This window comes from Sphingomonas sp. PP-CE-3G-477 (assembly GCF_003050745.1).
Lineage (GTDB): Bacteria > Pseudomonadota > Alphaproteobacteria > Sphingomonadales > Sphingomonadaceae > Sphingomonas.
Genome location: NZ_QAOF01000005.1, coordinates 1 through 111,703, shown reverse-complemented (window position 1 = coordinate 111,703; position 111,703 = coordinate 1). Strand labels below are relative to the sequence as shown.

Below are 111,703 nucleotides of genomic sequence, written 5' to 3'. Positions count from 1 at the left end.
TCGTCAACATCGTGTCAGCCGACTTCTTCAAGATCGGGTTCGGCACATATGCGTCCGTGATGGTCCCGGTCGATCTGGTGTCGATCGCCGCCACGCTGGGCGTGCTGCTGCTGTTCTTCCGGCGCGACCTCCCAGAAGACTATGACGTGGGGGCGCTCCGCGCGCCGCGCGATGTCATCCGAGACCCCGCGACCTTCCGTGCCGGCTGGATCGTCCTCGCGCTGCTGCTCGCTGGCTTCTTCCTGCTCGAACCGATCGGCGTGCCGGTCAGCGCCGTTGCCGCTGCCGGCGCGATCCTGCTGCTGGTAATTGCGGGACGGGGCCATGTGATCCAGACCGGCAAGGTGCTGCGCGGCGCACCGTGGCAGGTCGTGATCTTCTCTCTCGGCATGTACCTGGTCGTCTACGGGCTGCGAAACGCGGGCCTGACCGACCATCTCGCCGCGCTGCTCGATCGCACCGCTCAGGGCGGCGTGTGGGGGGCGGCGTTCGGGACAGGCGTGATCGCGGCCATCCTGTCGTCCGTGATGAACAACATGCCGACCGTACTGGTGGGCGCGCTGTCGATCGACGCGACCCATGCCACTGGCGCCGTGCAAGAAGCAATGATCTACGCCAATGTCATCGGCTGCGATCTTGGCCCCAAGCTGACGCCGATCGGCTCGCTCGCAACGCTGTTATGGCTCCACGTCCTCGGCCAGAAAGGTGTTCGGATCGGATGGGGCTATTATTTCCGTGTCGGTATCACGCTGACTGTGCCGGTATTGCTGGTCACGCTTGCCGCCTTGGCATTGAGGATCACGATCGGATGACAGCCCTGATCTACATCGGCGCGGCGCTTGCTGAAATTGGCGGATGCTTTGCCTTCTGGGCCTGGCTTCGCATGGCGAAGTCACCCTTGTGGCTTGCTCCGGGCGTCGTCTCATTGATCCTGTTCGCATGGCTCCTCACCCGCGTGGACAGCGATGCCGCGGGACGAGCGTATGCCGCTTACGGCGGCATTTACATCTGTGCATCGCTTGCTTGGCTCTGGACCGTCGAAGGCGTGCGGCCCGATCGCTGGGATGTGAGCGGCGCGGCGCTCTGTCTGATCGGCACCTGTATCATCCTCTTGGGACCACGAACCGCCTGATGCCTGTTCGAACGCTCTCCGACCCCGACCATCTGCCCGCGCTCGATCGAAGCTATGCGATCGAACGACCTGCTCATGGCCTCGGCGCGGGTGCTCCGCCGCCACGAATCCTTCTGCTCTACGGTTCCTTGCGCGAGCGGTCATTCTCGCGGCTGTGTGTCGAGGAAGCGGCGCGACTACTGCAATTCTTCGGATGCGAAACGCGCATTTACGATCCCTCGGCGCTGCCGTTGCCCGATCAGGTCGTCGGCGACGACCATCCGGCCGTCCACGAGCTGCGTGAACTGTCGTTGTGGTCGGAAGGTCAGGTGTGGTGCAGCCCTGAACGGCACGGCCAGATCACCGGCATCATGAAGCTCCAAATCGATCATCTGCCGCTCTCGATGGGCGGGATGCGACCGACGCAGGGACGCACGCTGGCAGTCATGCAGGTATCGGCGGGTTCGCAGTCGTTCAACAGCGTCAACACGCTGCGCGTGCTCGGCCGCTGGATGCGAATGGTGACGATACCGAACCAGTCGAGCGTCGCCAAGGCGTTCGCCGAATTCGGCGAGGACGATCGCATGAAGCCGTCGAGCTATTATGACCGCATCGTAGACGTAATGGAGGAACTGGTGCGGTTCACGGTGCTGCTGCGCCCGCACGCGGCACAACTCGTCGACCGCTATTCCGAGCGCAGGGAAGTTCGCGTAGGGATCGACCTGACGACAGACTTGTCGACTATCGCGACCACGGCACCCCCTCGAGGTGTTTGACCTCGCCCCGACGCGATGGAAGATCAGAGCGGCTACTGTGCAATACCAGCCAATGGCTTGCTGGGCTGTTAGTCGTCGACCGTCGAAACCGACTACGTGATCAGTCTTCGCGACGTTCGATGTTGTCCCCTAGCCCCGGCGCTTCTGGAGACGATCGGTCGTCTTTACGCTTCTCCGAGGCGACCATTTCGCCAACTTCGACCATCTCCGCGGTTTCCTGCGTGGTCGGCTCATCCTTGTCCGTCTCGGCCATATGCGTCTCCTTTAAAGCATCAACGCCAAAGGCTCGCTATTAGATGCGAGGAGACGCGCAGGCGTCGGATCAGTCGTCGTCGCGGTCCTGCTTTTCGCGGGAAACGACCTTGAAGTTGCGGTTTAGCTTGATGTCATAGCGGCCGCCACGGCAGCGTGCGTCGTCGACCTCGAAGCCACCATCGTCGCGCTCGATCGAGCGTGGCGCAGTGCAGCCGATCCGCTTCAAGGCGGTAAGCGTCGAGGCCCGCTGGCGCGGGGTCACCCGATCGTCGTCAGCGAGGGCGGGGGAAGCGATGACGAGTGCCAGCGCGCCGGCAGCGAGATATTTGAGCATGGAAAAGACGTCCGATTAAAGGTCCATGGAAACTCTGAATCCAATGCGGCCCGCGCGCCGATCGTTCCGAAATCATCCCCACCGTCGGGTGATAACGAGAGCAATCGCCAGAACGACGACCGAGAGAACAAGACTTGCCAGCACATAGCCGATCGCGGCGCCGGTCTCGCCGCGCTCCCATAATGTCACGGCATCGAGCGAGAAGGTCGACCAGGTCGTAAATCCGCCGATAAGTCCCGTCGTCACGAACAGGCGCAACTCCGCATTTTCGATGCTCTTGGCGGCAAACAGGCCGATCATCATGCCCATCAGCGCCGAGCCGACCACGTTGATGGCCAAGGTTCCCCAAGGGAAGGTTGGCCCCATAAGACGTAGTGCCACGATGCCGACGCCGTGACGCAGCATGCCGCCCACGCCCGAGCCCAGGAACACGACCAGAAAGCCAAGCCAGATCGGCATCGTTCACCCCGTCACTATCATCTGAACTGCCGTCACCGAGAGGAGAGCGGCGACCAACAATTGGAAACGGTGCACCGAAAGGCGCTTGATGAAATCATGCGCCAACGCGCCGACCACGACCGAGGGAAGGAAGGCGACCAGCACGTTTCTCGAGAAGCGGCGGGCGTCGGCATCGGACGACAAGCCGGAGACGACCGACCAGAGCCGCGCGCGGTACAACCAGCAGATCGCGAGGATCGCCCCGACCTGAATGACGACATCGCTGATCCCGGCTTGCCGCCCTTCGTAGCCGATCAGTCGTTCGGTCAAAATGAGATGGCCGGTAGAGGAAACCGGGATGAACTCGGTCGATCCCTCGACGATGCCGAGGACGATCGGAGCGATCAGCGAGGGTAGATCCGTCACGTCCGGGGCTTCGGTCGCGACACGAAGGGATTGGTGAAACGTGCTTTGGCGCCGAGCTCGGCTTCGATCTCGATCAGTCGGTTGTATTTGGCCAAACGCTCACCCCGGCAGGGTGCGCCGGATTTGATTTGCCCGGCGCCGACCGCAACCGCGAGATCGGCGATAAAGGCGTCCGTGGTCTCGCCCGACCGGTGCGACACCATCGTTCCCCATCCCGCAGCGTGGCAGATGCGAACCGCCTCGATCGTCTCCGTGACGGTGCCGATCTGATTGGGTTTGATGAGGGCTGCGTTGGCAGCTTTTCGAGCGATGCCTTCCCGGATGATCCGGGGATTGGTGACCAGGAGATCGTCGCCGACGATCTGGATCCGGCTACCCTGGCTTACGGTCTGGTCGATGAACCCTTGCCAGTCCTCCTCACCGAACCCGTCCTCGATCGAAACGATCGGATACGCATCGATCCAGCGCCCGTAGAGCGCGAGCAAGCCTGCGCGGTCGAGCAGGCCCGTTCCCGACCGCGCAAGATCGTATTGCTCCCCATCCGATAAGGACGATGCGGCTGGATCGAGCGCGATGGCGATGTCTGTACCCGGTCGATAACCCGCGGCTTCGATCGCATCGACGATCAACTCGCAGGCGGCCTCGTTGCTTTTGAGGTTCGGGGCAAATCCGCCTTCGTCGCCGACTGCCGTCTTGAGGCCGCGACCATGGAGGAGGTCGCGCAATGCGGCATAGGTTTCCGCACCATAGCGCATCGCTTCGGCGAAGCTGGAGGCTCCCACCGGAACGATCATGAATTCCTGAAAGTCGAGGCTGCTATCGGCATGCTTGCCACCATTCAGGACGTTCATGCACGGCATCGGAAGGAGGTAGTCGGTCGTACCGGCGAGCGTCTCGTAAAGCGGCTGCGCGAGCACCGATGATGCGGCGCGCGCGACCGCCATCGAAACACCCAGAATCGCATTGCCGCCAAGCCGCGCCTTGTTCGGCGTGGCATCGCGTTCGATCATCACCCGGTCGATGTCCGGCTGCGCGCAGACATCCATTCCGATGATCGCGCTGCCGATCTCGCCTTCGACGTTCTGCAGGGCTTGCCGAACACCCTTTCCGGCGAAACGATCGGGGTTGTTGTCGCGGAGCTCGACGGCCTCATGTGCGCCTGTCGACGCACCCGACGGCACCGATGCCGATGCTGTGATGCCGTTGTCCAAGGTCACGGTGACGGACAAAGTCGGATAGCCTCGGGAGTCGAGGATCTCGAGGGCACGGAGGCTGGTGATGTGGCTGCTGGCCGGCATGGTCGGAGTCCTTGTCACTGAAGGATAGCGCGACCGATGATCGCGGTCGTGTAACTGAAATCGTAGAGGATCGCGCCTCCGGTCGGGATATCGAGGGTCTCGACCCGGGCGGCATCAAGGCCGTCGAGCGCCATAACCAGCGCCCGCAACGCGTTGCCGTGGGAGACGACGAGTGTCGTGCCGCCACTCATCACGGCAGGCAGCATCGTCCGAACGTAATAGGCGAGCACGCGCGCGACGGTGTCGCGCAGGCTCTCGCCGTGTGGCGGGGCAGCCGCATAGGAGCGTCGCCATTGGCGGACCTGATCTTTACCGTAGCGATCCGACGCCTCGGTCTTGTTGAGACCAGTGAGCGCACCGTAATCGCGCTCGTTGAGCGACCGGTCTACCGTGATAGGGACATCTGGTGCCCCCATCACGGCAGTGACGATAGCCGTCGTGTCCGCGCAACGCCGAAGGGTAGAGCGGAAAATCCGTGCAGGCCGAATGCCTTGCGCGATCAGGCGGTGTGCGATCGCCTCGGCCTGACGGTGCCCCAGAGGCGTTAGCGCCGGATCCGCAGAACCAGTAAATCGGTTGGCTGCGTTGGCTTCGCTTTCGCCGTGTCGAACGAGGACCAGACGCGCGTGCGGGAGCATCGTCACCCCTCAGTGCGCCATCAGCAGGGGTATATCGGCAGCGGCGAGGATGTGGCGCGTCGTGCCGCCCATGAACCACTCGATGATCTGGTTGTGCCGATAGGCGCCGGTCACGAGAAGCTCGGCGCCGATCGCTTTCGCTTCGGCGACGAGCTGGGCACCCAGATTCTCGCTGGAGCGCGGCACCACATGCAATTCGTGACGAACACAGATTTCGTCGAGCAAGGCTTCCAAGCCCAGCGCCGGATCGGTTTCTTCACCGATGCGGATTGCCGTGACACGCTTGGCGACACGAAGCCACGGGGCTGCCTCCTCAATGGCGTGGCACGCCGTGTCACTGTCGCTGAGCCCGACGGCCATGTGCTCGAAGCCGGTTCGCGCGCCGGCTCTCCACCCAGCCGGGACGATGAGGACGGGCTTGTCGGTCGAAAAAATTGCGGCGTGCAGGGCGTCGCCGCCGTCCATCGTCTGCTCGCGCGCGATGACGATCAGCGCATCGACATTTGCCGCCTCCTGTTTGACCGTCGCTTCTTCGGTGCCGACGATCGAGCGCCAGGCGACCTCGGGTGTGTCATCGCTGGTAGCTGCGGTCCAGGCAACGAAGGCGGCCCGCGCCGCATCCGCGCGCTCTTGGGCTGTCCCCTCGTCGCGCGCGCGTAGGCGTTGAAAGTCGATCTCCTCGCTCGCAACCGCGATCTGCTCGGGATCGACGACAACATTGAGGGCCTCGATCGATGACTCGCCAAGAGATCTGGCGGCGAGAACCGCCGCATCGAGGCAGGCGGCAGCGCTGTCGGCACCGACAATCACGGCAAGCAGTCTCATGGCATCGTCTCCCGGGCGGGGGTGAAGGCGTGTGTGAAGTTTCCGGAATGCTGGGCACCGGATCGTTTGAACCCTTGCGACGGCGCAGGATGGCTCTTCCCCGCCCATCCCATCCAGGCACCCTCATTTGGATACGCGAAGTACCGCGTCACAAGGCGCATCATGACTGGTTCCACGACCGAATGACCGGCTCGTCGCCATCATGTTCGTACCCGAGGACGCTGATGCTGGCCGTATCGAGCAGGAAATAGGCAGCGGCCCCGACGGGTAAGCCGAGCCAGCGCGCTGTCAGCACGCGGAGAATATGAGCGCTCGAGAAGATCAGGACATCGGCGTTGCGCCCACGCAGCGATGCGATGACGCGATCGGCTCGGGCTGCGACCGCCTCCGGAGTCTCTCCTTGCGGGCAGCCGTCGCGGAACAGGTTCCAGTCCGGGCGGTCGGCGAGGATCTCCTTCCTGGTTCGTCCCTCGTAGGCGGCGTAATCCCATTCCGCGAGATCGTCGGCAGGCACCAGGCGGGTCGCGAAACCGGTCAATTCCCCGGTCCGGCGCGCCCGTATCGAAGGGCTCGACCAGACGGCGGTAAAGTCCAAGCTTGGCAGACGTTCGGCTATTCGTTTCGCCGCGGCTTCTCCTGCCTCGGTCAGCGAGATGTCAGTCCGTCCCGTATGCTGCCGCGAAACGCTCCAAGCGGTTTCACCGTGACGGACGAGCCAAATCTGTGGGAGCCGGTTCATCGCCGCATCGCCTTTTCACCCGATGGGACGGATGCTGTTCCTATACCGAGCGTCCGATCGGGGAAGCCGCCGGCATCGAGATAGCGGATGCCGCCCAGCTGCTGATATTGCAGGACGGTCGCGAGGCCGTTGGCAGCAGGCTGCGAGCGCTCTTCGCGACCCTCGTAGCGCGGCACCGTTCCACCCGGCATCGCCTCGCGCAGTACCCGGCCGGTCAGATGGCCGCGCGGGGTGGGGAGGAGATTCAGCAATGCCATCATGGTGCGGCCCACGTCGACATTGCTGACCGGTGCTGGATCGACAAAGCCGCGCTTGAAGTCCGGGCCGGTCGCTGCGGTAAAGTTCAATGTGTCACCGCGGCCGAAGCTGCCGTGCATGCCCTGCCCCTGCTGGAGGGTCGTATCGGAGACTTCGATCTGGCAGTTTGTCGCAATCGCACACCCGGTGTTGGCGGATCGGAAGTTGACGACGATCGACGGCACCGGCGGGAGTGCCTCGCCCTTCAAATTGATCGCGGAAAGCGGCAGTGTTCCGGCGATTGCTCCCAGGCGGTCATCGACGAAGATACCGCTGACATAGTCCTGATCCAGCAGTGCGGAAACGACCCGTGCCGCTAGGGCAGGATCGCGGGTCGGTAGATAGAGGAGGTCGGACCCGCCATTTGCCGCCACCACTACGTCAGGTCTCGTCGCATCGGCACCGAGCACCGCGTTGCCGCGGCTCGGATGCTTGCCGTCCGCGACCCGCGTGTTGCCCGCTTCTGGATCGAATACGGGCATGTTCAAGGCGGACGCCAGATCAAGCGCAAGGAAGCCGGGCGGTAGGAAACCTTCGGGAACATCGACATAGCGCCCGCGTGCTGCGGAGCTGGTCCGGCTTTCTTTGGAGATCGTAGAGAAGCCGTGATCCGACGTGACGATGATGTCGGTCGTCTTCGCAAGACCCAAGCGATCGAGTGCTGCGCGCAGCTTCGCTAGATCATAGTCGGCATTGCGGATCGCGGCGAAGGTCGTGGGACCGTTGATGCCCGGCGTCAGCTGATTGAGGCTGTCGCCCTGATTGTGCTGCGTGCCATCGGGATCGCGCGACCAGAACACCATGGCGAACGGCCGGTGCTGCTTTCGGAAGACCGGCAAAGCGACCCGGGTCGCGACGTCGATGAGATAGTCCTGCTGCACGCGGTTGGCACTCGTCGTTCCGGGGATTCGGGCATCCCCGGACCGTCCGTTACTGCCGCGGTCCGGTGCTTGCAGCGCAAGCCCTGCCTGCGTGAGGCGAGCGGCAACGTCGGCAGACAGCGGAATCCCGCCGGGACGCCCGGTTGAATCGTCGATGATGAGTGTGGTGGCTCCGTCGCGTGCACGATGGTCCTGGATCAATGCGGGACCGAGCTTGCCGATCGCGGCCGTGCCGTACCCTGCTTGCCGCGCCGCTTCGAGAACGGTGGTCTCGTTGAGGTAATTGCCCCCGAAATGCTCGTCGACCTCGCCCAGAACAGCATCGTTCTCGAGGAAGGGCGTCACGCTGCCGGCAGCTGCAGCAATCGGCGCACGAGTCCATATCGTGTTGCTGAAGTCTCCGGTGTCGCCGAGCTGGTGACCGGTTGCGAGCGCCGACGCATTGGCGGTGGTGAACGTCGGGAAGACCGAGTGGCTGTTGGAAAAATAGGTGCCGGTGTCCCGCAATTGCGCGAGCGTCGGCGCGCTCTGGGATGTGACGATCTTGCCTCGCAGGCCGTCGATCACGACAAGAATGACATTGTGGGGCGCCGGGTGGCGCTTTGGCGTGCGCGCCTGAACCGTGGGCGAGACCGTGAGGACCAGGGTCGCAGAGAGTGTCGCAAGGAGGCGCATCGTTGGGTTCCGGTTTCGAGGTTCAGGCAAGGGCGACGAGCACGGCTCCCGCACCGATCAGGACGATCCCAAGCCAGCCGCGGGTGGAAAGATGCTCACCGAGAAACGCCACGCCGAGCACCGCGACGAGGACGACGCTCAGCTTATCGATCGGTGCGACGCGGGCGGCATCGCCGATCTTCAAGGCGCGGAAGTAGCAAATCCAGGAGGCACCCGTCGCAAGGCCCGAAAGGGCAAGGAACAGCCAGCTTCGCGGACTGATCGCATCGAGTGGCTGAAATTTGCCCGTGACCGCAAGAAGGATGGTCAGCACGGCAACTATCACCAGCGTCCGAAAGAGCGTGGCCAAATCGGAGTCGATCCCTTCGACGCCGATCTTCGCGAAAATCGCGGTCATCGCGGCGAAGCCGGCGGAGCCCAATGCCCAGACGAGCCAGGACGCTGAAGCGGTGCTTCTCATCCTCGCGCTCACTCCGGCTCTGCCGCGAGGATCGCGGGCGCGGCATCTTCGTGACGGATACCGGCAGAGCCAATGCTCCAGTGTTCGAGATGCTTGTAGACGATAACCTTGCCACCAAGGATCTCGCCATGTGCTTCGCAGAAGCGTTCCAGTTCGTGGCGCTGCCCGATCAACTCGACACACATGGTCAGGTGCGGATCGGCGATTTCGGAACCATTTTCGCGCACCGGGCCGTGATTGCTGTAGCCGTAGTGCGTGTTGTGAGCGACCGCGTTCATGATGCCGTCGCGCTTCGCTTGCGCGACAAGCTCACGGTAGAGCGGCTTGCGCGACCAGAAGCTGCGCGATCCGGTCGCGATCTTGTCGGATGGCTTTAGATAGATGCGGATCATACCGATCTCGCTCGGCGTCACCTTATGCTGTTGAGACATCAGTCATGCTCCTTGGTGATGACGGGGGTCGGGGATGGACGGGGGCCGCGCCGTGACGCACGAGCATCGCGCAGGGTCGCAGCCCCGGTATGCGCGCGAGACGCGCGCTTTGGCACCGCGATCCGCTGCGACAGGTAGATGCCGTTATGGCCCGAGCAGATGTAGGCGATGAAACAAGCGACTGCGATTGGGACGGCGTGGGCCGCTCCGAACAGCTCGATCCCCATGATCGTGCAGGCGAGCGGCGTATTGGCCGCGCCAGCGAACACCGCAATGAAGCCTAGTCCCGCGAACAGATCGAGCGGTGCGCCAAGCAGCCAACCGAGCGCATTACCGAGCGCTGCGCCGATGAAAAATAGTGGGGTCACCTCGCCGCCCTTGAAGCCGGCGCTAAGCGTCACGACCGTGAACAGCATCTTGAGCGCCCAGCTCCACCGATCGGCAGGGCCGGTGAAAAAGCCGGCGATCGTGGGATCACCGGGAATGGCCGACCATACGCCTAGGCCGAGATAAGCGCGTGTACCAACGATCCAGACCAGCGCGATGACCAGCACCCCGCCCAGCGCCGCACGCGCAGGGCCGTAAGGGATATGGCGCTTCAAAACTCCGCCGAAGGCGTGGTTGGCTTCTGCAAACACAAGTCCGGCGAGACCAAACGCTACGCCGGCTATTGCCGCCTTGAAGAGCAACACCGGCTCGACGAACAAGGCACCGCTCGCGGAGGCCACATAGGTGATGTGGTAAGGCGTATGATGGATGCCCCAGGCGTGACATGCCCAGTCGCCGACCAGCGCGGCTAGCAGACAGGGGATGATGCCGCCGTATTCGATACGTCCGACGGCCAGCACCTCGAGTGCGAACACCGCCCCGGCGAGCGGGGTCCCGAAGACCGCACCGAAGCCGGCTGCGACACCTGCCATAAGCAGAATGCGGACGCTGGCAGGATCGAGCCGGAAGAGGCCGGCAACGGCGCTGGCGAGACTGCCGCCGAGCTGGACCGCAGTGCCCTCACGCCCTGCGGAACCGCCAAAGAGATGAGTGGCGATCGTGCCGATGAAGACCAACGGTGCCATGCGCAGCGGAACGCCGCCTCCGGGCTCGTGTATCTGCTCGACGATGAGATTATTGCCCGCTTCGACCGAACGGCCGGTCAGGTGATAGAGCAACGCGACCGCCGCTCCGCCTAAGGGCAGGAGGTAAAGCAGCCAGGGATAGTCGAACCGCGCCTGTGTCGCGGCGTCGAGGCTCCAGAGGAAAGCCGCGCAGAGTGTTCCCACCAGCGCCGCCATCGGCACGAGGATCAGCGTCCAGCGCAACACCGACAGGGCATGGTCATGGCGATCGCGAAAAAAAGCGGCCAAATTTAATTCGTTATAGAGATTGCGAAACGTCGCGCGCACAATTCCTCCTTGCTGCCTTGCGGCGCCCGGTAGGAATCATCGGCCCTTGCGAGGGCGGTTCGGCCAACATAGCCAGGCGGAAATCCATCGCCTTCGGCCGCTATATGTCGCCGCGGTGCGGCAACGTCAATCCGATGTAGAAATGAAACTGTATGGTTGCCGGATGACAGGCCCGAAACGGCAGGATAACTGACGGACCGATACTGTTGCTCGCAGCCATCCGATTGCTGTGGCCGGCGGAGCAGGCGAAGAGCCGCCGCCCAAGGGCGGCGAGGTCACGCCGCTGTTCTTCATCGGCGCGGTGCTGGGTCATGCGCTCGCCGGCCCGATCGGTGTCCCCGTCGACCTCCTTGCCGCGCTCGGTTTCGTGGCGGTGTTCGCGGGCGCGGCCAATACGCCGCTCGCCTGCACGATCATGGGCGTCGAGCTGTTCGGCGCCGAGACCGCAGTGCCGGTCGCGGTCGCCTGTTTCGTCGCTTACGCCTGCTCCGGGCATAACGGCATCTACCTGTCGCAACGGGTGGCGGTGCCGAAGCGGGCGGGCAGCACCCTGCCGCCGGACCTGACGCTGCGCGATGCGCGCGCGCTCCGTCCCGTGTCCGACCTTTCAGACCTGTTCGCTCCTTACCTCACGGAAGGCTTATCCATGTCCGACGCCCACCACGTGTCGCAGACCGAGATCGGCTGGTCCGCATCTACATGAAGCTAGCCGATAAGGCGGTAAAGCCGGGCACGCGCTCACGCTGGGCTGCCAAGCCGCTCGACCGAACGCTCGTCGCGCAGGCCAAGGCGGACGGAATCATGAACGCTGTCGCCCACTATACCCACTACGGCTACAGCAACCACGGCCCGGTGCATGAGAACGGCGCCGAGATCGCCGATCCACACCTCACCATGTGTGTCGAACTGATCGGCCAGCGCGAGCAGCTCGAAGGCTTCTGCCGGGCGCATGGCGACCTGCTTGCGAACAAGGTCATCGTCTACAAGCACCTGGAGCATTGGACGGTCAGCCCGGCGGGCTTGCGCCAGGAAGATGCGGATACGGCCGAGCTGGTTGGCTGAGGCATGGGGCCATACCTGATTGTGTTCGCCGGGGCTGGTTCCGACGGCATGCTGCGGTATGGGCTGAACGGCCTCAGCCTGCGCCTGTTCGGCCCCGACCTGTCGATCGGAACGCCCATCATCAACGTGCTCGGCTCATTCCTTATGAGTCTGCTGGGGGGCTGGTTCTTGTTGCGAAGCGGATCGAGCCCGGGATGGCGATTGTTCCTCACCACCGGCGGGCTGGACGGCGTCACGACCTTCTCGACCTTCTCGCTGGAAGCGGCCTTGCATTAGGAGAGAGCCGAAGTCGGGCAAGCTGCCCTTTATGTTGTCGGATCGGTTGGGCTGGGCGTGCTCGCGCTGTTCGGCGGCCTCGCTCTCGTTCGCTCCTTCAGCCCGGCTTAGCGGCGCCAACCGGCTCAGAAGCGATCATCTTCCTTGACGTTGTCAACCTTCGCCTTGTGTTTGGCGCGGACCGACTCCTCCAGCTCCAGAATCTCGGCCGATTCTTGCGTGGTGGGCTTCTTCTTGTCGATATCGCTCATGAAGTCCTCCGTCTGCAAAACTACTGGTACACCGTTTCGCGCCAAGGATTATTCAGGGTTTCTGCTCGGCGTCCCGCCGGTCCGCTTCGGCCGGGGTCTGCCGGGCGCGTTCGCGGATACGGCGTTCGAGCGGTGCGCCGACGAACAGCACGAGCATCGCCAGCAGCAGACCGCCCACAAGCAGTGGCCACACCGCCAATCCCGCTGCCGCTCCGAGCGTCGCTGACACCCAGATGCACGCCGCCGTTGCCAGCCCATGCACCTCCTGCCCGCTGCCGACGCGCAGGACCGCGCCCGCGCCGATGAAGCCGACGCCGGATAGGATGCCCTGCATCACCCGACCTGCTGCATCGGCGTTCACGTTCGGCAAGCCGCTGTGGACGATCGCCTGGACGGCGATGCAACTCGCGAGCCCGACCAGCCCTAGCGTCCGCAGACCCATGATCTGTCGGTTCTCGCGTGACCGTTCCCAGCCGAGCGTCATGCCGGCCGCCGTCGCCACGATCATCCTGCCGATCGCGTCGACCCAGAAGGCGAGATCGACCGACAAAGGCGGCGGATTCACTCGACCAGCACGTGGACGTGGTGCCAGGCCGTGCAGAGGTATCCGGCGAAGTTCCACATCGTATCGGGTAGTTCGGGCTGACCCTGGCCCGCATCGTCGAACGCGCGCACCACAAGGTGCTGGCGCCCCTTGGGCAGTTCCGCATCTAGCGACCAGCGCTGCCAGCTCCACTGCCCGTCCGGATCGTCGGAGAAATCGACCTGCCGCCAGTCTCGACCGCCGTTCAGCGACACCTCTACCCGCGACACGCCGCGCTCATAGGCGACGGCATAGCCCTCGATCCGGACCTTGCCCGCGGGCAGGCTCTCGCCCGAACCAGGCGAGCAGATCGCGGCGTTGAGCGGCATGGCGTTGATCGTCAGCCCTTGCGTCCAGTCCGCCGTCTCGCTGGTCACGTCGGCCGGAAAAAGCTTGTAATCGTGCGCCTGGATCGGCGCCTCGGAGGGCGTGTCCTTGACCTCGATCCGGGTCAGCCACTTGGCGCTACGCACGCCAGCATAGCCTGGCACGACCAGACGCAACGGCGCACCGTGCTCGGGTGCCAGCGGTTCGCCGTTCATCGCCCAGGCGAGCAGCACGTCGGGCGCCCGCGCCTTGGTCATAGCGATCGAGACGCCGAACGGTGCCACCTCGCCTTCCACATCCACCTCGTCAGCGCCGGTGAAGCAGACGAACAGGTTGGACGCGTCCGATGCTCCAACTGCATCCAACAGGTCTGCGAGCCGCACGCCCGTCCACTCGGCATTGCCGATCGCGCCTATGTCCCATGGATCGCCTGAAGTCTTGCCCACCTGTTGGAGATCGGTCCGGCGGTTGCCGGCGCATTGAAGCACAGCCGTGACAGTCCGGACCGGAAAGCGCGCCTTCAACTCCGCAATCGAGATGGAGCACTCGCCCACACTGATCCCGCCCACCTCAATCCGGTGATCGGCCGGCAGGTCCGGCACGGGCCCATGGCTGCGCACATAGAACAGGTTCTGTGGCGTCAAAAACCGCTCGATCAAGGCGCCGGGCACCGGCTCGGCGTTGTAGGGCTCGGGGTTCCGCTCTATCATCAGCTCGCTCATGCTATTGTAACGCCTGACAATCGGTTTGGCCTCGGCCTCATCCTCACTATCTTGCCCGATCATGCGATGTGCAGCGCGGCCAGCAGCGTCAGGCTGATCGCGGCCAAGCCGAGCAACGACAACACGACGGCCATGGTCACGCGGCCCCCGGCCTTGGCGACGGTGCGGACGTCCACGCCGAGCCCGAGCGCCGCCATGGAAACGACGGTCAGCAGCGTGGCGCTCCGGCCGATCGGCGCGATGGCGACGGTCGGCACCAGACCTAGCGAGCGGCAGGCGACCAGTGCGAGGAAGCCGATGATGAACCAGGGCACGAGGTGGGCGAGGTCCATCCGCTTGGCCGTAGGCGCACCGGCGACGAACTCGCCTTCGGGAACCGACTGCGGCGCGAGACGAGGCGCCACCAGCGACAGAACAAGGCACACCGGCCCGAGCATCAGCACGCGCACCAGCTTGACGAGCGTACCCATCTGCACGGCGGTGGCGCCCAACGGCGAGGCGGCTGCGATCACCTGCGGCACGGCATAGACAGTGAGCCCGGCGAGCGCCCCGAAGGCGAGCCCGCCCATGCCGAGCGCAATCGCGAGCAGTGGCAGGCCAAGCACTACCACCACACCCAGTACCGCCGTGAACGCGATCGAGGCAGCTACGTCGTCGCTGTCGGCGCCGATTACCGGTGCCACGGCCGCGATGGCGGAGTTGCCGCAGATTGAATTGCCGCAAGCCACCAGCAGCGCCATCCGCGTTGGCAAGCCGAGCAATCGGCCGATCCCAAAGCTGAGCAGGATTGCGCTCACGACCACGCCGGCGATACCGGCGAGGAGCGGCAGCCCGGCCGCCAAGATGGTCGCGGCACTGACCGAAGCACCGAGCAGGACGACCGCCACCTCCAGTAAGTATTTGGCGCTGAATGCGATGCCTTCGTGCCACCTTTCATCCGGGGTCCACAGGCTGCGCACGGCGGTGCCGATCAGGATGGCGAGCACCAGCGCCTCCAGCCACGCCTTGCCGGCCAGTGCGCGCTCGCCCACCTCCAGCGCGTAGGCCGAGCCGGTGACGGCGAGGCAGAGGCCGACGCCGGGCAGCAGCGCGGGCAATCTGCTAGTCTGGACGGTCGGGAATATACGATCGGGATAGGCAAAACTGGCCACGGCGGTGTTCCTTCCGTCGCACGATCTAAACCCTGCCTACCGATCGCTCCAACTTAGCCTTGTTGTCATTCCGATCGTCAATCGTGATCGGTTTCTATATCAGGTGCGGTGTGACACTGGAGCAACTGCGCATCTTCGTCGGCGTGGCCGAGCGCAAGCATATGACCGTCGCGGCGCGGCCTTAAACGTCACGCAGTCAGAGGCTTCCGCAGCCATCGCCTCGCTTGAGGAGCGACACGCAACCAAGCTCTTCCACCGCGTCGGGCGCGGCATCGCTCTGACAGAGGCCGGACGGCTGTTCCTGACCGAGGCTCGCGGAGTTCTTGCGCGGGCCGACGCGGCCGAGACGGTGCTGGAGGAGCTTGGCGGACTGAAGCGGGGCACGCTGCGCCTCGTCGCCAGCCAGACCATCGCCGTCTGCTGGTTGCCGCCCATCCTTTCAACTTTCCATGAGCGCTATCCGGCGATCAGTATCGAACTGTCGATCGGCAACACCGGGCAGGCCGCGGTACACGTCAATGACGGCAAGGCCGATCTGGGTATTGTCGAGGGCGAGATCGAAGATCCAGCGTTGGCGCATTGGCCGATCGGCGAAGACCAGCTGTTGCTCGTCGGAGCACAACCTTTCGCCGACATCGACATCGACGCGACATGGCTGCGACGAGCGCGCTGGGTGCAACGGGAGCCTGGATCAGGCACGCGATCGACGTTGAATAGCGAGTTGCGCGGCTTGGGGGTCGATCCGGCTGCCCTCGACGTGGCGCTGACGATGCCGTCTAATGAAAGCGTCCGAACGGCCGTGGAGGCTGGGGTGGACGTTGCTGTCCTGTCGGCGCTGGTGGTCGACCCGGCCATCAAGGCAGGTCTGTTGCACGTCGCACCGATCACATTCGCTCCTCGCCCCTTCTTCGGGCTGCGGCATAAGGAACGCTATCGCACGAAAGCCGCGGATGCGCTGTTGGACGTGATCGGGTTGCAGCGGCGGTAGGTACGCATCGGCATTCTCAAAACGCCATCCTTTGTGGGACCGCCCGCGATCGCCATCTCCTTGCTGAAACCTGTCTGACCGCACTCCACCAGATTTGCGCCATAGTAGGACGGGACATCGCCCACGAGCGGCCGGATCTGGCAGTAGCTGTTGTTCAGCAGACCGTGCCGGGACGACGCCTTTGTCCCTGAAGGCATCGATTACGGCGGAAAACCCTGTCGCCATCCTGGATGCACGACAAACGGGTGTTTTCCGACATGGCAGGTCAATCGCCTCTCACTCAACAGGGGGATGGCTTGGAGGGGTCGCGAAGCCGAACATCGTGTTCGCGTAGGGTGAGTGGCAGGTTTTGAGAGAAGCCGCCATTTACCCCTTTGCTGAGGAACGGCGTGAGTTGGTCGCCAGCTGCCGCGCCTCCGTGACCCAGTACCGGACGTTCACCGCGGCTTGAACGCTACCCAACTTCGGTCGCCCGTTCATCTCCGTGCCATAGCCAACATTCTGCACCTGGTTCCGCGCCTACAAAAATCTCATCTAGCCTACCAAGTTTAGCTGGGTTTAATTACACAGTTGTTGCAGAGTACGGCCGACCCGGCGGCGGTACTCTTGGCGCTTTGTGTCAACCCATAGAAACCAAGTGCAAGACACAGCGCAGTCACAGCGAGTAACGCAGTGGCTGGTCGACTATTTGCAATTTTTAGCTGCAACCAACCGATCCGGGCTTTCCAATCGTCTACCCCAAAATCCTTCGCGTTCTCCAGCTGGTAACGCAGGTAGTCGATATCATCATGATTCACCGCGTATTTTTCAAGAATTCTGCTATACTTAGCAGAGTCAGTGAGGAACTCATTAGCGCTCATTGTACTGCGGCGAGCTTTTATTTCTCGTCGAAGCTCTTTAAGCTCAAGGGCTGACCTGTGAAATTGCTCTGCCCGTAATACGTCTCCACTGGAGTATTGCAGCAAGGATGACACAAGAATCACGACAGCGATAGCAATCGTCGCTAGATTAATTTTATCTGTCAGATCGGTTTCGGTCTTCAGAATGTACGGAAGAACAGTCAGGATGATTATATATCCTGATGCAAATGCCGTGAGCCGAGTGAGCGATCGATCCCGGTGTTCCAGCCGCTTTGCCGCCGCGAATCGCGATCCTGCCGTACTACGCATGTTGCTCATCAGGTCGTCAATTTGCTCGGGAGCAAATCCTAGCGCATCGTTGCTGCCGTCTGTCGAGTTCCGCGCGTCGGTCACTGTTGCCCCTTACCTTACCGTCGTCGTTCCCGAACGTCGCCTTGTTTGAGCCCGAGGGCAATAGCTAGGAACCGTACAGCACCTCACGTGAAGCTAAACGCTCCGACAGACCCAAAGCGCTCGCTCACGGATTGCTATTGTGATCCGGAACCGGACGTTCCTTCAGATCGCGACACCCTGCGGTCGTTCTGTCGATATAGGCGCCCGACCCTTGCGGGAGAACCGGCTGCTGAACTAGCAGACCCGCTCAGCGCGCCGCGGGGCAGCAGCTGAAACGGAGGTCGCGAACCAAGCGGAGCAGCCACAGCTTCAGTCGTCGGTCCTTTTCGGCGCGCCGATCGTAAAAGTGGGGACGAACCCGACATTCCGAACGTGGTCGTAGATCTTCATCGCCAGGTTCACCTTCGGCATCCAGACCCGCCCCGTCTCGACCGCCAACGAAGCGGGCATGGCAGGAAAGAGATGGAGGAGCGTGCTCTCGCCGTAGCGGGCTTGCAGTTCGCCATACACCGCCCGCAGCGTGCGCCGAAAGGCCGACAGGTCCTCAGGTCGGCGAACCACGTCGTTGCCGGGATCCGCGATCGTGATGGACCAGATTGCGGCGTCCTCGCCGAGGATGGCGACGATCCGATCGTCGTTCACGACGCCGCTGACCGCGATCTTAAGAGCAATTGGTCCGCTTGCGTTCTCAGGAGGACGAGACACTACAAAATCGAGTGGCGGGCGATCACGCTGCCAGTTCCAGGTCTCCGGCTCGCGGTGACGCTGGTGGACCGTGGTCGGCACAATGTCGTAGATGAGGCGACCGAGCTCGATCAGCAGTGGCTGAGGTGCCAGCGCAAAGACGCTGAGGTGCTTGATCTCCTGCCGCTCGATCCGGCCCTGGACCTTCTCGCGGAAGAGCTGGTCGAGGTTACGCTTCTGGATCGCCCAATATTCGGCCTCGTCATCCCGGAAGACCTGGTTCAGCAGCTCCAGGTCGATCGTCTGCCGCGTCGCCGGATGACGCTGCGGCGGCATCGCGGCGAAGATGGCCTGGGTCGACAGCAGCGCCTCGTTGGGGCCGATCGTAGCGCCGAAGCGAAGCACGTGTGAGGCATACTCCGCGCTGATGCCGGTGTTCGTGGCGATCCGGGTCTCATGCTCCTCCTTCATCGCGAGCAGCACTTCCTCAGGATGGCTCGCGACCTCGTCGACGTCCACCAGCTTGTGGTGGCGATGGCATAGGAGCATCAAGTTGCCGAGGTCCGCGGCCAGCTCCGGCGACCGCCGCTCGTCCCCCCTCGGGCCCTTGACGCTGTCGGCTACGATGTGGGCGATGAAGCCGAAGAGGCCGCCGTCCTTGCCGGCGATCAGGTCGCCGACGAGATCGACGTTGCAGCCGCGGTATTCGCAGCGTCCTCCCGCCCGAGCCCAGACGGCAGACTGGATCCTCTGCGGTATGCTCGACTTGGACATTCTAGCTCCTCCCGAGGCGCGCGGTCTCTTGTTCTTCGCGGCTGTCCATCTCGACCACGACGGGTGCCGGCGCCGCCCCCTGCTGGAACAAGGTGGCGCTTAGCAGAAGCCGTCGCCAGCTTGCCCGAACGATGAGAAGCAGCGCGAATGGTATGTCCCGTTCGCCGCCGACCAGCCCCTGCATGGATCGCAAGTCCTCCGTGCTCGGCACCGGCGGGTGGTTGGGATGGGAGTGCCACTCCCCGAGATAGTTGAAGCGCGCGAAATCCGACCCGGTCCGATCGAAGAACGCGGCCAAGGCTTCCCGATGATGATCCACGGACCGCACGAAATGCGCAGCGCCGCCCTTCTCGGCATCGACCGTGAAGTCGACGAGCGAAAATCGGCCGGGCGCAAGCTGTTCCGCCATGAGCACCCCGCCGATCTCCAGCCGTCCCGCGGCCCTCACGGTGTTGTTTAGACGGACGCGCACGTCCCTGGGCACCAGCAGGTTCACTCGGCAGGCCCTTCCGGGGATGCGGGGAAGAACTCGGCCGTGAACGCCCGCAGCTCGTCCTCCAGACCCTCGTCCTGCTGCGGCCCCCACGCCTCCTCGAGCGATAGCGAGATCGGCCAGGTGTCGAAAGGTGCTTCGAAAATCCACCCCTTGCGGAAGCCGATCGCGTAGGCGGGGTGCGGGAAGATGGTCTCGCTTCTGGAGAGCGTATCAAGGACGAACCTCGACATGTGGTCGGCGAGAAGGGACACCTCGGCATCGTCGGCGATCAGCGGCGGGAGGTCCTCTCCGAGATCCAGTCCATACTGGTTTGCCCGCCCCTGCGGCACCTCGACCCCGCATGACGCGCACCAGTCCAGAATCTGCCGGCGGGCCTGGTGCGGGACCGGCTCCACGTCGGGCCGCAGCCGCCCGACGAGCGCACCGATCCCTCCTGCGAAGACCTCGCCCCATACGATGGGCCTGCGCTCGTCGCGTGCGATCGCGGCGCACAGGTTGTAGACCTGCGGATCGGCAGTCGCGTCGACGATGATGTCGCACCCGCCGATCTCCTCGAGAGCCGACTCCGTCGACGCCGAACTCTCCTGGCCGCCGAGCAGCAGCCGACGCCTGCTCACCATGGCCGATGGCAGGATGCTTTTAATGCGTTGGGAGACCGCATCGGGCTTGTTCAGGCCGACCGCGCGCCAGTCGAGATCATTGCGCACGACGTTGCCAGGGAAGACGAGATCGCCGTCCACGAGAACGAAGCGGCCGACCCCGGCCCTCGCAAGCGAGGCCCCCACCTTCGAGCCGACCGACCCGCAACCGACGATCGCGACCGACGCCCTTGCGAGCCGACCGTATTCGGCGGGCAACCTCGGCGCGTCCTCGGGCAAGGCAACGCTGGCATAGTCGAACACGTAACGTTTGCCGGTGCCGGGCGCGAGCGACATCATGAATATCGCTCCGTCACACTCAACCAGCATGGTGAACTCCTCAGTCGCCGAGTCGAGCCTGGCGATGAGATCCTCGCGCTCCGTGCTACGGACAACCGCATCGAAGAACTCGAACGTGGGAAGGACCCTGCCGCCGAGAGCGGCGACTAGCCTTACGGCGAAGCCCTTCCTCTTGGTGAGGTCGGGAAAGATCTCAGCCCCGGTCCAGATCGGCAATTCGGCAGATCCAAGCCGCCGCGGGAAGGCGAGCCAGTGACCGGTCGCCAGGTGTTCGGCTGCCTCGAACTCGACCGGCTGATGAAGGGCCAGCTGCGCGATCATCGCGGCAAGATCCGCCGGGACCAGAAGCCTGTTCGACGAGCCGCGCGTGTTCTGGCCGACAGTCATGCGGTGAGCGCTCGCGACGCTGGCGTATTCGCCTGGCGCTGGCCGCTCGCCGGTCAAAAGCCGGTAAGCGCTCTCCATCATCATGGCCCCGGTGACCGAGGGATCCCAGTTGTCGGGTCTGTACTCCAGGCAGAGCTCGCCTCCCGCGCCCCACTGGTGGCCGGTCAGTCTCGCTCCGTCGCGCGGCGTTATCTGGGGCGGCATATCGGGAAAAAAGCCGGGATAGGTCAGGGTCAGTGGAACGGCCTCACCGAGCCGAACCAGGTCGAAGTCGGCGCAAAGGCGCGCCTGGGGCGTCAGCCGCCAGGTGACGTCGCGGAGCCAGTCCGACCGCTCCTGGAGATCCGCTATTGCACGACGTTCGCTTCGGGCACGGCTGGGTTGGGACGCCCACCAGATCATGCAAAGCCTTGAGGTTTGCTGGGAACGCGGGGCGTGGAGCCGAACGATGGCGACGACGTGGCCGCGACGAAGCCTGTTGCACTGCGCAGCATGGACCTCGAGCCGCCGGATCGGCTTTCGGCACGCTTCGCGAGCTCGGCACCGACATGGGGAGAGAGTACCTCGGCGATGCCCGCTTGCGTGTTGAGCTGCGCGATGCGCGAGAAGTCGGACTGAGCCTGCCTCAGCCAACGGAAGAAAGCCGACTCGCGCTCCGGGCGTTCCGCCCACTTGTCGGCGAAGTTCTCCATGGGATCGCTCGGGTTCGGGATGAACGCGGCGCCCCTTCCGTCACGCAGGATGTGCCGTTCCATTCCCGACAGGATTGAAAACAGCGCGTCGGCCACGTCCTCCTCGCCGCTGTAGGCGTGAGCCGCCAGCGTCGTGATGATGATCGAGATCGGGGCAGAGTTGCTCCGGTCGTCCTGAAACATGATGTCGCGGTGACGCTTCAGGATCATGATCGACGCCTGCAAGGGCGTCCGCACCTTGTAGTCGGGGATTTTCTCGACGCTTGCGTTCATGGACTTCGCGAGCGCACGCTTGCGCTCGTTCAGCGCCACGATCATGCGGGACCGGAACCACTCCAGATAGCCCTTGGGGTTTGATCGAGGCCAGTCGTCGGTCTTGATCGCATAGTCCCAGCGCTCCTTGTCGGTGATGGCGATCGCAGTTGACGCCCATCGCGTATCGAGCGAGCGGGCCTCCAGCAGCTTGCGGACCGAACCTCCGTTCGGAAGCGCCGGCACGACGTCCATGTGGAACTGGGCGCCATCGGCATAGTCGAGCGCCCAGCAGCGACGACATTCGCGCAGCGGCTTCGACATCGACTTTGAGCGGCGGTATCCCTCGATTTCCGCACCGACCATGGTCTTGAGCGCGAATTGGGTGACTTGGGACTTCCCAAGGTCCTTCAGCTCGCAGACCGCGTCGACGTCGTATTCCTCCGTAAGATTGATTGGCTTGATCACCGTCCCGAGGCCGAAGGAGCCCTGCACGTAGACAGCGGGTGCATACGCTGCGATCGAAGATGCCGGCCTGTTAAGCCAGCGCCCAAGCGACATATAGCTCTCATTGGCCTGTTCGTATCTGCTATCGCTGATGTCGAGCTCGTCGACGAGGGCCTCGATGTAGCGGCGAGACGTGCTGGTTACGGTGGCCATCGCGAACTACCCCTTTAGGATGCATCTATTCCCTATATGTTCTTGGTAGCCGGCAGCCGGATTTTCAAGTCATCGAAGAGCCATTCCGGATCGAATAGCTGTCCACGAGCGCGTCTCATCAGTCCTGCTTCTCGGCGTCGGGCGTCTCCATCTCCATGATTCGCGCGAACTCGAGCTGAAGCGCGCGGAGAGGCTCGACCACCGTAGGCGTCATGCCCGGAAGGCAGTGGATGAGCACCAGCGCGATGCCGCGACCATATTCCGCCGCCGATGTCAGGGCGCGGAACACTTGGAAGGAGTCACCAGGGTAGATGCTGCCCTGATCGAACCTCTTCTGCTCGGTCGTTTTCGGCCCGATCTGAACATGGTTGCGGATCGCAAGAGTGTTGGGATGCGCGCCGTAATCGATGCTCGTCTCGTAGAGCGAGCTGATGAAGTCGCCCAAACCCGACTGCTCGGCTTCAAGATGCTTCACTACATCCGCGACCGCCCCGCCGAACGCCTTCCTCGACGCCTTGCGCTCCACATCTCCCTTGTCGCGGTCCGACCAGATGGACTCAAGCGCGGGATCGAGCGAGATGAGCAGCGCGTAGCAGGCGGATTCGAGAGCGGTTCGAAAAAGCGGGTAGATGGCCGTCTCGTGACCACTCAGCGCCATGCGCACGCCGCTCGTCCATATCATGAACGCGTTGGTCGAGAGGAACATCGGCACCTCCCGTATCGGCTGTCCGTCGCTCCACAGCTTCGTCGCGAAGAAGTCGTAGTAGTCATTGACGAGCGGCATCAGTGCGTGATGACCGGCCAGCAGCCCTTCAGTGTTCGCGTTTCCGATGCGGACATAATCCGCAAGGCTGAGATTGATCCTTACCTTCATTCGTCCCCCCGACGCTGCGTCCAATTGGCCGCTTTCCAACTTCGACGCTCGAGATGTCGGCTATGGGGCGGGCCACGGCTCGATCAACCCCGTTTCGCGGAAGACCTGAACTGAGGCGTATTCCCGAGCGCCCGACAAGCCGAGTCCCGACGCGAGAGCGGCGGGGTTGGTGGCAGGCCGAAGCCGTTCGATAAGGTCCATACGCAAGCCAGCGCCTATTGTGGACACCGATCGATGAGCACGCCGTTCCGCCACTCCGCCACTCCGCCGCATTCGGGATACGGGAGTTCGGTATCCTTTGGCGTGCTTCCTGAACGAGCGACAGCTTTTCGGGGCCGACCGTTCGAAAGCGGCCAGTCCGCAATCCACCAATTTTGGCGGCGCCGAACCGCATTAGCGGCAATTATTATATGGAACGGCTGCAGCCCGCATCGGGCTGTTGGCCTCAAGACGAGCTGCCAAGTCGGTATAAATATCTTGCCGACATAATACGTCTTATCTTGGACTCCATATAGTTCATAATCCTCGGTCAGGCTGGAGGCATCGAACGGGTCTCCGCCGCGCGCCTGGGCGATCATCGCCAGCACGTCGGGCGCGATCACGCATCCGGTACCGGCGAGCGGCATTCCCGCGCCTAGCGCGGTCCGGACGATGATCTGTTTTGCATGCGACTCGGCGAACTCGTCGGCATAATGACCCGACACGAGCCGTGCGCCGCGATTGACCAGCGGCAGCACCGGCAGCTGCACCACCTCGTATCGGTCGATCAGGCTGTCGAAGACACGCAACTCCTGCGCATGCACAACGTCCTCGGCATCGTGCAGCACGATTGCCTTTGTCTGCAGCGTCTCCCGCGCGTCGTCACGGCGCAGAGCCCGCCACAAGGTGTTGAGACAATCGGCCTTGGTCGTCGGTCCGTCACGCGGGCCGATCACCATTCGGACACGCGCATCCCGTTGCGCAACCTCCGCGACGGCATCGATCGTGCCGCGATCGTTGGGATAGACGCCGACATAAATCCGGTAGTCGTCGTGATCGTAGCGTGCCAGCGCGGTCGCCAGCATTCCGCCGATGACCGCGACCTCGTCCCAGGCGGCGACGAACACGGCTATCCGACCCGGTCGAGAGGGAGGTGGCAATGTCGCGAGCGTCAGGCGTGGGCGGCGTCCGTACCGAACCCGCAGCACGATGAAGATCACGTCGATGAGCAGATCGTCGAGCCCGCCCAACAACAGCCCGACGCCCGCGAACAACATGGTTTCGCGCGCGAAAACGTCGATCATCCACAACGACTCGATCACGTGCACCCCCGCTGCATGGAGGTACGCCACGTTATGTCCGTTTCGGATTCATTCGGGTCGGAATCGGATGTTTAGGAAATATCTCTCGCGTCTTGCTGCACGGGCTGAACCTTCCTGCCCGGCGAACATTACGTCCTTGATCCCTTTCCCCCCTTTCGGGATCGGTGCCGACCAATGCCCGGCCCGGCCGCACCGCGGTGTAGCGCGGTGCGGCCTAACCCTCGCAGGTCAGGCTGCAGACGTCATACCCGTAGCTTAAGGCCGATCGCGACCGCCGCCGCCGGTGTTGCTGCCACCGCCGCTGCCGCCGGCCCCCGCCGCGCCGACCGTGCCGATGTTGCCGAACAGATCCTGGAAGAACCCGCGCTGGCGGCCGAGCGTCGGCGTCTTCTTGCCATATGGGCTGATCGAGGCGACCTGCTCCAGACCGCCGCGACGGATCGCGGTGACGGTGCCCTTCGCGTCGAAGCTGATCTGCAGCGTGATCTGCGCGTTCGGGCGCGGATTGCGGAAGGCGAGGTTGCGGCTGTCGCGCGCGAGGTAATACCAGTCGCCCTGATCGAACTGGCCCGCGAGCGTCGGCTTGCCAAGCGTCGCGAGCACAGACTGGCGGTTGTCGACGCCCGGCTGGACCGAGTTCACGAGGTCGGTATCGACGACATAGCCCTGGTGCGAGCGCAGCTGGGTGCAGCCACCACTGGCCAATGCGGCGACCGCAAGTGCTGCGGCGAGACCCGTACGGGCGGAAAACACGCTCATATAAACTCCCAACCGGGGCACGCGAAAACACGTGACGGGTCCCACGCGATTGCATCGGCCGCCGATCGCCTCGATATGCGAGGATGCGCGGGCAAACAAGCCGAAGCGCGGCTTCGTGTTGAGGACGATAGATTTTGAGCTGGTTGGGAAGACTGCTCGGCGAGAAGCCCGACGAGGCGCTGCCGCTGTACAACGCCGTCGTCGGCCGAGCGCGTGCGGAGCATTGGTACCGGGCGGGCGCGGTGCCGGATACGGTCGACGGCCGCTTCGACATGATCGCTACCTTGCTCGCGATCGTCATGCTGCGGCTCGAGACGGAGCCCGCTGGCGGCGAACCCGCGGCGCGTCTGGCCGAACGCTTCGTCGACGACATGGACGGGCAGCTGCGCGAGATCGGGATCGGCGACATCATCGTCGGCAAGCATATCGGCAAGATGATGAGCATGCTCGGCGGGCGCCTCGGTGCCTACCGCGACGGGCTGGCGGCGGGCGATATCGCCCCGGCCTTGGTACGGAACCTGTACCGCGGCGTGACGCCCGATGACGCCGCATTGGCGCATGTCCGCGACTCGGTGATCGCTTTTCATGCTGGGCTGGCTGCGACGTCACTACCGAATCTGTTATCTGGAGAATTGCCGTGAAGCCCGAGTTCAGCCGCCCCGAACGCCTCGACACGATCGGCGAGCGCGAGCGGATCGTCGAGATCGCCGCGACCGAGGACGAGCGCGCGGCGCTGGCGAAGCGGTTCGCGCTGCTGTCGATCACGCGACTCGACGCCCGACTCGGGATCAAGCGCACTGACAGCGGCATCGTCGTGAAGGGCCGCGTGACCGGGGCGGCGGTGCAGGCGTGCTCGGTGACCGACGAACCGCTCGACACGAAGATCGATGAGGCGGTCGCACTGTTGTTCGTCGCGCAGTTAGTGTCCGAGGGCGACGAGGTCGAACTGTCCGACGACGCGCTCGACATGGTCGCGATCGAGGGTGGCACGATCGACCTGGGCGAAGCCGCGGCGGACACGCTGGCGCTGGCGATCGACCCGTTTCCGCGCGGGCCTAATGCGGCGGCGGCGCTGGCAGCGGCGGGGGTGATCAGCGAGGACGAGTTCCGTCCGGCGAATGCGTTCTCGGATTTGAAGGCGAGGATGGCGGGGAAGAGCTGAGTATCTTCCGGGTCTTAGTCTTGTTGAGGTGAGCTTACCCCAACCACCTTAACACCCCGGCGAAGGCCGGGGCCCAGTTGGAAAGGTGGGAATAACGAAGCGATGCCCTTCGTTAGCGACGTCCCCCAACTGGGCCCCGGCCTCCGCCGGGGTGGGACCGGTCGCACGGTGCGATGCGCTTGGCGGAAAACCTCCACCCCTTGTTCTCCCGCGAAGGCGGGAGCCCAGTCTGGGTCCCCGCCTTTGCGGGGAAACATGGTTTAGTCCGCGTCGGGGCCTAAAGTCGGGTCAAGATCACGGGGACGGATGAAACGAGTAAGCCGAACCGTACCGGCCGCAACATCCCCCCATTCCCCCTCGAACTGAAGCTCGGCAATACTGGCCGTCGGATACTTATCCTCGACCGCATCGCGCAACGGATCGGCCCCGTCCGCGACCAGCATCAGCACCAGATCCTCCAACCCGGGATTGTGCCCGACCAGCAACGCGCTCTCAGCCTCGGCCGGAAACCCGTGCACCACGTCAAGCAACGTCGCCGCAGACGCCAGATACACCCGCCGGTCTAGGTCCGGCGCGATCGTCCGGCCATAGCCCGATTTGATCTGCGCCAAAGTCTCCGAAACCCGCACCGCCGGCGACGCGATCGCATGGTCGAATGCCAATCCCAGCGACCGCATATGCCGCCCCACCATCACCGCCGCGCGCTTGCCCTTGGCGTTGAGTGGGCGGTCGAAATCGCGCGCGACCGGGTCGTCCCAGCCGGACTTGGCGTGGCGCAACAGCGTCAACGTCTTCATGGCAATCCTCAAGCCGGTTCGCGGCTTTCATGCCCTACCGGCGCTCGCGAGGAAAGCCGGCTTGCGACTCGGGCCACCGCTTCTTCGAGCGTTACGCGGGCGATCGGCACGCCCGGCGGGAACGCGCTGAGCAGTCGCGAGGGCATCGCCGCGGACAGCATCACGAACACGCCGGAGTCGTCCGCGCGGCGGATTAATCGTCCGAACGCCTGCGCAAGACGTGCCCGAACGAGCCGGTCGTCATATGCCGAACCACCGCCCGCGAGCCTGCGCGCGGCGTGCAGTACGGACGGTTTCGCCCAAGGCACGCCCTCCATCACCACCAGCCGCAGCGATTCGCCGGGAACGTCGACGCCGTCTCGGAGCGCATCTGTACCAAGCAGTGACGCCCCCGGATCGTCGCGGAAAATGTCGACCAAGGTACCGGTGTCGATCGGATCGACGTGCTGTGCATGGAGCGGCAGGCCTTCGCGCGCGAGTCGATCGGCGATGCGGCCATGCACGCCGCGCAGCCGCCGGATCGCGGTGAACAGCCCGAGCGTGCCGCCGCGGCTGGCGACGATCAGCTGCGCATAGGCGTTGGCCAGCGCGCCGATGTCGCCGCGCTTCACGTCGGTGACGATCAGCACTTCGGCTTGGCGGGTATAGTCGAACGGGCTCTTCGCCTCGAACCGCGCGGCCGGGCGCAGCAGATGCGGCGCGCCGGTGCGGGCTTCGGCGACTTCCCAGTCTCCGCCGCCGGTGAGTGTCGCGGAGGTGACGAGCGCGCCGTGGGCGGGTTTGAGGACAATCTCGGCGAAGGGTCGGGTCGGGTCGAGCCAGTGACGGTGGAGGCCGATATCGAACTCGCGCCCCTCGATACGGTCGACCGCGAGCCAGTCGACGAAATCGCCATCGACCGGTCCGCCGACGCGCGCGAGCAATGACAGCCACGACGCCACCGTCTCCGCGCGCCAGCCAATCGAGGCGATCGCGCCTTCGACTCGTGCGCGGGCGGGCGCGTCCATCCAGTCGGGCGCTTCGGCGAGCACGGCTTCAAGCCGGCGGCCGAGCGTTACGAGTGGGCGGACCAGTGCGTCGAGCGCGGCGGCTGCGGGCGCGGCTGCCTCGATCAGCGTGGCGTCGGGTTCGGCGAGTTCGGTCTCCAGGCCATAGCCCGCGTCGCCCGGCTGCTCGGCCCGCGCGTAAGTGAGCCCGCGGACGGCGGCGAGCAGCGTTTCGATCGGCCCGAACGGCGCGCCTTCGCCGAGGCGTTGCAGCCAGCCGTCGGAGGCCAAAGCTCCCGCTGCGGTCACCGCGTCGCTGATCGCCCGCGCGCCCTGTTCGTCATAACTGGCGAGATCGGACAGGCGTGCGGCGAGTCCTCGCCTGCGTCCGCGGCCGCTCGATTCGGGGCCGAGAATCCACCGGCGCAGTTCGATCGTCTCCGCACCGGTCAGCGCCGTCGCGAACATCGAATCGGCGGCGTCGAAGATGTGATGGCCCTCGTCGAACACGTACCGCGTCGGTCGGGTCGCGAGTTCGCGCCCTCTCGCGGCATTGACCATCACCAGTGCGTGGTTGGCGATGACGATGTCGGCGTCGGACGAGGCGCGGGCGGCGCGCTCGATGAAGCATTTCCGGTAGTGCGGGCAGCCGGCATACACGCATTCGCCGCGCCGGTCGGTCAGCGCGGTCGAGCCATTGCGGCGGAACAGCGTCGGCAGCCAGCCGGGCAGATCGCCGCCGACCATGTCGCCGTCGGCGCTATACGCAGCCCAGCGCGCGACGAGGTGTGCGAGGATCGCTGCACGCCCCGCGAACCCGCCTTGCAGCGCGTCCTCCAGGTTGAGCAGGCAGAGGTAATTCTCGCGACCTTTGCGCGTGACGACCTTGGCTTTCCGGATCGCGGCGTCGGGATAAAGCCGTGCGGTTTCCTGGCCGAGCTGGCGTTGCAGCGTCTTGGTATAGGTGGAGATCCATACCGCGCCGCCGGCCTTCTCCGCCCAGAGCGACGCGGGAGCGAGATAGCCGAGCGTCTTGCCGATCCCGGTCCCCGCCTCGGCGAGGACTAGGTTGGGCGTATCGCGCATCGCCCGCGGCGCGAAGGCGGCGGTGGCCGCGCCGGCATAGGCGCGCTGGCCGGGGCGTTCCTCGGCGCCGTGGCCGGTGAGATCGACGAGCCGCGCCTCGGCATCGCCGGGCTCGATCGTCACGGTGCGCGGGGCGGGTCGCGGCGCGTGCTCCTCCCATTCGGGGAGCGACGAGAACAGCCAGCGTTCGTTGACCGCGGGCTTCTTCAGCCGCTCGGCAACGACGGGTGCCCAGGGCCAGCGCAGGCGGAACAGTGATTGCGCCGCCGTCCACGCGCCCTCACGCTCGGGCCAGTCGCCATCGGTAAGCGCCAGCATTGCCTCGGCCGCGCGCAGCAGGAACGGCGCAACCTCCGCGTCCTCGGTCGGCACGTCGAGCCCGGTAACCCGCGCGATCCCCTTCGGCGTCGGCACCGCGAACTGCGCCGGGCGCAGGAACGCGTAGAGTTCGAGCAAGTCGAGCCCCGACAGATCGGGATACCCGAGTCGCTGCCCGACCAGCGGCGCGTTGAGCATGATGACCGGCGTATCCGCCGCGATCCGGATCGCCTCGCCTCGCCCTATAGGCCGCGCGCCCTCGGCGTTCGCGATCCAGATGCCGGCGTGGCTGGCGTGGAGGGCGGGATAGCGAAGCACCGCGCAACCTTGCGGGACGGGGAACGAAAGGGCAACCTTTTGTGCAGCCCAGGGTGCTTAGATATGAATGTCAGCCCAATCCTCCCCCGCTAGGGGGAGGTGGCAGGCGTAGCCTGACGGAGGGGGCGGCAGGCGGTGACCCACGTTCCGTGTCCTCCCCCTCCGACGCCTACGGCGCCACCTCCCCCTTGCGGGGGAGGATCATAGATTGGCCCCCATATCGGCCGTTACGCAACTGGCACGGTTCACGTGCGTTCCGCCCTTATCGATACCGAACATTACCTACATCAACAGGGACGATCATCATGCGGAAGTTTCTCATGGCGCTGAGCGCGCTCTCGCTCGCAATTCCGGCGGCTGCCGTGATCCCCACGGGCAAGGCCGAAGCCCGCTCGAAGCGCGAATATCGCGGGCATGACCGTCGTTACCGCGCCAAGCGTTGCCGTCATTCGAGCGGCACGACCGGCCTCGTCGCAGGCGGCGTCGGCGGCGCGGTGCTCGGCAATGCGGTCGGTGGCGGCCTGCTCGGCACGCTCGCCGGCGGTGCAGCGGGTGCGCTCGGTGGCCGTGCGGTCGACCGGACGATCACCGCGAAGGATCGTTGCCGCTGATCGGGATGCGGCGGTGGGGTGACGGACACGGGCGCAGGCGCTAATCGCCCAACGCTATGACCGATGACATCCGCACCGCCGCCCTCGAGTCCAAAGCCTGGCCGTACGAGGAGGCGCGCAAACTCCTCAAGCGCTATCCGAACGGCAAGTCGGGCGATCCGGTGCTGTTCGAGACGGGCTACGGACCGTCGGGCCTGCCGCATATCGGCACGTTCAACGAAGTCCTCCGCACGACGATGGTGCGCAACGCCTTCCACGCGCTGAGCGACACGCCGACGCGGCTGATCGCGTTCTCGGACGATATGGACGGTCTCCGGAAAGTCCCGGACAACGTCCCCAACGGCGACATGCTGCGCGAACACCTCGGCAAGCCGTTGACGCAGATCCCCGATCCGTTCGGCACGCATTCGAGCTTCGCCGCGCATAACAATGCGATCTTGCGCGAATTTCTCGACCGTTACGGCTTCGACTACGAGTTCGCCTCGTCCACCGAATATTACACCTCCGGTCGCTTTGACGAGGCGCTGAAAGGCGTACTACGCCACTTCCAGGGCATCCAGGACGTGATGCTCCCGACGCTGCGCGCAGAACGTCGCGCGACCTATTCGCCCGTCCTGCCGATCTCGCCGACCAGCGGCATCGTGCTGCAGGTCCCGATCGAAGTTATCGACGCCGAAGCCGGGCTGATCGCGTTCGAAGACGAAGGCCAGCGGATCGAGCAGTCGGTACTCGGCGGCAAGGCGAAGCTCCAGTGGAAGGTCGACTGGGCGATGCGCTGGGTCGCGCTCGGCGTCGATTACGAGATGGCGGGCAAGGACCTCATCGATTCGGTCACCCAGTCGTCGAAGATCGCACGCGTGCTTGGCGGCCGTCCGCCCGAGGGCTTCAACTACGAGATGTTCCTCGACGAGAATGGCGAGAAGATTTCGAAGTCGAAGGGCAACGGGCTGAGCCTCGAGCAGTGGCTGACCTACGGTCCCGAGGAATCGCTGGCATTCTACGCGTATCGCGAGCCGAAGAAGGCGAAGTCGTTGCACATGGGCGTGATCCCGCGCGCGGTGGACGAGTATTGGCAGTTCCGCGGCAATTATGCCGGCCAGGACCTGAAGCAGCAGCTCGGCAATCCGGTCCATCACATCCACGACGGCAAGCTGCCGACCGGCGAACTGCCGGTGACGTTCGGGCTGCTCCTCAACCTCGTCGGCGTGATGGGCGATGCGAGCAAGGAGCAGGTCTGGGGGTATCTGGCCAATTATGTGCCCGATGCGTCGGCGGCCAAATACCCCGAGCTCGACCGGCTGATCGGCTATGCGCTGGCCTATAGCCGCGATTTCGTCGCGCCGACGCTGAAGCGCCGCGCGCCCGAGGGTGTCGAAGTCGCGGCGCTGGAGCGGCTGGAGGCGGAACTCGCCGCGCTGCCCGCGGAGGCGAGCGCGGAGGATATCCAGAACATCGTCTACGAGATCGGCAAGACCGGCGGGTTCGACAATTTGCGCGACTGGTTCAAGGCGCTGTACGAGACGCTGCTGGGGTCGGAGCAGGGCCCGCGGATGGGCAGTTTCATCGCGCTGTACGGCGTCGCGAACTCGCGGAAACTGATAGGGGAAGCGTTGGCGCGGTAAGGCCACGCTTTCGACGAAGTACCACCCCGGCAGAGGCCGGGGCCCAATTGGGAGACGCTGCTAACTAACCGCGACGCTTCGTTATTATGACCTTTCCAATTGGGCCCCGGCCTTCGCCGGGGTGGTGAATGGGGCCCTCGATTTCGTGAGTTACCTAGACGAGTCCAGTAGAACATATTAGCAACAAATCCGCCTTCTTCGATTCGGAAACCGGCATGTTTCATCGACCGCTCGCCCGTCATCGCCTGTTCTTCGCGATCCGTCCGCCACTCCCGCTCGCGCGTCAGATCACCGCCGCAGCGTCGTGGTTCGAGGCCGACGGGGACAAGCTGCGCCCCGAGCATCTCCACGTCACAATCGACATCCTCGATGACCAAGACCGCGTATCGACCGCGCTGGAGCGGGACCTGAAGGCGATCGGTGATGCGGTCGAGGCCGCGCCGTTCGCGATCGAGTTCGATACCGTGATCGGCAGCGATCGATCCATTGCGATGCGTCCCCGCCGGCAGAACGCATCCTTCGCCGCCTTGTACCAGCGGATCGCCGTAGCGCGCGAGGCGGCAGGGCTACGCGCCCGCGCCGGCTTTCGCTCGAGTGCTCACATGACGCTCGGCTACCGCGACGGCGGGCCGTTCACGCAAGACATCGCGCCGATCGGCTGGACGGCGGATGCGTCCGTACTGGTCCACAGCCATGTAGGGCGAACGCGACACGACGTACTCGGCCGCTGGCTGCTGAGCGGCGACGACGATCGGCAACTGGCGCTGTTCTGAGCCTTCGAATTTGCCGGGCGCGCGCGATCCCGTAGGACCCCGGACGCGATCGGTTGGTTCTTCCCTCGTGACCGCGCACCAAGGAGCGAACATGCGGCTGTTCTTCGACGATGCTCAGCGAGCCCACGCGCCGGCGCGCGAACTCCATAACGGCGCGTTCACCGCCTATGCCGAGACGCCCGCGCGGATCGACGCGATCCTCCGCGCGTTGGGGCCGGTCGAAACGCCGCAGGATCGTGGCGAGGCGCCGATCCTGGCCGTGCACTCGCCCGCCTATGTCACGTTCCTGAAAGACGCCGCGCGACTGTGGCGCGAGGCGGGGCGGGAAGGCGATGCGACCCCCTATACCTTCCCGATCCGCGGCCGCCGTCCGCTCGACCTCACCCGGATCGACGCACTGATCGGCGCACACAGCTTCGACGCGACCACGCCGATCACGCCCGAGACTTGGGCCGCCTCCTATGGCAGCGCGCAGTCCGCGCTCGCCGCGACTCACGCCGTACTCGGCGGAGACCGTGCCGCCTTCGCGCTGTGTCGCCCACCCGGCCATCACGCCGGTGCGGACTATTGCGGCGGCTATTGCCACCTCAACACCGCCGCGATCGCCGCGCAGGCCGTCCGCGACGCCGGCATCGAACGCGTCGCGATCCTCGATATCGACTATCACCACGGCAACGGTACGCAGGACATCTTCTATGCCCGACGGGACGTGTTCTACGCCTCGGTGCACGCTGATCCCAAATCCGACTACCCGTTCTACTGGGGCCATGCCGATGAGATTGGCGAAGGTGAAGGGCTCGGCACTACGCTGAACCTCCCGCTTCCCCACGGCACGCGAATCGACGCTTTCCGCACTGCTCAAGCCACAGCGCTGGACGCGATCGCCGCGTTCGATCCCGGCCTGCTCGTCGTCAGCTTCGGCGCGGATACGTGGGAGGGCGATCCGATCTCGTACTTCAAGCTGACCACGCCCGACTATGCGGTCCTCGCGCGCGACATCGCCGCACGCTGCTGGCCGACCGTCATCGTGATGGAAGGGGGATACGCGGTCGACGCGCTCGGCCACAACGTCGCGAGTTTCCTCGGTGGGTTCTGAAGCAGCTATCGCGATCGGCACGCCCGCCTATCGTCGGCTGACGCTGGCGATGCTGTTCGCGGGGTTCTCGACCTTCTCGCTGCTGTATTCGGTGCAGCCGTTGCTGCCGTTGTTCGCCGCGCAATACCAGTTGACCGCGGAGGCTGCGTCGCTGGCGGTGTCGCTCGCGACCGGGCCGCTCGCGATCGGCATATTGTTCGCCGGGTTCGTCTCGGACCGCGTCGGCCGGCGGCCGCTGATGATCGCGGCGATGTTCGTGGCGGGCGCGCTGACCTTGGCGGAAGCGGTGGTGCCGGGGTGGAGCGGGTTACTCGTGCTGCGCTTCCTCACCGGCATCGCGCTCGCAGGCGTGCCGGCGGTGGCGATGGCCTATGTTGCGGAAGAGGTCGATTCGGGTGCGGTCGGCGCGGCGATGGGGCTGTATATCGCGGGCAGCGCGCTCGGCGGCATGGCCGGGCGACTGGTCGTCAGCGTCGTCGCCGATCTCGAAGGCTGGCGCTGGGCGCTCGCCGCGGTCGGCGTCGCAGGCCTCGCGATGGCGGAGGCGTTCCGCCGGCTCGCGCCGCTCTCGCGCAATTTCACGCCGAGCGTGGGACGACCGGGCGCACTGCTGCGGAGTGCCGGGTCGCTGTTCACCGATCGCGCGATGCCGTTGCTGTATCTTGAGGCGTTCCTGCTGATGGGCGTGTTCGTCACGATCTATAATTACGCAGGCTTTCGGCTGATGAGCCCGCCCTACGGCCTCAGCCAGGCGGCGGTCGGCGGGGTGTTCCTACTCTACGTGCTGGGGTCGGTCAGTTCGGCGAAGTTCGGGACGCTGGCCGGCCGACTAGGGCGGCGGAAGGTGTTCTGGATCCCGGTCGTGCTGTTGATCGCCGGCGTCGCACTGACTGCGATGACGCCGCTGGTGCTGGTGATCGCCGGGATTGCGGTCGTGACGATCGGCTTCTTTGGCGCGCATTCGATCGCGAGCGCCTGGGTCGGCCGCCGGGCGCAAGGCTCACGCGGGCAGGCGGCGGCGTTCTACCTGTTCTTCTATTACATGGGGTCGAGCGTGCTGGGATCGGCCGGCGGGTTCGCCTGGACGCACGCCGGGTGGCCCGGGGTGACCGCGTTCTGCCTGCTGCTCGGCGTGACGGCGCTGGTGATCGGGCTGGTGCTGCGCACGGTGCCACCGCTGGTGGTGGAGCCGCCGGTACCGCAGCGGATGCCGGATCCGTGACGCACCTCCCACCGTCATCCCAGCGAAAGCTGGGATATCGTCGTTTGGCACGCGTCATCTGATACGGAGGAATACCCCAGCTTTCGCGGGGGCGACGGGATTTGGCGGGGTGGTTCGAAACTCGGGCAACGAGGACTCGTCCCTTCTACCGCGACGCCACATCGGTAGCGTCGACCGGCGGCATCCCCGCCATCGCTTGTGCGACCGCTTCGACCCGCTCCATGGCGCGGAGGACATTGCCGCCGGACAGCTTCGCCATATCGCCATCGCTCCACCCGCGCCGCGCCAGTTCGGCGAACAGTAGCGGATAACCGTCGACGCCCTTTAGACCGATCGGCCCGGTTCCCTGGATACCGTCGAAGTCGCCGCCGATCCCGACATGATCGTGACCGGCGATCTTCGCGATATGCTCGACATGATCCGCGACCGTCGCGGCGGTGACCTGTGGCTCGGGGTGCGCGGCGTCCCATGCCACCAGCGGCGCAGGCGATTTGGCGCCGTACACCCCCGCCGACACGCCGACGCTCTTCGCATAGGCTGAGCGCGCAACGTCCCAGGCGCGCCACTCCCCCGACAAGAACGACGGGTAGAAGTTCACCATCACCACGCCGCCGTTCGCGCCGATCGCGCGAAGCAGGTCGTCGGAGATATTCCGCGGAGCGTCCGTGATCGCTCGCGCGCTGGAGTGCGAGGCGATCACCGGCGCCTTGGTCGCCGCCAGCGCCGCGGCCATCGTCGCGTCGGACACATGCGACACGTCGACGATCATCCCGATCCGGTTCATCTCGGCGACCACCTGCCGCCCGAAATCGCTCAGCCCGTTGGCACGTGGTGCGTCGGTCGAGCTGTCCGCCCAGTTCAGGCTCTTGCCGTGCGTCAGCGTCATGTACGCCGCACCGAGCGCGCGATACTGGCGCAGCACCGACAGCCGCCCGTCGATCTGGTGCCCGCCCTCGACACCGATCAGCGAGGCGATCCGCCCGGCCTTCTCGATCCGTCGGATATCCGCGGCAGTGGTGGCGAGTTCGAACGTTGCCGGGTTGGCGGCAACGAAACGGCGAACGATATCGATCTCCTCCAGCGTCATCTCGACCGCGCGCGGCGCATCGGCGGGAATGTAGACCGACCAGAACTGCCCGCCGACATGGCCCTTTCGCAGGCGGGGAATATCGGTCTGAAGCGGGTTCGGGAGGTGCGCGGTGTCGACCGAGAGATCGACCGCCTCGACCTTCGCGTTGTGCAGCTCGCGAATCTCCCAGGCGAGATCGTTATGCCCGTCGATCACCGGGCTACGCTCCAGCACGCGCGCGACGCGCCGCGCGATCTGCGGGTCCGGCACCGCGGCGGGGCTCGACTGCGCGGCGATGAGCAGGAAGGCGGCGATCATCTCTTGGTCCCCCGTGACGGTCGTTTCATCCTGAAGGAGGTGATCGCGCGCTACAAGCCGGGTACGCCGCGCCGAACCAGCGCGAAGTGGCGGACTTGAAGACCAGATCGACCGAAACACCCGTCGGAAGCAGTGCCCGGACCAGCGACACGCGCTTGTCCACCGCGATCGCGATCGCGCGGCTGATCGGGATCATGGGGATCGTCTACGTCCACGCCTGGACCGGACGCACCGCCGAGGAATTGGCGGCGGTGGCGTTCGGTTGGCAGGCGGTGCTGCGAACGGTGCTCGGCGAAGTGTTCGGACGTAGCGCGGTGCCGCTGCTCGGGATGATCTCCGGTTGGCTGGTCGTCTCGACCGCGACGCGCCAGCCCTACGGCGCATTCCTGCTCGGCAAGGCGCGGACGATCCTGCTGCCGATGCTGCTGTGGAACGCGATCGCGATCCTGCTGGTGGGGGCGGCGGCGACGTTCGGCGACCTGAAGGCACCGACGCCGACGAGCATCGGCTGGACGCTCAACGAACTGGTGCCGCTCGTGCATGCGAACGACGTCAACGTGCAGATGCCGTTCCTGCGCGACCTGTTCGTCTGCATGATGCTCGCGCCGCTGCTGGTGCGCGCGTCGAGTGCGTGGCTGGCGGCGGTCGCGCTGATCGCGGTGGTATGGAGCGTGTCCGGGGTGCACGTTCCGCTGTTGCTGCGACCGCAGATCCTGCTCTTCTTTACCGCTGGGATCGCCGCGCGGCGGTTTGGCGTGGCGGAGCGGGTGGCGGGGTGGCCTGTCGCTCTATCCGCGCTGCCATTCGTCGTACTGATCGCGCCGCGGCTGTGGACAGCGCTGCTCGGGAACGCGTTCTTCGATGCACATCCGCATCTGATGGCGGCATTCGACATCGTGTTTCGACAGGCCTCTGCGGTGCTGTTCTGGCGGCTCGCCTGGGGCTTGGCTGGGAGCAACGTTGCGGACCGATTGCGCGGGATCGAGCGGTACGGGTTTCTCGCATTCTGCGATCACCTGGTGCTGCTGTGGCTGTTCGGGCCGGTGATCGGGTTGGCGACCGGCTCGCTGGGGGCGGGGTTGTATCCGGCCTATCTGCTGGTCCAACCGCTGCTGGTGCTCGGCGTTACCGTCGTGCTGGGACAGGTGCTGATGGCACTCTTGCCGTCAGTCGCGCGGGTGCTCAGTGGCGGCCGGCTAGGGCGATCGGCGTCAGTTACCGCGTGACGGCGGGCCGAGCTGGTTCACCCATTCCTGGTTGTGGACGACGGTAGAGCGAACCGGCCGACCGGTGGCGTCGAGCCAGGGGCGGTAGCGGAACCGCAGCTCGATGAGGCGGCAGGTGGTCGCGTCGAGCACCGCATTGCCGCTGGAACGCGTGATCATGCAGTGCGTGACGCTGCCGTCGGTCTCGACGGTGTAGCGGACGCCGACGATCCCGCCCGCGCCGATCACCGCTTCGGCATTGGGGAAGTCCTTGTTCTTGAAGCGGCCTTTCAGGAGGCGGGGTGGGGTCTCCTGACCACCGTCCCCGTCGCCATTTCCGGAGCGGCCACTGCCCGTGCCGTTGCCCTCGCCGCCTGCACCGGTCCCTGGTCCGGGAATGGCGGCCGCGCCGGTGGTGGCGTCGCTACCGGGGCCTGGTTTCAGTGTAGCGATAACCGGGGGCGGTGGAACAATCGGGGGGACGATCGGCTTGGGGACGACGACTTCGGTCGCCTTCGAACGGAGGTTCGCAGGGGACGCTGCGCCTTCGGGGCGGTGGCTCTTTGCGGGGCGGGGAACGATCTTTTCGGGCGGCAGGGGCGGCGGTGAAGGGCCGACGGCGAAGGTCTTCAGCACGTCGGGAATAGCCGTGGGGATGCTGACGCCGAGGCCGAGGATGAGCGCGTGGCCGATGACGGCGCAGAGTAGCGCGGCGCTGGCGGCTGATATCAGGCGGTCGCGCGGGTTCGAGTGGACGCCGTGCATGCTGGATAATTGGGGAGGCGGGCGGTGGGTGGCAACTGCGCGTGAGGGTGCGAGAACGATCTCAGTACGCCGGACGCATTCGGCACTTATCCCGCTTCGACAGATGCACCTCCCTGGCGCAGGCCGGGGTCCAAGGGGAAAGGTCAATGTGACGAAGGACCATCCGCCGTTACCTCCGTTTCCCAATTGGGCCCCGGCCTTCGCCGGGAAGGCGGTCACTTTTGGGTGAAATTGACCTGGGTTTGTGAACAAACCGGTTCGACGTCTGCAGACCTGTACGTTCGGCAGACACTAGAACGGGCGGTGCGACCTACGTCACACCGCCCGTTCTTGGCGCGCGACGGGAGTAAATCCCGCGTCGTCGGTCGGCGCTGGAGCGCCGCCGGCCGGCCTTTCGCGTGCGAACCTGCGCTTCGCTGGTTCGCAGCGGCGTGCTGCTGCACGCCTCGCTCAGGCCTACAGCTTCGCCGTCAATTCCGGCACGATCTTAAACAGATCGCCGACCAAACCAATGTCTGCGACCTGGAAGATCGGCGCGTCCTCGTCCTTGTTGATCGCGATGATGACCTTCGAGTCCTTCATCCCCGCGAGATGCTGGATCGCGCCTGAAATGCCGACCGCGACATACACTTCCGGGGCGACGATCTTGCCAGTCTGGCCGACCTGATAGTCATTCGGTGCATAGCCCGCATCAACCGCGGCGCGAGAGGCGCCAACGCCCGCACCGAGCTTGTCCGCAAGTGGATCGATCGTTGCGTGGAACTGCTCGCTCGACGCCAGCGCACGGCCGCCCGAGACAATAATCTTTGCGCTGGTCAGCTCGGGACGCTCGTTCTTGGCAATTTCCGACCCGGCGAAGGTCGACAGACCCTTATCGCCGGTCGAGACAACCGCTTCGATCTCGCCCGAACCACCCTCGGTCGCAGCCTTGGCGAACGCCGTGCCGCGAACCGTGATGACCTTCTTAGCATCCGTCGACTGGACGGTCGCGATCGCGTTGCCGGCGTAGATCGGCCGCGTGAACGTATCTTCGCTCTCGACCGACAGGATGTCGCTGATCTGCATGACGTCGAGCAGCGCGGCCACGCGCGGCGCGATGTTCTTGCCATGCGTGGTCGACGGAGCGACGAACGCATCATGGCTCGCCATCAGCTCGACGATCAACGGCGCGACGTTCTCGGCGAGCGCATGCGCGAACGCAGCGTCGTCCGCGACATGCACCTTGCCGACGCCGGCGATCTTCGCGGCTTCGGCAGCGACGCCGTCGACGCCTTGGCCGACAACCAAGAGATGGACTTCACCGAGCTGCGATGCGGCTGTGACCGCCGACAGCGTGGCATCCTTGACGGCCTGACCGTCATGTTCGACCCAGACGAGCGTCTTCACTTGGCGACTCCCATTTCCTTGAGCTTGCCGACCAGCGCGTCGACATCGGCGACCTTGATCCCGGCCGAGCGCTTGGCAGGCTCGACGACCTTCAACGTGGTCAGGCGCGGCGTCACGTCGACGCCGAAATCGGCCGGCGTCTTCTGCGCCATCGGCTTCGATTTCGCCTTCATGATGTTCGGCAGCGAAGCATAACGCGGCTCGTTGAGGCGAAGATCGGTGGTAATGATCGCGGGCAGCTTGAGCGTGTCCGTCTCCGCGCCGCCATCGACTTCGCGCGTCACGTTGACCGAACCGTCGGCGATCTCGACCTTCGACGCGAACGTGCCCTGGCCCCAGTTCAGGAGGCCGGCGAGCATCTGCCCGGTCTGGTTGTTGTCGTCGTCAATCGCCTGCTTGCCGAGGATCACGAGGTCGGGCTTCTCCTCCTCGACGATCTTGGCGAGAATCTTGGCGACGCCCAGCGGCTCGACCTTGGTCTCGCTGACGACGAGGATCGCACGGTCGGCACCCATCGCGAGCGCGGTGCGGAGCGTTTCCTGGCTCTTCTGCTCGCCGATCGAGACGACGACGATCTCCGTCACGCCCTTGTCCTTGAGACGGATCGCTTCTTCGACCGCGATCTCGTCGAACGGGTTCATGCTCATCTTGACGTTCGCCAGATCGACGCCCGTTCCGTCCGCCTTCACGCGAGGCTTCACGTTGTAGTCAAGCACGCGCTTGACCGGCACCAGCACCTTCATCGGGGTTCCTTCCAAGGTGAAATCATTCGTGTCGCCAACCGGCGTTGGCGCGACAGATGGCTGTTTTAAGCCGTTTTCGCAAGTCCGGTATGGAAACATCGCTATGCCGTAGCGTCACGGCGAGATGCCGATCGGACCACCTGCCGAACAGTGTGCGACATCAACGAAAAAGGGCCCGGACGTTTCCGTCCGAGCCCCTCTTTTCGCAGAATCAGTATGCGTCGTCGGCAGCGGTTAGGCCGCGACCTTCTGTACCTCTGCGACGATCTTCTTCGCGGCATCGCCAAGGTCGTTCGCCGGAACGATCGCGAGGCCGGAGTTCGCGAGGATTTCCTTGCCCTTCTCGACATTCGTGCCCTCGAGGCGGACGACGAGCGGCACCGAGAGGTTCACTTCCTTCGCCGCGGCGACGATGCCGTCGGCGATGATGTCGCACTTCATGATGCCGCCGAAGATGTTGACGAGGATGCCCTTCACATTCGGATCCGCGAGGATGATCTTGAACGCCGCCGTCACCTTCTCCTTGTTGGCGCCGCCGCCGACGTCGAGGAAGTTGGCCGGGAACATGCCGTTGAGCTTGATGATGTCCATCGTCGCCATCGCAAGGCCCGCGCCGTTGACCATGCAACCGATGTCGCCGTCGAGCTTGATGTAGGCGAGGTCGTACTTCGACGCCTCGAGCTCGGCGGGATCTTCCTCGGTCTCGTCGCGCAGTTCGAGCAGGTCCTTGTGGCGGAACAGCGCGTTGCCGTCGAATGCGACCTTCGCGTCGAGCACCATCAGCTTGCCGTCGTTGGTGACCGCGAGCGGGTTGATCTCGATCTGCTCGGCATCGGTGCCCATGAACGCGTCATACAGCTTCGACGCGGTGTTCGCAGCCTGCTTGGCGAGATCGCCGGTCAGCTTCAGAGCAGCCGCGACGGCGCGGCCGTGGTGCGGCATGAAGCCGGTCGCCTGGTCGATGTCGATCGACTGGATCTTCTCGGGGGTGTCGTGCGCGACCGCTTCGATGTCCATGCCGCCTTCGGTCGAGACGACCATCATCACCCGGCCGGTGGTGCGGTTGAGCGTCAGCGCGAGGTAGAATTCCTTGTCGATGTCGACGCCGTCGGTGACGTACAGGCGATTGACCTGCTTGCCCGCGTCACCCGTCTGGATGGTGACGAGCGTGTTGCCGAGCATGTCGGTCGCGGCCGCGCGAACCTCGTCCTCAGTCTTGGCGAGGCGGACGCCGCCCTTGGCATCGGGGCCGAGCTCGACGAACTTGCCCTTGCCGCGGCCACCGGCGTGGATCTGCGCCTTGACGACATAGAGCGGTCCGGGAAGCTTCTTCGAGGCCTCGACGGCCTCCTCGACGGTCAGTGCCGCGAAACCGGCAGGCACGGGGACGCCGAACTTGGCCAGCAGTTCCTTGGCCTGGTATTCATGGATGTTCATCGGGAAGGCTCCACGCAATTTTTAGGAAACTCGGGAATTGGTTCGGCGTAAAGCACAGGGCGGGCTGCAAATCCACCCTTAAGGCATTTGCAGTTGCGTCTCGTTTGCAACAATGTGGTTTATGCGCGGAATAAACTCGGTTTCCACTAGGACAATTCGCCTTTTGCCGTGGCGCTTGCCGCCCCTATATGACGTACATGGCGATCTGGCTCGGCATCCTCCTGTTCCTCGGCACCGTGATCGGCATGGAAGCGTTCGCCTATGCCGCGCACCGCTGGGTCATGCACGGCTTCGGCTGGTTCCTGCACGAGAGTCACCACCGCACGCGTCACGGTAATTGGGAATTGAACGACCTGTATGCGGCGATCTTCGCTGTGCCGTCGTTCGTGTTGCTGCTTGGCGGCGTGCAGCTCGGCTGGTGGCCGGGGTTCGCCTGGATCGGTGCGGGCATCGCCGCCTATGGCGCGATCTATTTCGGGTTCCACGACGTGATCGTGCACCAGCGGATCCCGACCCGGTATCTGCCCAAGTCGAAATACATGAAGCGGATCGTCCAGGCGCACCGCTTGCATCATGTGGTCGAGACGAAAGAGGGCAATGTGAGCTTCGGCTTCCTCGTCGCGCCTAGGCCCGAGAATCTGAAGGCCGAACTCAAGCGGCGCTCGCGTGCCGGCATCCGCGCCCCGGTCCAGCCGCGTTCCGCCAAATCCCAAGCCGCCGAATCGTAAGGCGTTTGGAGAATGGTAACCACTTGGGGAGCAGTGTTCCGGACATGACACAGCCCGTCCCCATCCCCCCCGCCGAACCGACCGGCGAGGAGCTCCGTCAGGCGCTACGCAAGGCCGTCAAGATGCGCGCGCATCTGCGCGATCGGGGTCAGACGCGATTCGAGATCGAGGTGACGGATTTGTCGCTATCGGGGTTTCGCGCGGAGACGAGCTTTACGTTGTGGCCCGGGACGGTGGTGTGGCTGACGTTGCCGGGATTGGCGGCGCTCGAAGCGGTGGTCGCGTGGCGTGACAAGTTCAAATACGGCTGCGCGTTTGCCAAGCCGCTGCACCCGGCGGTGTTCGAGCATATCGTGGCGCTAAGCCAGCGATAGGCGCGGCAACGCCAACGCCGGTGCGCACGCGTAGCAGTGCGCAATCGCAGGCTCGGCCGGTGGTCGCCAAGGCGAACCCATCCGACGGCGGCTTTGCCGACCGTAAACTGCTTCAACATGTTTTACTGCGAACGGTAGCACCACGTCGGCAAAGCCGCCGTCGGTCGGTTCGGCATTACCGAACCGCCGGCCGAGTCTGACGCTGCCCGCTATGCGAGCATCGGCGCGGGCTGGCCGCGCCTGCGTCCGTCAATCAAACAAGCTTGATACGCTCGTCTCGTCCGCAATCCGCTTGATCGCCTCGCCGAGCAGCGGCGCGATCTGGAGGTGGCGAATCTTGCCGTGTGCACCCTTGATCACCTCGTGATTGCCGATCGAGTCGGTGATCACCAGCTCGCGCAGTTCCGAGCCTTCGACTCGGGCGACCGCGCCACCCGAGAGAACACCGTGCGTGACATAGGCGACGACATCCTCTGCCCCCGCTTCCTTCAGCGCAGCGGCCGCGTTGCAGAGCGTGCCCGCCGAATCGACGATGTCGTCGATCAGGATGCAGAAGCGTCCCTCGACTTCACCGATGATGTTCATCACCTCCGACTCGCCCGCACGCTCGCGGCGCTTGTCGACGATCGCGAGCGGGGCGTTGTCGAGTCGCTTGGCGAGCACGCGCGCACGAACGACGCCGCCGACGTCGGGCGATACGACCATCAAGTTCTTGCCCTTGAACCGCGCGAGGATATCTGCGGACATCACCGGCGCCGCGTAGAGATTGTCGGTCGGGATATCGAAGAAGCCCTGGATCTGGCCCGCATGCAGGTCGACCGACAGCACCCGGTTCGCGCCCGCGACGGTAATCAAGTTCGCGACCAGCTTGGCCGAAATCGGCGTGCGCGGGCCTGGCTTCCGGTCCTGCCGCGCGTAGCCCATGTACGGGATCACCGCGGTGATGCGCCGTGCCGACGCACGCTTGAGCGCGTCGATCATGATCAGCAATTCCATGAGATTGTCGTTGGCGGGATAGCCGGTCGACTGGATCACGAACACGTCCTCGCCGCGGACGTTCTCGTTGATCTCGACGAAGACCTCCTCGTCCGCGAACCGCCGCACGCTGACGTCGGTCAGCGGGATCTCGAGATAAGCGGAGATCTCCTGCGCGAGTGGCAGGTTCGAATTGCCGGTCATCAGTTTCATGAAAGTCTTCCCCGCTCGATCACGCGCACCCCTTAGGCCCAGCTTTCCGCTGGTGGAAGGGTTGCGTGGAAGCGTTTGCCCGGGGGCGTGCCGCTCCGTAGAGCGGCGGCATGACCGTGATCACCCGTTTCGCCCCCTCGCCCACCGGCCGACTGCACGTCGGCAACATCCGCACCGCCCTCCACAACTGGATGTTCGCGCGGGCCAATGGGGGGAAGTTCGTGCTGCGGATCGACGATACCGATCCCGAGCGCAGCGAAGAGCGCTTCGTAGACGCGATCCGTGCCGATCTGGACTGGCTCGGGATGACGCCCGATGCGGAGGAGCGGCAGTCGGCACGGTTCGCGCTGTACGAGGCGCGGTTCGCGGCACTGGTCGCGAGCGGCCACGTGTATCCCGCGTACGAGACGACGCAGGAGCTAGACCTGAAGCGCAAGATCCAGGCCGGGCGCGGGTTGCCGCCGATCTATGACCGCGCGGCGCTGGCGTTGGACGACGACGCGCGGGCGAAGCTCGAAGCGGACGGTGTAAAGCCATATTGGCGGTTCAAGCTCGATCACGACTCGGCGATCGCGTGGGACGACCTGATCCGCGGCGCGGCGCATTTCGAGGCGAAGACGATGAGCGATCCGGTCATCCGCCGCGCGGACGGGTCGTGGCTGTATATGCTCCCGTCGGCGATCGACGATGCCGAGATGGGCGTGACGCATGTGGTGCGCGGCGAGGATCATGTGTCGAACACCGCGCTGCAGTTGCAGATGTTCGCCGCGTTGGGCGTGACGCCGCCGCGGTTCGCGCACGAGGCGTTGCTGACGGGGGCGGAGGGGAAACTTTCGAAGCGGCTCGGGTCGCTCGGCGTCGATCATTTCCGCGAGGTCGGGATCGAGCCGCAAGCGGTGCGTGCGCTGCTCGCGCGGATCGGGACGAGCGACCCGGTCGAACCGATCGCCGACGCCGCGCCATTGATCGCGGGGTTCGACTTCGCGCGGTTCGGGCGGGCGCCGGCGCGGTTCGACGAGGCGGAACTGGCGGCGCTGAACGCGCGGATTTTGCATGCGCTGCCGTATGAGGCGGTGGCCGAGCGGTTGCCTGGGGGCATGGATGTGGCGGCTTGGGAGGCGGTGCAGCCGAACCTGGTGACGCTCGCGGATGCGGTGGACTGGTGGGGGGTGATCGAGGGGCCGGTTGCGGTCGAGGGCGATATCGACGCGGCGTATCTCGATCAGGCGCTGGCGGCGGCTGGGGAGATCGACTGGTCGGCCGATCCTTGGCATGCGCTGACGGCGCGGCTGAAGGCGGAGACGGGGCGCAAGGGGAAGGCGTTATTCCTGCCGTTGCGGCTGGCGCTGACCGGGCGCGATCATGGGCCGGACATGGCGGCGTTGCTGCCGCTGATCGGGCGCGAGCGGGCTTTGGAGCGGTTGGCGGCGCGCTGAGCTGGCATTCCTGAAGGTCGCCCGAAAAAGCATGTTCTCCCGCGAAGGCGGGAGTCCAGTCTGGGCTCCCGCCTTCGCGGGAGAACAAGGAAGGGCGGGCTGCGGTGGAATTGACCGCAACGGACTATACTTTGCCGGCGGTCACGTTGGCTGCGGCCGAAAGAAGCCTCCCACCTTCCCCACCGCCGCCACCCCGGCGGAGGCCGGGGCCCAGTTGGAAAGGTCGCAGTAACGTAGCGCCGGCTTCAGTTAGCAATGTCCCCCAATTGGACCCCGGCCTCCGCCGGGGTGGTGGCGGTGGGACTGAGAACGCTGCAAACCTGATCGGTTGGTGCGTCGAACCATTCCGGCTGGTCGAGCAAATCGCGATCGTATTCGACGCCGACGAAACGTCGATAAAATAGCGCCCAAGACATTCCCTCACCGCCCCTCCAACCCCCTTGCCCCCAAAATGTAATGATGTACCATCCCAACCGGCGGTACCTATCTCGCCGCCATCCTCGAGGAGAAGCGAAGGAGACGGTAATGTACGCGGATCGACTGAACCGGACGGGCGGATTCAATCCCGGGAGCCTCGGCGTCGCGCTGGCGATCAACTGCGCGGTGATCGGAGCCTTGTTCTTCGCGGCGCCGAACGTGCTGCCGTTCGAGCCCGACAAGCCACTCGTCACCTATGTCCCGTACACCCCGCCTCCACCGCCCGAACCGGTGCCGCCCGCCGATCCTCTGGTCCGCCAGCAGCAGCGCCCCGCCCCGCGTCCCGACGCGCCGATTACGGTAGTGCAGATACCGCAAACCGACGGCTTCACGGTCGCCCCCGATCCGATCCCCTATACGCCGCCGATCGGGGTCGAAGGCACTGGAACAGGCACCGTCGCGGTCGAGCCGCCGAAAGCCGCACCGGTATTCGTCCAGCCCGGCATCGACCCGCGCTACGCCGCCGACTTCCAGCCGAGTTACCCGTCCGAGGAACGCCGCGCCGAACGCGAGGGCAAGGTCGTGGTGCGCGTGCTGGTCGGCGTCGATGGCCGGGTGAAACAGGTCGAGCGGGTCAGCGCGACCACCGACACCTTCTATCGCGCGACGCTCGATCGCGCGCTGGCGAAATGGCGGTTCAAGCCGGCGACACGTGACGGCGTTCCGGTCGAGGCATGGCGATCGATGGCGCTGACGTTCGTGCTCCAGAACTGAAGCTTGAGAGGTACGGGGCTGGCCTAGCCGGCTCCGCCCCCCTATCTTGGCGCGCATGGGCTTTTTCAGTCGTTTCACGCCGATCGTCGCCTATCGCGACCTGCGGCTCTTCCTCAGCCAGCGCCGGCCGTACGAGCTCATCTTTCTCGTGGCGGCGCTCTGCGTCACCAGCTTCCTGATCTACGCGTTCATGAAGGATTCGTACGTCGAGAAGGAATACCGGCCGAAGATCATCTACGTCGAGCAGTGGCCCGCGGATCGCACCGATGCGCAGATCATCGCCCAGCAGAAGATCGACGCGCCGATCAAGGCCAAGGCGCTCGCCGAGCAGAAGGCGCGCGAAGATGCACAGCGCGCGTCGTTCAAGCGGCTCGACGACAAGCTGAAGGCCATGGGAATCTGACCCAGGCGGACGCGCGCTTGATGGGCGCCGCGCTGGCACTGGCCGAGCGCGGTCGAGGACGGACCGCGCCCAACCCCAATGTCGGCTGCGTGATCGTGCGCGAAGGCCAGGTGGTCGGGCGCGGCTGGACGCAAGCGGGGGGACGTCCGCATGCCGAAGCGATGGGGTTGGCCGAGGCCGGTGCGGAAGCGCGAGGGGCTACGGCCTACGTCACACTCGAACCGTGCGCGCATCAGTCCCCGCGCGGACCCGCATGCAGCGACTTGCTGATCGAGGCAGGCGTTGCGCGTGTCGTTGCCGGCCTCGAAGATCCCGATCCACGAACGGCAGGGCAAGGGTTTGCTCGGCTGGAGGCCGCTGGCATCGCGGTGACGCGCGGTTTTCGTGCGAACGAAGCCAGACGCTCGATGGCCGGCTTTCTGACGCGGCAGGCGCTCGGCCGTCCGCACGTCACCCTGAAGCTCGCGACATCGCTCGACGGCTGCATCGCGCTGCCGGACGGCGCGAGTCGCTGGATCACCGGCCCGCAAGCCCGCGCCCACGCGCATCTCGAGCGGAGCCGGCACGAGGCAATCCTCGTCGGTCGCGGCACGTATGACGCCGATGCGCCGCGACTCGACGTGCGGCTACCAGGGCTGGAAGCTCGCGGTCCGATGCGCGTGCTTTTATCCTCGACTGTCCAAGACGTGCCTGGCTGGACCGTCATCGCCGCGCCGCACGACATCGCCACGCTTCCGGACGTCGACTATATCCTCGTCGAAGGCGGCGCAGCTGTAGCGTCGGCGTTCCTCGCGGCCGATCTGGTCGACCGGCTCCTACTCTACCGCGCGCCGATCCTGATCGGCGGCGGCAAGCCCGCACTCCGCGACATCGGCCTCACGGACCTGACCAAAGCGCATGGTGGGTGGGCGATCGTCGATGCGCGGCAACTTGGCATGGACCGGCTCGAGGTCTACGAGCGCGAACGAAACGAGGCATAATGTTCACCGGAATCGTCACCGACATCGGCACCGTCACAACCGTGGAGTCGCCAGGCGACACTCGCGTCGTTGTCAGCACTGCCTATGATACCGCCACTGTCGATCTCGGCGCGTCGATCTCCTGCTCGGGCGTCTGCCTGACCGTGGTCGACAAAGGCCCCAACTGGTTCGCGGTCGACGTCTCGGGCGAGACGATTAGCCGTACCGCCAAGGACCAATGGACCGAGGGTCGCAAGTTCAACCTCGAACGCGCGATGAAGCTCGGCGACGAACTCGGCGGCCATATCGTCACGGGCCATGTCGACGGGCTCGGCACCGTCGTCGCATTGGCGGAGGAAGGCGGCTCGCACCGCGTCACCATCCGCGCGGGTGCAGACATCGCGCCGTTCATCGCACTCAAGGGCTCGGTGACGGTCGATGGCGTTTCGCTTACGGTAAACAGCGTTCAAGACATCGATGGAGAGGTCGAGTTCGGCCTCAACATCATCCCGCATACCTGGGCGGTCACCACGCTCGGGACGATCCAGATGGGGCAGTCGGTCAATATCGAGATCGACGTCCTCGCCCGCTATCTCCAACGCATGGAGCATTACCGTGTCAAAGCCAGCTGAACGCACCGCGGAATTGGGCCGTCTCAAGCACGGTTACCTCTCCAGCCCCGAAGAGATCATCGACGAGGCGCGCAACGGCCGGATGTTCATTCTGGTCGACGACGAGGATCGCGAGAACGAGGGCGACCTGGTCATCCCCGCGCAAATGGCGACGCCGGAGAAGATCAACTTCATGGCGAAGTTCGGTCGCGGGCTGATCTGCCTCGCGCTGACGAAGGATCGCACCGAGGAACTCGGTCTCGAACTGATGAGCCGCAACAACGGCACCCGGCACGAGACCGCGTTCACCGTGTCGATCGAGGCGCTCGAAGGCGTCACGACGGGCATCTCGGCGGCGGATCGCGCGCGCACCATCGCGGTCGCGGTCGATGCGACCAAGGGCAAGCCCGACATCGTCACCCCCGGCCACGTCTTCCCGCTGGTCGCACGCGACGGCGGCGTGCTGATCCGTGCCGGCCATACCGAAGCAGCGGTCGACGTCGCGCGGCTCGCCGGGCTCAATCCCTCGGGCGTGATCTGCGAGATCATGAACGAGGACGGCACGATGGCGCGGATGGACGACCTCGTCACCTTCGCGCAGTTCCACAACGTCAAGATCGGCACGATTCGCGATCTGATCGCCTATCGCCGCCGCCACGATCACCTCGTCGAAAAGCGCGCGGAGGCCAAGTTCACGTCCGAATGGGGCGGCGACTGGAGCGCGCTGACGTTCTGGAACAAGGCGACCGGCACCGAGCAGGTCGCGCTGGTCAAGGGCAAGATCGACCCCGCCAAGCCGACGCTGGTCCGCATGCACGCGCTGTCGCCGTTCGCGGACATCTTCGGCGAATCGGGCGATCGCGGCCGTATCCTCGCGCGCTCGATGCAGATGATCGCGGACGAGGGCGCGGGCGTGATCGTCGTGATCAACCGTCCGCGCAGCAATACCTTCACCTCCGCGGTGATGAAGAAGGCGGGCGCGGAGATCACGCCGGACATGGAGGAACTGCGCGACTACGGCGTCGGCGCGATGATCCTGACCGAACTCGGCGTCCACGACATGGTGCTGATCACCAACACGCATCACACGCTGGTCGGCCTCGACGGCTATGGCCTGTCGATCGTCGGCGAGCGCCCGATCGCGTCCCTGAACACGGAAAAGAGCAACTGATGGCGCATCTCCTCATCGTCGAAGCCCGGTTCTACGATCACCTCAACGACCTCCTGGTCGAGGGTGCGAAGGCCGCGATCGAAGCCGCCGGCCATACGCACGAGACGATCACCGTGCCCGGCGCGCTCGAAGTTCCCGGCGCGATCGCGCTGGCAGCCGAGAGTGAGACGTTCGACGCCTATGTCGCGCTTGGCGTCGTGATCCGCGGCGAGACCTATCATTTCGAGATCGTCGCGGGTGAGAGCGCACGCGGGATCATGCAGCTGACGATGGACGGCCTGCCCATCGGCAACGGCATCCTGACCACCGAGAACGAGGCGCAGGCTCTCACGCGCGCAAAGCCCACCGAAGGCGACAAGGGTGGCGGTGCAGCCAAGGCGGCGCTGGCGATGCTGGCGCTCAAGGACCGCTTCATCGCATGACCGCGCCGGTGCTCCTGACGGAGCGCCTGTTGCTCCGGCCCTTGGGACCGGAGGATGCCGAAGCCTGGTATGCGTTCCACACCGATCCCGTGACGATGCGTCATCTCGGCGGCGTCCAGTCGCGCAGCGTCGCCTGGCGTGGTCTGTGCGCCATGGCGGGCGCGTGGAGCATCCGTGGCTTCTCGATGTTCGGGGTGACGCTGCGCGATACCGGCGAATGGATCGGCCGCGTCGGTCCTTGGCAGCCCGAAGACTGGCCGGGGACGGAAATAGGTTGGGGACTGGCATCGCAGTTCGCCGGTCGCGGGTTCGCAGGCGAGGCTGCGTCGGCGACGATTGACTATGCGGTGGATGTGCTCGGCTGGACTGACATCATCCACACCATCGCACCCGACAACGTGGAGTCGATCGCGCTCGCGCAACGGCTCGGGTCGACCAACCGCGGCCGAACGAAACTCCCCCCGCCGCTCGAAGCGCTGCCGGTGGACGATTGGGGCCAGAGCGCCGCCGACTGGCGGGCGCGGAGAACAGGGCGTGGGTGACGTGATCAACCTGCGACTCGTCCGGAAGCAGCGCGCGCGAGACGAGGCATCGGTGCGCGCGGATCAAAACCGCAGGCTGTTCGGGCGGACGGTGGCCGAGAAGGCGGCCGACGCGGCTGCGAAGACTAGGATCGAGAAGACGCTGGATGGCGCGCGGCTCGATTCCACCTCCGACACGTTCGAGGAATAACCTCGCCCTCGTCTTGCCGACGGCCGCTGCGGATCCCTCCCCTTGCGAGCGCCAGACCGAACCAACGTCCAACCTACGATCGTCCTCCTGACGGGGGAGGATCGATGATGTCCGCATTCGACAAATAGCGGCTCGCTTACCGAATAGTCGGTCGTGCACCCTGAAGACAGTCGCGGCCTCGACCGCCTCGCCCGCCCCTGCGCAGGAACGTCCCACGTCGCGCACCGTTATGCCTGCGTAACAAGGGGGCTATCATGATCTCGGATGCGAATGCGACGTGGCTCGCCAAGCTCGGCTTTGCCGCGCGCGGCGTCGTGTATATCCTCGTCGGCTGGTTCGCAGTCGACGCGGCGCTGCACGGTGGCGAGATCGCCGACAACCAGGGCGCGATCGGATCGATGGCGGGCGGACCGCTCGGCCCGGTGCTGCTGGCGATCGTCGCGGCGGGGCTGCTCGGCTATGCGATCTGGCGCCTGACCGAGGCCGCGGCAAACCCTGAGCAGATCACCCGCGATGCCAAGGGCAGCCTCAAGCGGATCGGTCACATCGTCAGCGGCATCGCGCATCTGATCCTGGCCTGGACCGCGACGCGGCTCGCGCTCGATCTGGGCAAGGGGAAGATCGCCGTCTCGCCCGGCGACGAGAGCGCCCGCGACTGGACCGCATTGCTGCTCGATCAGCCGGCCGGGCGTGTGCTGGTCGGCGCGGTCGCGGTCGGCGTGCTGGTCGCCGCGTTCCAGCAGGCGCAAAAGGCGTGGCGCGGCGACTTCATCCACGACCTGCGCGGCGATGCCCCCGCGCCCGGCTATGTCTGCACGATGGGCCGGATCGGCTACGGCGCGCGCGCGCTGGTGTTCCTGATCGTCGCGGGACTGTTCGGACTCGCTGCGTGGACCGCGCATGCGAGCGACGCGGGCGGCGTGGCGGAGGCGCTGGAGCGGCTGCAATCGCAACCCGGCGGCAAGTGGCTGCTCGCGCTGACCGGGATCGGTCTGGCACTGTTCGGTGCGTACAGTCTGGTCGAGGCGCGCTTTCGGCGGCTCCATGTCGACCTGCCGGGGACCGATTAAAGTGAACGACAGCATATCGTTAAGGTGCCGATGCTAGCGGACGGCGGCATGTACACGATCAGCTTCGACACCCCGACCAAGACGCTCATTATCGTCACCGAGGGGTTCTGGTCGGTCGCGACGACCGCGGCGTTCTCCGCCGAACTGCTCGCGCGCGGCACGGCGGCGCGCCTGTATCACGGCCGGTTCGTCGTGCTCGCCGATCTCCGCAAGGCGGCGATCCAGCCGTTGAAGGTCATAGACGCGCTCGAAGCGATGATGCCCAAGGCGCTGAAGGTGACGTCCGCACCGATCGCCGCGGTGGTCGCGTCTCATTTGGCGAAGCTCCAGACCGAACGCTATCTAAAGGCCCCGAATTGCCGCACGTTCCTCGATATCGACGAGGCGAAGACGTGGCTTGCAGGCGACCGCCACGCCTGACAGCTTCAGTCCTGCGCGGCCTTCTCCGGTACGGCCGTTTCCAGCAACGCCGCCTCTACCTCTTCGATCGTGATACCGAACGCGCCGGCGAGCCCCGACACCGACGCGCCGCGATCGGCGAGCGTGCGGATCCGCGCGGTGTCGACGATCGTCTTGTAGCTACGGGTGTCGCGGTCGGTCTTCGATTCCACGCCGCTGCGCGCGAGCGCGCCCGAGCGGCGGCGTTTGGAAATCTTCAACGCCTCGACATCGTTGGTCGGCGGCGCATCGAGCCGCGCCTTGATCCGCTCATCCTCTTCGATACGCCGGCTTTCGCGGGCGCGTTCGCGTTCCTGGGACTGAAGGTCACGCTGGGCAGCGCGCGACTCGGATCGCTGTTCGGACGCGGCCAGCCGCTCCTTCGCCCGCTGCTCGCGGCCGTTGGCACGCTCCTCCGCGCGCTTTGCGGCCCGGTCGGCGGTGCCGGGCATGAGCGGCCCCGTTCCCCTGCCGCCGCTCGGCCAGCCGTCGGTCATTGCACATCCTGTCGTCACCGGTACGCTACACAGAGCGCGGAAGCGCGCTGCTAAGCGATGGCGGCGCGGGTGACCAGAGGCAGCCCTTCGCGATCCTCCCCCGCCAGGGGGAGGTGTCGCCGAAGGTGACGGAGGGGGAGGACACCGAACGACGATTCGCGCGTGCCTCCCCCTCCGTCAGGCTGCCGCCTGCCACCTCCCCCTTGCGGGGGAGGATCAAGCTTAGGCATTGGCGGTTTCCAGCGCGGGGTAGTCGATGTAGCCCTCGGGGCCCTGGCTGTACCACGTCTTCGCGTCGTCCTTCGCCAGCGGTGCGCCGGTGCGCAGGCGCTCGGGGAGGTCGGGGTTGGCGATGAACGTGCGACCGAAGGTGATCGCGTCGGCATTGCCCGAGTCGAGCTCGGCCTGTGCCTCCTCGACCGTCGTGTAGTCCGAGTTGACGATCAGCACGCCGTTGAACACCTTGCGGATCGCCGGGCTGAGCTTCGGCACATCGGTCTTGCCGAAGGTGCCGTCGGGGCCGGGCTCGCGCAGTTCGAGGAACGCGATGCCGAGGTCCGACAGCGCCTTGGCAGCGGCGGTGAACAGCGCCTCGGGGTTGCTGTCGTCGACACCCTGCGAATCGCCGTTGGGCGACAGGCGGACGCTGACGCGATCGGCGCCGGCGACCGAGATCACGCGCTCGGCGACTTCGCGGAGCAGGCGGACGCGGTTCTCGATCGAGCCGCCATATTCGTCGGTGCGGAAATTGGCGTTGTCGCGCAGGAACTGGTCGATCAGATAGCCATTGGCCGCGTGGATCTGCACGCCGTCGAAGCCGGCCGCGAGTGCGTTCTTCGTTGCCAGCTCATAGTCGTTCAGCAGGCGCGGAATCTCGTTGGTCTCGAGCGGACGCGCGACCTCGAAATCCTTCTTGCCCTCGAAGGTGTGCGCCTGGCCTTCGGTCGCGGTTGCCGACGACGACACTGGCTGCGTCTCGTACACCGACGAATGGCCCTGGCGACCCATGTGCCACAGCTGCGCGACGATCCGGCCGCCAGCGGCGTGGACCGAGTCGGTGACGGGCTTCCAAGCGGCAACCTGTGCGTCCGTCCACAGACCCGGCGCGAACGGCCAGCCGAGGCCTTCGCGGCTGATGCCGGTGGCTTCCGAGATGATCAGGCCGGCGCTCGCACGCTGCGTGTAATACTCGACCATGATGTCGGTCGGCACCGCATCCCTGTCGGCACGCCCGCGGGTGAGCGGCGCCATGATGATGCGGTTCGGCGCTTCGACGGCACCAAGGGTAATCGGATCGAATAGGCTAGGCATGGGGGCTCCTTATTGGCCTGACGGGCGGAAGATAGGAGGCTACAGGGCGGCATGCATCGCCCCGACCCGCAAAGATTATCTAGCGTGCCCGATACGCCGCACGGTTTGACGCCGGCCGGTTTTATGCCAACCGCGCAAAGTGTTGCCGCGCCGGGACTTATCGCCTTCGCGGCGTTGGTGGTGGCGAACGTCGCGCTGGCGTTCGGGCCGTGGTTCGTCCGCGCGACCGAGGTCGGGCCGGTAGCCGCGGGGTTCTGGCGCCTCACGCTGGCGGTGCCGTTTCTGATCGCGCTCGCGGTCCAGCAGGGCGCGCGACCGATGCGGCTCGGGTGGAAATTGTGGGCGGGTCTGCTCGCGGGCGGGGTGTGCTTCGCCGCCGATCTCGGCACCTGGCATCTCGGGATCCTGCGCACCACGCTCGCCAATGCGACGCTGTTCGGCAACGTCGCGACACTGATCTTCCCGATCTACGGGTTCCTGATCGCGCGCAGCTGGCCTACGCGAACGCAAGGGTTCGCGCTGGCGTTGGCGGCGGCGGGCGGCGCGTTGCTGCTCGGGCGCTCGTATCAGCTCGATGCGAAGAACCTGGCGGGCGATCTGTTCTGCCTGCTCGCGGGGCTGCTCTACACCGTCTATTTCGTCCTGATGGCGCGGGCACGGGCGACGCTGGCGCCGATGTCCGCGCTGACGCTGGCGACGCTGGCGGGGATCGTGCCGATGCTCGTATTCGCGCTGGCGATGGGTGAGCGCGTGATGCCGACGCATTGGGGGCCGCTGATCGGGCTTGCCCTTTGCAGCCAGGTGCTCGGCCAGGGGTTGATGATCTATGCGCTCGGCCGCTTCACGCCGCTGGTCATCGGGATCGCGCTGCTGATCCAGCCGGTAGTCGCCGGTATCGTAGGTTGGCTCGTCTATGGCGAGCGGCTCGGTGCGGCGGATCTGGTCGGTGTCGTGATGGTGGCGGTCGCACTGGTGCTCGTCCGCCGAGGACCTCCCCCGGAAGTGTCGCCACCCCTTGAAGACACGCTTGATACGCCTGATTTTGGACGGCAGGAGACGGTATGACCCAGGACCTTACGCTTGACGAAATCCGCGCCCTGCTGGCGCCCGGCATCGCCGCCAACGCGGCGTTCGACGGCTGGAGCGACGCCGCGCGCGATATGGCCGCGCAGGCCGAGGGGATCGACACCGACATCGCCGCGCTCGCGTTCAAGGAGGGGCCGGTCGACATGATCGACGCGTGGTTCGCACATATCGACGGCGTGATGCTGACCACGGTCCCGCCCGAGCGGCTCGCGCTGATGAAGGTCCGCGAGAAGATCACCGCGCTGGTCGAGGCACGGCTCGACGCGACGTCGATCGATCGCGAATCGCTGCGGCGTGCGCTGGCGATTCTCGCACTCCCGCAGAATCTGGCGAAGGCGACGCGGCTCGGCTGGCGGACGGTCGACACGATCTGGCGTGCCGCTGGCGATGTGGCGACCGACTATAATTACTACACCAAGCGGACGATCCTGCTCGGCGTGTACGCGTCGACGATCACGGTCTTCCTCGACGACGAGAGCGAAGGCCTCGCCGACACCCGCGCGTTCCTCGGTCGTCGCATCGACGGGATCATGCAGTTCGAGAAGGCCAAGGCCGGGTTCCTCAAGCGCACCGAGCACGGTTTCAGCCTGTCGCGATTCGTCGGCCGACTGCGCTATCCGACCGCCTGAAGTCGGGAACGGTCCGCTAAGTAACTCTGTCCTCTAAGTTTCGTCCGTATGGCGCGACGTGGAGGCGGTAGTAACTAACCGCGGTTAGGGCTTTCCTTCGACCGGGGTTACTGATAATCAGTCGCATCATGGACACTTGCCCCGATCGTTCCGTCAGCCTCGAAACGCTGCCTCGCAAGCAGCATGCGATTGTCGCCGCGATCGAATGGGCGCGGCTCGCTGGGCCCGAGGCGCGTCGGCTGCGCGAACTGGGCTTCGACGAGGGTGTCGATGTCGAGGTCCTGCACCGTGCGACGCTCGGCCAAGGTCCGATCGCCTGTCGCATCGGCCGGATGACCGTCGCGCTCCGCCGTGCGGTCGCGGGCGCGATCCACGTCTCGCCAATGCCGGCCGCGGCCGAATAATCCTTTAGAATGAACGCAGCACCGCTGGTTGCGCTGGTCGGCAATCCCAATGCCGGCAAGAGCGCGCTGTTCAACGCGCTCACGGGTGCGCGCCAGAAGGTCGGCAACTATCCGGGCGTCACGGTCGAGCGGAAGGTCGGGCGGCTGATGCTCGACGACGGCCGGCCCGTAGAGCTGGTCGACCTGCCCGGCGCCTACAGTCTCGAACCCTCCTCCCCCGACGAGCGCGTGACGCGCGACGTCGTCACCGGCACGCAGGACGGCGAGCGTCTTCCCGACGCGCTGGTCGTAGTCGTCGACGCCGCCAATCTCGATAACCACCTGCGCTTCACGCTCCAGCTGATCGCGCTCGGCCTGCCGGTCGTGGTCGCGCTCAACATGGTCGATCTCGCCGAGCGCGACGGCCTGAAGCTCGACCCCAAGGTGCTCGAACGCGAACTCGGCGTGCCGGTGATCCCGACCGTCGCGGTGCGCAAGCGTGGCCTCGACGAACTGAAGGCGACGCTCTCAAGCATCGTCGTCAACGGTCCGATGCGGCTCCGCAAATCCGACGGCAGCGTGCAGGACGACATCGTCACGCTCCAGCGTCGCGCGCGCCAGATCGCGACGTCCGCGACCGTATCCGAGACGCAGGTCCGCCGCTGGACGCACGTGCTCGACGCGGTCGCGCTGCATCCTGTGGCTGGCCCGATCCTGCTGCTCGCGATCATGTTCCTGATGTTCCAGGCGGTGTTCAGCTGGGCGCAGCCGTTCATGGACGCGATCGATGCGGGCTTCACCGCGTTGCAGGGGTTCCTGACCGCCGAAATGCCCGAGTCGCTGCTCTGCTCGCTGCTGGTCGATGGCGTGATCAAAGGCGTCGGTGCGGTGATCGTGTTCCTGCCGCAGATCCTGATCTTGTTCCTCTTCATCCTCGTGCTCGAGGCGAGCGGCTACATGGTCCGCGCGGCGTTCCTGATGGACCGCGTGATGGCAAGCGTCGGGCTGTCCGGCCGCGCGTTCATTCCTTTGCTGTCGAGCTTCGCCTGCGCGATCCCCGGCATCATGGCGACGCGGACGATCGACGACGAGAAGGACCGGCTGACGACGATCCTGATCGCGCCGCTGATGACGTGCTCCGCGCGGCTGCCGGTCTACACGCTGATCATCGGCGCGTTCATCCCCAACACGCAGGTGCTGCCGTTCGTCGGGTTGCAGGGGCTGGTGATGCTCGGCCTGTACGTGATGGGCATCGTCGGCGCGTTCGTCGCCGCGCTGGTGCTGCGCCGGACGGTGACCAAGGGCGTGTCGTCGGGCTTCATGATGGAGATGCCGAAATACCAATGGCCGCAGTGGCGCGACGTCGGCATCGGCCTGTGGAGCCGCGCGCAGATCTTCCTGAAGCGCGCCGGCGGCATCATCCTGACCTCGACGATCATCCTGTGGGTGCTGCTGAGCTTCCCCAAGCCGCCCGAGCAGCCCGCCGGTGCACCGAAGATCTCGGCGGTCGATTATTCGGTCGCGGGCCGGATCGCCAACGGCATCGCGCCGATATTCGCGCCGATCGGCTTCAACCGCGACATCGTCCTCGCGCTGATCCCGGCGATGGCCGCGCGCGAAGTCGCGGTCGCGGCGATCGGCACCGTCTACGCGATCGACGATCCCGACAGCAACCAGGGCGGCAAGGCGATGGTCGAGAACCTCCGCGGTCGCTGGAGCCTGCCGACCGCGCTCGCCTTCCTGATGTGGTTTGTGTTCGCACCGCAGTGCATTTCGACAATCGCCGTCACGCGTCGCGAGACGAATGGCTGGAAATGGCCGGCGTTCATGGTTGGCTATTTGTTCGCCGCCGCCTACATCATGGCTGGCATTACATACTGGCTGGCGGTGTTCGCCGGCCTCTGAGGGGCATCATGGCAGGCAGCGTCAACAAGGTCATCATCGTCGGCAATCTGGGTCGCGACCCGGAGAGCAAGGCGTTCCAGAACGGCGGCAAGGTCGTCAACCTGCGCATCGCGACATCCGAGTCCTGGAAGGACAAGATGTCGGGCGAGCGCAAGGAAAAGACCGAATGGCATTCGGTCGCGATCTTCAACGAAGGTCTCGCGAACGTCGCCGAAAAGTATCTCCGCAAGGGCTCGAAGGTCTATATCGAGGGCGCGCTCCAGACCCGGAAGTGGCAGGACGCGCAGGGCCAGGACAAGTATTCGACCGAGATCGTGCTGCAGGGCTTCAACAGCGTGCTGACGATGCTCGACGGCCCGAACGGCGGCGCAGGCGGCGGTGGTAGCCGCGGCGGTGGCGACGACTGGGCCGGCGGCGGTGGCGGCAACGACTTCGGCGGTGGTTCGTCGGGCGGCGGCGGCGGTTACGGCGGCGGTGGTGGTCGCGGCGGTAGCGCACCCTCGGGCGGCGGTGGCGGCGCCCGCGGCGGCAGCTTCGGCCAGACCGGCGGCTTCTCGGACGATCTCGACGACGACGTGCCGTTCTGATTGCCGTGACGACGCTGTATTCCGTTCCCAATACCGCCACGTTCGACGAGGCCGAGCGCTCCCGCGTGATCTCGGCCTACGACGTTGCCGGCGCGCGCGCGAAGGGCCAGCTCGACGACATCGTGGCGTTCGCAGCCGAGCTCTGCGGCGCCCCGGTCGCGTTGCTGAGCCTGGTCGAGGAGGAATATCAGCGTTTCCTGGCGCGGACCGGGTTCGACCTGGAGCAGACCCCGCGCAGCATGTCGTTCTGTGCGCATGCTATGCACCATCACGAGGTGATGGAAGTGCCCGACGCGCAGGCCGACCCGCGTTTCGTCGACAACCCGCTGGTGACGGGCGAGCCGTATGTCCGGTTCTACGCCGGCGCGCCGCTCGTCTCCAGCGAGGGCGTGCCGCTGGGGGCGCTCTGCGTTTTAGCGAGCGCGCCTCGCGAAGGCCTGACCCGGTTCCAGCGCGATGGCCTCACGTTGCTCGCCAAGGCAGCGATGGGCCGGCTCGACGACCGCCGCTCCGCGCGCGAACAGGCGATGGCAGAGGCCGAGGCGCGGCGTACGCTCGAGGCGAGCGACCTGAAGTTCCGCACGCTCGCCGACACCATGCCACAGATGGTGTGGTCGACGTTGCCCGACGGCTTCCACGATTACTATAACGCGCGCTGGTACGAGTTCACCGGTGCTCCCGCGGGAACGACCGATGGCGAAGGCTGGAACGACATGTTCCATCCCGACGATCAGGATCGCGCCTGGGCGATCTGGCGCCAGTCGCTCGATACCGGCGAGCCGTACAACATCGAATATCGGCTGCGGCATTTCGACGGGACGTATCGATGGGTGCTGGGCCGTGCGCTACCGGTCCGCGACGAAAGCGGCGCAATTACGCGCTGGTTCGGGACGTGCACCGACATCCACGAACAGAAGCTTGCCTATGAAGAACGCGAGATCATCAGCCAGGAGCTGAGCCACCGCATCAAGAACATCTTCGCGGTGATCGCCGGCCTGATCGCGTTTTCCGCACGGGGCAAGCCGGAGTTCGCGGGGATCGCAACCGATCTCCGCCATCGGATCAACGCGCTCGGCCGCGCGCACGACTTCGTCCGTCCGCACAGCGCCAACTCGCGTCCCGCGGCCGCGCAGAACAGCCTGCATGGGTTGCTGCGGGAGTTGTTCGAGCCGTATCAGCGGATCGACGGCGCACGTCTCAGCGTCACCGGCGACGACGTTCAGATCGACGATCGCTCGGCCACGCCGCTCGCCTTGTTGTTCCACGAGCTTGCCACCAACGCGACGAAGTACGGCGCGCTTGCGACCGAACTCGGCACGGTTCGGATCGCCGTCACGGCGAACGACGACACGGTGAGCTTGAACTGGTGCGAACAGGGTGGCCCGTCCGTCGCCAAGCCGACGACGCCAGCAGGTTTCGGTACACAGTTGATCGAGATGAGCGCCGTGCGTCAGTTAGGCGGCAGCGTGAACCGGACCTGGAACGACGATGGCCTGATCGTCGACCTGACGATCCCGAAGGCTGCGTTCAGCCGCTGACCACGCGAATGACGTCGTCATGGCCGATCGGATCGTCGTTGCAGGCCAGCGCGGCCGCGGCCAGGATCGCGGCGTCGCTGAACGGCTTGCGGATGTACCCAAGGCACTCGGCATCGCCTATCTGCGCGGGGTTGGCGGTCACGAACACGACTTTTACGCCGTAATCCTGCGCCATACGCTTGGCGATCTCGGGCCCGGTCGGTCCGTCGCGTAGATTGATGTCGACGAACGCGAAGTTGCACCCCGGTGCCGCCGCAATCGCGCTGTCGCGATCCGCCGCGATCCCCGCGACGCCGTAGCCGGCATCCATGAGGATTCTCTCGAGGTCGAGCGCGACGAAGATTTCGTCTTCGACAATGAGGGCGGTCTTGGTCATCGGCGAAGTAACCAGTCGCCCGCTGATCGGTTCCGCCAAATCGGTGATTTAGATCAACCGCTTGTCCCGATATGGCCTGATTCCTGCAAATTCCTGCAATCGATTACCGTCGCAGCAGGAACACCGCGTGCTCGGCGAGCAGGTTAGCCCCCCCCGCGCCGGTGCGCTTGTCGCCCGACAGAAACCACGCATCCTCGACGATGATCCCGCGTGATTTCACGAAGGCGCGGAAATCGTCGATCGTGACGTGGTGGATGTTGGGCGTGTCATACCAGCTCTCAGGCAACTGCCGCGTCACCGGCATCCGCCCTCCCCAGAGTAGCGACAACCGCACGCGCCAGTGCGCAAAATTCGGAAAGCTGACGAACGCACGCCGGCCGATCCGCAGCAGATGATCGAGCACCAGATCGGGCGCGCGGGCGGTCTGCAACGTCTGGCTGAGGATCGCGTAGTCGAAGCTGGCGTCGGGATAGCCGGCAAGGTCGATATCCGCATCGCCCTGAATCACCGACAGCCCGCGGGCGACCGCCGACGCCACGTTGTGCGCGTCAATCTCCAGCCCGCGTGCATCGACATCGCGCGTGTCGCGGAGTGCGGCCATCAACGCGCCATCGCCGCAACCGATGTCGAGCACGCGACTACCCTGCGCGACGTTCTCCGCGATGACGGCGAGATCGGTCCGCAATGTCTCAGGGGCCGTCATGGCGCGCTCCGCAATTGCTCGGCGAGGCCCGGCGCGAGCCTCTCCATGTAGCGATTGGCACGAACCAGCGGATGGAAGCCGAGGTCGGCATACACGCCGTGCGCGTCGGCGGTGACGAGCCCGAACCTGCGTAACCCGGCAAACGAGGGATGCTCCAGGAACCAACTTACCATCCGCCGCCCGAGCCCCTGCCCGCGTACGGACTCCTCGACCCACACGTCCGCCAGCCACGCAAACGTGGCGTGATCCGTAATCATCCGCGCGAACCCGACCTGCTGTTCGTTCTCGTACGCGCCGAGACAATGCGACCCGGCAATTGCGCGCTCGACCAGACCGCGCTCGATCCCCGGTGACCAATAGCTGCTCGCAAGCCAGCCGTGGATTCGGTCGACCTGCAACTTGCTCGCGTCGTCGGACAGGATGATAGTCATCGGCCGGCCCTCAGGAAGCCGTCGACGACCCGGTTGAGGTCCGGCGCCTCCAGCAGGAACGCGTCATGGCCATACGGGCTCGACAGCTCGACGAAGCTGACCGGCGCGCCGGCTGCGTTGAGCGCCTGAACGATCGCGCGCGATTCGGCGGTCGGATAGAGCCAGTCGGTGTCGAAGCTCACGAGGCAGAACCGCGATTTGGTGGCGCGAAACGCATTGGCGAGCAGCCCGCCATGCTCTTCGGCCAGATCGAAATAATCCATCGCCCGCGTGATGTAGAGGTACGAGTTCGCATCGAACCGGTCGGTGAAGGCGAGCCCCTGGTGGCGCAGATAGCTCTCGACCTGAAAATCGGCGTCGAACCCGAACGATTTCGCGTCGCGCGCCTGAAGCCGACGCCCGAACTTCTCGGTCAGCCCCGCCTCCGACAGATACGTGATGTGCGCCGCCATTCGCGCCACCGCGAGCCCCGCAGTAGGTGCCGCATCGTCGTGATACTCGCCGCCACGCCAGTTCGGATCAGCCATCACCGCCTGCCGCCCGACCTCGTGGAACGCGATGTTCTGCGCGGTATGCCGCGCGGTCGAGGCGATCACGACGCAGGCCTTCACACGATCGGGGAAGGTCGCGGGCCAGCTCAGCGCCTGCATCCCGCCCATCGATCCGCCGACCACCGCATGGAGCACGCCGACGCCGAGATGATCGAGCAGCATCGCCTGCGCACGCACCATGTCGCGGATCGTGATGACCGGGAAACTCATCGCCCACGGCCGCCCGGTCGCCGGGTTGATCGTCGCCGGCCCCGACGTTCCCATGCAACTGCCCAGTACGTTGGCGCAGACGACGAAGTGCCGCGCAGGGTCGATCGGCTTGCCTTCGCCGACCATGCGCGTCCACCAGCCGGGCTTGCCGGTACGCGGGTGGTGCGAGGCGACGTGCTGGTCGCCAGTCAGCGCGTGGCAGATCAGGATGGCGTTCGAAGCGTCGGCGTTGAGCGTCCCGTAGGTCTCGTACGCGATATCGACCGGCGACAGCAGCACGCCGCCGTCTAGCCGCAGCGGCCCCGGCAAGGTGACGCGCCGCGCAAGACCAAAGCGCTGGTCGGTGTCGTGACCGGTCCCGGGGTCGATGGCAGGCGTGTCGAGCATGCCGCGCGCTACCATAAGCGGCGGCCGTCATGCCAGCGCAGCTTCCTCGATCCTCCCCCGCAAGGGGGAGGTGGCTGGCCCTTGCCAGACGGACGGGGAGGTAAGCGACCATGTAGGTTCCTCCCTCCCCGTCCGACGCCTACGACGCCCGACTGTCGGGCGCTGACCGTCCGGACCACACCGTCATCCTGACGAAAGTCAGGACCCAGGGTAACAGGCGGTGACATCCGTGGCTCTGGGTCCTGACTTTCGTCAGGATGACGCTGGACGGGCGGGGTGCCGATCCTTGGAAACGGCCCCCCACCCCCCGCACAAAGATTTGCCACCGCGCCACACCGCCCGCTATGTCCCGCGGCCATGACAAACATCACGCCCGCCCCTGCGCCGAAGCCCTGGATCATGGGGATCGCGCCGTACACGCCCGGCCGCTCGACGACCGACGATGGCCGCACGGTGATCAAGCTGTCGTCGAACGAGAACCCGCTCGGCACCAGCCCCGCCGCCAAGGCCGCATTCGACGCCGCCGACCGCACGCTGGAGCGCTATCCGGATGCGGGCGCGGCGGAACTGCGCGAGGCGCTGGCGGCGCATTACGACCTCGATCCGGCGCGCGTGATCTACGGCACGGGCTCCGACGAGATCCTGCATCTGGTCGCGGGCGCCTATGCCGGCCCAGGCGACGAGATCATCCACGTCCGCTACGGCTTCGCGGTCTACGAGATCGCGACGCGCCGGGTGGGTGCCGAGCCAGTGATCGTCGACGACCGCGATTACGCGACCGACGTCGACGCGATCCTCGCCGCCGTCACCGAGCGTACGCGTGTCGTCTTCGTCGCCAACCCGAACAACCCGACCGGCACGTTCACACCGCGCGCGGAAATCGCGCGGCTGCATGCGGGACTGCCGAAGTCGGTGCTGCTCGTGCTCGACCAGGCCTATGCCGAATATCTGTCACCCGAGGAGGACGATGCCGGCCTCGCGCTGGCGATGACCGAGGCGAACGTGCTCGTCACGCGGACCTTCTCGAAGATTCACGGTTTGGCTGCCGAGCGGATCGGCTGGGGCTATGCCTGCGCGCCGATCATCGACGCGATGCACCGCATCCGCGCGCCGTTCAACGTGACGACGGCGGGCCAAGCGGCGGCGGTCGCCGCGATCGGCGACACCGCGTTCGTTGACGCGACGCGCGCGCACAACGACACGTGGCGTGGCTGGTTCGTCGAGCAGATCGGGCAGATGGGCAATGCCGGGCTTCGTGCGGTGCCGTCGAAGGCGAACTTTGTGCTGGTGCTGTTCGAGGGCAGCCTGACCGCCGACGCCGCGTATCACGGGCTAATGGACGCGGGCTACATCGTCCGCTGGCTGCCGGGCCAGGGCCTGCCCAACGCACTGCGCATCACGATCGGCACCGAGGCGGAAACGCGCGGCGTCACCGCGGCACTGCGTAATCTGGTCGAAGCCGCCTGATGCTGCCGTTCGCGCGCGTCACGATCATCGGGCTGGGACTGATCGGCTCGTCGGTGGCGCGCGCGATCCAGGCGACGATGCCGACGGTTCGCGTTACCGGCTATGATGCCGACGCGATCGTGCGCGAGGCCGCGGACCGGCTGCAGTTCTGCGACGACGTCGCAGACTCGGCGGGGGCGGCGGTGATCGACGCCGACCTGGTGATCCTGTGCGTGCCCGTCGGCATCATGGGCGAGGTCGCCGCCGAGTTCGCAGCCGAACTGCCGGCGGATGCGATCGTCAGCGACGTCGGCAGCTGCAAGGCCGAGATCGTCCGCGCGCTGACCGAAGCCCTGCCCAACGCGACCGTTATTCCCGCGCATCCGGTCGCGGGTACGGAGCGGAGCGGGCCGGAGGCTGGCTTCGCGACGCTGTTCCGCCACCGCTGGTGCATCGTCACGCCCCCCGAAGGCGCCGACCCGGTCGCGGTCGAGCGCATGTCCGAATTCTGGCGCAGGCTCGGTGCGCAGGTCGAGACGATGGCCCCCGAACATCACGACCGCGTGCTCGCGGTTACCAGCCACCTGCCACATCTGATCGCCTATACGATCGTCGGCACCGCGGGCGATCTGGAAGAAGTGACGCAGTCGGAGGTCATCAAATACTCCGCAGGCGGGTTCCGCGATTTCACGCGCATCGCGGCGTCGGACCCGACGATGTGGCGCGACATCTTCCTCAACAACCGCGAGGCGGTGCTGGAGATGCTCCAGCGCTTCTCGGAGGATTTGAGTCATTTGCAGCGTGCGATCCGTTGGGGCGACGGCGATGCGCTGTTCGACCTGTTCACGCGAACCCGGGCGATCCGCCGGAGCATCGTCGAGCAGGGGCAGGACGACGACGTCCAGGATTTCGGGCGTACGCACGGGTAAGGGCTGAGCCCGCGCCGTACCTAAGAATGCCCCCCCCGGCGAAGGCCGGGGCCCAATTGGGTAGCCTCGAGTAACCGCGAGCAGCGCACATTAAAACGTCCCGTCCCCCAATTGGGCCCCGGCCTTCGCCGGGGTGGTGGATTGGTTGGGGTATCCTTCCGATCCTAGTCCAGCGCGTTCATCGCCGCATGGACTCGCTGCTCCACCTCCTCACGTGGCAGGCCCGGCGGCACCACCTCGCCGAACCGGAACGTGATCACCCCTGGCAGCTTCGGCCCCTTCTTCGGCCACACCAGCCCGCTGTCGCACGCGATCGGCACCGTCGGCATCTTCAGCGCACGATACAGCCCGGCGAACCCCGGCTTCAACGGCGGATGCTCGCCCGGCGAAACCCGCGTCCCCTCCGGAAAGATCAGGATCGAGCGTCCGGTCGCCTTCGCCGCGGTCGCCTCGCGCATCATGCTGCGCATCGCCGTCGCCGAAGCCTCGCGGTCGACGACGATCGCGCCGTAGCGCCGCGCTGCCCAGCCCCAGGCCGGGATATCCGCAAGCTCGCGCTTTAACACGATCGCGGGGCCGTCGAGCAACGCCTGCAACTCAAGCGTCTCGAACATCGCCTGGTGCTTGCACGCGTAGAACGCCGGCTCGGTCGGCCGTGTCCCCTCCACGCGGATGTGCACGCCGAGGATCACGCGCGCACACCAGCGGTGGAAACGCGTCCAGATCGTCGAATGCACGATCACCGCGCGGGAGCCGAACAATGCCGAGATCGGCACGGTCACCACGATCGGCACCGAGATCGTGTAGAAAACGAGCATGAACGCCCAGTTACGCAGCCAGATCATCCGCCATATCCAATCCACAACGCGATCCGGCGAAGGATCAACTTGTTATATTCGTTGACCAAAGTCCCGAGCCGCGGCGTCCCCGGCACGCCGTCGCCAAGGATCACGACGTTCTTGTCGAGCGCCGCCGCCAGTTCCATCCGCGCACGCGCGACGTGCCAGTCCGACGTCACCAGCCGCACCGAGCGGTATTTGTGCACGCGCACCCACTGCGCGGTCTCCTCGGCGTTGGAGCGCGTATCGACCGCATCCGCGCCGAGATCGATGCAGCAGGCGAACAGCGCGGGCGAGGTGCGATACTCCAATGCGAGATCGATCGGCCGCACCCCCGGGGCAACGCCCGTCACCAGCATCCGCTTCGCTTGGTGATCGCGGAGCAGCGCGATGCCGCGGTCGATCCGCCCTGCCCCACCGGTCGGCACGACGATCGCGTCGGACGTGAAACCGTCGAGCGGCTTGGGCAGGAGCAGCATGAACACCGCGAACCCGAACGCCCAGGCGAGGCCCAGAATGCCGAGGAACCGCACGATCACAGGATATGCCTCAACGCGCGGACGATCGTCACACGGGCGGCGAGCGTGGCCAGCACGACGAACGCGACCGGGAGCAGCGCAAGCACTACCCAATCGACTCCGCCGAGCGTCACCCCGCCGAGCAGTTCGGAGCCCAGTCCGTGCAACCGGATGCCGATGAACGCGATCACCAGCAACGCCGTGACGCCGCCGCCGACACCACCGATCGTCGCGTCGAGCGCGATCCGCCGCTGGAACAACCGCGCGACCTGCAGATCGGTCGAGCCGAGCATGTGCATCACCGCGATCGTCGCGTGATGCGTCTGTAGCCCCGCGCGTGCTGCGAGCACGACGACCGCGGCGGTCGCGCTGGCCATCAGCAGGACCAGCGCCAGCGCGAGGAACGTCAGCGAGCGCATCACGTCGTTGACCGGCGACATCCAGCTCTCATGGCGGTCGACGCGGACGATCGGGCTCAGTCGACGCACCGCAGTCGCTACGCGCAGAGCGGCGGCCTCGTCTTGGTCGGCCAGATCGACATCGATCATCGCCGGCACCGGCAATTGCGGGTCCGCGCCATCGGATCCGAGCCAGGGTTGCAGCAGTCGCGTGAGTTCGGCGCGGTCGACGGGCGTCGCCGTCGCGACCGCCGGCATGCTCCGCAGCGCCGCCAGCACGCGCGCCGCGACGGCGTCGCGCCGCACCGGATCTCCATCGACGACCTGCACCGTCAGTCGCCCCGCCAACTGTCGGTCGAGCAACCGTGCCGCACCCGCCGTCGCCAGTCCCAGAGCAGCGGCGAGCATCGTCAGGAACAGCATGATCGCCATCACCCACGTCATCGCACGCAGGCCGCCGGCTTCGTCGAGCACGCGGCGTTCGGCCGATGATCGCGCCTTCGACACTCCCATCATTCGGGCCGCGTCGGTGGATAGCGGAGCGAGCCGGTCGGATCGAGCAGCCGCCCGCGATCGAGCCGCATCATCTGCGCCCCCGGTATCCGCCCGAGCAGATGGAAGTCGTGCGTCGCGACCACTACGGTCGTCCCCAGCTTGTTGAGCGATTCGAACAGATGGAGCAGCCGCTCGGCCATGTCGGGATCGACATTGCCGGTCGGCTCGTCCGCGACGAGGATCTCGGGGCGGGCGATGACAGCGCGGGCGATCGCCACGCGCTGTTGCTCGCCACCCGACAGCGTCGCCGGGCGCGCATCGGCGCGGTCGCCGAGCCCGACCCAGGCGAGCATCTCGCGCACCGGTTGCTCGATATCCGCCTCGGGCATACCGGCGACGCGCAACGGCAGCGCGATATTGTCCCAGGTCGACAGATGCGGGACGAGCCGGAAATCCTGGAACACCACGCCGATCCGACGCCGGAACCCGGGTAGCCGATCACGCGACAACACCACCGCATCCTCGCCGAACAGCCGGATCACGCCGCGCGTCGGACGCTGTGCGAGATAGAGAAGCTTCAGTAGCGAGGTCTTCCCCGCGCCGCTCGCGCCGGTCAGGAAATAGAACGCACCGCTGCGCAGCGTGAAGCTGAGGTCCGACAGCGTCTCCGGCCCGGCGTCGGGCCCCGAGTCTGACTCGGTGCCGTAGCGAAGCCCTACATTTTCGAATTGGACGATATTCGCCATGACGTGGTTGCGCCCGCTTTCGCCCGCTTGATGCCCGTATCGGCGCTTTCGCATGAAAGCGCGCGCCGCTTCAAGCTTGCCACCTATGCGGGCCGCGTGCTTATTCGGCACAAGACCGGTCGCGCTCCAGCGGCCGCTGGTGAAGCGCATCCATGATCCTCCAATGTCCCGAGTGCAGCACGCGCTATCTGGTTCCCGACAGCGCGATCGGGACGGAGGGGCGCACCGTGCGCTGCGCCAATTGCAAGCACAGCTGGTTCCAGGCGCCCGCACCGCTGGTCGAGGACGCGCTGGAGATCCCCGAGCCGACGCCGCTCGCGCCCCTGCCGCCGCCGCTCGCTCCGCTGGCGCGCCCGCAGATCGCGACACCCGAGCGCTTCACACCGGCTATTCCGGTTACGCCTGCTCCGCCCGTATATGTTCCAGTTGCGCCCGAGCCTGTCTCTGCAACGCACGCGACGGTGTCCGCGGATCCGGTCGTGAAATATGACGCGTTTGCCGAGCGACCGCCGTTCAAGGCGCGGCGCAATACGGCGCGGTGGTGGACGGTCGCGGCCGTGCTCGCCGGATTGCTGATGCTGATCGCGGTAGGATCGATCGTCTATCTTGGCGCGCCAGGCGTCGTGGCCAAACTCGGCCTTGGCCTGGGCACGGACGAGACTCCGCTGCGGCTGCGCGACAATCCGATCGAGCGGCGCGAGCTGGATAACGGCTCCGAGCTGTTCGCGGTCAGTGGCCAGGTCACCAACCCGTCGAACCAGCGCCAGCGCGTGCCCGACATCCGCGCCGAACTCCGCGATGCGCAGGGGCGGCTGGTGTACAGCTGGACGATCACCCCGCAGCAGCGCACGCTGGCGCCAGGCGGCGCGATCGACTTCAACTCCGCGACGCTGAACGTGCCGGCGAACTCGAAGCGCCTCGAACTGAGCTTTGCGGGCGAGGCGACCCGCTAGGCGCGCCGCAAACGCCGGCTCACGATCCAGAACCGCGCGCCGTGCAACAGCGCCGCGGTCAGCATCCCGAGCCCGGAGGCATAGACCAGTGCCATCGGCCCGATGCCGGCGCGCACCAGCCACCAGCCCGCGCCACCGGTGACGATGAAATACGCTACGATGCTGTTCATGCCCGCGACGACCTGATCGCCGAGCGAGCGGAGCGCGTAGACCAGTACCACCTGCGCGCCGTCGAACAGGATGAACGGCGCCCACACCGGCAGCATCGCCAGCGCGACCGCATGAGTCGCGGCATCGGCCGGAAACGCCGCGACAATCGGCCCCCGCGCGACGATCAGCACGATCCCGCACGCGCCCAGCGCGAGCATCGACAGCCCGGTGGCGATCAGCGCGCGCGAGATACCGGCCTTGGGATCCCCCTCGCCCACCGCATTGCCGACGCGGACGCCACACGCCGAACCAAGCCCTAGCGCCAACCCGAACGTGACATTGTGGACCGAGAACACGATCTGGAACGCGTGCGCGACGTCGTCGCCGAACTGCGTCGACAGTGCGATCAGGATCGAGAAGCCGGCGAGCTCCAGCCCCGACGCGACCGCGGGGACGATCCCGAACACCGCCAGCGCGGCGATTCCCGCCGGCACCCCGCGCCATGCGGCCAGATCGATTCGCCGAACGCCGCGCTCCTTTGCGCGCGGCAGGGTCAGCGCCGCGGCGATCATCCCGACCGCCCCCAATCCCGACGCGATCGCGGTGGCCGTCGCCGCACCGACCGCGCCCATCGCCGGCAGCCCGAGATGACCGCCCGACATCGCCCAGGCGAGTACGGCGTTCAGCGGAAGAATCGACAGATTCACCACCGCGACACGGCGTGGCCGGCTGACGCCCTCCAGGAAGAAGCTTGCGGCGACGATCATCAGCTGCGGCGGATAGGTGAACGCCATCACCCGCACGACCCGCCCGGCGGGTTCGACCAGCGCCGGCGCGACACCGATCCCGGCGAGCATCGCGTCCGCGAACGTGAACATGACGACACCTACGACGAGCCCGAGCAGCAATCCCAGCACGAGCCCCTCGCGAAGCACCTGCCCGGTCCGCGGCAGATCCCCCGCCCCATCGGCGCGCGCGGTATGCACCAGCACGCCCGACAGCCACGCGAGCCCGGTGACGATCGCGATGAACGTCAGCGATCGGCTCGCGCCCAGCGCCGCCACCTCGTGCGCGCCGACCAGTCCGACGACGATCACGTCGGTGACGTGGAGGATCGTCCAGTTGAGGCTGGTCAGCATCACCGGCCACGCGAGCGCAAGAACGCGCCTCGTCTCGACCCTCAGATCGGCCTGCGTATCGGTAGAGAGAAAGCGTGCGGCCATCGTTTGCGGTACTGGACGAACGCTTTTTCGCAAAGGGCGTTGCGTAGCGTTCAAACCCTTGCTAGTGGCGCTCGCCTACCAGATGCCGGGTCCGCCCGGTGATGTTTCATGGGCGGCCATGGCGGAACTGGTAGACGCGCAACGTTGAGGTCGTTGTGGGCGAAAGCCCGTGGAAGTTCGAGTCTTCTTGGCCGCACCATTTTTTACAGATCGAGTAAACACCCCCTTCGAGGGTCCCCCCTTGGCATGTGATGCGTTGGGCTTGGCGGAGGTATTGCATGAGTTCGATAGACGATACGATCATCGAGACCCCCGAGGGCCCGATGACCTTTGCGCAGTGGAAGAAGAAGAACCCGGTCCAGTTGCCCTCGCGCCGGACCAAGGGGAAGAAGTTGCCTAACAAGGTGAAGCTCACCACCGACGAGAAATAGGCGCCGCGCTAGTATGCTCCCCCGCCAGGGGGAAGATCTGGATTCAGTGCCGCCCCGCCGGCGCCCCTGCCCCGGTCTGCGCACGAATCATACGCGCCTGGAACTTCACCCGTTGCCAGAACGTCGCATCGTCGAGCCGCCATTGCCGGATCGCCTGCGTCGCCAGCGTCTCGATCAGCGCCTCGCTGGTTGCCGCATCCTGTTTGGCGAACTCCTGTGCGAGGTCTTCGACGCATGGGCCGTGATCGGTAAAGTCGCGCGGCAGCGGCATGGGTGTGGGCTGCATCGGCATCGGCATCGGCATCGGCATCGGCATATATCTTTCTCCCTGTAATTAACGTCGACCACCGAACAGCGCGCGCGTGGCGCCACCGAGCGTCGTCTGGTCGAACTTCAGCCGCATCGTGACGAACGGCCCCTGCCGCGTGTAGCGGTCGTCCTCGAAATCGCGGTCGCGGTAGCCCGAGACGTTGTAGCCGGCGGTGATCCACATGTTCTGCGCGGGCGACACCCCGACCGACGGCCCACCGCTCCACGACCAGGCGCCGCGCGACCACGCATGCTGGACCGATCCGCTCACGCCGACGTCGATCCGCGTGCCGATATCCTGGCGCAGTTCGAACCCGGTGACGTCGATATAGCCGTCATACGTATCGTCCGCGAACCGCCCGGCGACGTATTTCGCGCCGTAATAGACCGTCGCCTCGGTGCCGTGGCCAAGCCCTTCGGGGCCGGTGCGATAGTTGACCGCGAGGTTGTTGATCGCCCGCGTCGTCACCTGATCGCCGCCGCCATAGGCGGGCACGCCGAGCGCGTTGGAGTCCGAGAACCCCGAGTCCGCGCTCTCGTGCCGCAGTTCGAGGCGTTCGAGCAGCGACCAGCGGCTATCTAGCGGGCGGAACGCGAGCGCGACGTCGGCGGTGGCATAGGTCGCGACCGGGCCGGTCTTGTCCTTGATCGTGTACGCCTTGATGCTCGACGCGAGCGTCTTGCCCTCCCCCAGCGTGCGCAGGAAGTTGGTGGTGATCCCCCAGCGATCGCCGCTGTCGGCGTTGCGGTATTCGAGCCGCCCGTTCACCGACCAGCGCGCCTGGCGATAGGTCGCGCCGAACGTGGCCGCCGCGTAGTCGCCGTTGGTCTGGTCCTGCCCGACATAGCCACCCGAAGTGACCGGCTGGAACGCGTTGACCACCGCACCATCGGGGATCTGTCCCTTCAGCGTGTTGCTGGCGTCGAGCGTGCCATCGATCGTCCAGTGCTTGCCGAGCGGCACCGACTGGCTGAGGCCGTATTGCGCGTAGGTGCGTGCGCCGTTCTCGCCGATCGCCTGCTGGTTCAGCGTGCTCATCAGCTTGGCGCCGGTCCAGGGGGCGACGTCAACGCCGAACTGCTTGGTATGCGCGACATAGCCGTCGCCCTTGGCGATCTCGTACCCGCCGATCAGGCGGATGCCGGGCGTGATCCGGTAGGCGAGCTGCACTTGGTGGCGGACCGGGAAGTCGACGCTGTCGCTGTCGCCGCCGGGCGCGAATTGGGTCTGTGCGGTAATCGTCACCGCGTTGCCAAACAGCGCCTGGCTGCCACCGAGGGTGAGCAGGCGGCTGTCGCGGTTGCGGCCATCCATGCCCTTGTCCGACGCATACTGGCCACCGACGAAGATCGTACCAGAGTCGCGGCGATATTCGAGGCGCGCGTCGGCGGCGGTGCGCGTACCGGCGCTGTCGAGCTGCTGCTGGTGCCAGGCGACACCGGTGATGCTGAGCCGATCGGTCAGCCGCACGCGGCCGTCGAGCCCGAACTTCCGCGTACCCGCCTCGACGAGGTTCTGCTGGCCGACACCGAACGCGGTATCCTGCTGGCGGGCGTAAGCGAGCAGATCGAGCTTCGAACCGTGATGATCGACTTCGGCGAGGTAGGCTAGGCCCTGCCCAAGCCCGAGGCGTCCGCCCTTGGCGATCTCGCCGCGCAGTTCGGTGTTGGCGGTCACGCGGGCCTTGATGTCGGCGCCGACGACGGTGGCCTTGCCGACGGTCTCGTCGCGGATCACCGCCGCACCGACTTCGACGCGACCGTTGGCCAACTTGGTCGCGACGCGGGCAGCGGCGGCGAGCTTGGCCGACTTGCCGCCCTCGACCTCGTAGTCGGCGACGATGAAGATCGGATTCAGGTTCGAATCACGGCTGAGGATCGGCTGGCGGAAGCGGACCGTGCCCATCGACGTGTCGATGTCGTAGTCGATGTGCCGCGTCAGCTCGGTGGTTGCGACGATCAGTTCGGAGCGGAAGCGATCGCGCGTCTCGATCCGCAGCTTGTCGCTGTTCGGGACGATGTTGCGGCCCGACAGACGGTACGGACCGGACAGGCCGTTGCCCTGGATTTCGTCGCGCGAATACAGCGTGTCGGTGTTGGCGGCGAACCCGGTCGCGCGGATCCGCTTGCCCTCATAGGCGGCCTTCACGCCGTTCAGCGTGCGGTTGTAGCGGGTCAGCTGCGTGTCGGTGAAGCCGGTCTCGAAATCGCCGAACAGCGCATAGAATTCCCGACGCTCGAGCCGCAGGTACAGCTTCCGGCGGGTGGCGGCGTCATAGCCCTGGCGCGAGCCGTCGCCGTAGACGGTGTAGTAGCGATCGGGGTCGATCGTGCCGAGCAGCCCGCGATCGGGATCGTATTTGCGGTCGCTGTCATACGCGATCGTCGCGAGCCACGAACCCTTGACGCGACCCTTGGCGTAGAAGGCGAGCTGGCCGTCGGTGACGACGCTGCCCCGCTGCGACCTCGGCAGGCCCGACTGGCGCTTGCTGAGCATGTCGTAGCCGAGCGAACCCGCGCCGAAGCCGACCACGACCCAGTCCTTGGCGGACGCGGCGAGCCAGGCGCGGATCTCGTGGCTGTGGACCAGCTTGTCCTCGGTCAGCGAGACGACCGCGTGGACGGCGCCGGCCTGCGTGGTCGGCTGGAGCGCGATGAAGGCGAGGCCGTCGTCGCCGACGACGCGCGCGGTGGTCGCCGAGCGTTCGCGGCCCGCAAGCTGACGGCCCTGTTCGAGTTCCGCCTCGACGGCGGCGGTATAGGGCTGGTCGACGGTGAACGGGACGAGCGTACCCGCGCGAACGGGCCGCCCGGTCTTGTCGGTCACGCGCACCGCGATCAGCGGACGGGTCAGGCCATCGGCGACGAGGCGGCTGCTCGCGGCATCGAACACCGCGCGGACCGGCGCACCCGAGAAATGCACCACACGATCGAGGACCTTCACGACGCTGCCGTCCTCGGCGAGGATGCGTGCGCCGAGATGATTGTCGCCGTCGACCAGCGGGATACCCGACCAGCGCGACACCGCCACGGGGCTGCCGTCGCGCGCGTCGGTCCCGTCGAACGCGAGCGGCTCGACCTGCTTGCCGTTGATCGTCAGCGCGACGCGCTGGCCGGGCAGGTGCTTGACGACCGCGCGAGAAATCGGTGCGCGCGGGTTGTAGTCGGCGCTTGGGAACAGCCAGTCAATCCCCGCAGCCTGCCCAGCGCCGAGCCAGTCGCGGTTGCCCGCGGCGGTGGCGTCGTCGGCAATCGCGACAGGGAGGCCGGCATCGGCGACGGCAGCGATGCCGGTCGGCTTCAGCTGGAAATCGACGCGCTTCAGGAGCCCGCCATCGCCCTCGACGAACCGTGAGATCGGACTGTTGGCCTGGCGCGTGTCGATGTCGCAGGCGACCGGCGCGTGCGTCGCGGGGATGCTCGCGGTGTCGATCTGGACGACGTGGCGGCCGGCGCGGACGCCTTCGAAATGGTACAGGCCGTCGCGATCGGTGACGACGAAGGTGCCGTCCTCCATCAGCAGGCGGATTCCGGGCACGCCCTTGCGCTTGTCGACCGGATCGCCGCAATTCCCCTCGGTCACGCGACCGATGATCGTCATCGCGTCGGTGAACAGCAGCGGACGCAGGCGCACGGAGGCGGCGGCTTCGTTGCTGGTGATGGAACCCTGCCCCGCGACACGCGCGCGATTGAGCGCCTCGCCGGTCGGTGCACCAGGCGCGATGCTGACGACGTATTTCAGCTCTGCGGTGGCGCCGGCGGCGAGCACTGGAATCGCGAAGTCGAGGCTACGACCATCGGTCGACACGGTCGGCTCGTCGCCGCCGCGCGCGGAATTACGTTCGTAGCGCAGGCCCCTGGGCAAGGTATCGGCGACGTGCAGACCCCGCGCGGGAATCGAATCGCGGTTGGTGATGCGCAGCAGATACTGGACGAAATCGCCCGGCGACGCCTCGCGGACGGAGGCGACCTTGGTCAGCAGCAGCGTGCCCGCGCCGGGGCTATCCAGCGGAATGTCGGCAGAAAAAGGCTCGGGCGTCGATAGCGTCAGCGCACCGCCGAAACTCGTGTCGTTGAGGATGAACGGCCTGCCCTGCGGGTCCTTCAACGCGGCCAGCGTGGCGCGGTCGACGGTCGACGGCGCGGTATAGGTGCCGGGCGGTGCGACTTTCAGGAAATACCGGCCCGGCGCGGACAACGGAAAGCGATAGCGCCCGGTCTCGCCCGGATAGATGCGCCCGCTGGCGTCGGTGACGGCCTCGCCCGTTACGACCGTCGAGGGATAGCGGCTGACGCCGTCGTCGCCGAACACGGTCGCCGGCTGGCCGCTCTCGTCGACCAGCGACACGGTCGTGCCATCGACCAGCGCGCCGGTGCGTGAATCGAACGTGTAGCCCGCCGGATCGATCAGCAGCGACGCCATGGAGGCGAGACTGTAGCCGTCCTCGACGAAGCTCAGCTTGATCGTCGCGCCGCGCATGTTGCGGACGTCGCAGGCCTGCAACTCGGGGTGTTTGCCGGTCGCGGTCGCAGGGATCCCGCCGACGAAGATGCCGCTGTCGACCGCGGTCTCGGTCAGCGCCAAGGTCGTGTGGAGCGTGCCGACGTCGACGTTAATGATCGACGTCTCGCGCACGTCGGGATCATGATTGCCGGCCTGGTTGTCGAGCACCAGGAGCATGTCTGCATAGATATCGATCGCCGCCACCCAAGGCGATTTCGCGAAGGTCTCGGCGTCGATCGGCGCGGGGGTGAACTGGAAACTGGGGGAGGTCTGACACTTCGCGCCCTTGAGCTCGTAATTGGGCGGCGGCAGATGGAATGTGAGCGTGGTCGGACGCTTGGCCCGGTTCACGTCGAGCGAAACCATGTTGGACGGCACCGTGCGTACCCCGGAGTCGCTACCCGTATCGTCGAACGAAAGGGTTGCGGTGTTCTGGATACGACCCGTCGGGGCGCCCGTCTGCGCTGCCGACGGCATCGTGCCAGCGGCAAGACCCAACAGGGCTCCCAACAAGGGCGCGCAAAGGCGCGAAAGGCGACGAAAGCTGGACATGAAGGGTCCTCTCCCGGCACGTGTCGCCACGCGCCGGGATCGGTCGTTCCTTGTTCGCGAGGGGCGGGTTTAGTTGATCGTCACGCGGAAGCTTGCCGCGACCGACGTACCCCCGAGCAGGGTCGGGATGGTCGCGGTCACCCGTTTCGTCCCGGCATCGTACGAACCGGTGAAGGGGGTGAGCGGGATCGCCGAACCGTCGTCGTTCGCCGGGAAGCCGTTCAGTACGCAGGCGCCGCCGACGCCGAGGCCACCGATCGTGATCGAACCCGGCACATAGGTCGTGTTGGTGGGGACGATATCGGTCAAATTGACGTTGTTCGCCGGAACCAGCAGCGTCGCATTGTTGACCACCAAGCAATATTGCACGACCGCGCCCGGAATCGCCTTTGGCAACAGCACGCCCGATACCGGATCGGAGACCACCACCGACGACTTGGTCACGGTCAGCGCGACGTTGCGCGTCGTGATCTCGTAGCCGAGCGAAGCGCGCCCTTGCCCGTTATAGGCAATGTCGGCGCCGAGACCGTCCGAATCATTGTCGGCAAAGACGATATCGATCGCGTTGTCGTCGTTGGCGAGGATGCTCGGCGTCAGCGCCGTGCCCTGCGCCGCGGCATTGCCGCCCGCTGCGACCTGCGCGATCAGCGTGATGCCGGCAAGCGCGGCGGTCTGCTGGTTCGGCACGTCGCCGACGATGAACACCGTCGCGGTCTGATCGGCGCCGAGTTCGTTGATATAGGTCGCGGTATCGACGCCGACGTCATACGTGCCGTTGCCGTTCGAATCGACGAAGATCCGGATGTTGCTCACGTCGAAGTTATCGCCCGTGAACAGCCCCTGGATCGGCGTCTGGCTCGCCGACAGCAGGAAGTCCTGCGTACCGTTGGTGTTGTTGGTCAGCTGGAACGCGACGACGGCATTGGGCTGGCCGACCGAAACCTGCGTGTTGTTCTGCGTCGCCGGGACGACGGTCAGGTTGACCTTGCGATCGACCACGAACGTCGCTGCGTTCGATGCCGCGGTCTGTTGCACGCCGTTGACGGTGTAGCTCGCCTGCGCGGTGTTGGTGATCGTGGTACCCGCGGCGGTACCCGCCGGACCCGGCGTTTGTGCGTTGGCAGTACCGATCGACACGATGGCGGCCGTTCCGGCCAGCAACGTGCGTATTACCCCTGTTGCATGCATTTCTAAGTCTTCCTTCTGCGGTGTGTTTAGTTTTGGGGAGAGTGAGAGAACGGTATCATTTCAGGACGGCCTGGAACGCGAACTGGCCTTGCGCGCCGGCCGGAATCGGACTCGCGAGGCGCCACCGGACGCTGGTGACATCGTTGGGGCTCGCCGCGCGCGTGCTGCCGTCGAGGCTGCGGACGCGCAGGGAATCAAGCGAACCGAAAGTCTTGCCGTCGACCGACACGTCGGGCGCCGGCGAACCGGGATTGGCCGAGCGGTAGGAAATCTGACGCGGCAACGGGTTGGCCAGCACGACGTTGGCAAGCGGCTGCGCACCCGTGTTGCGATAGGCGAGGACGAAGATCACCTTGTCGCCAGGCGTCACCTTCGACGGCTTGACCAACGCGACGCGCGTGGTGCCGTCGGCCGCGGCGCTGCGGCTCTCGACCAGGATGCTGCTGGTAACCTGCAACGGACCCGCCGCGGCGGACACCGTGCCAGTGGTAGCTGCGAGAACGATGGCAATCATCGGGCGTGTGGTCATGAACGTGCTCCTCTTGAGATGTCTGGTCATTGGATCTTGGTCTTGAACTGGACGGTGTGGACCGAGGCCGCGGCGACCTGGCCGAGCGCGACGGCGATCCCGCCGCGCTGCGTGGTGCCCGCCTGCGCGCCGGGCGCTTCGAAGCGCCCCGCGTCGCCATCCGCGCCATCGGTCAGCGCGGCGCCGTCGAGCATGAGGCTGCCGGGGACGAAGACGGTGCCGTCGGGAATTGGATCGACGATGCGCGCGCCCGTGACGGCATCGCTGAAGCGCGCTTCGAGCGTGTAGGTGATGACCGCGTCGCGTACGGCGTTCTGCGATCCGTCCGCGGCCCGCACCGACTGGCTCTTGAACAGCGCCGGGCCGGCAAGCGCGGTGCCGAGCGGGACCGAAACGGTGGCGATCGCGCCGGTCCGCCCGACCACCGCATCGCCGCCGCCATCGCCCATGCCAGCATACGCGCTGCCGGTCTGGCCCGACCCCGTCGTCGAGCGCGCGGTGACGGTCAGCGTGGCATTCGCCGCGGCGGTGCCGGCCGGGGCGACGACGATCGCCAGCAGCTTGATCGACTGGCCGGGCGAGAGCTGCGGCGTCCTGCCGTCGACCGGCGCGCTATCCTTGGCCGGATCGTAGAGGCCGTCGCCATCGGCATCGATCACCAGCGCCTGCAACGCGACCGCACCCGGCGACACGCTGGCTGCCAGCACGAACGATTCGTTGCCGTTGTCGCGGTTGGTCAGCGTGAAGGGGACCGCGAGCGGGCGCGGCGTGACGACGATCGCGCCCTGCCCATCGCGCACCAGCGCGACGTCCAGCCGCTCGGCGACGATGATCGAGACGGTGTTCGACGTGGTCGATCCCGTCGTCCCGCCAAGATCGTAGCGAAGCGCCGCGGTGTTGACGATCGGCGTACCGGCGGGCGTCCCCGTAGCAGCATCCGAAAACGTCTGCGCCGGGACGGATTGCGACATCGCAGTCCCGATCATGCAGGCGAGGCGCAAAGCCACGCGAGCGCACCGAAGCGCGCCGTTTTCTCCTGCACATCCTGACATACGACGAACCAATTTTGTCCCAATCCTTTGATCGAGACCAAATTGTCCACCGCCACTTAATCAAATACTACCAACTCAAAACGGGCTTTTGCATCTGCATTTTGATACTTAATACAACAACATCCGGTTCGGTGTGTTTAGTCTTCGGCAAAGAACCATAACGGATCAGGATGCCAATTCTGTAAAATTCCTCGGCATACTTCCAGCAACGACGCGAACGCGGACGTTGGCGAAATCCCCGGTGGTTATCGCTTCAGCAGCGCGCGCAGGTAGGATTTCATGGCCTGGTCGCCGACATGGCTCAGCGACACTTCGATCCGTCGCCGATCGGTCGGATCGATGACGCGGTCGATTAGTTTCAGCTTGTGGAGATGCTCGATCCAGCGCTGCGAGGTGGTCACCGGCGCGTCGGACATGCTGACCAGCGCCTTGATGTTCATCGGCATCCGGTCGTCGCGCGATGCGAACAACGCGAGGAGCATGTCCCAGGCGGGCTCGTGAAACAATTCTGCGGGGAGGAACTTGCGGCGCATCCGTCGCTCCGCGAGCACCAGGGTGGCATGTTCGATGAGCGCGTCGTCGCTTGGCTCATCGCCGACCGGTACTGGCTCCGCGGCTTGCGCGACTCGTCCATTGAACTCTTCGGCGACCGCCGACAGCTTCGCGGTCAGATCCTTGATCAACTCGACGACGGACTCGTTTTTCACTCAAGGCTCCCCTTGCCCCCGTTGTTACACCCGACACCCAGCCAAAAAACGATGCCCGCAGCCTGTAGCCGCTATCGCACGTCGCCAACCGAACCGACCCGGACGTACAGGTCCGACGCACCGTCATTGTCGACTACCGCACCGCAAATTCAACCCAAACCTGCAAAAATCGGTAACCATATGAAGATCGAATGCACATCGCCGACTATATTTCCCTTAATCGATCCAATATCGATCGATTAAATCAATCCATTATGGTTTCGATATTGCGCATTCCAGGTCGACCTCTTGAAAACGCAGTTCGTATATTTGTCAGACTCGGAATTCGGCTCGATCGCCGATATCGGGCGCGAACCGTTCCGGGACGCCAGCGATGCCGAAACGATGTCATCGGCGGTCCCCATCGTTTACAGACACCCCGTTCGATGCCGGATCGGTTCCCCCGTGGTCAGACGCAAGCCGTTTGATCGGGTGGTGCGTTAGGGCTCGATCGCATGCGAAAGGGTATCGTGTCCGCTTATCTGAATGCCGTCGGTTCCGCAGTTCCCGGTCATGATATCCACACCGCCTTCATTGGCTGGGCACGGACGCGGGTCGATGCCCGCGCGGAACGCGTGTTCGACCGGATGGCGGCGCGATCGGGTATCGCGCACCGCTGGTCGGTGCTGCCGCCGACCGCGAACGGGGGTTCGCCGATCGACGATGCCGGCTTCTACGCAGTCGAGCCGCATCCGGGAACGGCCGCCCGCATGACGCTATATGCCGAGCACGCCCCCGATCTGGCGATCCGCGCGATCGAGGCGCTGCGCGACAAGATCGCGGTCGAGGGCATCACGCATCTCGTGGTGGCGAGTTGCACCGGCTTCGTTGCGCCCGGCATCGACCAGATCATCGCGCGGCGGCTTGGCCTCGCATCCAGCGTCGAGCGGCTGCTGATCGGCTTCATGGGCTGCTATGCCGCGGTCGTGGCATTGCGCAGCGCCCGCCACATCGTCCGATCCGAGCCACGGGCGCGCGTACTGGTCGTGACCGTCGAGCTGTCCACGCTGCACCTGCAACCCGCGAGTGAACTCGAATCGCTGCTGGCGATGCTCCAGTTCGGCGATGGTGCCGCGGCGGCGCTGGTGACGGCGGACGCCACCGGGTTCGCGCTCGACACGCCGTTCGCCGCGACGCTGGCCGACAGCGAGACCCTGATCCGCTGGGACGTCACCGATGCGGGGTTCGCGATGCATCTGTCGGGCGAGGTTCCCGGACGGATCGCCACCGCGCTGTCCGATGCGGCGTTCCGCGATATCGTCAGCGACGGGCGAAAGCCGAACGAGATAGACGCTTGGGCGGTGCATGCCGGCGGTCGATCGATCCTCGACGCGGTAGAGCATTCGCTCGATCTGAAACCGGATGCACTCGCCGCGTCGCGTCAGGTGCTGTCGGAGAACGGCAACATGTCGTCGGCGACGCTGATGTTCGTATTCGAGCGACTGCTCGCCGGGCCGCGGGTTGAGCACGGCGTGGCACTCGCGTTCGGGCCCGGCCTGGCGGCGGAGGGCTTCGGATTCCGGAGCGCGGCATGAGCCTCGCGGTTCGCAGCCAGGCCGAAGAGCTGATGGACGCCGACGACCTCGACGCGGCGACCTATGCAGACGTCGTCGGCGATCTGGCGACGGTCAACACGGTGACGATGGCGCGCCGCCCGACGCTGAACTTTCTCGCGCGTGCGACCAAGGGACGGAAAAGCTTCCGGTTGCTCGACGTCGGGTTCGGTGACGGCGACATGCTGCGGCGGATCGCACGCTGGGCGAAGGCGAAGGGTATCGAGGCGGAACTGGTCGGGGTCGACCTCAACCCGCGCAGCGAACAAGCGGCGCGGGCGCATGGCGGCGACATCCGCTACGTCACGGGCGACTATGCCGACCTTGCGCATGAGCCGTGGGACGTGATCGTCAGCAGCCTCGTCGCGCATCACATGAGCCACGACCAGCTGATCGCGTTCCTGCGCTTCATGGAGCGCCACGCGAGCGCGGGGTGGTTCGTCAACGACCTTCACCGGCACGGCTTTGCGCATTGGGGCTTCCCGGTTCTCGCGGCGATCGCACGCTGGCATCCGATCGTGCGCCACGACGGCACGTTGTCGATCGCCCGCAGCTATCGCCCAGACGAATGGCCGCCGCTGCTCGCCGAGGCCGGCATCACCGAGGCGAGGGTTCGCCGCGTCTTCCCGTTCCGGTTATGCGTCGAACGCCTGCGCTGATCGTCGGCGGGGGGCTCGCCGGTGCCGCGACCGCGATCGGTCTTGCGCGCGCCGGCTTGCCCCACCTGCTCGTCGAGCGATCTCGCGAGACCGGTGATGCGATCTGCGGCGGGTTCCTCAGCTGGCGGACGCTGGAGACGCTGGCCGGGCTGGGGATCGATCCGGACACGTTGAACCCTGAACGCGTGACGCGCGCGCGCATTTTCGCGGGCAATCGCCGCGCGGAGGCCGCCCTCCCCCATCCGGCGGTCTCGGTTACCCGCCACCGGCTCGATACGGTCCTGCTGGCTGGAGCCGAACGGCTAGGCACGCCGGTCGAGCGCGGCGTCACCGTGCGCGAGATCGACGGAACGAGCGCACGGCTCGCGGACAGTGCGACGATCGCGGCAGACGCGCTCTTCCTCGCGAGCGGCAAACACGACGTTCGCGGTATGGCGCGCCCCGAGGACGCACGCGGTGCCGACCCGACCTTGGGGATCCGGGTAAGGATCGCCCCCTCGCCTGCACTGAGCAAATCGCTCGCCGGCGGCATCGAGCTTCACCTGTTCGACCGCGGCTACGCCGGCTTGGCGATGCAGGAGGACGGTACCGCGAACTTGTGCATGGCGGTCCATCGTTCGAGGCTTCAGGCAGCTGGCTCCCCTGCGCAACTGCTCGAAGCCCTCGGCCGAGAGATGCCCGCACTCGGCGAGTGGGTCGCACTGATCGACCCCAGCGCACAGATCGATGCAATCGCCAACGTCCCCTATGGCTGGCGCCAGCGCACCGGCGTCGACGCGCTCTTCCGACTGGGCGATCAGGCAGGCGTCATCCCGTCGCTCGCGGGCGAAGGCATGGGCATCGCCCTCGCCAGCGGCGCCGCTGCCGCGCGCGCCTACGAAAAAGGCGGACCGACGGCGGCATCCGCTTGGCAGGAGGATTTCGCCCGCCGCCTCGCCCGCCCGATCGGAATCGCCGGCATCGTCCGCCACATCGCCGAGAGCGAACGCGCCGCATGGCTGCTCCCTTTCCTGCGCCCCACACTGATCCAGGTCATCGCGAACGCAACCAGAATGGGGCAACCTTGAATACCGCCCCGCCAGCACGAGATGCATGTCCATGGACCAGCTCAATCTTTCCGAGGCCGAGTGGCGCAAGCGGCTAACCCCCGAGCAATATCACGTGCTCCGCGAAGCCGGCACCGAACGCGCGTTCGCGGGCGTGCTGAACGACACCAAGGCCGATGGCATCTACCGGTGTGCCGCGTGCAGCAACGAGCTGTTCGACAGCGCGGTCAAATATGATTCCGGCTCGGGCTGGCCCAGCTTCACCCAGCCGATCGGCCCCGATGCGGTTACCGATCACGCCGATCGCAGCCACGGCATGACTCGCATCGAGACGCGGTGCGCGCGCTGCGACAGCCATATGGGCCACGTCTTCCCGGACGGTCCGCCGCCGACCGGGCAGCGTTATTGCATGAACTCGCTCTCGCTCGAATTCCGGCCGCGCAAAGCGAACGTCGCGGCCTGATGTCGCTTGTAGGGCGGGACCATCGCGCGTAATTCTGCGGCCACATGGCTCGTACGCGTTCTGCTCCCCCGTCCCGTCGGTCCCCAACTCCCCCGGCGTCACGCTGGCGACGGCGGCTGGTCGTCTTTCTCCAGGTTATGGTCGGGATCGGCGTCCTCGCGCTCGGTGCGTTGGCGATCGCGGTCTACATCGCGATGTCGCAGCTCCCCAGTTTCGACAGCCTGAAGTCGTCGCCCAACGGCCAGATGATCCGCGTCCATGCCGCCGACGGCACCGTGATCGTGTCGATGGGCCCGAGCTTCGGCGAGTGGCTGCCCTACGGCCAGATCCCCAAGGTGATGCGCGACGCGACCGTCTCAGTCGAGGATCGCCGCTTCCGGTCGCATATCGGCGTCGATCCGGTCGGCATCGCGCGCTCCGTGAAGGTGCGGTTCGATCGCGGACACTGGACGCAAGGGGGCTCAACGATCACGCAGCAGCTCGCGCGCACCGTCTTCCTCAACAACCAGAAGAAGTTCGGCCGCAAATTCCGCGAGGGCATCCTGGCGTTCGCGCTCGAATGGAAGTTTTCGAAGGACCAGATCCTCGAACTGTACCTCAACAAGGTTTACTACGGCGGCGGTGCCTACGGGATCGACGCGGCGAGCCGGAAATTCTTCGGCCACGGCGCGGATCATCTGAGCCTCGCCGAGGCTGCGGTCATCGCCGGCCTCGTCAAGGCGCCGTCCAACTACTCGCCGACCGCCGATGCCGAGGCGGCGATGGGCCGCGCGGGTGTCGTACTGGAGACGATGCAGGAAACCGGCGCAATCACCGCGTCCGAGGCTGCCGATGCGGACGTGTCCGGGCTGAAACTGGCGCCCGAGCCCAGGCAGAACAGCGTGCGGTATTTCACCGACTGGGCGTTGCCGCAGCTCGATACGCTGATCGACGAGACCACCGAACCGCTCGAAGTCTGGACGACGCTCGATCTGACGATGCAGCGCCAGGCGGACGACGCGATCCGCGCCAATGCCCCACCCGGCGCACAGGGTGCGCTGGTCGCGCTCGATCGCGGCGGCGAGGTCCGCGCGATGGTCGGCGGCAAGGATTACGTCTCGTCGATCTACAACCGCGCGACACAGGCGGTCCGCCAGCCGGGCTCGTCGTTCAAGCTGTTCGTGTACCTCGCCGCGCTTGAGGCCGGCCACAAGCCGGAGGATTCGATCGTCGACGAACCCGTCACGATCAACGGCTGGAGCCCACGCAACGATTCCCGCCGCAACTCCGGCGCGGTGTCGCTGCGCACCGCGTTCGCCTATTCGCTCAACACCGTCGCCGCCAAGCTCGGCCAGGAGGTCGGCTTCAACACGGTCGCCGACATGGCACGGCGGTTCGGGATCACCACCCCGGTCAACGTGCATCCGTCGATGGTGCTGGGCACGTCGGAGGTTCGCGTGATCGACATGACGCGCGCGTTTGCGTCGGTCGCCAGCAAGGGCGTGGCGGTGACTCCGTACGGGATCACGCGCGTCACGGCGAATGGCCAGACGATCTATACGCACGAGGTCGACCGCAGCCATGTGCTCGTCGCGCCCTATGTCGCCGCCGAGATGACCGACCTGCTGCAGACCGCGGTCAACACCGGCACCGGACGTGCCGCGCAGATCGGCCGCCCGGTCGCGGGCAAGACCGGCACGACCACCGCATCGAAGGACGGCTGGTTCCTCGGCTTCTCCAGTGGCATCACCACGGGTGTGTGGATGGGTCGCGATGATGCCAAGCCGATCGCCGGCCTGCACGGCGGCACCGCGCCGGCCAAGGCCTGGGCTGCGTTCATGAAGCCAGCGACGGCCAACCGTCCGATCGAGCAGTTCGATACGAAGGTCACGCTACCCGAGTGGCAGCTCGAGCCTGACGAGGAGAGCTATTTCGGGCAGCCCGACAATGGCCAGATGGCGGTCGACGCGGACGGTAATCCGATCGAGCAGGGCCAGCCGCCGGTCCCGACCGACGCGCAGACCGGCGACACGATCCCGCGGCCCGATGCGGATCAGCCAGAAGTCCTCGCAACGCCGCCGCAGCAGTTGAATCAGGACTGGATCGACCGGGTTACCGGGCGTGAGCGGCGCGAGCCGTCACCAGCGGGGCGGCAACCGCTTCAGCGCGACGTGCCCCGAGATGGACCACGCGACCAGGTCCAGACGCAACGCTTCCAGAGCGATCAGGAAGAGCGCCCGAACCAGTGAAGGCCAGCGCCGTGCGTGCGTAGCCAGACACGCGCGGGCGTCGGGTCTTCGCCGTAGAGTTGCTCGACCAGCGCGTGGAAGACCGGCGCGTGGTTCATGTGGACGCGGTGTGCGACTTCGTGCGCGACGGTGGCGCGGCGCACCCAGCTTGGCGCGAGGATCAGCCGCCAGCTGTAGCGGATGACGCCGCTCGATGCGCAACTGCCCCAGCGGCCCTTCGCATCGCCGACCGCGACCTGCGCGATGGTCACCTTGGCCTTGGCGGCGTATTCGGCGGTTTCGGTTTCCAGCACGGCGAGTGCGGTGCGTTTCAGCCAAGCCTCGACGCGACGCGCGATAGTTTCGGGGGGCCCTGACAGCGACAGGACCGAGCCTTCGCGAACTACGGTTCGGCGGCTGCCCGGCGTCCACTCGATCGTCAGCGGCTCGTCGGCGACGGTGAGGACCGCACCGGGCACGAATGGGCGCGGCTGGGGGAGCAGCGCGCGCTGTTCGGCGATCCAGTCGGCCTTGTCCTCGGCCCAGGCCAGCGCCTGTTTCAGCGCCGCACGCTTGGGGAGGACCAGCCTAGCCCGGCCGCTCGCGGGATCGATCGACAGACGCGCGCGGCGTGCGCGCGGGTGACGAACAATCTCCAGGCCCTCGATCATCGGGCTATCACCGAGTCAGAGCTCGCGGTCGATCACGTGATATTCGAGCTCGCCGGCCTCGTCCTCGCTGATCGTCCAGCCGCGGACCGATTGCTTGGCGCGGTGGACGGCCTCGCGGTCGCCGCAGACGAGATAGTGCCATTCGGGCAATTGCTCGCCGGCCGCACGCAGTCGGTACGCGCAGGTCGAGGGCAGCCAGTCGATCCCGCGGACGTTGCCGGTCGTCAGCCGCACGCATTCGGGGACATAGGCGTGGCGGTGGCGGTAATCGGAGCATTGCCCGCTGCGCCGGTCGAGCAGACGGCACGAGACGTTGGTCGCGACGAGCTCGCCGGTATCCTCGTCCTCGAGCTTGTGGATGCAGCATTTGCCGCAGCCGTCGCACAACGCTTCCCACTGGCCGCGGTCGAGCTGGTCGATCGGCGTATCTTCCCAGAAGCGCGCGCTCACCGGGCCCAGCGCTTGATTTCCGTCACCACTGCGTCGGGCCCTTGTTCCTGCGGCAGCAAAGCGAGAGGCTTGCCGTCCGGGCCCATCAGATAGGCCTGGCGCGAGTGGTTTACGAGGTAGCCGCCGCCGGGGGATGCGTCGCCCTTGCTGGAATAGACGGCGTATTCGGTCTTGATCTTGGCGATCTGCGCGTCGGTGCCGGTGAGACCCACCATGCGCGGGTGGAAGGCGGAGACGAACTGCTTGAGCACGGCGGGCGTATCGCGCGCCGGGTCGACCGTCACGAACACCGGCACGATCTTCGCGGCAAGCGCGGGGTCGGTCGCCTCAAGCTTTTTCACCGCGGCGCCGATCGCCTGGACATCCGTCGGACACACATCGGGACAGAAGGTGTAGCCGAAATACATGATCCGGTATTTCCCGGCGAATTTACGCTCGGTGATCGTCCGCCCGTTCTGGTCGGTCAGCGTGAAGGCGCCGCCGATCCGGGCGCCTTCGAGCGGCGGTTTGGCGGGCGGTGCCGAGGCGGTGCAGGCTGACAAGGCAAGTGCGCCGAAAAGGATGAAACGGAGGGTCATGGTCCCGCCAGCCTTGATCTGTTCGCTACTGCGGCGCAAGCGTCACCGATATCCAGGACGAACCAAGGAAGTCTCTCGATGCGTATCCGCCTGATGCTCGCCGCTACCCTCCTGACGCCTGCGCTCACCTGCGTCGCGGCACCCGCGTTCGCGCAAGGCCAGTCGGAGGGGTACAAGTTCCTGTCCGCAGTGCGCGATGCGAAGAACAACGAGGTGCTGGAGATGCTCGGCAAGCCCGGCAGCAACATCATCAACACGCGCGACGTGACCAGCGGCGAAGGCGCGCTGCACATCGTCATCAAGCGCGGCGACGAGGTGTATCTGCGCTTCCTGCTGCAGAAGGGTGCGGACGCGAACCTGCGCGACGGCAAGGGCAATACGCCGCTGCTGCTCGCAGTGACGCTGGGCCAGACGAACATGATCCCGATCCTGACCGCAGCAGGCGCGAACCCGAACCTGGCCAATTCGGCGGGCGAGACTCCCTTGATCCGCGCGGTGCAGCGCCGTGACGTGGGCATGATCCGGGTGCTGCTGGCCGAGAACGCCGATCCCGACCAGGCGGACATCATGGCGGGCATGTCCGCGCGCGCCTATGCCAAGCAGGATGGACGCAACCCGATCGTGAGCAAGCTGCTGGAAGATGCGCCGAAGAAGGTGCGCAAGGCCGTGTCGGGGCCAAAGTTCTGATCTTCTGATCCTCCCCCGTTAGGGGGAGGTGGCTGGCGCTTGCCAGACGGAGGGGGAGGAATGGGTAAGGGTCGTTGCGTGTTCCTCCCCCTCCGTCACCTGCGGTGCCACCTCCCCCTGGCGGGGGAGGATTTAGTGTTAGAACGCCAACCCGTCGGCGTCCGGGTCCATCTGCGCGATCAGCCGCCGTGCCGCGCGCCGGGCGAACGCCAGCGTACACCGTTTCCGCACATGCGCCGGCAGCGGCACCGTATGCGCCTCGCGCACGATCGCCGCGTCATAGCGATCGGCGACGATGATCCCCGTCCGCTCGGGCAGGAACGCGGGCCCGTTCAGCGGTCCGACGTCGAACCCTGCCGGGACCGCCCAGAAATACCGGTCGCAATGCCCGAGATAATCCGGCCACTTCCCGTCGCCTAGCAGATCGGCGCGCGACACCTTGATCTCGACGATCACGATCTGGCCGCGCGCGTCCACCGCCATCAGGTCGGCACGGCGGCCGCCATCGAGCGGCACTTCAGTCATCGCGGTGAGATCGTGGCGCAGCAACATCCGGATCACGCCGCGCGCTACATCGGCGGCGCATATTACCGAATCGGGAGGCGATCCAGGTTTGTCGATGCAGGAGTCCGGCGGCATGTCGAGCATGCGCCGGAAATAGAACAATCCGCGAACGAGGCAAGCCCATTCGCGGATCGCCTGGCGGTCAGCCCGCCTCGCCCTTCAGCGGCCGGGCGAGCAGATCGCCGATAACGTCGCTCACCGGCGCGCCTTCCAGCAGCCGGCAGACGGCATCGGTGATCGGCATGTCGACACGCGCGTCGCGGGCGGCTTCGCGGAGGACGGGCGCGGTGAAGGCGCCTTCCGCGACGGTCCGGCGATCTGACAGCAATGTCGCCGCCGACTCGCCGCGTCCAAGGCCGACACCCAGCGAGAAGTTGCGCGAACTCGTCGAGGAGCAGGTGAGCACGAGATCACCCAACCCCGAAAGCCCCGCCAGCGTCTCCGCCCGCGCACCGCGGGCCAAGCCGAACCGCGTCATCTCGGCGAACCCGCGCGCGATCAACGCCGCGCGCGCGTTCTGGCCGAGCCCTGCCCCCTCGACCACGCCGCAACCGATCGCGAGGACGTTCTTCACCGCGCCACCGATCTCCGCACCCGCGACGTCGGTCGAGGCGTAGGTGCGAAAATGGCGGGCGGCGAGGCGTGTCGCGAGCCGCTCGCCAAGCGCCGCATCCTCGCAGGCGAGCGTCACCGCGGTCGGCAACCCGGCGGCGACTTCGTGCGCGAAGGTCGGTCCCGAGAGCACCGCGATCGGCGCATCGGGGTGCACCGCGCGCGCGACCTCGCCGACGAGCCGCTTGCTGCCCGCCTCGATCCCCTTCGCGCAGAGCACGAGCGGTATGTGGCCGATCGGGGCGGCGGCGAGCACGCTGCCGACGTGCTGCGCGGGTGCGACGACGAGAATCGCCTCCATGTCCGCCAGCGCGGCGAGGTCGTCGGTCGCGCGAATCGTCGCTGACAGCGCGACGCCGCCGAGGAACAGCGTGTTCTCATGGGCGGTGTTGATCGACTCGACCACGGCGCCCTCGCGCGCCCACAGGATGACATCGCGACCGCCATAGGCCGCGACCTGCGCAAGTGCCGTGCCCCACGCCCCGCCACCGATGACGCCAATTTTCATGCCTTCACCCCTGCGCCACGCACCGCTTCGGCATTCGGATCGAGCGGCCAGCGCGGGCGCGCGGCGACATCGAGCGGATCAGTAAGGCCCGCGGCAAACCGCTCGGCCCCCGCCCAGCCGATCATCGCGGCGTTGTCGGTGCACAGCCACAAGGGCGGCGCGACGAAGCGGAGCCCGTGCGCGGTTGCGAGCCCCTGCAACGCGGTACGAACAGCAGTATTGGCCGCCACCCCGCCCGCGACGACGAGCGCGGTGGCGCCATGCGATGTCCGCAGAGCCTTGGTCGTGCGGTCGATCAGGCAGTCTACCACCGCCGCCTGGAACGAGGCGGCGATATCCTCGGGCGAATATTGGCCGACGACGCGCGCGACCGCACTCTTCAGGCCGGCGAACGAGAAATGCGGCTCGGCCGAACCTTTAAGCGGGCGCGGCAGGGGGACGGCCTTGGGATCCCCCAACGCCGCGGCCCGTTCGACGGCAGGACCACCGGGGAAGCCGAGACCAAGCAACTTGGCGGTCTTGTCGAACGCCTCGCCCGCCGCATCGTCGATGGTCGTGGCGAGGCGCCGATACGCACCGACGCCCTCGACCAGCAGCAACTGGCAATGCCCGCCCGACACGAGGAGCAGCAGGTATGGGAACTCCAGGTCCGGATCGGACAACCGCGGCGAGAGCGCGTGGCCTTCGAGATGATTGACCGCGATCAACGGCTTGCCCGCGGCGTGTGCGAGCGCCTTGCCGGTGACGAGCCCGACCATCACCCCGCCGATCAGCCCCGGCCCCGCGGTCGCGGCAATCGCGTCGACATCGGCCAGCGTCAGCTTCGAGTCGGCCAGCGCCGCGACGATGAGCGGCTCCAGCGCCTCGACATGCGCGCGCGCGGCGATTTCGGGGACGACGCCGCCGAACGGAGCGTGCGCCGCTTCCTGCCCGAGCAGCCGGTGCGCGAGGACCTGCCGGTCGCCGGTGACGAGCGCGGCGGCGGTTTCGTCGCAGGAGGATTCGATGCCGAGAATGATCATCGCGTGTCTGTATAGGCCTGTGTGAAGCTTGTCGAAGGGGGCCCCTTTCTGCATGGCACCCAGCATGACAGTTTTTCGGCTCGGTACGCGCGGTTCGCCGCTGGCGCTCACCCAGGCAGGCCTGGTCCGCGATGCGTTGTGCGCGGCGCATGGCTGGTCGCCTGATAAGGTCGAGACGGTCGTGATCCGAACGACGGGCGACCGCGTGCAGGATCGGGCGCTCGCCGAGATCGGCGGCAAGGCGCTGTGGACCAAGGAGCTCGATCGCGCGCTGCACGACGGCGACATCGACTGCGCGGTCCATTCGATGAAGGACGTCGAGACGATCCGCCCACACACGCTGAGGATCGCCGCGATGCTGCCGCGGGCCGACGTGCGCGATCGGCTGATCGGTGCGGAGACCTTTGCCGACCTGCGCCCGGGCGCCGTCGTCGGGACGAGTTCGCCGCGACGCCGCGCGCAGATGCTGCGGCTGCGGCCCGACCTGGAGATCGTGCTGATCCGCGGCAACGTCGACACGCGGCTCGGCCGGGTGGCGAGCGGCGAGATGGACGCCACGCTGCTCGCCGCCGCCGGGCTCGATCGCCTCGGGCGCGAGGACGGCCATGCGATCCCGACCGACATCATGCTGCCCGCACCGGCGCAGGGCGCGGTCGGGATCGAAGTCCTCGACGGCAGTGCCGCGCATGCGATCGTCGCCGCGATCGACCATGCCGACACCAGCCTGTGCGTGCTGACCGAGCGCGCGTTGCTCGCCCGGCTCGGCGCGGACTGCCACTCGCCGGTCGCGGCGCTCGCGTCGCTGGCGGGCGAGACGCTGACGTTGCGCGCCGAGCTGATCGCCGAGGACGGGACGTGCGACGTCGCCGGATCGATCGAGGGCAGCGCGGACGAAGACCTGGGCACGATGCTGGCGGTTGACCTTCTCACGCGCGCGCCGGCCAGCGTCCGCCGGTTGTTCGCGGCATGACGTCGCCCCACGCGGTCGTCGTCGTGCGGCCGGAGCCCGGCAACGCGCGGACTGCGGCGGCGCTGCGGGCGTTAGGGCTCGACGTACGGCAGGTTCCGCTGTTCGCCGTAACGCCGGTCGACTGGAGCGTGCCCGATCCGGCGGGGTTCGACGGGCTGTTGCTGACCAGCGCGAACGCGGTGCGGCATGGTGGCGCAGGACTGGACGCGTTGAAGCGCCTGCCGGTGGTCGCCGTCGGCGCTACGACCGCGGCGGCAGCGAGCGACGCGGGCTTTGCGGTCGCGGTGACCGGGTCGGGCGACGCGCGCGATGCCGTCTCCGAAGCGCGCGATCGCGGTTTTGCGCGACTGTTGCATCTCGCCGGGCGCGATCGTGCCCCGACCGGCGACGGGATCGAGGCCATTACGGTCTACGCGAGTGATGATGTGCCGATCGACGCTACGGTTGCGCAGTCGTTCGTCGACACCGTCGTGCTGCTGCACTCCGAACGCGCCGCGGCTCGGTTGAAGGCTATGCTCGATACGGCGGACATTGCCCAATCCGGAATCGAGATCGCCGCGATCAGCGCCGCCGTCGCCGAAGCGGCCGGAACCGGCTGGGCGACCGCCTCTATCGCCCCGCAACCGAGCGATCCAGCACTCGTAGCACTCGCTGCTGCACGTGCGAACATACGCGCGATTGACCATCCGGTGCGTGGCGGGGATAAGCACGCCATGAGCGACTACGTGCCGACCGATCGCCCACGGGCACGCGGACCCAGAATGGGCGTCATCATCGCCCTCACCGCGCTCGCGTTTATCGCCGGGCTCGGGTTAATGGCCTATGCGGCGAAGATGCTGCCGTGGTTCAAGGCCACGCAGGCGACGGCGGCCGCGTCGTCCGCCGCGCGGCAAAAGCTGGCGGCCGGCAATTCGGGCTATATCCCCGCACAACCGCTAGGTCCGGACGGTGAGCCGCAGGCAGCGGCGCCGATCGATACGACGGTCCTGGCCACGCGAGAGGCGACGCTGGCCGGCCAGCTGACCGCGCTCGAGGCGCGCACAGCCACGATCACCACCGATGCCGCCGCCGCCGGCGCGCAGGCTACGCGCGCCGAAGGGCTGCTGGTGGCCTTCGCGGCTCGCCGTGCGCTCGATCGCGGCGTCGGGCTCGGCTATCTGGAGGAGCAAGTACGCCTGCGGTTCGGCCAGGCGCAGCCCCGCGCGACAACGTTGCTGATCCAGGCCGCACGCCAACCGGTAACGCTGGAAGATTTGCGCCAGGGGCTCGACGCGATCGCACCGGACATCACCAGCTCGACCGGCGAGAACTGGCTCGATACCGTCCAGCATCAGATCGACACGCTCGTGGTACTCCGCAAGGCGGGCACCCCCTCGCCGATGCCGGCGGATCGCCTCGCCCGTGCACGCCGCTTGTTGGGCGCGGGCCAAGTCGAGGCGGCACGGGCCGAAGTCGCGCGCCTGCCCGGCGCCGCCCAGGCCGGCAACTGGATGGATGCGGCACGACGCTATGTCGTCGCACGCCAGGCGCTCGACGTGATCGAAAACACCGCGCTGATCGGCCAGGCCGGACAGCCTCAGCCGGCACCGGTGGTGATCCCCGCCACGCCGGTCGAGACGACCGCTCCCGAGTCCGACGGGATCTAAGCCGATCGATTGCTGCGCGCTCTATGGGGGATGCCTCGATTGCGCATGATCAGGTGTCGGACAAGCACGTTGCAGGGCCATCATTTCGGAATGCGGGCCGCTGGCGAGCCGTTCTAGCGATATTTCCAAAAGCTGCTGATCCGCGTCGCCACCATTGGACCGTTATCCCGACCCGCACCTCGGAGGATCAACGATCGCTTTCGGGATCGCATCCTCAGCTAGCGGCGTAGTTCGTGCTGCTCGCTGCCCCAGAATACATCTACCGGTTGCGATAAAGAAGCTTGGTATATTCGTGTCTTAGGGTCTCCTGGTCCGCGTCCGAAAGCGTCCCGCTCTTGAGCGTCACGAGGTTCGCCACCTTCATCCGGAACGCGGCAACACGCTTTTCCCGTTGCTGCCGCATCGTCGGCGTATCGCCCCCCCATCCACGACCGCGCAAGACATCGCGATCCGGGTCTATCCCGCGAAAGGGATCCGAATAAGGTGTGTAGGACTGAGGCGGCTGGAAAGCTTGTGCGTTTGCCATCGTCGAAAAGCACATGACGGCACATGATACTGCCAACTTCATCGAGCGCTCCCTTCAATACAGTAAGGTCGATCGCACGGACCATTGCGGTCCTGAACTACCGTATCGGATTTTCTCTGAACGATCGACCGACTTGTAGCCATGTCGGCAACATATCGAACCTCACCGTCAGCGAAAGCATTACCTGAATACCGCCAGACTTACTCTCGAACCCGCTCGATCAGCGCCATCGCTGCATGGGGTGCGCGAACCTTCGCGCCGTTGATGAAGAACATGAACGTCTCACGCGGCGTCTTCGCCGGCGCGGCGTCCTCGACATAGGGCAGACCGTCGGGCCGTCCCCCCGCAGCCCAAGTCTTCGCCTTGTCCGCCCATTCGTCCAGCGCGGTCGGGGCGTAGCCTGCGACGAAGCGCTCTTCGGCATCCTCCAGTCGCGCATAAACGAAGTCGCCGGTCACGTCGGCGATCGCGGGATATTCGGCCGACTGCGCGAAGACGATCGCGACGCCGGCATCGCGGCACATCGCGACGAACTCCGGCACCGCGAAACTCTCGTGACGGACCTGGATCGCATGGCGCAGCGCGAGCCCGTCCTGCTTGGCGGGCAACAGCTTCAGGAACGCGGCGAAATCGTCGGCGTCGAATTTCTTGGTCGCCATGAACTGCCACAGGATCGGCCCGAGCCGATCGCCGAGCTCGACGATCCCCTGCCCGGTGAACTTGGCGATCGACTCCCCCGCCTCGGCCAGCACCTTCCGGTTGGTGCAATAGCGCGACGCCTTGAGCGAGAAGACGAACCCGTCGGGCACCGCCTTGGCCCACGATGCGAACGTGGCCGGCTTCTGGCTGCCATAATAGGTACCGTTGATCTCGATCGCGGTGACGTGTTCGGCGGCATAATCAAGCTCGCGCTTCTGCGCCCATTTCTCCGGATAGAAGGTCCCGCGCCACGGCTCGTAGGTCCAGCCGCCAATACCGATTCTGATCGTCATGGGCGGGAGTGTAGCGCGCGGGAGAAGGGCTTGGCGATGCCCTATTCGGTGATGATGCCGCGCAACCCCGGCAGGTCGAGGATGCGAACCTGCGCATAGGCCACCGCGACCAGGCCATCGCGCTCGAACCGCTTCAGGTGCCGGTTGAGCGTCTGGCGTGCGATGCCGACCACGCCGGCCAGTTCCTCCTGACGGATCGTGATCCGACCATCCCCCGCCTGCGACGCGCGCATCAGCGCTTGCGCCAGTCGCACGCGGATCGACTGCCCAACGCTCTGCGCGATGAACCGCAAGGCGGTGCGCTGATGCGCGCACACGAGCAGGCCGAGATCGCGGTAAAGCTCCGGGTCCGCTGCCGCCGCCCGCGCGAACGCCGCCACCGGCACATGCAGCAGTCGCGCCGTGCCAAACGCCGTCGCGTCGTGCGGCCTCGGATGGCCGTCCAGCGTCGACAATTCGCCGAACCACGTCCCCGGCCGCACGATCAGCGCGAGCAGTTCGGCACCATTGGCGGACAAGCCCTTTAACCGGACCTGCCCGTCCAGCACCGCCCACAATCCGTTCGGGGGATCGCCCGAGCCGTAGATCCGCGCGCCGTTTTCCAGCACCTCGACTCGCGCCTCCTGCAACAGGCGCTCGCGACGGCCCGCCGGTATCGCGCCGAACCAGCTATCGGTCGCCAGTATCGCGTGATCCGGATCGTGCATCGTACAAGGCTAGGCGAAATTTCAAGATTGTCACCATCGAGACAAAGTTTGCCGAATGCCGGTCGTACAAGGGGCCAAACATAAGGAGGCGGATGATGGCGACGGCATTGAAGGCGATGGAACCGACGGCGGCGGAAACGACGATCAAGGGCCAAGTATCAGCCGAGGAATGGGCGCTGCGCGTCGATCTCGCCGCCGCATACCGACTCTTCGCGCTCTACGGCTGGGACGATCTGATCTTCACCCATTTGTCGGCGCGCGTCCCCGGCCCCGAGCATCATTTCCTGATCAACCCGTACACGCACATGTTCGAGGAGATCACCGCATCGTCGCTGGTCAAGATCGACGTCGACGGCAACAAGGTTATGGACACCCCTGCCCCGGTCAACCGCGCGGGCTTCGTGATCCACTCAGCGGTCCACGCCGCGCGCCACGATGCGGTGGCGGTGCTGCATCTCCACACCCCGCACGGCCAAGCGGTGTCGGCGATGGCCGAGGGGCTGCTCCCGCATACGCAGACGGCGATGATTGCCGGGCACGACGTCGCCTATCACGACTTCGAGGGCATCGCGACCGAACTGGAGGAACGCGAACGGCTGGTGCAGGATCTCGGCACCAAGAATGCGATGATCCTGCGCAACCACGGCACGCTAACGGTGGGCGAGTCGGTGCCGCAGGCGTTCCTGCGGATGTATTTCCTCGAACGCGCCTGCGAGGCACAGGTCCTGATGCTGAGCGCCGGTCGCGAGAACCTGAACAACCCGAACCAGGGCGTCGCGGAAAAGGTCGAAGGGCAATCGAGCGGTGCAGGCATCCGCATGCTCGCCGATGGGCTCGCCTGGCCGGCGTTGCTGCGGAAACTCGACCGGGTCAATCCGGGCTATCGGGACTGACCACGACCAGCTTCGGAGGGCAGCGCATGCCGCATTACGGCGATTACCAGAACGAGATCTATTTCGCCGGGCTCGCCGGTGTCGTCCCGAAGGTCCCGGTCGATTTCGCATCGCTCGAGGCTCGGGCGGCAGCGGCGCTGCCACCGTCGGTGCTCGGTTATCTGCAAGGCGGGTGCGGCGACGAGTTCACGCAGCGCCAGAATGCCGACGCGTTCCGGCATTGGGGCATGACCCCGCGGATGATGGTCGACGCGACGCGCCGCGACCTGTCGATCGACCTGTTCGGGATGACTCTGCCCAGCCCGATCTTCATGAGCCCGGTCGGGATCAACGGCATGTGCACGCAGGACGGCCACGGCGATCTCGCCGCCGCGCGGGCCGCCGCGCTGACCGGCGTTCCGCTGATCCAGTCGACGCTGTCGAACGATCCGCTCGAGGACGTCGCCACGGCGATGGGCGACGTGCCCGGCTTCTTCCAGCTCTACACGCCCAAGGACAAGCCGCTTGCCGAAAGCCTCGTCCACCGCGCCGAGGCGGCCGGATACAAGGCGATCGTCGTCACGCTCGACACCTGTGTCACCGGCTGGCGCCCGCGCGACCTGAACGTCGCAAACTTCCCGCAACTAGGCGGCCATGTGCTGGAGAATTACTTCAGCGACCCGGTCTTCCGCGCGATGCTCGCCAAGCCACCGCGCGAAGATGTGGCGGCTGCCGTACGCCAATGGGCCGGGACGTTCGGCAAGGTGCTGACGTGGGACGACATGCCGTGGCTGCGGTCGATGACCAAGCTGCCGATCGTCCTGAAGGGGATCTGCCATCCGGACGACGCGCGCCGCGCGATCGATCTGGGTGCGGACGCGATCTACTGCTCGAACCACGGCGGACGCCAGGCGAATGGCGGGATCGCCGCGATCGACATGCTGCCCGCGGTGGTCGCGGCGAGCGGGACCGTGCCGGTGCTGTTCGACTCCGGCGTGCGGTCAGGGAGCGACGTGGTTAAGGCACTCGCACTCGGCGCCACCGCGGTCGGGATCGGTCGGCCCTACACGTACGGCTTGGCGCTCGACGGCGCGAACGGCGCGGCGCATGTGCTGAAGTGCATCCTCGCCGAAGCCGACCTGCTGATGGCGGTGAACGGCTACCCGACGCTCGCCGCCGTCCGGGAGGCCGGCGCGACGCGGACGGGGTACTGAAGCAAGACGATCAGGCGGCGGTGTCGTCGAGCCGGCGGGCTTCCTCGACCAGCATCACCGGCACGCCATCACGGATCGGATAGGCGAGCCCGGCAGCGTCCGAAATCAGTTCCTGCGCGGCCTCGTCATAGCGAAGTGGCATGCGCGTCATCGGGCAAACGAGACGTTCGAGCAACCAGGAATCGAGCGCGCTCACTGCAACGTCACCGATTCGTCACCGTCGTGCCGCCCGAAGAACTGCATCAGCTGGATGATCAGTTCGGCGCGCTGCTCGATATCCGGCGCCTCGAGCAGCGCCTGCTTGGCGGCCGCATCGAACGGCGCGATCTGCGCGATGCCGTTGACCAAGCTCTCGTCGTCGAGCCGGCCGACTGCATCCCAATCGACCGCATAACCCTGCATGTCCGCGAACCGCCGCGACTCCAGCTCCAGCGAGGACCGTCGCCCGAGCGACAGCGCATCGTCCTCGATCAACGGCAGCAACTCCGCCTCGACCTGGCGGAATGCGGTCGTCACGTCGAGCTCGCGGACGATCCGGAACAGCGCGATGCCCTCGAGCACGACGTTGTAGCGCCCGTCGTCGAGCGCCTCGACCTCGGCGATCTTGCCGACGCAGCCGATGTCGTACAGCGCGTCCGCGTCGTCATGCGGTCCGCCTCGCGGCTGGATCATCCCGATCCGCCGGTCGCGCGCCATCGCGTCGCTGATCATCGCCCGATAGCGCGGCTCGAACATGTGCAGCGGCAGGTGCATGCCCGGGAACAGCAGCGCGCCCGGCAGCGGGAAGATCGACAGTCGCGTGGTGGCGCGCGGGGGGGCGGACTCGGTGGTCATCCGAACAGGATCGCAGACAGGCGGCGTCGCTGTCCAGACACCCATGGGTCTTCGAGCCCGACGACCTCGAACAATTTCAGCAGCTGCGTCCGCGCCGCGCCCTCGTTCCAGTCGCGCTCGGTGGCGATGATGCCGAGGAACGTGTCGGCCGCCGCATCACGATCGTTCGCTGCCATCTGGCCATTGGCGAGCGCGAACCGGGCCTGCAGGTCGTCGGGGTTCGCCTCGACCGCAGCGAGCAGCGGCGACAGGTCCTCGACCGGCGGCGCCGACTGCGCGAGTGCGAGGGCCGCCTGCGCGCGCGTAATCGCTGGGTCCTTGGCGATCGCCGGATCGAGATTCGCCAGCCAGTCCGCCGCCTCGTCGAGCTGCCCGGTCGCGACCAGCGCGCGGACGAAGCCGGCATGGACCTGCGGATGCTCGGGCGCGATCTCGGCGATCTCGCGGAAGATGCCCAGTGCGCGCTCGCCGTCATTGGCCGCGAGCGCCTCTTCACCGATTGCGATCAACGGCTCGACGTCGGGCACCGCGTCGGTTGCGCCGGCTTCAATCGGCAGCTGCTTGAGCAACTGGTCGAGGATCACCCGCAGCTGCGATTCGGTGCGCGCGCTGGTCATGTCGGCGACCAGCTGGCCCTGGAACATCGCATAGACGGTCGGAATCGACTTGATCTGGAATTGCGCTGCGATGAACTGGTTCTTGTCGGTATCGACCTTCGCCAGCACGATGCCCTTGTCGGCATAATCGGCGGCGACCTTCTCCAGCGTCGGCGTCAGCGCCTTGCACGGCCCGCACCATTCCGCCCAGAAATCGATGATCACGAGGCTCGTCATCGACGGTTCGACGACGTCGCGACGGAACGCGTCGACGGCGTCCTTCTCCGCGGGGGACATTCCAAGCGTGGCCAAGTTCAACTCCCGTGTAATTCTAGCGCGCTATCTGGGGGGCGCTGACGACGAATGCCACCTCTAGGATGGATAGGCATGCACGACAAACGTGCCTTGGCATTCGGCGCGAGCCGTTGATCCTTACCATGCATACGGGTTCCAGCATCCAAGGGACCGCGTAAGCAATAGAGACAGGGTTGCGAAGCGGTGGCCTCCGGAACTGGTTGGCATTTCATCTCCGCCTTCGGACAAGCCGCCTCCCCGGCGGAGGCCGGGGTCCAGTTGGAGAGGTCGTAGTTACGGAGCAGTCTTCATCAGCAGCGTTACCCAACTGAACCCCGGCCTCCGCCGGGGAGGTGCATCTGTTCGGAGGCGCCGACCGGTCTGATAAAAGAGCGTTCGGCGATCTTGCGGACGACACCATCGAGCGCCGGCCATATTAATGAAAGTCGCGCGATTTGGGCAGGACGCGGACGTCGCGCGGATGCTGGCCACGGGGTGTCCGTCCGTCCGGGCCACGCGTGAGGACCGGCCGGATCACTTCGTCGACGCGCGCGAGCGGCGGCTCAAGCGCGTGGTCCTCCGACAACAGCCCCAGCATCTCCGTGCGATCCTGCACCCGCGACGTCATCAGGTGCGTGACACCTTCCTCGCTGCACTGGATCATGCCCTCCAGCACCATCAGCCGCGAGGCCATCACCGCGCGGCGGTTCGCCTCGAAGTCGCGCGCCCACATCAGCCCGTTGGTGATCCCGGTCTCGTCCTCGATCGTCACGAAGATCGCATTGCCCTTGCCGGGGCGCTGGCGGACCAGGACGACACCCGCCACCTTCGCGCGGCGCCCGTCCTTGGTCGCGTTGGCCTGCGCGCTCGACAGGATCCCCTCGGCGGCAAAGCGTTCGCGGAGGAACTGCATCGGATGCGCCTTCAACGACAGCCGCGTCGTCTGGTAATCCGCCGCCACCTGTTCGGACAGCGGCATCGCTGGCAGGTGCGCGTCGGGCTCCGCACCAAGCTCCGGCACCTCTGCCGCGGCAAACAGCGCAAGCTGCTTGGGCGGCGTCCGGCGCACATCCCACAAAGCCTCGCGCCGTTCCTTCGCCACCGATCGAAACGCATCCGCATCGGCCAGCAGGTTCATCGCCCGCTGCGGCAGGTTGGCGCGCCGCGCGAGGTCCTCGATGCTAGCGAACGGCATGGTCCGAACGCGAACGATCTCGTCGGCCCAATCCTTCCGAAACCCATCCACCTGCCGGAATCCCAGCCGCACATCCTCCCCGGCACGGGGAGGGGGACCATCCGCAGGATGGTGGAGGGGGGCCGCCGCAGACGCTCCGCCTGGAAGGGTGGCAGTCGAAAGCTCGCCGTCAGTAACAGGAACATCCGCAAGCGATACGTCCGCGGAAGCCCCCCTCCACCCCGCGTCGCGCGCCCCTCCCGGTGCCGGGGAGGATAAGCTGTTATCCCACCCGCTCGCATTCACATCGACCGGCAGCACGGTAACCCCGTGCTCCACGGCATCCCGCACCAGTTGCACCGGCGCATAAAACCCCATCGGCTGCGAATTGAGCAACGCGCAACAGAACACCGCTGGGTGAAAACATTTGATCCACGACGACACATACACCAGCCGCGCGAACGAAAGGGCGTGGCTCTCTGGAAACCCGTAGGATCCAAACCCCTCGATCTGCTTGAAACAGCGTTCGGCGAACTCGCGCTCGTAGCCACGGGCGACCATGCCCTCGACCATCTTGACCTGAAAGTTCTCCATCTTGCCGACGTTGCGGAACGTCGCCATCGCCCGGCGGAGTTGGTTGGCTTCCTCAGGCGTGAACTTGGCCGCAACGATCGCAAGTTTCATCGCCTGTTCCTGGAACAGAGGCACGCCAAGCGTCTTTTCCAGCACGTCGCGCAGTTCGCCGGCAGGGCCGTGGAGCGGCGAAGGCGAGGGATATTCGACTTTCTCCTTCTTCGCTCGTCGACGTAGATACGGATGCACCATGTCGCCTTCGATCGGTCCCGGCCGAACGATCGCAACTTGAACGACCAAGTCGTACAACTCCTTGGGCCGCAGGCGCGGCAGCATGTTTATCTGCGCGCGGCTCTCCACTTGGAACACACCGATGCTGTCACCCTTGCACAGCATATCGTAGACCGGCTTTGCAGCATCCGGGATCGTATCGAGGTCGTGGTCGCCAAGGCCGTGTGACCGCATGAGGTCGAAGCTCTTGCGGATGCACGTCAGCATCCCGAGCGCCAGGATGTCGACCTTCATCAGGCCAAGACAATCGATATCGTCCTTGTCCCATTCGATGAAGGTGCGATCCACCATCGCGCCATTGTGGATCGGCACCATCTCGTCGAGACGGCCCTGGGTCAGTACGAAACCGCCGACATGCTGCGACAAATGGCGCGGGAACTGAAGCAGCCGGTCGACCATGTCGTGCAGGCGTGCGATCTCGGGGTTTCCAGGATCGAAGCCGGTCTCCTTCAACCGTTGCTCGCCGAACCGACTGGAAAAGCTGCCCCAGACCGTACTGGTCAGCCGATGAGTCACGTCCTCGGTCAGGCCAAGTGCCTTGCCGACCTCGCGTACGGTGCTGCGGGGTCGGTAATGGATGACGGTCGCAGCGATAGCAGCGCGATCCCGACCATAGCGGCGGTAGATGTACTGCATCACCTCCTCGCGCCGTTCATGCTCGAAATCGACGTCGATATCCGGTGGTTCGTCGCGTTCGGCGCTGACGAACCGCGAGAACAGCAAATCGTATTTCATCGGGTCGACCGAAGTGACACCAAGCAGAAAGCATACGGCCGAATTGGCCGCGGACCCACGCCCCTGACATAGGATCGGCGGCTCTACGCTGCGTGCGTATCGGACGACATCGTGCACCGTGAGAAAGTAATAGGCGTATTCGCGTGCGCGAATCAGCCGGAACTCCTCGTACAGCAGCGCCAGCATCTTCTCGGGTACGCGTTCGCCGTACCGATCCAAAGCGCTTTCCCAGACGAGATGCTCCAGCCATCCCTGAGGGTCCCAGCCTGCGGGGACGGGCTCATGCGGATATTCGTATTTGAGTTCGTCGAGCGTGAAGTCGATCCGCGCCAGCAGCTTTGCCGTCTCGGCGATCGCGTGCGGCCGGTCGCGGTAAAGGTGTGCGATCTCGTCCGCATCCTTCAAATGGCGTTCGCCATTGGCACCGAGCCGTTTGCCGGCACGCTGGATCGTCGTGCCCTCACGGATGCAGGTGACGATGTCGTGAAGCGAGCGATCGTCGGCGACCGCATAACGCACGTCGTTGGTCGCCAGGATCGGCACGCGCGCCTTGACGGCGATCCGGGCCAGCCGGGTCTGGCGTCGCCGATCGCGACCGCCATGTGGCATCGTAACCCCAAGCCACATCGATCGCCGCGCAAGCGGACGGAGCGCGGCAAGCGTAGCCTCGAGACTGGCATCGTTGCGGACGGGAAGCACGAAATCCTTGTGCGCGACCACCGGCCGGGCGGTGCACTCGGGCATGACGATCAACAGGATTTCGCCGAGATGCGCGACCAGATCGTCGAAGCCGAGGATGCAGCCGCCTTTCTCTGCCCGCCGGTTGCCCAGCGTCAGCAGCCGCGTCAGCCGTCCCCATCCGGCCCGGGTTGCGGGATAGGCGACGATGTCCGGCGTACCGTCGGCGAATACGAGACGCGCGCCGACCACCAGCTTGAAATCGAACGGCGGCAGCTTCGCGCCGAGCTGCCCCCGTTTTGCGCGTTCCAGTGCATCATAGGCCCGGACCACGCCGGCAACCGTATTGCGATCGGCGATGCCGATACCGGCCAGTTTCAATTCGATCGCACGCCCAACGATGTCGCTGGGGTGGCTGGCGCCATCGAGGAACGAGTAGTTGGTCGCGGCGACTAGTTCCGCGAACGCTGGCGCGGCCCGCCCGTTCATCCGATCCTCACGCGAAGACGCCGTGGAGGTACCAGCGGGGCGTCTCCATCTCGGAATACAGGCCGTGGCGGAAGATCCAAAAGCGGCGGCCGCGGCGGTCTTCGATGCGGTAGTAATCGCGCGTCGGGATGTCCGGGCGTCGCCACCATTCGCCGGCGATCCGTTCCGGGCCTTCGCTGTGCGCTACATCGTGGACGGTGCGGCGCCAGCGGAACCGGTGCGGCGGGCCGTCGGGGACCTCGGCCATCATCGATTCGATCGGTTGTGGCGGGTCGAACAGGTAGATCGGCCGCAACGGCGGTTCGTCGGTTTCCGGCGCGATCCACGGCGTTGGCGCGGGCGCTTCGGCGGCAGGGAGCATCAGCTCGGCCTGTTCGGGAATATGATTGTCGCGCGCGGAGAACCGGCGGACGCGCGTCCGACCCAGCCGCGTACCGAGCTGGTCGACGAGCTGCGCGACCTCCCCCTTCTGCGCCTCGCCGCCCTCCAGCTTCAGCTGCGACGCGTCGAGTTTCTCCGCGAGCGCCACGTCGAGCCGGACCAGATCATAGCCGAACCCCGGATCGAGCGGATCGGCGAGGCTGTCGATCCGCTCGCGGAACAATCGCATCAATAACGCTACGTTACGTGTCGGCTGACCGGTCTCTATTCGCAGCCGCTGGACGAGGCCGTCGGCGCGGAACAGGCGCGCTTCCCAGCGGCGGCCGCCTTCGTGACGGTCGGCAAGCTGGGCCGCGGCTTCGGTAGCGAGTTCGGCCAGCATCTCGAGTGCGTATTCGGTGCGTGCGATGGGTTCGGCGAAGCGGCGTTCGACGCCGATCTTCGGCACCGTCCGCCGCGCGACGATCGGTCCCTTCACTGAGCCATCGAGCCGGCGGATCATCATCGCCGCCTCCTCGCCGAACCGTGCGGCGATCGTCGCCAAGGGCCGCGCCATCACGTCGCCGACCGTCTTCAGCCCCGCGCGCGACAACGCGGTCGTCGCATCCTCGTCCAGCCCCAGCGCCGCCACCGGCAACCGCTTGACCGCGCGCTTTTCATCCGGCGCCGGCGCCCCGGCAAACCGCGCCAGCGCGCGTGCCGTGTCGGGCGTGTCGCCGAACGCATGCCGCACCAGCACACCCCGGCGCGCAAGCCGCTCCTCCAGATCAGCCGCCAGACGGCGTTCGCCCTCGAACTCGTGCACGCACCCGGCGATATCGAGGATCAGGCCATCGGGCTCGTCGAGCGCGACCGACGGCGTATAGCGCTGGCACCCGTCCGCGAGCCGCTCGAGCCATTCGTGATCGGCATGCGCGTCATGCTCGTACACCTCCAGTTCCGGCACGCGCGCCCGTGCGTCGGCGAGCGTCAGCCCAGACTGGAGCCCTGCCCGCACCGCCTCGCGATCGAGCGACTTCAGACGGACCCCACCCGAGACCGATTCGACGAATGCGATCGGCGTCTCAGCCCGTCCGACGAACAGATGCGGCCGCATCGTCCGCAGCCGCTCGATCGGCAGCCACGGGAATACCAGCGCCAGGTAGCGCCGCGGAATCACCAGAGGCGAAGGCGTTTTGGTCGAAGATGTGCGCGTCACGGTCCCACTCCACACGCCAGCGAAGCCCGGCCTGGCCTCCGCGTCGGCGTAGCAATTCGATGTCGAAGGCAGGTTTGCCAGGTGCGTCGGCTTCCAGCAGCCGGGAGCAGGATGCCGCCACCCGCCAGCGCGACGCGGCCGCACTCGGCACCGGTTCGGCACCGATGCGCAGGCTGAGGATCGTCACGCCCGAGGCTTCGGCCGCCAGCATCAGCCGCCGCGTCGCGGTGAGGTCGAGTCCGGGCGCCCTGCCCCAGGATTCCATCAACAACGTGCCGAGCCCATGACACCGCGCAGCATCGGCAGCGGCGCGTAGCAAGCTGGCCTCGTCCTCGACCAGTCCCAGCACCAGCGACGTCACGTCAAGCCCCATCTCGACCAGCCCGGTCGCATGCAACCTGCCCCCCTGCCGCTCGCTGGCCTCGGTCCGCAGCCACATCACCGGCGCTGCCTTTGCCGCCAATATCGAGGCAACCGCGAACCCCGCGGCACTCGCCGAATCATCGATCGTCGCAAAAACCTCGTGCAACTGCGCCTTCGCCATACCCTGCGTCAGCCACGCATCGTCCGCGCGATCGTCGCCCTGGGTCGGCATCCCCACCGTGGCGATCCGCTTCAGGCGGGCTATCAAGGCAAGCGACTCGTTCACAATTGTTCTTGTAATGTTCTAGTGCCGGAGTCGCCAAGCGGAATCGTGTCTGCAGCAAATTTCACACGAAAGTTGAAAAGGCGCTTGCCGTCCCGGAAACACCGGGCTAACAGCGCGCCTCACCCAGTCACCGTGTCGCTTCAGACCGGAGACATAGGCGCCAGAGCGGGCGTAGCTCAGGGGTAGAGCACAACCTTGCCAAGGTTGGGGTCGAGGGTTCGAATCCCTTCGCCCGCTCCAGTCTTTCCCAAACCATTGGGAAAGGCTGACAAACCGTCAAAGCGACGGTCCAGCACCAAGGTTGTCCCCACAGACCGTCTACACAATGATGCCAGTCGAGGTGTCTCAAATCCTCGTAAACGCTCAGAAAATCGTCGTCAGGGCGTCTACACAAGGGGTCTACACAATCGACCCGTTGGCCTGTGCTCGAAGCGTGGCATTTTTCATTACCGACGACGGGTGCCGACCGTCCTCCTGACGGTCCTGAACCAATGCGAAATCTGGAGGTCGCTTGACACTGACAGCTATGCGACGGCGCTCCGACGCATCCATTATGTCGCCGCGACTGTCGAAGCTGAGTTCGAGAGGGGCCGTCGCTTAATCGGGCGTGCGATCGATCCTGCGCTGCTAACCAACACAACCGGCGATCGAGCGGGTTCGACGCAGGTGATGCTCGCTGCTTCCCAGCCACCATTGCCGCCCCCGCTGTCGAGCAGACGCACGATCGGTGATGTTTACGATCGCTTCATCGCCGATCCAAAGCACCAATGGAGCAAGCGCACCCAGATCGCGCACGCCACAACCCGAAAATGGGTCGTCGAGGTATTCAATGAGGACACGGCGCTGACTGATATCACCCGTGAGGGCTGTCGCAACTTTGTGGCCCTCCTGCGCGAGATGCCGAGAAGCGCTCATCAGCGGTTCCCGGACATGACGATCAGGGAGGTGATCGCTGCTGCCAAGGCGAAGGGCGAGTGCCGCCTGATCAGCACCGCGAACCTCAACGCCTACATCAATCGGTTCGGCGGGGTGATGAACTGGGCGATGAACGAGGGCTATCTCGATCGTAATCCGCTCAAGGGCCTGAAACTTCCTGACCCGGTAAGGAAGCGCGACAAACGCAATCCCTTCTCGCTCGAACAGCTTCGCCGCATCTTCGATGCGCCGATCTACACCGGGTGCCGGGACGACATGAACGGCTACGCCGTCTCCGGCGATCAGCGCCCCCGCCGTGCTCGGTTTTGGGTGCCGTTGATTGCCTTATTCAGCGGTATGCGGCTCAACGAGATTTGTCAGCTTGAGGTCTCCGACATCCGAGAGATCGACGGAATATACTGCTTCAGCGTCATGTCGGGGTTCAGCAACACCGGCGACGAAAAGCGCGTGAAGACGAACGCCAGCGAGCGGATCGTCCCGATTCACGATGAACTGATCCGCTGCGGTTTTCTGGCGTTCTCGGCATCGCAACGTCTGCGTGGGGAGACCAACCTCTTTCCCGAGCTTCCGTTCGGCCACCTTGGCTACCGATCCACGGCGATATCGAGATGGTTCACCCGCTTCCTTGATAACGCTGGGGCTGTTGCGCCGCTGACGTGCTTCCACTCGTTCCGCCACAACTTCCGCGATGGACTGCGCGAGGCGAAGATCGATCGCGATTTAGCGCTTTTGCTCGGAGGCTGGACGAGCGATGGCAAGGGCACCGCCGTGGCTGATAACTACGGGAGCGGATATCAGCCGCGCGCGCTGGCCGAGGCGCTGAATGCCGTGCGGTTCCCGGCGCTCAACCTTGACCACCTTGCGGTGCTCGGGTCGTAGCGGGCAAGCGGCTGGATGCTCGATCCGCCACCCGCTTTGAAGCCGTGAGCCGTTCACGTCGATCAGCGTCGTGATCATTGGCGTGCTGTTGAACCATGGGGGTGACCTACCCCGCTAAGCGGGATCGCCAAAGTGTTTGATGACCGTATCATTCGCATCCACCGTGGAGGAAAATGGACCTCCACGTCAGTGCGCAACTTGCTTGCTCGACTATCTGCCGACCGTTAGCTTGCCGCTCGATGAGCAAGGCAAATCTATGAGCACGCCAGCAAGGCTTTACAAATACCGATCTTTTAGCGTGCTCTCGCTACGAATGATTACGGAAGCTGAGGTATTCTACGCTCAACCTAAGACGTTCAACGACCCTTTAGATTGTAACCCGTCTTTCGAGGCTGACATAGGTCGCCTTGAGTTGGAGAAAACGCTTTATCGCCTCTTACGCGCCCGCATGTCAAAGGAGGATGCGTGGAAGGAGATTGACTACAATCGTTATATGTCAACCGAATATGGCGATTACAGAACTGAGCCCGAGGTTGATGAGAGCTTAAAGCGCAATGTCGCTTATCAGATAGAACGCGAGATCAATCGGCAGCTTGGGGTTCAAGGCGTCCTCTCTTTCTCTCAGACGTGGCGATCGGGCCTCATGTGGAGCCACTATGCGGATGAGCATCGCGGCTTCTGTATCGAATACGATACCACCGATATGGCGCACCCAAACCTTGCCCCGGTGAGCTATCGAGCGCCCCGCGCGATCAAGGCTTCCGACCTTTACGCATGGAAGCTGGAGAAGGATGACGCCGCCAAGAAACGCGTGCTCGACACCTACTATTATTCGAAATCGCCCGAATGGCAGTATGAAAAGGAATGGCGGGATATCACGCCAGATCACGGATTAAAGGGTGTAGAGTATCGCATGAGCGCTATACACTTTGGAATGCGGTGTGACCGCTCAGTTATGTCGAGCATAGTTAAGCTTTTAGACAATAACGACGACATTGATCTATATGCCGTCTACCCCCGCAAAACGACGTTTCGCCTCACGCGGGAGCTTGTGGACCGTGACGAATTAGCAGCACTTGCCATCCGCGAACCCGGCTTCCTGATGTTTCGAAAATTCGATGAAGCTGAACCCTCCCCCATTCTTGCCGAACCCGTCAACGACGATAGCGACCCGACGTGAGGCTTTGGTGACGAACTCATGACCGAGATCACCGTTCACACTCTCATCTACACCAAGGCCGATCTCGACCGCGCGCCACCCGCTGAGAGACTATTCTTCCTGATGGCATCCAGCGTCGCCAACGACACCCAGATGTTCAACAAGACGCTCGCTGTGATCCTTGCGCAGGACGATGCGGGGCACCGCCTCATCAACCAAGGCAATTCAGCATTCGGGTTGATGATCCTACGGATGCTAACCGGTCGGCTGAACGAAGCTTGGAAACTCGTTCGTAAGCATCAGGCGATGATCGAAACCACCTATGAGTCAGGCTTGTCCGATGAGGGGAGGATAGCCTTTAGAGCGATACTCGCATACTTTGATCGCCCCAAACCGGGTAGCCTCATCTGGCGCGTTCGTGATGGTATGGCCTTCCACCATGCCCCGGAGCATGTTGAGGCGGCTTATCAGTCACTCGATCCAAACGCCGATATCGGCGATTACATCCACCGCAACATCGGCAACACGCTTTTCTACACGATCGAAATGCTACAGTATGAAACGCTAAAGAACCTCGCTGGCGTGGACGATCATATAATGGCGCTTAGCCAGCTAATCACCGACACGCGCGTTCAGACGGTTAACTTTAACTCGTTCATTTTCAGCTTCACCCTTGCCTTTGCTAAGCGCTACCTGCCGCACGCCCTCAATAGGCTTGCCGATGAGGCAGAAACTATTCCCGTGCCGCGCTTCGATGAGCTAAGTCTTCCCTACTTCTCACTTCTACCGGGTGCGCAATGATCGCTGAGGGCACTATCGATTGGGGCGGTCGCCTTCCGCAAGGACAGGTTCACGGCAAACCTCTCCATGAAGTCACCAGCGACATACACGAATGGATAAGGCAGGTTCGCGGCGGCATTATGGCTGGAGCGTTCGCGGTTGAGCGGATGCTAAGCGCCTCGATCATTCATTACTTTCTCGGCGGCAGGATGCGTGATCTTGAGGTTCAAGACGCGTTCGATGAAGGCATTCTCCAGCGCCTCACCTTTGAGCGCCGCATATCGCTGGCGCTGATCGTTGCCGCGAAGTTTTTTGATCCCGTCGCTTTTAAAGACTTCGAGGGTAAACTCACCTCACTTCGCACCTTACGGAACGCGATGGCTCACAATCCCTTTTGGCTCCACCCTGAGTTTGACGATGAAGGCACGCTTATCAACATCGTGCCCGTAATTAAGCGCGGCAAATCTGTGGTGTCGCTCACGACGCCGTTCATTGAAGAGCAGAACGCGGAGATCAAGTGCACGATCGACCTCGCGCAAGAGCTTGTCGTTGCCGTGGTAGCGAGCATTCAAGGCGAGTTCGTCGCCAAGCTCTTGCCCCGTGACAGCACCACATGACGATCAAATATGACGCGGCACGCGAAGCCGTCACCAACTTGGGACTCCTGACCCTTGACGCCATCCCGACAATCGCCAGCCTGCTTGTCGGTGATCTCAGCGAGCATCCCCGTGCCATTGCGACCCGCTACCGCAAGGAAGGTGAGCAGATATCCGATGCCGCGAAAAGGGCGCTCGGCATTCGCCGCAACGGTTTCCTATCACGCGCCGCTTTCGCTGAGATCGCCCCGGCTGGGCTCGCCGAGCCGCTCGCCGCTCATGAGATCACCCTTCTACGCGCCACCTTCACACGGTTACGCCATGACCGCGTTGCTCAGGGCGAGGCGATGCGTGCGCAGGCTGGCCCCGGTTTCATCGGCTACCTTCACGAAACCCTACATCGCGAGTGCCCCGCCTGTAATCGCCTTGATGGTTTAGTGACGGACGTGGCGAACGCCAAGATCATGCCGCCAAGCGATTGCGTGCCGGGTTGCTCCGCGAACTACGGGATTGGGCTTAAGATCGATTGGCTCGCGGATATTGAGTGATCATCAAAGGCAATCACCAATGCGGATCATAGCCGCGCCGTTAGCGCTAATAATCAGGCTGACCCCTTGTGTAGACGCCCTGACGACGATTTTCTGAGCGTTTACGAGGATTTGAGACACCTCGACTGGCATCATTGTGTAGACGGTCTGTGGGGACAACCTTGGTGCTGGACCGTCGCTTTGACGGTTTGTCAGCCTTTCCCAATGGTTTGGGAAAGACTGGAGCGGGCGAAGGGAACTCGCCTACGCCGTTTCGGGCACCATCTTGGGAAGCCTCGGTTGACGCTGTTTCGATCACCTTCGAGCGTTGGTT

The 111,703-nt window shown here is 65.6% G+C and carries 116 protein-coding genes, 2 tRNA genes, 2 pseudogenes and 1 riboswitch (1 of these 121 cut by a window edge); of the genes and pseudogenes, 56 read left to right on the top strand and 64 right to left on the bottom strand.

Annotation, left to right across the window (positions count from 1 at the left end; translation table 11 throughout):
* The 3 genes in view from C8J45_RS11795 to arsH are tightly spaced (each overlapping or abutting the next) and all read left to right on the top strand, a layout consistent with a single transcriptional unit that may run on beyond the window.
* Positions 1-812, top strand: partial view of an arsenic transporter gene (locus C8J45_RS11795; RefSeq protein WP_056056380.1) — the 3' portion only. The gene continues 475 nt to the left of window position 1, outside the view; the window shows 812 of its 1,287 coding nt (coding positions 476-1,287); the start codon falls outside the window, past its left edge; it ends in the stop codon at positions 810-812.
* Positions 809-1,132 (top strand): YnfA family protein, encoded by a 324-nt coding sequence (locus C8J45_RS11790; RefSeq protein WP_056056378.1) that lies wholly within the window; start codon positions 809-811, stop codon positions 1,130-1,132. The genes C8J45_RS11795 and C8J45_RS11790 overlap by 4 nt, the downstream gene beginning before the upstream one ends.
* Entirely contained in the window at positions 1,132-1,887 is a 756-nt protein-coding gene (gene arsH / locus C8J45_RS11785; protein ID WP_107963385.1) for an arsenical resistance protein ArsH, read from the top strand. Before C8J45_RS11790 ends, arsH begins: the two co-directional genes overlap by 1 nt.
* Before the next feature lie 100 nt (positions 1,888-1,987).
* On the opposite strand, the gene C8J45_RS19255 is transcribed toward arsH, so the two are convergent.
* From C8J45_RS19255 to C8J45_RS11730, 12 genes are all read right to left on the bottom strand, one after another.
* Positions 1,988-2,140 carry a hypothetical protein gene (locus tag C8J45_RS19255; RefSeq protein ID WP_156364448.1) on the bottom strand — a complete coding sequence of 51 codons (153 nt, stop codon included), beginning with the start codon at positions 2,138-2,140 and terminating at the stop codon, positions 1,988-1,990.
* Between the two features lie 69 nt (positions 2,141-2,209).
* Positions 2,210-2,476, bottom strand: coding sequence for a PepSY domain-containing protein (locus C8J45_RS11780; RefSeq protein ID WP_056056375.1), 267 nt, complete (start codon positions 2,474-2,476; stop codon positions 2,210-2,212).
* A 72-nt stretch (positions 2,477-2,548) separates the two neighbouring features.
* The gene (gene crcB / locus C8J45_RS11775) at positions 2,549-2,935 is read right to left on the bottom strand and encodes a fluoride efflux transporter CrcB (RefSeq protein WP_056056373.1); all 387 of its coding nucleotides are present in this window, start codon (positions 2,933-2,935) and stop codon (positions 2,549-2,551) included.
* Between the two features lie 3 nt (positions 2,936-2,938).
* A complete protein-coding gene (locus C8J45_RS11770; RefSeq protein ID WP_056056372.1) occupies positions 2,939-3,340 on the bottom strand; it encodes an undecaprenyl-diphosphate phosphatase in 402 nt (133 codons plus the stop codon).
* On the bottom strand, positions 3,337-4,638 hold the full coding sequence (gene eno / locus C8J45_RS11765) for a phosphopyruvate hydratase (RefSeq protein WP_056056370.1): 1,302 nt from the start codon (positions 4,636-4,638) through the stop codon (positions 3,337-3,339). Before eno ends, C8J45_RS11770 begins: the two co-directional genes overlap by 4 nt.
* 14 nt (positions 4,639-4,652) lie before the next feature.
* Positions 4,653-5,276, bottom strand: a complete 624-nt coding sequence (locus tag C8J45_RS11760) for a 2,3-bisphosphoglycerate-dependent phosphoglycerate mutase (protein ID WP_056056401.1) — start codon at positions 5,274-5,276, stop codon at positions 4,653-4,655.
* 9 nt (positions 5,277-5,285) lie between these two features.
* Positions 5,286-6,101, bottom strand: a complete 816-nt coding sequence (locus tag C8J45_RS11755) for a universal stress protein (protein ID WP_107963384.1) — start codon at positions 6,099-6,101, stop codon at positions 5,286-5,288.
* 160 nt (positions 6,102-6,261) lie between these two features.
* Positions 6,262-6,840 (bottom strand): histidine phosphatase family protein, encoded by a 579-nt coding sequence (locus tag C8J45_RS11750; RefSeq protein WP_056056368.1) that lies wholly within the window; start codon positions 6,838-6,840, stop codon positions 6,262-6,264.
* Entirely contained in the window at positions 6,837-8,693 is a 1,857-nt protein-coding gene (locus C8J45_RS11745; protein ID WP_107963383.1) for an alkaline phosphatase family protein, read from the bottom strand. The genes C8J45_RS11750 and C8J45_RS11745 overlap by 4 nt, the downstream gene beginning before the upstream one ends.
* Before the next feature lie 22 nt (positions 8,694-8,715).
* On the bottom strand, positions 8,716-9,153 hold the full coding sequence (locus C8J45_RS11740; RefSeq protein WP_056056364.1) for an EamA family transporter: 438 nt from the start codon (positions 9,151-9,153) through the stop codon (positions 8,716-8,718).
* An 8-nt stretch (positions 9,154-9,161) separates the two neighbouring features.
* Positions 9,162-9,584, bottom strand: coding sequence for a DUF190 domain-containing protein (locus C8J45_RS11735; RefSeq protein ID WP_056056363.1), 423 nt, complete (start codon positions 9,582-9,584; stop codon positions 9,162-9,164).
* Complete coding sequence (locus C8J45_RS11730; RefSeq protein WP_056056360.1) at positions 9,584-10,984, bottom strand: voltage-gated chloride channel family protein; 1,401 nt, start codon at positions 10,982-10,984, stop codon at positions 9,584-9,586. Before C8J45_RS11730 ends, C8J45_RS11735 begins: the two co-directional genes overlap by 1 nt.
* A gap of 23 nt (positions 10,985-11,007) precedes the next feature.
* Positions 11,008-11,085: riboswitch (Fluoride riboswitch) on the bottom strand.
* 161 nt (positions 11,086-11,246) lie between these two features.
* Between C8J45_RS11730 and C8J45_RS11725 the strand changes: the two are divergent.
* The 3 genes and pseudogenes from C8J45_RS11725 to C8J45_RS11715 form a co-directional block, all read left to right on the top strand.
* Positions 11,247-11,579, top strand: a pseudogene (locus C8J45_RS11725) (chloride channel protein); the annotation flags it as partial.
* A gap of 104 nt (positions 11,580-11,683) precedes the next feature.
* Positions 11,684-12,046 carry a DUF190 domain-containing protein gene (locus tag C8J45_RS11720; protein WP_082471096.1) on the top strand — a complete coding sequence of 121 codons (363 nt, stop codon included), beginning with the start codon at positions 11,684-11,686 and terminating at the stop codon, positions 12,044-12,046.
* A gap of 3 nt (positions 12,047-12,049) precedes the next feature.
* Positions 12,050-12,322 carry a CrcB family protein gene (locus C8J45_RS11715; RefSeq protein ID WP_201780755.1) on the top strand — a complete coding sequence of 91 codons (273 nt, stop codon included), beginning with the start codon at positions 12,050-12,052 and terminating at the stop codon, positions 12,320-12,322.
* A gap of 125 nt (positions 12,323-12,447) precedes the next feature.
* On the opposite strand, the gene C8J45_RS19610 is transcribed toward C8J45_RS11715, so the two are convergent.
* Genes C8J45_RS19610 through C8J45_RS11700 form a run of 4 tightly spaced genes read right to left on the bottom strand, consistent with a single transcriptional unit; the run spans position 12,448 to position 15,356 of the window.
* Positions 12,448-12,573 (bottom strand): hypothetical protein, encoded by a 126-nt coding sequence (locus tag C8J45_RS19610; protein ID WP_258191424.1) that lies wholly within the window; start codon positions 12,571-12,573, stop codon positions 12,448-12,450.
* Between the two features lie 52 nt (positions 12,574-12,625).
* The gene (locus C8J45_RS11710; RefSeq protein WP_107963382.1) at positions 12,626-13,138 is read right to left on the bottom strand and encodes an MgtC/SapB family protein; all 513 of its coding nucleotides are present in this window, start codon (positions 13,136-13,138) and stop codon (positions 12,626-12,628) included.
* Positions 13,135-14,205: a sulfite oxidase gene (locus C8J45_RS11705; RefSeq protein WP_031440360.1), complete on the bottom strand. Its 1,071-nt coding sequence runs from the start codon at positions 14,203-14,205 to the stop codon at positions 13,135-13,137. Before C8J45_RS11705 ends, C8J45_RS11710 begins: the two co-directional genes overlap by 4 nt.
* A 59-nt stretch (positions 14,206-14,264) precedes the next feature.
* Positions 14,265-15,356: a YeiH family protein gene (locus C8J45_RS11700; RefSeq protein ID WP_181321202.1), complete on the bottom strand. Its 1,092-nt coding sequence runs from the start codon at positions 15,354-15,356 to the stop codon at positions 14,265-14,267.
* A gap of 110 nt (positions 15,357-15,466) precedes the next feature.
* Between C8J45_RS11700 and C8J45_RS11695 the strand changes: the two are divergent.
* Positions 15,467-16,344 (top strand): annotated as a pseudogene (locus C8J45_RS11695) (LysR substrate-binding domain-containing protein).
* Between the two features lie 548 nt (positions 16,345-16,892).
* Here C8J45_RS11695 and C8J45_RS18910 read toward each other — a convergent pair.
* The 8 genes from C8J45_RS18910 to C8J45_RS11660 all read right to left on the bottom strand — a co-directional run bounded on the left by C8J45_RS18910 (position 16,893) and on the right by C8J45_RS11660 (position 25,414).
* A complete protein-coding gene (locus tag C8J45_RS18910; protein WP_146168613.1) occupies positions 16,893-17,597 on the bottom strand; it encodes an SLATT domain-containing protein in 705 nt (234 codons plus the stop codon).
* A 309-nt stretch (positions 17,598-17,906) separates the two neighbouring features.
* A complete protein-coding gene (locus C8J45_RS11690; protein ID WP_107963381.1) occupies positions 17,907-19,055 on the bottom strand; it encodes an SAVED domain-containing protein in 1,149 nt (382 codons plus the stop codon).
* Between the two features lies 1 nt (position 19,056).
* The gene (locus C8J45_RS11685) at positions 19,057-19,551 is read right to left on the bottom strand and encodes a Mov34/MPN/PAD-1 family protein (RefSeq protein ID WP_107963380.1); all 495 of its coding nucleotides are present in this window, start codon (positions 19,549-19,551) and stop codon (positions 19,057-19,059) included.
* Positions 19,548-21,278, bottom strand: coding sequence for a ThiF family adenylyltransferase (locus C8J45_RS11680; protein ID WP_107963379.1), 1,731 nt, complete (start codon positions 21,276-21,278; stop codon positions 19,548-19,550). Before C8J45_RS11680 ends, C8J45_RS11685 begins: the two co-directional genes overlap by 4 nt.
* On the bottom strand, positions 21,275-22,480 hold the full coding sequence (locus C8J45_RS11675) for a nucleotidyltransferase (RefSeq protein WP_107963378.1): 1,206 nt from the start codon (positions 22,478-22,480) through the stop codon (positions 21,275-21,277). Before C8J45_RS11675 ends, C8J45_RS11680 begins: the two co-directional genes overlap by 4 nt.
* Positions 22,481-22,598: 118 nt before the next feature.
* Complete coding sequence (locus tag C8J45_RS11670; protein WP_107963377.1) at positions 22,599-23,354, bottom strand: hypothetical protein; 756 nt, start codon at positions 23,352-23,354, stop codon at positions 22,599-22,601.
* 215 nt (positions 23,355-23,569) lie between these two features.
* Complete coding sequence (locus tag C8J45_RS11665; RefSeq protein WP_107963535.1) at positions 23,570-24,637, bottom strand: glycosyltransferase; 1,068 nt, start codon at positions 24,635-24,637, stop codon at positions 23,570-23,572.
* 273 nt (positions 24,638-24,910) lie between these two features.
* A complete protein-coding gene (locus tag C8J45_RS11660) occupies positions 24,911-25,414 on the bottom strand; it encodes an outer membrane protein assembly factor BamE (protein WP_107963376.1) in 504 nt (167 codons plus the stop codon).
* A gap of 134 nt (positions 25,415-25,548) precedes the next feature.
* Between C8J45_RS11660 and C8J45_RS11655 the strand changes: the two genes are divergently transcribed.
* Together C8J45_RS11655 and C8J45_RS11650 are read left to right on the top strand one after the other, a co-directional pair.
* Positions 25,549-26,055, top strand: a complete 507-nt coding sequence (locus C8J45_RS11655; protein ID WP_258191423.1) for a ubiquinol-cytochrome C chaperone family protein — start codon at positions 25,549-25,551, stop codon at positions 26,053-26,055.
* A complete protein-coding gene (locus C8J45_RS11650; RefSeq protein ID WP_107963375.1) occupies positions 26,052-26,576 on the top strand; it encodes a DUF177 domain-containing protein in 525 nt (174 codons plus the stop codon). Before C8J45_RS11655 ends, C8J45_RS11650 begins: the two co-directional genes overlap by 4 nt.
* Before the next feature lie 260 nt (positions 26,577-26,836).
* Here C8J45_RS11650 and C8J45_RS11645 read toward each other — a convergent pair whose 3' ends face one another.
* Positions 26,837-27,373, bottom strand: coding sequence for a histidine phosphatase family protein (locus C8J45_RS11645; RefSeq protein WP_107963374.1), 537 nt, complete (start codon positions 27,371-27,373; stop codon positions 26,837-26,839).
* 8 nt (positions 27,374-27,381) lie between these two features.
* A complete protein-coding gene (locus tag C8J45_RS11640) occupies positions 27,382-30,081 on the bottom strand; it encodes an ATP-dependent DNA helicase (RefSeq protein ID WP_107963373.1) in 2,700 nt (899 codons plus the stop codon).
* Positions 30,082-30,386: 305 nt separating this feature from the next.
* Here C8J45_RS11640 and C8J45_RS11635 point away from each other — a divergent pair, with 305 nt between their 5' ends.
* The 5 genes from C8J45_RS11635 to C8J45_RS11615 all read left to right on the top strand — a co-directional run bounded on the left by C8J45_RS11635 (position 30,387) and on the right by C8J45_RS11615 (position 35,405).
* The gene (locus C8J45_RS11635) at positions 30,387-30,692 is read left to right on the top strand and encodes a hypothetical protein (RefSeq protein ID WP_056053958.1); all 306 of its coding nucleotides are present in this window, start codon (positions 30,387-30,389) and stop codon (positions 30,690-30,692) included.
* A 56-nt stretch (positions 30,693-30,748) separates the two neighbouring features.
* Positions 30,749-32,314, top strand: coding sequence for a lysine--tRNA ligase (locus C8J45_RS11630; protein ID WP_107963372.1), 1,566 nt, complete (start codon positions 30,749-30,751; stop codon positions 32,312-32,314).
* A gap of 215 nt (positions 32,315-32,529) precedes the next feature.
* Entirely contained in the window at positions 32,530-33,087 is a 558-nt protein-coding gene (locus C8J45_RS11625) for a 2'-5' RNA ligase family protein (RefSeq protein WP_107963371.1), read from the top strand.
* Between the two features lie 91 nt (positions 33,088-33,178).
* Positions 33,179-34,183 carry a histone deacetylase family protein gene (locus C8J45_RS11620; RefSeq protein ID WP_107963370.1) on the top strand — a complete coding sequence of 335 codons (1,005 nt, stop codon included), beginning with the start codon at positions 33,179-33,181 and terminating at the stop codon, positions 34,181-34,183.
* A complete protein-coding gene (locus tag C8J45_RS11615; protein WP_258191422.1) occupies positions 34,173-35,405 on the top strand; it encodes an MFS transporter in 1,233 nt (410 codons plus the stop codon). The genes C8J45_RS11620 and C8J45_RS11615 overlap by 11 nt, the downstream gene beginning before the upstream one ends.
* Positions 35,406-35,550: 145 nt before the next feature.
* Here C8J45_RS11615 and C8J45_RS11610 read toward each other — a convergent pair whose 3' ends face one another.
* Entirely contained in the window at positions 35,551-36,792 is a 1,242-nt protein-coding gene (locus C8J45_RS11610) for a dipeptidase (RefSeq protein WP_107963369.1), read from the bottom strand.
* Between the two features lie 155 nt (positions 36,793-36,947).
* On the opposite strand from C8J45_RS11610, the gene C8J45_RS11605 reads away from it, so the two are divergent.
* A complete protein-coding gene (locus tag C8J45_RS11605) occupies positions 36,948-38,018 on the top strand; it encodes an acyltransferase (protein ID WP_107963532.1) in 1,071 nt (356 codons plus the stop codon).
* On the opposite strand, the gene C8J45_RS11600 is transcribed toward C8J45_RS11605, so the two are convergent.
* The 4 genes from C8J45_RS11600 to sucC all read right to left on the bottom strand — a co-directional run bounded on the left by C8J45_RS11600 (position 38,004) and on the right by sucC (position 42,328).
* Positions 38,004-38,762, bottom strand: a complete 759-nt coding sequence (locus tag C8J45_RS11600; RefSeq protein WP_107963368.1) for an energy transducer TonB — start codon at positions 38,760-38,762, stop codon at positions 38,004-38,006. The two genes, C8J45_RS11605 and C8J45_RS11600, sit on opposite strands and share 15 nt — an antisense overlap.
* A gap of 456 nt (positions 38,763-39,218) precedes the next feature.
* Positions 39,219-40,148: an electron transfer flavoprotein subunit alpha/FixB family protein gene (locus tag C8J45_RS11595; RefSeq protein ID WP_107963367.1), complete on the bottom strand. Its 930-nt coding sequence runs from the start codon at positions 40,146-40,148 to the stop codon at positions 39,219-39,221.
* Positions 40,145-40,891 carry an electron transfer flavoprotein subunit beta/FixA family protein gene (locus C8J45_RS11590; protein WP_056064107.1) on the bottom strand — a complete coding sequence of 249 codons (747 nt, stop codon included), beginning with the start codon at positions 40,889-40,891 and terminating at the stop codon, positions 40,145-40,147. The genes C8J45_RS11595 and C8J45_RS11590 overlap by 4 nt, the downstream gene beginning before the upstream one ends.
* Positions 40,892-41,125: 234 nt before the next feature.
* Complete coding sequence (sucC, locus tag C8J45_RS11585; protein ID WP_056053980.1) at positions 41,126-42,328, bottom strand: ADP-forming succinate--CoA ligase subunit beta; 1,203 nt, start codon at positions 42,326-42,328, stop codon at positions 41,126-41,128.
* A gap of 197 nt (positions 42,329-42,525) precedes the next feature.
* Here sucC and C8J45_RS11580 point away from each other — a divergent pair, with 197 nt between their 5' ends.
* Positions 42,526-43,056 carry a sterol desaturase family protein gene (locus C8J45_RS11580; protein ID WP_107963366.1) on the top strand — a complete coding sequence of 177 codons (531 nt, stop codon included), beginning with the start codon at positions 42,526-42,528 and terminating at the stop codon, positions 43,054-43,056.
* A gap of 44 nt (positions 43,057-43,100) precedes the next feature.
* Positions 43,101-43,430, top strand: coding sequence for a PilZ domain-containing protein (locus C8J45_RS11575; RefSeq protein ID WP_056064110.1), 330 nt, complete (start codon positions 43,101-43,103; stop codon positions 43,428-43,430).
* Positions 43,431-43,679: 249 nt separating this feature from the next.
* On the opposite strand, the gene C8J45_RS11570 is transcribed toward C8J45_RS11575, so the two are convergent.
* The gene (locus tag C8J45_RS11570) at positions 43,680-44,618 is read right to left on the bottom strand and encodes a ribose-phosphate pyrophosphokinase (RefSeq protein WP_055874773.1); all 939 of its coding nucleotides are present in this window, start codon (positions 44,616-44,618) and stop codon (positions 43,680-43,682) included.
* 110 nt (positions 44,619-44,728) lie between these two features.
* Between C8J45_RS11570 and gltX the strand changes: the two genes are divergently transcribed.
* The 11 genes from gltX (at position 44,729) to C8J45_RS11515 (ending at position 53,033) form a co-directional block, all read left to right on the top strand.
* Complete coding sequence (gene gltX, locus C8J45_RS11565; RefSeq protein ID WP_107963365.1) at positions 44,729-46,054, top strand: glutamate--tRNA ligase; 1,326 nt, start codon at positions 44,729-44,731, stop codon at positions 46,052-46,054.
* Positions 46,055-46,579: 525 nt separating this feature from the next.
* On the top strand, positions 46,580-47,245 hold the full coding sequence (locus C8J45_RS11560; protein WP_107963364.1) for a TonB family protein: 666 nt from the start codon (positions 46,580-46,582) through the stop codon (positions 47,243-47,245).
* Between the two features lie 55 nt (positions 47,246-47,300).
* Positions 47,301-47,648, top strand: coding sequence for a hypothetical protein (locus C8J45_RS11555; protein WP_056053696.1), 348 nt, complete (start codon positions 47,301-47,303; stop codon positions 47,646-47,648).
* Positions 47,645-48,628, top strand: a complete 984-nt coding sequence (gene ribD / locus C8J45_RS11550) for a bifunctional diaminohydroxyphosphoribosylaminopyrimidine deaminase/5-amino-6-(5-phosphoribosylamino)uracil reductase RibD (RefSeq protein ID WP_107963531.1) — start codon at positions 47,645-47,647, stop codon at positions 48,626-48,628. Before C8J45_RS11555 ends, ribD begins: the two co-directional genes overlap by 4 nt.
* Positions 48,628-49,239, top strand: coding sequence for a riboflavin synthase (locus C8J45_RS11545; protein ID WP_107963363.1), 612 nt, complete (start codon positions 48,628-48,630; stop codon positions 49,237-49,239). Before ribD ends, C8J45_RS11545 begins: the two co-directional genes overlap by 1 nt.
* Positions 49,223-50,389, top strand: a complete 1,167-nt coding sequence (gene ribB, locus C8J45_RS11540; RefSeq protein WP_107963362.1) for a 3,4-dihydroxy-2-butanone-4-phosphate synthase — start codon at positions 49,223-49,225, stop codon at positions 50,387-50,389. The genes C8J45_RS11545 and ribB overlap by 17 nt, the downstream gene beginning before the upstream one ends.
* Positions 50,389-50,811, top strand: a complete 423-nt coding sequence (gene ribH / locus C8J45_RS11535) for a 6,7-dimethyl-8-ribityllumazine synthase (RefSeq protein WP_060526082.1) — start codon at positions 50,389-50,391, stop codon at positions 50,809-50,811. The genes ribB and ribH overlap by 1 nt, the downstream gene beginning before the upstream one ends.
* Positions 50,808-51,353: a GNAT family N-acetyltransferase gene (locus C8J45_RS11530; RefSeq protein WP_107963361.1), complete on the top strand. Its 546-nt coding sequence runs from the start codon at positions 50,808-50,810 to the stop codon at positions 51,351-51,353. Before ribH ends, C8J45_RS11530 begins: the two co-directional genes overlap by 4 nt.
* Positions 51,346-51,543, top strand: coding sequence for a DUF4169 family protein (locus C8J45_RS11525; protein WP_107963360.1), 198 nt, complete (start codon positions 51,346-51,348; stop codon positions 51,541-51,543). Before C8J45_RS11530 ends, C8J45_RS11525 begins: the two co-directional genes overlap by 8 nt.
* Before the next feature lie 254 nt (positions 51,544-51,797).
* Positions 51,798-52,613: a DUF1206 domain-containing protein gene (locus C8J45_RS11520; RefSeq protein WP_107963359.1), complete on the top strand. Its 816-nt coding sequence runs from the start codon at positions 51,798-51,800 to the stop codon at positions 52,611-52,613.
* A 24-nt stretch (positions 52,614-52,637) separates the two neighbouring features.
* Positions 52,638-53,033: a hypothetical protein gene (locus tag C8J45_RS11515; protein WP_146168612.1), complete on the top strand. Its 396-nt coding sequence runs from the start codon at positions 52,638-52,640 to the stop codon at positions 53,031-53,033.
* 5 nt (positions 53,034-53,038) lie between these two features.
* On the opposite strand, the gene C8J45_RS11510 is transcribed toward C8J45_RS11515, so the two are convergent.
* Together C8J45_RS11510 and C8J45_RS11505 are read right to left on the bottom strand one after the other, a co-directional pair.
* Entirely contained in the window at positions 53,039-53,548 is a 510-nt protein-coding gene (locus C8J45_RS11510; RefSeq protein WP_258191421.1) for a hypothetical protein, read from the bottom strand.
* Between the two features lie 222 nt (positions 53,549-53,770).
* Positions 53,771-54,859: an alkene reductase gene (locus C8J45_RS11505; RefSeq protein ID WP_107963357.1), complete on the bottom strand. Its 1,089-nt coding sequence runs from the start codon at positions 54,857-54,859 to the stop codon at positions 53,771-53,773.
* A gap of 123 nt (positions 54,860-54,982) precedes the next feature.
* Here C8J45_RS11505 and C8J45_RS11500 point away from each other — a divergent pair, with 123 nt between their 5' ends.
* The 6 genes from C8J45_RS11500 (at position 54,983) to C8J45_RS11475 (ending at position 60,987) form a co-directional block, all read left to right on the top strand.
* Positions 54,983-55,924: a DMT family transporter gene (locus tag C8J45_RS11500; RefSeq protein WP_258191440.1), complete on the top strand. Its 942-nt coding sequence runs from the start codon at positions 54,983-54,985 to the stop codon at positions 55,922-55,924.
* Positions 55,921-56,574: a COQ9 family protein gene (locus C8J45_RS11495; protein ID WP_107963355.1), complete on the top strand. Its 654-nt coding sequence runs from the start codon at positions 55,921-55,923 to the stop codon at positions 56,572-56,574. The genes C8J45_RS11500 and C8J45_RS11495 overlap by 4 nt, the downstream gene beginning before the upstream one ends.
* A 128-nt stretch (positions 56,575-56,702) precedes the next feature.
* On the top strand, positions 56,703-56,978 hold the full coding sequence (locus C8J45_RS11490) for a FeoA family protein (RefSeq protein ID WP_107963354.1): 276 nt from the start codon (positions 56,703-56,705) through the stop codon (positions 56,976-56,978).
* Positions 56,979-56,987: 9 nt separating this feature from the next.
* Entirely contained in the window at positions 56,988-58,862 is a 1,875-nt protein-coding gene (locus C8J45_RS11485; protein ID WP_107963353.1) for a ferrous iron transporter B, read from the top strand.
* Between the two features lie 8 nt (positions 58,863-58,870).
* Entirely contained in the window at positions 58,871-59,449 is a 579-nt protein-coding gene (ssb, locus tag C8J45_RS11480; RefSeq protein WP_107963352.1) for a single-stranded DNA-binding protein, read from the top strand.
* 5 nt (positions 59,450-59,454) lie between these two features.
* Positions 59,455-60,987 (top strand): sensor histidine kinase, encoded by a 1,533-nt coding sequence (locus tag C8J45_RS11475; protein ID WP_374956444.1) that lies wholly within the window; start codon positions 59,455-59,457, stop codon positions 60,985-60,987.
* Here the strand turns inward: C8J45_RS11475 and C8J45_RS11470 are convergent.
* The 4 genes from C8J45_RS11470 to C8J45_RS11455 form a co-directional block, all read right to left on the bottom strand.
* The gene (locus C8J45_RS11470; RefSeq protein ID WP_107963351.1) at positions 60,977-61,363 is read right to left on the bottom strand and encodes a response regulator; all 387 of its coding nucleotides are present in this window, start codon (positions 61,361-61,363) and stop codon (positions 60,977-60,979) included. The two genes, C8J45_RS11475 and C8J45_RS11470, sit on opposite strands and share 11 nt — an antisense overlap.
* Before the next feature lie 103 nt (positions 61,364-61,466).
* The gene (gene metW, locus C8J45_RS11465) at positions 61,467-62,066 is read right to left on the bottom strand and encodes a methionine biosynthesis protein MetW (protein WP_107963350.1); all 600 of its coding nucleotides are present in this window, start codon (positions 62,064-62,066) and stop codon (positions 61,467-61,469) included.
* Entirely contained in the window at positions 62,063-62,497 is a 435-nt protein-coding gene (locus C8J45_RS11460; RefSeq protein ID WP_107963349.1) for a GNAT family N-acetyltransferase, read from the bottom strand. Before C8J45_RS11460 ends, metW begins: the two co-directional genes overlap by 4 nt.
* Positions 62,494-63,645 (bottom strand): homoserine O-acetyltransferase, encoded by a 1,152-nt coding sequence (locus C8J45_RS11455; protein WP_107963528.1) that lies wholly within the window; start codon positions 63,643-63,645, stop codon positions 62,494-62,496. The genes C8J45_RS11460 and C8J45_RS11455 overlap by 4 nt, the downstream gene beginning before the upstream one ends.
* 357 nt (positions 63,646-64,002) lie before the next feature.
* Between C8J45_RS11455 and hisC the strand changes: the two genes are divergently transcribed.
* Positions 64,003-65,112: a histidinol-phosphate transaminase gene (hisC, locus tag C8J45_RS11450; RefSeq protein ID WP_107963348.1), complete on the top strand. Its 1,110-nt coding sequence runs from the start codon at positions 64,003-64,005 to the stop codon at positions 65,110-65,112.
* Positions 65,112-66,020 carry a prephenate/arogenate dehydrogenase family protein gene (locus tag C8J45_RS11445; RefSeq protein WP_107963347.1) on the top strand — a complete coding sequence of 303 codons (909 nt, stop codon included), beginning with the start codon at positions 65,112-65,114 and terminating at the stop codon, positions 66,018-66,020. The genes hisC and C8J45_RS11445 overlap by 1 nt, the downstream gene beginning before the upstream one ends.
* 164 nt (positions 66,021-66,184) lie before the next feature.
* On the opposite strand, the gene C8J45_RS11440 is transcribed toward C8J45_RS11445, so the two are convergent.
* From C8J45_RS11440 to ftsE, 4 genes are read right to left on the bottom strand one after another with little or no spacing between them, the layout of a single operon-like run.
* A complete protein-coding gene (locus C8J45_RS11440; protein ID WP_107963346.1) occupies positions 66,185-66,865 on the bottom strand; it encodes a 1-acyl-sn-glycerol-3-phosphate acyltransferase in 681 nt (226 codons plus the stop codon).
* Positions 66,862-67,398 (bottom strand): YdcF family protein, encoded by a 537-nt coding sequence (locus C8J45_RS11435; RefSeq protein ID WP_107963345.1) that lies wholly within the window; start codon positions 67,396-67,398, stop codon positions 66,862-66,864. Before C8J45_RS11435 ends, C8J45_RS11440 begins: the two co-directional genes overlap by 4 nt.
* The gene (locus tag C8J45_RS11430; protein ID WP_107963344.1) at positions 67,395-68,288 is read right to left on the bottom strand and encodes a permease; all 894 of its coding nucleotides are present in this window, start codon (positions 68,286-68,288) and stop codon (positions 67,395-67,397) included. The genes C8J45_RS11435 and C8J45_RS11430 overlap by 4 nt, the downstream gene beginning before the upstream one ends.
* Entirely contained in the window at positions 68,288-69,016 is a 729-nt protein-coding gene (gene ftsE / locus C8J45_RS11425; RefSeq protein ID WP_056054749.1) for a cell division ATP-binding protein FtsE, read from the bottom strand. The genes C8J45_RS11430 and ftsE overlap by 1 nt, the downstream gene beginning before the upstream one ends.
* Here ftsE and C8J45_RS19250 point away from each other — a divergent pair.
* Together C8J45_RS19250 and C8J45_RS11420 are read left to right on the top strand one after the other, a co-directional pair.
* The gene (locus C8J45_RS19250; protein ID WP_156359308.1) at positions 68,999-69,172 is read left to right on the top strand and encodes a hypothetical protein; all 174 of its coding nucleotides are present in this window, start codon (positions 68,999-69,001) and stop codon (positions 69,170-69,172) included. The genes ftsE and C8J45_RS19250 overlap by 18 nt on opposite strands.
* Entirely contained in the window at positions 69,169-69,969 is an 801-nt protein-coding gene (locus C8J45_RS11420; protein ID WP_107963343.1) for an MJ0042-type zinc finger domain-containing protein, read from the top strand. The genes C8J45_RS19250 and C8J45_RS11420 overlap by 4 nt, the downstream gene beginning before the upstream one ends.
* Here C8J45_RS11420 and C8J45_RS11415 read toward each other — a convergent pair.
* Positions 69,966-71,342 carry an MATE family efflux transporter gene (locus C8J45_RS11415; protein WP_258191419.1) on the bottom strand — a complete coding sequence of 459 codons (1,377 nt, stop codon included), beginning with the start codon at positions 71,340-71,342 and terminating at the stop codon, positions 69,966-69,968. The two genes, C8J45_RS11420 and C8J45_RS11415, sit on opposite strands and share 4 nt — an antisense overlap.
* Positions 71,343-71,454: 112 nt before the next feature.
* On the opposite strand from C8J45_RS11415, the gene C8J45_RS11410 reads away from it, so the two are divergent.
* Both C8J45_RS11410 and C8J45_RS19245 read left to right on the top strand, forming a co-directional pair.
* Positions 71,455-71,541 (top strand) — tRNA-Leu (locus tag C8J45_RS11410).
* A 79-nt stretch (positions 71,542-71,620) separates the two neighbouring features.
* On the top strand, positions 71,621-71,773 hold the full coding sequence (locus C8J45_RS19245) for a hypothetical protein (RefSeq protein ID WP_175518116.1): 153 nt from the start codon (positions 71,621-71,623) through the stop codon (positions 71,771-71,773).
* Between the two features lie 43 nt (positions 71,774-71,816).
* Here C8J45_RS19245 and C8J45_RS11405 read toward each other — a convergent pair whose 3' ends face one another.
* The 6 genes from C8J45_RS11405 to C8J45_RS11380 all read right to left on the bottom strand — a co-directional run bounded on the left by C8J45_RS11405 (position 71,817) and on the right by C8J45_RS11380 (position 80,614).
* Positions 71,817-72,089: a hypothetical protein gene (locus C8J45_RS11405; protein ID WP_107963342.1), complete on the bottom strand. Its 273-nt coding sequence runs from the start codon at positions 72,087-72,089 to the stop codon at positions 71,817-71,819.
* 18 nt (positions 72,090-72,107) lie between these two features.
* On the bottom strand, positions 72,108-77,084 hold the full coding sequence (locus C8J45_RS11400) for a DUF11 domain-containing protein (RefSeq protein WP_258191418.1): 4,977 nt from the start codon (positions 77,082-77,084) through the stop codon (positions 72,108-72,110).
* A gap of 123 nt (positions 77,085-77,207) precedes the next feature.
* A complete protein-coding gene (locus tag C8J45_RS11395; protein WP_107963341.1) occupies positions 77,208-78,326 on the bottom strand; it encodes a DUF11 domain-containing protein in 1,119 nt (372 codons plus the stop codon).
* Between the two features lie 55 nt (positions 78,327-78,381).
* Positions 78,382-78,855 carry a DUF11 domain-containing protein gene (locus tag C8J45_RS11390; RefSeq protein WP_107963340.1) on the bottom strand — a complete coding sequence of 158 codons (474 nt, stop codon included), beginning with the start codon at positions 78,853-78,855 and terminating at the stop codon, positions 78,382-78,384.
* Between the two features lie 26 nt (positions 78,856-78,881).
* Positions 78,882-79,826 carry a hypothetical protein gene (locus C8J45_RS11385; RefSeq protein WP_146168611.1) on the bottom strand — a complete coding sequence of 315 codons (945 nt, stop codon included), beginning with the start codon at positions 79,824-79,826 and terminating at the stop codon, positions 78,882-78,884.
* 326 nt (positions 79,827-80,152) lie between these two features.
* Entirely contained in the window at positions 80,153-80,614 is a 462-nt protein-coding gene (locus tag C8J45_RS11380; RefSeq protein ID WP_107963338.1) for a hypothetical protein, read from the bottom strand.
* A 494-nt stretch (positions 80,615-81,108) separates the two neighbouring features.
* Here C8J45_RS11380 and C8J45_RS11375 point away from each other — a divergent pair, with 494 nt between their 5' ends.
* From C8J45_RS11375 to C8J45_RS11355, 5 genes are read left to right on the top strand one after another with little or no spacing between them, the layout of a single operon-like run.
* Positions 81,109-82,188 carry a type III polyketide synthase gene (locus C8J45_RS11375; RefSeq protein ID WP_107963337.1) on the top strand — a complete coding sequence of 360 codons (1,080 nt, stop codon included), beginning with the start codon at positions 81,109-81,111 and terminating at the stop codon, positions 82,186-82,188.
* Positions 82,185-82,865, top strand: coding sequence for a methyltransferase domain-containing protein (locus tag C8J45_RS11370; protein WP_107963336.1), 681 nt, complete (start codon positions 82,185-82,187; stop codon positions 82,863-82,865). Before C8J45_RS11375 ends, C8J45_RS11370 begins: the two co-directional genes overlap by 4 nt.
* On the top strand, positions 82,844-83,932 hold the full coding sequence (locus tag C8J45_RS11365) for an NAD(P)/FAD-dependent oxidoreductase (RefSeq protein ID WP_107963335.1): 1,089 nt from the start codon (positions 82,844-82,846) through the stop codon (positions 83,930-83,932). The genes C8J45_RS11370 and C8J45_RS11365 overlap by 22 nt, the downstream gene beginning before the upstream one ends.
* 31 nt (positions 83,933-83,963) lie before the next feature.
* Entirely contained in the window at positions 83,964-84,374 is a 411-nt protein-coding gene (msrB, locus tag C8J45_RS11360; RefSeq protein ID WP_107963334.1) for a peptide-methionine (R)-S-oxide reductase MsrB, read from the top strand.
* 44 nt (positions 84,375-84,418) lie between these two features.
* Positions 84,419-86,602, top strand: a complete 2,184-nt coding sequence (locus C8J45_RS11355; RefSeq protein ID WP_107963333.1) for a transglycosylase domain-containing protein — start codon at positions 84,419-84,421, stop codon at positions 86,600-86,602.
* On the opposite strand, the gene C8J45_RS11350 is transcribed toward C8J45_RS11355, so the two are convergent.
* Genes C8J45_RS11350 through C8J45_RS11340 form a run of 3 tightly spaced genes read right to left on the bottom strand, consistent with a single transcriptional unit; the run spans position 86,578 to position 88,280 of the window.
* Complete coding sequence (locus C8J45_RS11350; protein ID WP_107963332.1) at positions 86,578-87,252, bottom strand: M48 family metallopeptidase; 675 nt, start codon at positions 87,250-87,252, stop codon at positions 86,578-86,580. The genes C8J45_RS11355 and C8J45_RS11350 overlap by 25 nt on opposite strands.
* A gap of 15 nt (positions 87,253-87,267) precedes the next feature.
* Positions 87,268-87,702: a YcgN family cysteine cluster protein gene (locus C8J45_RS11345; RefSeq protein WP_133020171.1), complete on the bottom strand. Its 435-nt coding sequence runs from the start codon at positions 87,700-87,702 to the stop codon at positions 87,268-87,270.
* A complete protein-coding gene (locus C8J45_RS11340) occupies positions 87,699-88,280 on the bottom strand; it encodes an SCO family protein (RefSeq protein WP_107963525.1) in 582 nt (193 codons plus the stop codon). The genes C8J45_RS11345 and C8J45_RS11340 overlap by 4 nt, the downstream gene beginning before the upstream one ends.
* Before the next feature lie 78 nt (positions 88,281-88,358).
* On the opposite strand from C8J45_RS11340, the gene C8J45_RS11335 reads away from it, so the two are divergent.
* Positions 88,359-88,967 carry an ankyrin repeat domain-containing protein gene (locus C8J45_RS11335; RefSeq protein WP_258191417.1) on the top strand — a complete coding sequence of 203 codons (609 nt, stop codon included), beginning with the start codon at positions 88,359-88,361 and terminating at the stop codon, positions 88,965-88,967.
* Positions 88,968-89,105: 138 nt separating this feature from the next.
* Here C8J45_RS11335 and C8J45_RS11330 read toward each other — a convergent pair whose 3' ends face one another.
* The 3 genes from C8J45_RS11330 to tsaD are packed head-to-tail and all read right to left on the bottom strand — an operon-like array spanning position 89,106 to position 91,673.
* Positions 89,106-89,615, bottom strand: coding sequence for an MmcB family DNA repair protein (locus C8J45_RS11330; RefSeq protein ID WP_107963523.1), 510 nt, complete (start codon positions 89,613-89,615; stop codon positions 89,106-89,108).
* A gap of 58 nt (positions 89,616-89,673) precedes the next feature.
* Complete coding sequence (locus C8J45_RS11325; RefSeq protein WP_107963331.1) at positions 89,674-90,651, bottom strand: NAD(P)H-dependent glycerol-3-phosphate dehydrogenase; 978 nt, start codon at positions 90,649-90,651, stop codon at positions 89,674-89,676.
* On the bottom strand, positions 90,648-91,673 hold the full coding sequence (gene tsaD / locus C8J45_RS11320) for a tRNA (adenosine(37)-N6)-threonylcarbamoyltransferase complex transferase subunit TsaD (RefSeq protein ID WP_107963330.1): 1,026 nt from the start codon (positions 91,671-91,673) through the stop codon (positions 90,648-90,650). Before tsaD ends, C8J45_RS11325 begins: the two co-directional genes overlap by 4 nt.
* A gap of 64 nt (positions 91,674-91,737) precedes the next feature.
* On the opposite strand from tsaD, the gene hemC reads away from it, so the two are divergent.
* Together hemC and C8J45_RS19605 are read left to right on the top strand one after the other, a co-directional pair.
* Positions 91,738-92,643: a hydroxymethylbilane synthase gene (hemC, locus tag C8J45_RS11315; protein ID WP_258191416.1), complete on the top strand. Its 906-nt coding sequence runs from the start codon at positions 91,738-91,740 to the stop codon at positions 92,641-92,643.
* Positions 92,640-94,289 carry a uroporphyrinogen-III synthase gene (locus C8J45_RS19605; protein WP_258191415.1) on the top strand — a complete coding sequence of 550 codons (1,650 nt, stop codon included), beginning with the start codon at positions 92,640-92,642 and terminating at the stop codon, positions 94,287-94,289. Before hemC ends, C8J45_RS19605 begins: the two co-directional genes overlap by 4 nt.
* A 259-nt stretch (positions 94,290-94,548) precedes the next feature.
* Here the strand turns inward: C8J45_RS19605 and C8J45_RS18905 are convergent, their stop codons facing one another.
* From C8J45_RS18905 to C8J45_RS11295, 3 genes are all read right to left on the bottom strand, one after another.
* Positions 94,549-94,857 (bottom strand): hypothetical protein, encoded by a 309-nt coding sequence (locus tag C8J45_RS18905; RefSeq protein WP_146168610.1) that lies wholly within the window; start codon positions 94,855-94,857, stop codon positions 94,549-94,551.
* A gap of 158 nt (positions 94,858-95,015) precedes the next feature.
* Complete coding sequence (locus C8J45_RS11300; protein ID WP_107963328.1) at positions 95,016-95,807, bottom strand: DUF72 domain-containing protein; 792 nt, start codon at positions 95,805-95,807, stop codon at positions 95,016-95,018.
* Positions 95,808-95,848: 41 nt separating this feature from the next.
* Positions 95,849-96,514, bottom strand: a complete 666-nt coding sequence (locus C8J45_RS11295) for a Crp/Fnr family transcriptional regulator (protein WP_107963327.1) — start codon at positions 96,512-96,514, stop codon at positions 95,849-95,851.
* A gap of 95 nt (positions 96,515-96,609) precedes the next feature.
* On the opposite strand from C8J45_RS11295, the gene C8J45_RS11290 reads away from it, so the two are divergent.
* Positions 96,610-97,407, top strand: coding sequence for a class II aldolase/adducin family protein (locus C8J45_RS11290; protein ID WP_107963521.1), 798 nt, complete (start codon positions 96,610-96,612; stop codon positions 97,405-97,407).
* 26 nt (positions 97,408-97,433) lie between these two features.
* Positions 97,434-98,600 (top strand): alpha-hydroxy-acid oxidizing protein, encoded by a 1,167-nt coding sequence (locus C8J45_RS11285; RefSeq protein ID WP_107963326.1) that lies wholly within the window; start codon positions 97,434-97,436, stop codon positions 98,598-98,600.
* Positions 98,601-98,610: 10 nt separating this feature from the next.
* Here C8J45_RS11285 and C8J45_RS11280 read toward each other — a convergent pair whose 3' ends face one another.
* From C8J45_RS11280 to C8J45_RS11255, 6 genes are all read right to left on the bottom strand, one after another.
* Entirely contained in the window at positions 98,611-98,811 is a 201-nt protein-coding gene (locus C8J45_RS11280; protein ID WP_258191437.1) for a Trm112 family protein, read from the bottom strand.
* The gene (locus tag C8J45_RS11275; protein ID WP_056064511.1) at positions 98,793-99,434 is read right to left on the bottom strand and encodes an LON peptidase substrate-binding domain-containing protein; all 642 of its coding nucleotides are present in this window, start codon (positions 99,432-99,434) and stop codon (positions 98,793-98,795) included. The genes C8J45_RS11280 and C8J45_RS11275 overlap by 19 nt, the downstream gene beginning before the upstream one ends.
* Positions 99,431-100,327 (bottom strand): tetratricopeptide repeat protein, encoded by an 897-nt coding sequence (locus tag C8J45_RS11270; RefSeq protein WP_107963325.1) that lies wholly within the window; start codon positions 100,325-100,327, stop codon positions 99,431-99,433. The genes C8J45_RS11275 and C8J45_RS11270 overlap by 4 nt, the downstream gene beginning before the upstream one ends.
* 433 nt (positions 100,328-100,760) lie before the next feature.
* Positions 100,761-104,264 carry an error-prone DNA polymerase gene (locus C8J45_RS11265; RefSeq protein WP_107963324.1) on the bottom strand — a complete coding sequence of 1,168 codons (3,504 nt, stop codon included), beginning with the start codon at positions 104,262-104,264 and terminating at the stop codon, positions 100,761-100,763.
* 7 nt (positions 104,265-104,271) lie between these two features.
* Positions 104,272-105,741, bottom strand: coding sequence for a DNA polymerase Y family protein (locus tag C8J45_RS11260; protein WP_258191436.1), 1,470 nt, complete (start codon positions 105,739-105,741; stop codon positions 104,272-104,274).
* Positions 105,710-106,492, bottom strand: coding sequence for an ImuA family protein (locus C8J45_RS11255; RefSeq protein WP_107963323.1), 783 nt, complete (start codon positions 106,490-106,492; stop codon positions 105,710-105,712). Before C8J45_RS11255 ends, C8J45_RS11260 begins: the two co-directional genes overlap by 32 nt.
* Before the next feature lie 165 nt (positions 106,493-106,657).
* Here C8J45_RS11255 and C8J45_RS11250 point away from each other — a divergent pair.
* The 6 genes from C8J45_RS11250 (at position 106,658) to C8J45_RS11225 (ending at position 111,390) form a co-directional block, all read left to right on the top strand.
* Positions 106,658-106,732, top strand: a tRNA-Gly gene (locus tag C8J45_RS11250).
* A complete protein-coding gene (locus C8J45_RS11245; protein WP_308811348.1) occupies positions 106,688-108,307 on the top strand; it encodes a site-specific integrase in 1,620 nt (539 codons plus the stop codon). The genes C8J45_RS11250 and C8J45_RS11245 overlap by 45 nt, the downstream gene beginning before the upstream one ends.
* A gap of 202 nt (positions 108,308-108,509) precedes the next feature.
* Entirely contained in the window at positions 108,510-109,487 is a 978-nt protein-coding gene (locus tag C8J45_RS11240; RefSeq protein ID WP_181321199.1) for a DUF2971 domain-containing protein, read from the top strand.
* Positions 109,488-109,505: 18 nt separating this feature from the next.
* Entirely contained in the window at positions 109,506-110,267 is a 762-nt protein-coding gene (locus C8J45_RS11235; RefSeq protein ID WP_107963320.1) for a hypothetical protein, read from the top strand.
* Positions 110,264-110,863, top strand: coding sequence for a hypothetical protein (locus C8J45_RS11230; RefSeq protein WP_107963319.1), 600 nt, complete (start codon positions 110,264-110,266; stop codon positions 110,861-110,863). The genes C8J45_RS11235 and C8J45_RS11230 overlap by 4 nt, the downstream gene beginning before the upstream one ends.
* Positions 110,860-111,390 carry a hypothetical protein gene (locus C8J45_RS11225; RefSeq protein WP_107963318.1) on the top strand — a complete coding sequence of 177 codons (531 nt, stop codon included), beginning with the start codon at positions 110,860-110,862 and terminating at the stop codon, positions 111,388-111,390. Before C8J45_RS11230 ends, C8J45_RS11225 begins: the two co-directional genes overlap by 4 nt.
* Positions 111,391-111,703 lie beyond the last annotated feature (313 nt).

Excerpts from the sequence above, each read along its gene's own strand:
- crcB (WP_056056373.1), bottom strand. The coding sequence starts at position 2,935 with ATGCCGATCTGGCTTGGCTTTCTGGTCGTGTTCCTGGGCTCGGGCGTG.
- C8J45_RS11580 (WP_107963366.1), top strand. The coding sequence starts at position 42,526 with ATGGCGATCTGGCTCGGCATCCTCCTGTTCCTCGGCACCGTGATCGGC.
- C8J45_RS11365 (WP_107963335.1), top strand. The coding sequence starts at position 82,844 with ATGCGTCGAACGCCTGCGCTGATCGTCGGCGGGGGGCTCGCCGGTGCC.
- C8J45_RS11690 (WP_107963381.1), bottom strand. The coding sequence starts at position 19,055 with ATGTCCAAGTCGAGCATACCGCAGAGGATCCAGTCTGCCGTCTGGGCT.
- C8J45_RS19610 (WP_258191424.1), bottom strand. The coding sequence starts at position 12,573 with ATGAGCGATATCGACAAGAAGAAGCCCACCACGCAAGAATCGGCCGAG.
- C8J45_RS11555 (WP_056053696.1), top strand. The coding sequence starts at position 47,301 with ATGGGCTTTTTCAGTCGTTTCACGCCGATCGTCGCCTATCGCGACCTG.
- C8J45_RS11720 (WP_082471096.1), top strand. The coding sequence starts at position 11,684 with ATGAAGCTAGCCGATAAGGCGGTAAAGCCGGGCACGCGCTCACGCTGG.
- C8J45_RS11520 (WP_107963359.1), top strand. The coding sequence starts at position 51,798 with ATGATCTCGGATGCGAATGCGACGTGGCTCGCCAAGCTCGGCTTTGCC.
- gltX (WP_107963365.1), top strand. The coding sequence starts at position 44,729 with ATGACCGTGATCACCCGTTTCGCCCCCTCGCCCACCGGCCGACTGCAC.
- C8J45_RS11355 (WP_107963333.1), top strand. The coding sequence starts at position 84,419 with ATGGCTCGTACGCGTTCTGCTCCCCCGTCCCGTCGGTCCCCAACTCCC.
- C8J45_RS11350 (WP_107963332.1), bottom strand. The coding sequence starts at position 87,252 with ATGATCGAGGGCCTGGAGATTGTTCGTCACCCGCGCGCACGCCGCGCG.
- sucC (WP_056053980.1), bottom strand. The coding sequence starts at position 42,328 with ATGAACATCCATGAATACCAGGCCAAGGAACTGCTGGCCAAGTTCGGC.
- C8J45_RS11735 (WP_056056363.1), bottom strand. The coding sequence starts at position 9,584 with ATGTCTCAACAGCATAAGGTGACGCCGAGCGAGATCGGTATGATCCGC.
- C8J45_RS11270 (WP_107963325.1), bottom strand. The coding sequence starts at position 100,327 with ATGTCCCCCGCGGAGAAGGACGCCGTCGACGCGTTCCGTCGCGACGTC.
- hisC (WP_107963348.1), top strand. The coding sequence starts at position 64,003 with ATGACAAACATCACGCCCGCCCCTGCGCCGAAGCCCTGGATCATGGGG.
- C8J45_RS11235 (WP_107963320.1), top strand. The coding sequence starts at position 109,506 with ATGACCGAGATCACCGTTCACACTCTCATCTACACCAAGGCCGATCTC.
- ribH (WP_060526082.1), top strand. The coding sequence starts at position 50,389 with ATGGCGCATCTCCTCATCGTCGAAGCCCGGTTCTACGATCACCTCAAC.
- C8J45_RS11600 (WP_107963368.1), bottom strand. The coding sequence starts at position 38,762 with ATGCACGGCGTCCACTCGAACCCGCGCGACCGCCTGATATCAGCCGCC.
- C8J45_RS11470 (WP_107963351.1), bottom strand. The coding sequence starts at position 61,363 with ATGACCAAGACCGCCCTCATTGTCGAAGACGAAATCTTCGTCGCGCTC.
- msrB (WP_107963334.1), top strand. The coding sequence starts at position 83,964 with ATGGACCAGCTCAATCTTTCCGAGGCCGAGTGGCGCAAGCGGCTAACC.
- C8J45_RS11560 (WP_107963364.1), top strand. The coding sequence starts at position 46,580 with ATGTACGCGGATCGACTGAACCGGACGGGCGGATTCAATCCCGGGAGC.
- C8J45_RS11265 (WP_107963324.1), bottom strand. The coding sequence starts at position 104,264 with ATGAACGGGCGGGCCGCGCCAGCGTTCGCGGAACTAGTCGCCGCGACC.
- C8J45_RS11790 (WP_056056378.1), top strand. The coding sequence starts at position 809 with ATGACAGCCCTGATCTACATCGGCGCGGCGCTTGCTGAAATTGGCGGA.
- C8J45_RS11505 (WP_107963357.1), bottom strand. The coding sequence starts at position 54,859 with ATGCCTAGCCTATTCGATCCGATTACCCTTGGTGCCGTCGAAGCGCCG.
- C8J45_RS11325 (WP_107963331.1), bottom strand. The coding sequence starts at position 90,651 with ATGAAAATTGGCGTCATCGGTGGCGGGGCGTGGGGCACGGCACTTGCG.
- C8J45_RS11500 (WP_258191440.1), top strand. The coding sequence starts at position 54,983 with ATGCCAACCGCGCAAAGTGTTGCCGCGCCGGGACTTATCGCCTTCGCG.
- C8J45_RS11755 (WP_107963384.1), bottom strand. The coding sequence starts at position 6,101 with ATGAGACTGCTTGCCGTGATTGTCGGTGCCGACAGCGCTGCCGCCTGC.
- C8J45_RS11300 (WP_107963328.1), bottom strand. The coding sequence starts at position 95,807 with ATGACGATCAGAATCGGTATTGGCGGCTGGACCTACGAGCCGTGGCGC.
- C8J45_RS11370 (WP_107963336.1), top strand. The coding sequence starts at position 82,185 with ATGAGCCTCGCGGTTCGCAGCCAGGCCGAAGAGCTGATGGACGCCGAC.
- C8J45_RS11385 (WP_146168611.1), bottom strand. The coding sequence starts at position 79,826 with ATGTCGCAATCCGTCCCGGCGCAGACGTTTTCGGATGCTGCTACGGGG.
- C8J45_RS11395 (WP_107963341.1), bottom strand. The coding sequence starts at position 78,326 with ATGCATGCAACAGGGGTAATACGCACGTTGCTGGCCGGAACGGCCGCC.
- C8J45_RS11375 (WP_107963337.1), top strand. The coding sequence starts at position 81,109 with ATGCGAAAGGGTATCGTGTCCGCTTATCTGAATGCCGTCGGTTCCGCA.
- C8J45_RS11635 (WP_056053958.1), top strand. The coding sequence starts at position 30,387 with ATGCGGAAGTTTCTCATGGCGCTGAGCGCGCTCTCGCTCGCAATTCCG.
- C8J45_RS11390 (WP_107963340.1), bottom strand. The coding sequence starts at position 78,855 with ATGACCACACGCCCGATGATTGCCATCGTTCTCGCAGCTACCACTGGC.
- C8J45_RS11275 (WP_056064511.1), bottom strand. The coding sequence starts at position 99,434 with ATGACCACCGAGTCCGCCCCCCCGCGCGCCACCACGCGACTGTCGATC.
- C8J45_RS11495 (WP_107963355.1), top strand. The coding sequence starts at position 55,921 with ATGACCCAGGACCTTACGCTTGACGAAATCCGCGCCCTGCTGGCGCCC.
- C8J45_RS11430 (WP_107963344.1), bottom strand. The coding sequence starts at position 68,288 with ATGGGAGTGTCGAAGGCGCGATCATCGGCCGAACGCCGCGTGCTCGAC.
- C8J45_RS19255 (WP_156364448.1), bottom strand. The coding sequence starts at position 2,140 with ATGGCCGAGACGGACAAGGATGAGCCGACCACGCAGGAAACCGCGGAG.
- C8J45_RS11420 (WP_107963343.1), top strand. The coding sequence starts at position 69,169 with ATGATCCTCCAATGTCCCGAGTGCAGCACGCGCTATCTGGTTCCCGAC.
- ftsE (WP_056054749.1), bottom strand. The coding sequence starts at position 69,016 with ATGGCGAATATCGTCCAATTCGAAAATGTAGGGCTTCGCTACGGCACC.
- C8J45_RS11545 (WP_107963363.1), top strand. The coding sequence starts at position 48,628 with ATGTTCACCGGAATCGTCACCGACATCGGCACCGTCACAACCGTGGAG.
- C8J45_RS11620 (WP_107963370.1), top strand. The coding sequence starts at position 33,179 with ATGCGGCTGTTCTTCGACGATGCTCAGCGAGCCCACGCGCCGGCGCGC.
- C8J45_RS11665 (WP_107963535.1), bottom strand. The coding sequence starts at position 24,637 with ATGATCGACGTTTTCGCGCGCGAAACCATGTTGTTCGCGGGCGTCGGG.
- C8J45_RS11645 (WP_107963374.1), bottom strand. The coding sequence starts at position 27,373 with ATGAAGACGTTGACGCTGTTGCGCCACGCCAAGTCCGGCTGGGACGAC.
- C8J45_RS11295 (WP_107963327.1), bottom strand. The coding sequence starts at position 96,514 with ATGCACGATCCGGATCACGCGATACTGGCGACCGATAGCTGGTTCGGC.
- C8J45_RS11610 (WP_107963369.1), bottom strand. The coding sequence starts at position 36,792 with ATGATCGCCGCCTTCCTGCTCATCGCCGCGCAGTCGAGCCCCGCCGCG.
- C8J45_RS11405 (WP_107963342.1), bottom strand. The coding sequence starts at position 72,089 with ATGCCGATGCCGATGCCGATGCCGATGCCGATGCAGCCCACACCCATG.
- tsaD (WP_107963330.1), bottom strand. The coding sequence starts at position 91,673 with ATGATCATTCTCGGCATCGAATCCTCCTGCGACGAAACCGCCGCCGCG.
- C8J45_RS11455 (WP_107963528.1), bottom strand. The coding sequence starts at position 63,645 with ATGCTCGACACGCCTGCCATCGACCCCGGGACCGGTCACGACACCGAC.
- C8J45_RS11330 (WP_107963523.1), bottom strand. The coding sequence starts at position 89,615 with ATGCTCGACATGCCGCCGGACTCCTGCATCGACAAACCTGGATCGCCT.
- C8J45_RS11630 (WP_107963372.1), top strand. The coding sequence starts at position 30,749 with ATGACCGATGACATCCGCACCGCCGCCCTCGAGTCCAAAGCCTGGCCG.
- C8J45_RS11675 (WP_107963378.1), bottom strand. The coding sequence starts at position 22,480 with ATGGCCACCGTAACCAGCACGTCTCGCCGCTACATCGAGGCCCTCGTC.
- C8J45_RS11485 (WP_107963353.1), top strand. The coding sequence starts at position 56,988 with ATGAACGCAGCACCGCTGGTTGCGCTGGTCGGCAATCCCAATGCCGGC.
- C8J45_RS11575 (WP_056064110.1), top strand. The coding sequence starts at position 43,101 with ATGACACAGCCCGTCCCCATCCCCCCCGCCGAACCGACCGGCGAGGAG.
- C8J45_RS11225 (WP_107963318.1), top strand. The coding sequence starts at position 110,860 with ATGACGATCAAATATGACGCGGCACGCGAAGCCGTCACCAACTTGGGA.
- C8J45_RS11780 (WP_056056375.1), bottom strand. The coding sequence starts at position 2,476 with ATGCTCAAATATCTCGCTGCCGGCGCGCTGGCACTCGTCATCGCTTCC.
- C8J45_RS11290 (WP_107963521.1), top strand. The coding sequence starts at position 96,610 with ATGGCGACGGCATTGAAGGCGATGGAACCGACGGCGGCGGAAACGACG.
- C8J45_RS11460 (WP_107963349.1), bottom strand. The coding sequence starts at position 62,497 with ATGACTATCATCCTGTCCGACGACGCGAGCAAGTTGCAGGTCGACCGA.
- arsH (WP_107963385.1), top strand. The coding sequence starts at position 1,132 with ATGCCTGTTCGAACGCTCTCCGACCCCGACCATCTGCCCGCGCTCGAT.
- metW (WP_107963350.1), bottom strand. The coding sequence starts at position 62,066 with ATGACGGCCCCTGAGACATTGCGGACCGATCTCGCCGTCATCGCGGAG.
- C8J45_RS11445 (WP_107963347.1), top strand. The coding sequence starts at position 65,112 with ATGCTGCCGTTCGCGCGCGTCACGATCATCGGGCTGGGACTGATCGGC.
- C8J45_RS11490 (WP_107963354.1), top strand. The coding sequence starts at position 56,703 with ATGGACACTTGCCCCGATCGTTCCGTCAGCCTCGAAACGCTGCCTCGC.
- C8J45_RS11660 (WP_107963376.1), bottom strand. The coding sequence starts at position 25,414 with ATGAGCGTGTTTTCCGCCCGTACGGGTCTCGCCGCAGCACTTGCGGTC.
- eno (WP_056056370.1), bottom strand. The coding sequence starts at position 4,638 with ATGCCGGCCAGCAGCCACATCACCAGCCTCCGTGCCCTCGAGATCCTC.
- C8J45_RS11340 (WP_107963525.1), bottom strand. The coding sequence starts at position 88,280 with ATGACCCTCCGTTTCATCCTTTTCGGCGCACTTGCCTTGTCAGCCTGC.
- C8J45_RS11625 (WP_107963371.1), top strand. The coding sequence starts at position 32,530 with ATGTTTCATCGACCGCTCGCCCGTCATCGCCTGTTCTTCGCGATCCGT.
- C8J45_RS11590 (WP_056064107.1), bottom strand. The coding sequence starts at position 40,891 with ATGAAGGTGCTGGTGCCGGTCAAGCGCGTGCTTGACTACAACGTGAAG.
- C8J45_RS11680 (WP_107963379.1), bottom strand. The coding sequence starts at position 21,278 with ATGATCTGGTGGGCGTCCCAACCCAGCCGTGCCCGAAGCGAACGTCGT.
- C8J45_RS18905 (WP_146168610.1), bottom strand. The coding sequence starts at position 94,857 with ATGAAGTTGGCAGTATCATGTGCCGTCATGTGCTTTTCGACGATGGCA.
- C8J45_RS11510 (WP_258191421.1), bottom strand. The coding sequence starts at position 53,548 with ATGACCGACGGCTGGCCGAGCGGCGGCAGGGGAACGGGGCCGCTCATG.
- C8J45_RS11440 (WP_107963346.1), bottom strand. The coding sequence starts at position 66,865 with ATGATCTGGCTGCGTAACTGGGCGTTCATGCTCGTTTTCTACACGATC.
- C8J45_RS11530 (WP_107963361.1), top strand. The coding sequence starts at position 50,808 with ATGACCGCGCCGGTGCTCCTGACGGAGCGCCTGTTGCTCCGGCCCTTG.
- C8J45_RS11285 (WP_107963326.1), top strand. The coding sequence starts at position 97,434 with ATGCCGCATTACGGCGATTACCAGAACGAGATCTATTTCGCCGGGCTC.
- C8J45_RS11760 (WP_056056401.1), bottom strand. The coding sequence starts at position 5,276 with ATGCTCCCGCACGCGCGTCTGGTCCTCGTTCGACACGGCGAAAGCGAA.
- hemC (WP_258191416.1), top strand. The coding sequence starts at position 91,738 with ATGACAGTTTTTCGGCTCGGTACGCGCGGTTCGCCGCTGGCGCTCACC.
- C8J45_RS11670 (WP_107963377.1), bottom strand. The coding sequence starts at position 23,354 with ATGAAGGTAAGGATCAATCTCAGCCTTGCGGATTATGTCCGCATCGGA.
- C8J45_RS19245 (WP_175518116.1), top strand. The coding sequence starts at position 71,621 with ATGAGTTCGATAGACGATACGATCATCGAGACCCCCGAGGGCCCGATG.
- C8J45_RS11745 (WP_107963383.1), bottom strand. The coding sequence starts at position 8,693 with ATGCGCCTCCTTGCGACACTCTCTGCGACCCTGGTCCTCACGGTCTCG.
- C8J45_RS19605 (WP_258191415.1), top strand. The coding sequence starts at position 92,640 with ATGACGTCGCCCCACGCGGTCGTCGTCGTGCGGCCGGAGCCCGGCAAC.
- C8J45_RS11705 (WP_031440360.1), bottom strand. The coding sequence starts at position 14,205 with ATGAGCGAGCTGATGATAGAGCGGAACCCCGAGCCCTACAACGCCGAG.
- C8J45_RS11415 (WP_258191419.1), bottom strand. The coding sequence starts at position 71,342 with ATGGCCGCACGCTTTCTCTCTACCGATACGCAGGCCGATCTGAGGGTC.
- C8J45_RS11740 (WP_056056364.1), bottom strand. The coding sequence starts at position 9,153 with ATGAGAAGCACCGCTTCAGCGTCCTGGCTCGTCTGGGCATTGGGCTCC.
- C8J45_RS11260 (WP_258191436.1), bottom strand. The coding sequence starts at position 105,741 with ATGCGGCCGCATCTGTTCGTCGGACGGGCTGAGACGCCGATCGCATTC.
- C8J45_RS11715 (WP_201780755.1), top strand. The coding sequence starts at position 12,050 with ATGGGGCCATACCTGATTGTGTTCGCCGGGGCTGGTTCCGACGGCATG.
- C8J45_RS11230 (WP_107963319.1), top strand. The coding sequence starts at position 110,264 with ATGATCGCTGAGGGCACTATCGATTGGGGCGGTCGCCTTCCGCAAGGA.
- C8J45_RS11570 (WP_055874773.1), bottom strand. The coding sequence starts at position 44,618 with ATGAAACTGATGACCGGCAATTCGAACCTGCCACTCGCGCAGGAGATC.
- ssb (WP_107963352.1), top strand. The coding sequence starts at position 58,871 with ATGGCAGGCAGCGTCAACAAGGTCATCATCGTCGGCAATCTGGGTCGC.
- C8J45_RS11335 (WP_258191417.1), top strand. The coding sequence starts at position 88,359 with ATGCGTATCCGCCTGATGCTCGCCGCTACCCTCCTGACGCCTGCGCTC.
- C8J45_RS11750 (WP_056056368.1), bottom strand. The coding sequence starts at position 6,840 with ATGAACCGGCTCCCACAGATTTGGCTCGTCCGTCACGGTGAAACCGCT.